General features: G+C 40.9%; 102 protein-coding genes, 2 tRNA genes and 1 other RNA gene (2 of these 105 running past the window's edge). 59 read left to right on the top strand and 46 right to left on the bottom strand.

What is annotated here, in order from left to right; genetic code table 11:
- Nucleotides 1–156: the 5' end (the start) of a porin family protein gene (locus ACXAFK_RS11675; RefSeq protein WP_474957881.1), read on the bottom strand. 468 nt of this gene lie to the left of the window's left edge; only the first 156 of its 624 coding nucleotides appear in the window; its start codon is at nucleotides 154–156; its stop codon lies beyond the left edge, outside the window.
- A 290-nt stretch (nucleotides 157–446) separates the two neighbouring features.
- Complete coding sequence (locus ACXAFK_RS11670) at nucleotides 447–827, bottom strand: LysM peptidoglycan-binding domain-containing protein (protein ID WP_224834878.1); 381 nt, start codon at nucleotides 825–827, stop codon at nucleotides 447–449.
- A 421-nt stretch (nucleotides 828–1,248) separates the two neighbouring features.
- Here ACXAFK_RS11670 and rpsA point away from each other — a divergent pair, with 421 nt between their 5' ends.
- The 9 genes from rpsA to ACXAFK_RS11625 all read left to right on the top strand — a co-directional run bounded on the left by rpsA (nucleotide 1,249) and on the right by ACXAFK_RS11625 (nucleotide 10,104).
- Nucleotides 1,249–3,087 carry a 30S ribosomal protein S1 gene (gene rpsA / locus ACXAFK_RS11665; protein WP_474957880.1) on the top strand — a complete coding sequence of 613 codons (1,839 nt, stop codon included), beginning with the start codon at nucleotides 1,249–1,251 and terminating at the stop codon, nucleotides 3,085–3,087.
- 115 nt (nucleotides 3,088–3,202) lie between these two features.
- A complete protein-coding gene (gene pyrR, locus ACXAFK_RS11660; RefSeq protein WP_224834876.1) occupies nucleotides 3,203–3,739 on the top strand; it encodes a bifunctional pyr operon transcriptional regulator/uracil phosphoribosyltransferase PyrR in 537 nt (178 codons plus the stop codon).
- Between the two features lie 6 nt (nucleotides 3,740–3,745).
- A complete protein-coding gene (locus ACXAFK_RS11655; RefSeq protein ID WP_224834875.1) occupies nucleotides 3,746–4,672 on the top strand; it encodes an aspartate carbamoyltransferase catalytic subunit in 927 nt (308 codons plus the stop codon).
- 3 nt (nucleotides 4,673–4,675) lie between these two features.
- The gene (locus ACXAFK_RS11650) at nucleotides 4,676–5,008 is read left to right on the top strand and encodes a ribonuclease Z (RefSeq protein WP_474957879.1); all 333 of its coding nucleotides are present in this window, start codon (nucleotides 4,676–4,678) and stop codon (nucleotides 5,006–5,008) included.
- Nucleotides 5,005–5,916 (top strand): ribonuclease Z, encoded by a 912-nt coding sequence (locus ACXAFK_RS11645; RefSeq protein WP_474957878.1) that lies wholly within the window; start codon nucleotides 5,005–5,007, stop codon nucleotides 5,914–5,916. Before ACXAFK_RS11650 ends, ACXAFK_RS11645 begins: the two co-directional genes overlap by 4 nt.
- A gap of 65 nt (nucleotides 5,917–5,981) precedes the next feature.
- The gene (pdxH, locus tag ACXAFK_RS11640) at nucleotides 5,982–6,629 is read left to right on the top strand and encodes a pyridoxamine 5'-phosphate oxidase (RefSeq protein ID WP_338194191.1); all 648 of its coding nucleotides are present in this window, start codon (nucleotides 5,982–5,984) and stop codon (nucleotides 6,627–6,629) included.
- 11 nt (nucleotides 6,630–6,640) lie between these two features.
- On the top strand, nucleotides 6,641–7,129 hold the full coding sequence (locus ACXAFK_RS11635) for a SixA phosphatase family protein (protein WP_474957877.1): 489 nt from the start codon (nucleotides 6,641–6,643) through the stop codon (nucleotides 7,127–7,129).
- Nucleotides 7,130–9,205 (top strand): polyphosphate kinase 1, encoded by a 2,076-nt coding sequence (gene ppk1 / locus ACXAFK_RS11630; RefSeq protein WP_293295923.1) that lies wholly within the window; start codon nucleotides 7,130–7,132, stop codon nucleotides 9,203–9,205.
- Nucleotides 9,206–9,216: 11 nt separating this feature from the next.
- The gene (locus ACXAFK_RS11625) at nucleotides 9,217–10,104 is read left to right on the top strand and encodes a Ppx/GppA phosphatase family protein (protein WP_474957876.1); all 888 of its coding nucleotides are present in this window, start codon (nucleotides 9,217–9,219) and stop codon (nucleotides 10,102–10,104) included.
- Here the strand turns inward: ACXAFK_RS11625 and ACXAFK_RS11620 are convergent.
- On the bottom strand, nucleotides 10,101–10,682 hold the full coding sequence (locus ACXAFK_RS11620; RefSeq protein ID WP_474957875.1) for a MiaE family protein: 582 nt from the start codon (nucleotides 10,680–10,682) through the stop codon (nucleotides 10,101–10,103). The genes ACXAFK_RS11625 and ACXAFK_RS11620 overlap by 4 nt on opposite strands.
- A gap of 51 nt (nucleotides 10,683–10,733) precedes the next feature.
- Nucleotides 10,734–12,509 carry a DNA polymerase III subunit gamma/tau gene (locus ACXAFK_RS11615; protein WP_293295919.1) on the bottom strand — a complete coding sequence of 592 codons (1,776 nt, stop codon included), beginning with the start codon at nucleotides 12,507–12,509 and terminating at the stop codon, nucleotides 10,734–10,736.
- Nucleotides 12,510–12,615: 106 nt separating this feature from the next.
- Here ACXAFK_RS11615 and rnpB point away from each other — a divergent pair.
- Nucleotides 12,616–12,938, top strand: an RNA gene (gene rnpB / locus ACXAFK_RS11610) — RNase P RNA component class A.
- On the opposite strand, the gene rsmD is transcribed toward rnpB, so the two are convergent.
- From rsmD to ACXAFK_RS11595, 3 genes are read right to left on the bottom strand one after another with little or no spacing between them, the layout of a single operon-like run.
- Complete coding sequence (gene rsmD / locus ACXAFK_RS11605) at nucleotides 12,935–13,474, bottom strand: 16S rRNA (guanine(966)-N(2))-methyltransferase RsmD (protein WP_474957874.1); 540 nt, start codon at nucleotides 13,472–13,474, stop codon at nucleotides 12,935–12,937. The genes rnpB and rsmD overlap by 4 nt on opposite strands.
- Nucleotides 13,475–14,287 carry a DUF3822 family protein gene (locus ACXAFK_RS11600; RefSeq protein WP_474958167.1) on the bottom strand — a complete coding sequence of 271 codons (813 nt, stop codon included), beginning with the start codon at nucleotides 14,285–14,287 and terminating at the stop codon, nucleotides 13,475–13,477.
- Between the two features lie 2 nt (nucleotides 14,288–14,289).
- Complete coding sequence (locus tag ACXAFK_RS11595; protein ID WP_224835645.1) at nucleotides 14,290–14,940, bottom strand: hypothetical protein; 651 nt, start codon at nucleotides 14,938–14,940, stop codon at nucleotides 14,290–14,292.
- A gap of 196 nt (nucleotides 14,941–15,136) precedes the next feature.
- On the opposite strand from ACXAFK_RS11595, the gene ACXAFK_RS11590 reads away from it, so the two are divergent.
- The 7 genes from ACXAFK_RS11590 to ACXAFK_RS11560 all read left to right on the top strand — a co-directional run bounded on the left by ACXAFK_RS11590 (nucleotide 15,137) and on the right by ACXAFK_RS11560 (nucleotide 22,607).
- On the top strand, nucleotides 15,137–16,570 hold the full coding sequence (locus tag ACXAFK_RS11590) for an ATP-dependent DNA helicase (protein WP_224834865.1): 1,434 nt from the start codon (nucleotides 15,137–15,139) through the stop codon (nucleotides 16,568–16,570).
- A 24-nt stretch (nucleotides 16,571–16,594) separates the two neighbouring features.
- On the top strand, nucleotides 16,595–17,164 hold the full coding sequence (locus tag ACXAFK_RS11585; protein WP_262902797.1) for a DUF4126 domain-containing protein: 570 nt from the start codon (nucleotides 16,595–16,597) through the stop codon (nucleotides 17,162–17,164).
- A 38-nt stretch (nucleotides 17,165–17,202) separates the two neighbouring features.
- Nucleotides 17,203–17,916 carry a 3-deoxy-manno-octulosonate cytidylyltransferase gene (gene kdsB, locus ACXAFK_RS11580; RefSeq protein WP_474958166.1) on the top strand — a complete coding sequence of 238 codons (714 nt, stop codon included), beginning with the start codon at nucleotides 17,203–17,205 and terminating at the stop codon, nucleotides 17,914–17,916.
- Complete coding sequence (locus ACXAFK_RS11575; protein ID WP_224834863.1) at nucleotides 17,907–18,611, top strand: HAD family hydrolase; 705 nt, start codon at nucleotides 17,907–17,909, stop codon at nucleotides 18,609–18,611. Before kdsB ends, ACXAFK_RS11575 begins: the two co-directional genes overlap by 10 nt.
- Nucleotides 18,611–19,738, top strand: a complete 1,128-nt coding sequence (locus ACXAFK_RS11570; protein WP_474957873.1) for an iron-containing alcohol dehydrogenase family protein — start codon at nucleotides 18,611–18,613, stop codon at nucleotides 19,736–19,738. Before ACXAFK_RS11575 ends, ACXAFK_RS11570 begins: the two co-directional genes overlap by 1 nt.
- Before the next feature lie 42 nt (nucleotides 19,739–19,780).
- A complete protein-coding gene (locus ACXAFK_RS11565) occupies nucleotides 19,781–20,320 on the top strand; it encodes a 1-acyl-sn-glycerol-3-phosphate acyltransferase (RefSeq protein WP_224834861.1) in 540 nt (179 codons plus the stop codon).
- Between the two features lie 166 nt (nucleotides 20,321–20,486).
- Nucleotides 20,487–22,607: a M28 family peptidase gene (locus ACXAFK_RS11560; protein ID WP_474957872.1), complete on the top strand. Its 2,121-nt coding sequence runs from the start codon at nucleotides 20,487–20,489 to the stop codon at nucleotides 22,605–22,607.
- Between the two features lie 72 nt (nucleotides 22,608–22,679).
- Here the strand turns inward: ACXAFK_RS11560 and ACXAFK_RS11555 are convergent, their stop codons facing one another.
- From ACXAFK_RS11555 to thrA, 7 genes are all read right to left on the bottom strand, one after another.
- Nucleotides 22,680–23,390: a YebC/PmpR family DNA-binding transcriptional regulator gene (locus tag ACXAFK_RS11555; protein ID WP_224834859.1), complete on the bottom strand. Its 711-nt coding sequence runs from the start codon at nucleotides 23,388–23,390 to the stop codon at nucleotides 22,680–22,682.
- A 71-nt stretch (nucleotides 23,391–23,461) separates the two neighbouring features.
- Nucleotides 23,462–23,743 carry a 4a-hydroxytetrahydrobiopterin dehydratase gene (locus ACXAFK_RS11550; protein ID WP_474957871.1) on the bottom strand — a complete coding sequence of 94 codons (282 nt, stop codon included), beginning with the start codon at nucleotides 23,741–23,743 and terminating at the stop codon, nucleotides 23,462–23,464.
- A gap of 45 nt (nucleotides 23,744–23,788) precedes the next feature.
- A complete protein-coding gene (locus ACXAFK_RS11545; protein WP_474957870.1) occupies nucleotides 23,789–24,607 on the bottom strand; it encodes a sugar nucleotide-binding protein in 819 nt (272 codons plus the stop codon).
- 7 nt (nucleotides 24,608–24,614) lie between these two features.
- A complete protein-coding gene (gcvT, locus tag ACXAFK_RS11540; RefSeq protein ID WP_224834856.1) occupies nucleotides 24,615–25,703 on the bottom strand; it encodes a glycine cleavage system aminomethyltransferase GcvT in 1,089 nt (362 codons plus the stop codon).
- A 100-nt stretch (nucleotides 25,704–25,803) separates the two neighbouring features.
- Nucleotides 25,804–27,099, bottom strand: coding sequence for a threonine synthase (gene thrC, locus ACXAFK_RS11535; RefSeq protein WP_474957869.1), 1,296 nt, complete (start codon nucleotides 27,097–27,099; stop codon nucleotides 25,804–25,806).
- Nucleotides 27,100–27,103: 4 nt separating this feature from the next.
- Nucleotides 27,104–28,027: a homoserine kinase gene (locus ACXAFK_RS11530; RefSeq protein WP_474957868.1), complete on the bottom strand. Its 924-nt coding sequence runs from the start codon at nucleotides 28,025–28,027 to the stop codon at nucleotides 27,104–27,106.
- 3 nt (nucleotides 28,028–28,030) lie between these two features.
- The gene (thrA, locus tag ACXAFK_RS11525) at nucleotides 28,031–30,475 is read right to left on the bottom strand and encodes a bifunctional aspartate kinase/homoserine dehydrogenase I (protein ID WP_474957867.1); all 2,445 of its coding nucleotides are present in this window, start codon (nucleotides 30,473–30,475) and stop codon (nucleotides 28,031–28,033) included.
- Between the two features lie 257 nt (nucleotides 30,476–30,732).
- Between thrA and ACXAFK_RS11520 the strand changes: the two genes are divergently transcribed.
- Nucleotides 30,733–32,271: an NAD(P)H-hydrate dehydratase gene (locus ACXAFK_RS11520; RefSeq protein ID WP_474957866.1), complete on the top strand. Its 1,539-nt coding sequence runs from the start codon at nucleotides 30,733–30,735 to the stop codon at nucleotides 32,269–32,271.
- Nucleotides 32,272–32,280: 9 nt separating this feature from the next.
- Here ACXAFK_RS11520 and ACXAFK_RS11515 read toward each other — a convergent pair whose 3' ends face one another.
- Nucleotides 32,281–32,700, bottom strand: coding sequence for an STAS/SEC14 domain-containing protein (locus ACXAFK_RS11515; RefSeq protein ID WP_293295901.1), 420 nt, complete (start codon nucleotides 32,698–32,700; stop codon nucleotides 32,281–32,283).
- 154 nt (nucleotides 32,701–32,854) lie between these two features.
- On the bottom strand, nucleotides 32,855–35,410 hold the full coding sequence (locus ACXAFK_RS11510) for an ATP-dependent Clp protease ATP-binding subunit (protein WP_293295899.1): 2,556 nt from the start codon (nucleotides 35,408–35,410) through the stop codon (nucleotides 32,855–32,857).
- Nucleotides 35,411–35,671: 261 nt separating this feature from the next.
- On the opposite strand from ACXAFK_RS11510, the gene gyrA reads away from it, so the two are divergent.
- Both gyrA and ACXAFK_RS11500 read left to right on the top strand, forming a co-directional pair.
- On the top strand, nucleotides 35,672–38,200 hold the full coding sequence (gene gyrA, locus ACXAFK_RS11505) for a DNA gyrase subunit A (RefSeq protein ID WP_224834849.1): 2,529 nt from the start codon (nucleotides 35,672–35,674) through the stop codon (nucleotides 38,198–38,200).
- A gap of 49 nt (nucleotides 38,201–38,249) precedes the next feature.
- Nucleotides 38,250–39,512: a tetratricopeptide repeat protein gene (locus ACXAFK_RS11500; RefSeq protein ID WP_474957865.1), complete on the top strand. Its 1,263-nt coding sequence runs from the start codon at nucleotides 38,250–38,252 to the stop codon at nucleotides 39,510–39,512.
- Between the two features lie 47 nt (nucleotides 39,513–39,559).
- On the opposite strand, the gene ACXAFK_RS11495 is transcribed toward ACXAFK_RS11500, so the two are convergent.
- Nucleotides 39,560–40,312 carry a C40 family peptidase gene (locus tag ACXAFK_RS11495; RefSeq protein WP_474957864.1) on the bottom strand — a complete coding sequence of 251 codons (753 nt, stop codon included), beginning with the start codon at nucleotides 40,310–40,312 and terminating at the stop codon, nucleotides 39,560–39,562.
- 20 nt (nucleotides 40,313–40,332) lie between these two features.
- Nucleotides 40,333–41,508, bottom strand: coding sequence for an acetyl-CoA C-acyltransferase (locus ACXAFK_RS11490; RefSeq protein WP_474957863.1), 1,176 nt, complete (start codon nucleotides 41,506–41,508; stop codon nucleotides 40,333–40,335).
- Between the two features lie 115 nt (nucleotides 41,509–41,623).
- On the opposite strand from ACXAFK_RS11490, the gene ACXAFK_RS11485 reads away from it, so the two are divergent.
- The 3 genes from ACXAFK_RS11485 (at nucleotide 41,624) to ACXAFK_RS11475 (ending at nucleotide 43,948) form a co-directional block, all read left to right on the top strand.
- Nucleotides 41,624–43,660: an HD family phosphohydrolase gene (locus ACXAFK_RS11485; RefSeq protein ID WP_474957862.1), complete on the top strand. Its 2,037-nt coding sequence runs from the start codon at nucleotides 41,624–41,626 to the stop codon at nucleotides 43,658–43,660.
- A 109-nt stretch (nucleotides 43,661–43,769) separates the two neighbouring features.
- A tRNA-Ser gene (locus ACXAFK_RS11480) sits at nucleotides 43,770–43,853 on the top strand.
- A gap of 20 nt (nucleotides 43,854–43,873) precedes the next feature.
- Nucleotides 43,874–43,948, top strand: a tRNA-Pro gene (locus ACXAFK_RS11475).
- 599 nt (nucleotides 43,949–44,547) lie between these two features.
- Here the strand turns inward: ACXAFK_RS11475 and ACXAFK_RS11470 are convergent.
- The 13 genes from ACXAFK_RS11470 to ACXAFK_RS11410 form a co-directional block, all read right to left on the bottom strand.
- Nucleotides 44,548–44,949: a hypothetical protein gene (locus ACXAFK_RS11470; protein ID WP_474957861.1), complete on the bottom strand. Its 402-nt coding sequence runs from the start codon at nucleotides 44,947–44,949 to the stop codon at nucleotides 44,548–44,550.
- Nucleotides 44,949–46,334: a hypothetical protein gene (locus ACXAFK_RS11465; protein WP_474957860.1), complete on the bottom strand. Its 1,386-nt coding sequence runs from the start codon at nucleotides 46,332–46,334 to the stop codon at nucleotides 44,949–44,951. Before ACXAFK_RS11465 ends, ACXAFK_RS11470 begins: the two co-directional genes overlap by 1 nt.
- A gap of 6 nt (nucleotides 46,335–46,340) precedes the next feature.
- Nucleotides 46,341–46,949: a hypothetical protein gene (locus ACXAFK_RS11460; protein WP_474957859.1), complete on the bottom strand. Its 609-nt coding sequence runs from the start codon at nucleotides 46,947–46,949 to the stop codon at nucleotides 46,341–46,343.
- Nucleotides 46,950–47,018: 69 nt separating this feature from the next.
- Entirely contained in the window at nucleotides 47,019–47,714 is a 696-nt protein-coding gene (locus ACXAFK_RS11455) for a hypothetical protein (protein ID WP_474957858.1), read from the bottom strand.
- Nucleotides 47,715–47,769: 55 nt separating this feature from the next.
- Nucleotides 47,770–47,919 carry a hypothetical protein gene (locus ACXAFK_RS11450; protein ID WP_474957857.1) on the bottom strand — a complete coding sequence of 50 codons (150 nt, stop codon included), beginning with the start codon at nucleotides 47,917–47,919 and terminating at the stop codon, nucleotides 47,770–47,772.
- A 172-nt stretch (nucleotides 47,920–48,091) separates the two neighbouring features.
- Nucleotides 48,092–50,917, bottom strand: a complete 2,826-nt coding sequence (locus tag ACXAFK_RS11445) for a tetratricopeptide repeat protein (protein WP_474957856.1) — start codon at nucleotides 50,915–50,917, stop codon at nucleotides 48,092–48,094.
- Nucleotides 50,918–51,729: 812 nt separating this feature from the next.
- Nucleotides 51,730–52,650, bottom strand: a complete 921-nt coding sequence (locus tag ACXAFK_RS11440) for a YeiH family protein (protein WP_474957855.1) — start codon at nucleotides 52,648–52,650, stop codon at nucleotides 51,730–51,732.
- A 75-nt stretch (nucleotides 52,651–52,725) separates the two neighbouring features.
- The gene (locus tag ACXAFK_RS11435) at nucleotides 52,726–53,610 is read right to left on the bottom strand and encodes a LysR substrate-binding domain-containing protein (RefSeq protein WP_474957854.1); all 885 of its coding nucleotides are present in this window, start codon (nucleotides 53,608–53,610) and stop codon (nucleotides 52,726–52,728) included.
- A gap of 297 nt (nucleotides 53,611–53,907) precedes the next feature.
- Nucleotides 53,908–54,936 (bottom strand): acyl-CoA dehydrogenase family protein, encoded by a 1,029-nt coding sequence (locus tag ACXAFK_RS11430; RefSeq protein WP_474957853.1) that lies wholly within the window; start codon nucleotides 54,934–54,936, stop codon nucleotides 53,908–53,910.
- A complete protein-coding gene (gene pnuC / locus ACXAFK_RS11425; protein ID WP_252079279.1) occupies nucleotides 54,908–55,507 on the bottom strand; it encodes a nicotinamide riboside transporter PnuC in 600 nt (199 codons plus the stop codon). Before pnuC ends, ACXAFK_RS11430 begins: the two co-directional genes overlap by 29 nt.
- Nucleotides 55,508–55,898: 391 nt before the next feature.
- On the bottom strand, nucleotides 55,899–56,207 hold the full coding sequence (locus ACXAFK_RS11420) for an EthD family reductase (RefSeq protein WP_474957852.1): 309 nt from the start codon (nucleotides 56,205–56,207) through the stop codon (nucleotides 55,899–55,901).
- A gap of 82 nt (nucleotides 56,208–56,289) precedes the next feature.
- Nucleotides 56,290–56,853: a carboxymuconolactone decarboxylase family protein gene (locus ACXAFK_RS11415; protein ID WP_474957851.1), complete on the bottom strand. Its 564-nt coding sequence runs from the start codon at nucleotides 56,851–56,853 to the stop codon at nucleotides 56,290–56,292.
- A gap of 246 nt (nucleotides 56,854–57,099) precedes the next feature.
- Nucleotides 57,100–57,663: a TetR/AcrR family transcriptional regulator gene (locus tag ACXAFK_RS11410; RefSeq protein WP_474957850.1), complete on the bottom strand. Its 564-nt coding sequence runs from the start codon at nucleotides 57,661–57,663 to the stop codon at nucleotides 57,100–57,102.
- A gap of 171 nt (nucleotides 57,664–57,834) precedes the next feature.
- Between ACXAFK_RS11410 and ACXAFK_RS11405 the strand changes: the two genes are divergently transcribed.
- The 11 genes from ACXAFK_RS11405 to ACXAFK_RS11355 all read left to right on the top strand — a co-directional run bounded on the left by ACXAFK_RS11405 (nucleotide 57,835) and on the right by ACXAFK_RS11355 (nucleotide 66,928).
- Nucleotides 57,835–58,419: a Crp/Fnr family transcriptional regulator gene (locus tag ACXAFK_RS11405; RefSeq protein WP_474957849.1), complete on the top strand. Its 585-nt coding sequence runs from the start codon at nucleotides 57,835–57,837 to the stop codon at nucleotides 58,417–58,419.
- A 60-nt stretch (nucleotides 58,420–58,479) separates the two neighbouring features.
- A complete protein-coding gene (locus ACXAFK_RS11400) occupies nucleotides 58,480–58,950 on the top strand; it encodes a carboxymuconolactone decarboxylase family protein (RefSeq protein ID WP_474957848.1) in 471 nt (156 codons plus the stop codon).
- A 324-nt stretch (nucleotides 58,951–59,274) separates the two neighbouring features.
- A complete protein-coding gene (locus ACXAFK_RS11395; protein ID WP_252079447.1) occupies nucleotides 59,275–59,847 on the top strand; it encodes a Crp/Fnr family transcriptional regulator in 573 nt (190 codons plus the stop codon).
- Between the two features lie 120 nt (nucleotides 59,848–59,967).
- Nucleotides 59,968–60,720, top strand: a complete 753-nt coding sequence (locus ACXAFK_RS11390; protein WP_474957847.1) for a type 1 glutamine amidotransferase domain-containing protein — start codon at nucleotides 59,968–59,970, stop codon at nucleotides 60,718–60,720.
- A gap of 1 nt (nucleotide 60,721) precedes the next feature.
- Nucleotides 60,722–61,927: an MFS transporter gene (locus tag ACXAFK_RS11385; protein ID WP_474957846.1), complete on the top strand. Its 1,206-nt coding sequence runs from the start codon at nucleotides 60,722–60,724 to the stop codon at nucleotides 61,925–61,927.
- Nucleotides 61,928–61,931: 4 nt separating this feature from the next.
- Complete coding sequence (locus ACXAFK_RS11380; protein WP_474957845.1) at nucleotides 61,932–62,870, top strand: aldo/keto reductase; 939 nt, start codon at nucleotides 61,932–61,934, stop codon at nucleotides 62,868–62,870.
- 50 nt (nucleotides 62,871–62,920) lie between these two features.
- Nucleotides 62,921–63,895, top strand: a complete 975-nt coding sequence (locus ACXAFK_RS11375) for a TIGR03571 family LLM class oxidoreductase (protein WP_474957844.1) — start codon at nucleotides 62,921–62,923, stop codon at nucleotides 63,893–63,895.
- 157 nt (nucleotides 63,896–64,052) lie between these two features.
- Complete coding sequence (locus ACXAFK_RS11370) at nucleotides 64,053–64,367, top strand: putative quinol monooxygenase (RefSeq protein WP_474957843.1); 315 nt, start codon at nucleotides 64,053–64,055, stop codon at nucleotides 64,365–64,367.
- A 27-nt stretch (nucleotides 64,368–64,394) separates the two neighbouring features.
- Nucleotides 64,395–65,207 carry an SDR family oxidoreductase gene (locus ACXAFK_RS11365; protein WP_474957842.1) on the top strand — a complete coding sequence of 271 codons (813 nt, stop codon included), beginning with the start codon at nucleotides 64,395–64,397 and terminating at the stop codon, nucleotides 65,205–65,207.
- Nucleotides 65,208–65,235: 28 nt separating this feature from the next.
- On the top strand, nucleotides 65,236–65,991 hold the full coding sequence (locus ACXAFK_RS11360) for an SDR family oxidoreductase (RefSeq protein ID WP_474957841.1): 756 nt from the start codon (nucleotides 65,236–65,238) through the stop codon (nucleotides 65,989–65,991).
- Between the two features lie 85 nt (nucleotides 65,992–66,076).
- On the top strand, nucleotides 66,077–66,928 hold the full coding sequence (locus ACXAFK_RS11355; protein WP_474957840.1) for an AraC family transcriptional regulator: 852 nt from the start codon (nucleotides 66,077–66,079) through the stop codon (nucleotides 66,926–66,928).
- Between the two features lie 7 nt (nucleotides 66,929–66,935).
- Here the strand turns inward: ACXAFK_RS11355 and ACXAFK_RS11350 are convergent, their stop codons facing one another.
- A complete protein-coding gene (locus ACXAFK_RS11350) occupies nucleotides 66,936–69,053 on the bottom strand; it encodes a sigma 54-interacting transcriptional regulator (protein ID WP_474957839.1) in 2,118 nt (705 codons plus the stop codon).
- Between the two features lie 322 nt (nucleotides 69,054–69,375).
- Between ACXAFK_RS11350 and ACXAFK_RS11345 the strand changes: the two genes are divergently transcribed.
- Nucleotides 69,376–70,092, top strand: a complete 717-nt coding sequence (locus tag ACXAFK_RS11345; RefSeq protein WP_293295672.1) for a pirin family protein — start codon at nucleotides 69,376–69,378, stop codon at nucleotides 70,090–70,092.
- Nucleotides 70,093–70,132: 40 nt separating this feature from the next.
- Complete coding sequence (locus ACXAFK_RS11340) at nucleotides 70,133–70,657, top strand: YceI family protein (RefSeq protein WP_474957838.1); 525 nt, start codon at nucleotides 70,133–70,135, stop codon at nucleotides 70,655–70,657.
- 272 nt (nucleotides 70,658–70,929) lie between these two features.
- On the opposite strand, the gene ACXAFK_RS11335 is transcribed toward ACXAFK_RS11340, so the two are convergent.
- A complete protein-coding gene (locus tag ACXAFK_RS11335; protein ID WP_474957837.1) occupies nucleotides 70,930–71,280 on the bottom strand; it encodes a DUF983 domain-containing protein in 351 nt (116 codons plus the stop codon).
- 92 nt (nucleotides 71,281–71,372) lie between these two features.
- Between ACXAFK_RS11335 and ACXAFK_RS11330 the strand changes: the two genes are divergently transcribed.
- The 6 genes from ACXAFK_RS11330 (at nucleotide 71,373) to ACXAFK_RS11305 (ending at nucleotide 80,095) form a co-directional block, all read left to right on the top strand.
- Nucleotides 71,373–72,245 (top strand): helix-turn-helix domain-containing protein, encoded by an 873-nt coding sequence (locus ACXAFK_RS11330; RefSeq protein WP_252079457.1) that lies wholly within the window; start codon nucleotides 71,373–71,375, stop codon nucleotides 72,243–72,245.
- Nucleotides 72,246–72,523: 278 nt separating this feature from the next.
- Complete coding sequence (locus ACXAFK_RS11325) at nucleotides 72,524–73,240, top strand: TIGR04282 family arsenosugar biosynthesis glycosyltransferase (protein ID WP_474957836.1); 717 nt, start codon at nucleotides 72,524–72,526, stop codon at nucleotides 73,238–73,240.
- A gap of 65 nt (nucleotides 73,241–73,305) precedes the next feature.
- The gene (locus ACXAFK_RS11320; protein WP_474957835.1) at nucleotides 73,306–76,557 is read left to right on the top strand and encodes a SusC/RagA family TonB-linked outer membrane protein; all 3,252 of its coding nucleotides are present in this window, start codon (nucleotides 73,306–73,308) and stop codon (nucleotides 76,555–76,557) included.
- Between the two features lie 9 nt (nucleotides 76,558–76,566).
- Complete coding sequence (locus ACXAFK_RS11315; protein WP_474957834.1) at nucleotides 76,567–78,009, top strand: SusD/RagB family nutrient-binding outer membrane lipoprotein; 1,443 nt, start codon at nucleotides 76,567–76,569, stop codon at nucleotides 78,007–78,009.
- Nucleotides 78,010–78,029: 20 nt separating this feature from the next.
- Nucleotides 78,030–79,091 carry a nucleoside hydrolase gene (locus ACXAFK_RS11310; RefSeq protein WP_474957833.1) on the top strand — a complete coding sequence of 354 codons (1,062 nt, stop codon included), beginning with the start codon at nucleotides 78,030–78,032 and terminating at the stop codon, nucleotides 79,089–79,091.
- A 20-nt stretch (nucleotides 79,092–79,111) separates the two neighbouring features.
- Nucleotides 79,112–80,095 carry a phosphotransferase gene (locus tag ACXAFK_RS11305; protein ID WP_474957832.1) on the top strand — a complete coding sequence of 328 codons (984 nt, stop codon included), beginning with the start codon at nucleotides 79,112–79,114 and terminating at the stop codon, nucleotides 80,093–80,095.
- Between the two features lie 95 nt (nucleotides 80,096–80,190).
- On the opposite strand, the gene ACXAFK_RS11300 is transcribed toward ACXAFK_RS11305, so the two are convergent.
- The 4 genes from ACXAFK_RS11300 to ACXAFK_RS11285 all read right to left on the bottom strand — a co-directional run bounded on the left by ACXAFK_RS11300 (nucleotide 80,191) and on the right by ACXAFK_RS11285 (nucleotide 82,919).
- Nucleotides 80,191–80,565, bottom strand: a complete 375-nt coding sequence (locus ACXAFK_RS11300) for a GTPase (RefSeq protein ID WP_252079462.1) — start codon at nucleotides 80,563–80,565, stop codon at nucleotides 80,191–80,193.
- Nucleotides 80,566–80,574: 9 nt separating this feature from the next.
- Nucleotides 80,575–81,342, bottom strand: a complete 768-nt coding sequence (locus ACXAFK_RS11295) for an alpha/beta hydrolase family protein (protein ID WP_474957831.1) — start codon at nucleotides 81,340–81,342, stop codon at nucleotides 80,575–80,577.
- Between the two features lie 96 nt (nucleotides 81,343–81,438).
- The gene (locus tag ACXAFK_RS11290) at nucleotides 81,439–82,152 is read right to left on the bottom strand and encodes a TIGR04283 family arsenosugar biosynthesis glycosyltransferase (RefSeq protein ID WP_474957830.1); all 714 of its coding nucleotides are present in this window, start codon (nucleotides 82,150–82,152) and stop codon (nucleotides 81,439–81,441) included.
- Between the two features lie 11 nt (nucleotides 82,153–82,163).
- The gene (locus ACXAFK_RS11285; RefSeq protein WP_474957829.1) at nucleotides 82,164–82,919 is read right to left on the bottom strand and encodes a DUF547 domain-containing protein; all 756 of its coding nucleotides are present in this window, start codon (nucleotides 82,917–82,919) and stop codon (nucleotides 82,164–82,166) included.
- Between the two features lie 265 nt (nucleotides 82,920–83,184).
- Between ACXAFK_RS11285 and ACXAFK_RS11280 the strand changes: the two genes are divergently transcribed.
- From ACXAFK_RS11280 to ACXAFK_RS11265, 4 genes are all read left to right on the top strand, one after another.
- Nucleotides 83,185–84,438: a spondin domain-containing protein gene (locus ACXAFK_RS11280; RefSeq protein ID WP_474957828.1), complete on the top strand. Its 1,254-nt coding sequence runs from the start codon at nucleotides 83,185–83,187 to the stop codon at nucleotides 84,436–84,438.
- Nucleotides 84,439–85,078: 640 nt separating this feature from the next.
- Entirely contained in the window at nucleotides 85,079–86,467 is a 1,389-nt protein-coding gene (locus tag ACXAFK_RS11275) for an FAD-containing oxidoreductase (RefSeq protein ID WP_474957827.1), read from the top strand.
- Nucleotides 86,468–86,527: 60 nt separating this feature from the next.
- Nucleotides 86,528–87,682 carry an ergothioneine biosynthesis protein EgtB gene (gene egtB, locus ACXAFK_RS11270; protein ID WP_474957826.1) on the top strand — a complete coding sequence of 385 codons (1,155 nt, stop codon included), beginning with the start codon at nucleotides 86,528–86,530 and terminating at the stop codon, nucleotides 87,680–87,682.
- 1 nt (nucleotide 87,683) lies between these two features.
- Nucleotides 87,684–88,625 carry an L-histidine N(alpha)-methyltransferase gene (locus ACXAFK_RS11265; protein WP_474957825.1) on the top strand — a complete coding sequence of 314 codons (942 nt, stop codon included), beginning with the start codon at nucleotides 87,684–87,686 and terminating at the stop codon, nucleotides 88,623–88,625.
- Between the two features lie 75 nt (nucleotides 88,626–88,700).
- Here ACXAFK_RS11265 and ACXAFK_RS11260 read toward each other — a convergent pair whose 3' ends face one another.
- Complete coding sequence (locus tag ACXAFK_RS11260; RefSeq protein ID WP_474957824.1) at nucleotides 88,701–89,069, bottom strand: DUF2200 domain-containing protein; 369 nt, start codon at nucleotides 89,067–89,069, stop codon at nucleotides 88,701–88,703.
- Nucleotides 89,070–89,302: 233 nt separating this feature from the next.
- Between ACXAFK_RS11260 and ACXAFK_RS11255 the strand changes: the two genes are divergently transcribed.
- The 5 genes from ACXAFK_RS11255 to ACXAFK_RS11235 all read left to right on the top strand — a co-directional run bounded on the left by ACXAFK_RS11255 (nucleotide 89,303) and on the right by ACXAFK_RS11235 (nucleotide 97,933).
- Complete coding sequence (locus ACXAFK_RS11255) at nucleotides 89,303–90,754, top strand: calcineurin-like phosphoesterase C-terminal domain-containing protein (RefSeq protein WP_474957823.1); 1,452 nt, start codon at nucleotides 89,303–89,305, stop codon at nucleotides 90,752–90,754.
- Between the two features lie 144 nt (nucleotides 90,755–90,898).
- Complete coding sequence (locus ACXAFK_RS11250) at nucleotides 90,899–91,837, top strand: FecR family protein (RefSeq protein WP_474957822.1); 939 nt, start codon at nucleotides 90,899–90,901, stop codon at nucleotides 91,835–91,837.
- A gap of 145 nt (nucleotides 91,838–91,982) precedes the next feature.
- Nucleotides 91,983–95,465 carry a TonB-dependent receptor gene (locus tag ACXAFK_RS11245; protein WP_474957821.1) on the top strand — a complete coding sequence of 1,161 codons (3,483 nt, stop codon included), beginning with the start codon at nucleotides 91,983–91,985 and terminating at the stop codon, nucleotides 95,463–95,465.
- 14 nt (nucleotides 95,466–95,479) lie between these two features.
- Nucleotides 95,480–97,225, top strand: coding sequence for a RagB/SusD family nutrient uptake outer membrane protein (locus ACXAFK_RS11240; protein WP_474957820.1), 1,746 nt, complete (start codon nucleotides 95,480–95,482; stop codon nucleotides 97,223–97,225).
- A gap of 147 nt (nucleotides 97,226–97,372) precedes the next feature.
- Nucleotides 97,373–97,933 (top strand): RNA polymerase sigma-70 factor, encoded by a 561-nt coding sequence (locus tag ACXAFK_RS11235; protein ID WP_474957819.1) that lies wholly within the window; start codon nucleotides 97,373–97,375, stop codon nucleotides 97,931–97,933.
- A 310-nt stretch (nucleotides 97,934–98,243) separates the two neighbouring features.
- Here the strand turns inward: ACXAFK_RS11235 and ACXAFK_RS11230 are convergent, their stop codons facing one another.
- From ACXAFK_RS11230 to ACXAFK_RS11220, 3 genes are read right to left on the bottom strand one after another with little or no spacing between them, the layout of a single operon-like run.
- On the bottom strand, nucleotides 98,244–98,975 hold the full coding sequence (locus tag ACXAFK_RS11230; protein ID WP_224837075.1) for an isochorismatase family protein: 732 nt from the start codon (nucleotides 98,973–98,975) through the stop codon (nucleotides 98,244–98,246).
- Nucleotides 98,976–99,034: 59 nt separating this feature from the next.
- A complete protein-coding gene (locus ACXAFK_RS11225; RefSeq protein ID WP_252079470.1) occupies nucleotides 99,035–99,205 on the bottom strand; it encodes a hypothetical protein in 171 nt (56 codons plus the stop codon).
- A gap of 4 nt (nucleotides 99,206–99,209) precedes the next feature.
- Nucleotides 99,210–99,995, bottom strand: a complete 786-nt coding sequence (locus tag ACXAFK_RS11220; protein ID WP_474957818.1) for a helix-turn-helix domain-containing protein — start codon at nucleotides 99,993–99,995, stop codon at nucleotides 99,210–99,212.
- Between the two features lie 321 nt (nucleotides 99,996–100,316).
- Here ACXAFK_RS11220 and ACXAFK_RS11215 point away from each other — a divergent pair, with 321 nt between their 5' ends.
- The gene (locus ACXAFK_RS11215) at nucleotides 100,317–106,076 is read left to right on the top strand and encodes an ATP-binding protein (RefSeq protein ID WP_474957817.1); all 5,760 of its coding nucleotides are present in this window, start codon (nucleotides 100,317–100,319) and stop codon (nucleotides 106,074–106,076) included.
- Complete coding sequence (locus ACXAFK_RS11210) at nucleotides 106,069–107,115, top strand: response regulator (protein ID WP_474957816.1); 1,047 nt, start codon at nucleotides 106,069–106,071, stop codon at nucleotides 107,113–107,115. The genes ACXAFK_RS11215 and ACXAFK_RS11210 overlap by 8 nt, the downstream gene beginning before the upstream one ends.
- Here the strand turns inward: ACXAFK_RS11210 and ACXAFK_RS11205 are convergent.
- Nucleotides 107,107–107,865: a LytR/AlgR family response regulator transcription factor gene (locus tag ACXAFK_RS11205; protein WP_474957815.1), complete on the bottom strand. Its 759-nt coding sequence runs from the start codon at nucleotides 107,863–107,865 to the stop codon at nucleotides 107,107–107,109. The genes ACXAFK_RS11210 and ACXAFK_RS11205 overlap by 9 nt on opposite strands.
- Nucleotides 107,866–107,951: 86 nt before the next feature.
- Between ACXAFK_RS11205 and ACXAFK_RS11200 the strand changes: the two genes are divergently transcribed.
- The 6 genes from ACXAFK_RS11200 (at nucleotide 107,952) to ACXAFK_RS11175 (ending at nucleotide 111,903) form a co-directional block, all read left to right on the top strand.
- The gene (locus ACXAFK_RS11200; protein ID WP_474957814.1) at nucleotides 107,952–108,593 is read left to right on the top strand and encodes a peroxiredoxin; all 642 of its coding nucleotides are present in this window, start codon (nucleotides 107,952–107,954) and stop codon (nucleotides 108,591–108,593) included.
- 332 nt (nucleotides 108,594–108,925) lie between these two features.
- On the top strand, nucleotides 108,926–109,663 hold the full coding sequence (locus ACXAFK_RS11195; RefSeq protein WP_224837082.1) for a cysteine hydrolase family protein: 738 nt from the start codon (nucleotides 108,926–108,928) through the stop codon (nucleotides 109,661–109,663).
- 142 nt (nucleotides 109,664–109,805) lie between these two features.
- Complete coding sequence (locus ACXAFK_RS11190; protein WP_474957813.1) at nucleotides 109,806–110,171, top strand: GNAT family N-acetyltransferase; 366 nt, start codon at nucleotides 109,806–109,808, stop codon at nucleotides 110,169–110,171.
- Between the two features lie 14 nt (nucleotides 110,172–110,185).
- On the top strand, nucleotides 110,186–110,743 hold the full coding sequence (locus ACXAFK_RS11185) for a sigma-70 family RNA polymerase sigma factor (RefSeq protein ID WP_474957812.1): 558 nt from the start codon (nucleotides 110,186–110,188) through the stop codon (nucleotides 110,741–110,743).
- A 133-nt stretch (nucleotides 110,744–110,876) separates the two neighbouring features.
- On the top strand, nucleotides 110,877–111,290 hold the full coding sequence (locus tag ACXAFK_RS11180; protein WP_224837085.1) for a nuclear transport factor 2 family protein: 414 nt from the start codon (nucleotides 110,877–110,879) through the stop codon (nucleotides 111,288–111,290).
- Nucleotides 111,291–111,414: 124 nt separating this feature from the next.
- A complete protein-coding gene (locus tag ACXAFK_RS11175) occupies nucleotides 111,415–111,903 on the top strand; it encodes a YHS domain-containing (seleno)protein (RefSeq protein ID WP_474957811.1) in 489 nt (162 codons plus the stop codon).
- 275 nt (nucleotides 111,904–112,178) lie between these two features.
- On the opposite strand, the gene ACXAFK_RS11170 is transcribed toward ACXAFK_RS11175, so the two are convergent.
- The 4 genes from ACXAFK_RS11170 to ACXAFK_RS11155 form a co-directional block, all read right to left on the bottom strand.
- A complete protein-coding gene (locus ACXAFK_RS11170) occupies nucleotides 112,179–112,730 on the bottom strand; it encodes a thioredoxin family protein (protein ID WP_474957810.1) in 552 nt (183 codons plus the stop codon).
- A 153-nt stretch (nucleotides 112,731–112,883) separates the two neighbouring features.
- A complete protein-coding gene (locus ACXAFK_RS11165) occupies nucleotides 112,884–113,960 on the bottom strand; it encodes an alkene reductase (RefSeq protein ID WP_369884339.1) in 1,077 nt (358 codons plus the stop codon).
- Nucleotides 113,961–114,133: 173 nt separating this feature from the next.
- Nucleotides 114,134–115,123: a type I glyceraldehyde-3-phosphate dehydrogenase gene (gap, locus tag ACXAFK_RS11160; protein WP_474957809.1), complete on the bottom strand. Its 990-nt coding sequence runs from the start codon at nucleotides 115,121–115,123 to the stop codon at nucleotides 114,134–114,136.
- Nucleotides 115,120–115,343, bottom strand: the 3' end of a protein-coding gene (locus tag ACXAFK_RS11155) for a pyridoxamine 5'-phosphate oxidase family protein (RefSeq protein WP_474957808.1). Its footprint extends 388 nt past the window's final position; the window shows 224 of its 612 coding nt (coding positions 389–612); its start codon lies off the right edge, out of view; its stop codon occupies nucleotides 115,120–115,122. The genes gap and ACXAFK_RS11155 overlap by 4 nt, the downstream gene beginning before the upstream one ends.

Raw genomic sequence — 115,343 nt, 5'->3', positions numbered from 1 at the left:
GATTCTAGTATTGGCGTTGTCTTGACCATCTATGGTAGAAACATTGGCCAAATTCAATCCGGATTGTATTCCAAATTCAAATTCTCCGTTGTCTTGTGCATTTACTTTTAAAAATGCAATTAAACTGAATACTACTAGGGATACTTGTTTTTTCATTTTTAATGTTTGTTGATTACAGTTGTTTGGATGATTGTCGGCAAATCAAGAAAATTTGTGGTCTGAAACGCCAAAGCAATCGTGTGCAAAACTTGTATTTTCTAAACAATAAAAAAGAAACAATTGACGAATGTACCCAATCAATTGATAGAACCACCTTTTCAATTGATACTGTCATCATCACAAGTAAAAAGACGTCCAAAGGGCGCCTTTTTAGTTTATAATATCACATCGGACGGAGTCGAGATATGAATAAATATGTTCTCGACTGCGCTCGAACTGACTATGTTTTACAAATTCGGAATCACCAAAACCTGATCGGGATGGATTACATTGGGGTCTTTTAAAATATTGGTGTTAGCATCAAAAATTTTGGTGTACTTCATCGGGTCGCCATAATAATGTTTGGCAATCTTGCTCAACGACTCACCGCTCTTTACGGTATGTCTGTGGTAAACGGATTCGTCTTCAACGGTGATGTTGGCCTTGATGTCGGAAGGTTTTTCTCCGCCGATTTCCTTGATTTTGTCCCACAGTAGATTTTTCTCATATTGGGTATGGGTCGTACCTTTAATTTTAATAATGTCTCCCTCAACATTTACATCACCATTTTTAACGCCCAATTGTTCACCTAGATCCAATACTGGCTGATATTTTGCTTTTACACTCATAATTAAGATTTTTTACAGTTAATAATTAGAGGTTTCAAGATAGGCAATCCGCTTATATTTTACCATGAATTATTTGTAATACTTTTAATGGTCTTTAATGGATCAACCGTATATAATGCTTCTAGGGCAAGGTTTCATACCGGTATGGGAATTCCATCGCACAGTGATCCAAGGTTTTGATCCAAACCGTGGGTATAGCCAATTAAATACAAGCCTTAGTTTTGAAAGGCATTAACAAGTCATCATTTTTTCATTGAAAACCATATGTGTAGGCTTTGTGAATCAATAATTTAATTGTATTTTTGCACACCTTTTTAACAAGGAGGCAAGAGAAAAGGGAATCTAGAAAATTATTTAAAACCACTTCCGCGGTAATTGTTTGACTCTTGTAAAACGTGGAATACAAATTTAAATCAGCAGCATGGCTGAAGAAAAACAAAACGTTGAGGTAGAAGAAACTGCCGCAGCATCAGTAGTAAAAGAAGAAACACAGCCCAAACAAGATCCACAAGAATTTCTTGAAAATTTTGACTGGGACAAGTACGAAGAAGGAATTGAGCGCGTAGACGATACAAAGCTTAAAGAGTTCGAAACGCTTGTGGAGGAAAACTTTGTGGACACTGCGGACGAGGAAGTAGTGGAAGGAAAAGTTGTTCACATGACTGATCGTGAGGCCATTATCGACATCAATGCAAAATCCGAAGGTGTAATTTCCTTAAATGAGTTCCGATATAATCCAGACCTAAAAGTTGGGGATAAAGTCGAGGTACTTATTGATATTCGCGAAGACAAGACCGGTCAATTGGTATTGTCTCACCGTAAGGCTAGAACCATTAAGGCTTGGGAGCGTGTCAACAACGCACACGACAAAGAAGAAATCGTTACCGGTTTCGTTAAATGCCGTACCAAAGGTGGTATGATCGTTGACGTATTCGGAATCGAAGCTTTCTTGCCAGGTTCCCAGATCGATGTGAAGCCTATCCGTGATTACGATCAGTACGTAGGTAAGACCATGGAGTTCAAAGTAGTAAAGATCAACCACGAGTTCAAAAACGTAGTGGTGTCGCACAAAGCTTTGATCGAAGCGGATATCGAAGAACAGAAAAAAGAGATCATCGGCCAATTGGAAAAAGGTCAAGTATTGGAAGGTGTGGTCAAGAACATTACATCTTATGGGGTATTTATCGATCTTGGAGGTGTGGATGGTTTGGTTCACATTACCGATCTTTCCTGGAGCCGTATCAACCATCCGAACGAGGTTGTGGAGCTAGACCAGAAATTGAACGTGGTAATCTTGGACTTCGATGATAACAAGTCTAGAATCCAGTTGGGTCTTAAACAATTGGAGAAACACCCATGGGATGCCCTTGGCGATGAGATCAAAGTAGGTGACAAAGTTAAAGGTAAGGTAGTGGTAATCGCAGATTACGGTGCATTTATCGAAGTTGCCGAAGGCGTAGAAGGATTGATCCACGTTTCTGAAATGTCGTGGAGCACCCACCTAAGATCAGCACAAGACTTCGTAAACGTAGGTGATGAAGTTGAAGCTGTTGTATTGACCTTGGACAGGGAAGATCGCAAAATGTCGTTGGGCATCAAGCAATTGACCCCAGACCCATGGACCGATATTACTACTAAATATCCTGTAGGGTCAAGACATAAAGGAATCGTTAGAAACTTTACCAACTTTGGTGTATTCGTAGAGTTGGAAGAAGGAATTGATGGTTTGATCTATATCTCCGACCTTTCATGGACCAAGAAAATCAAGCACCCATCCGAGTTTGTTACCGTAGGTGACACTTTGGAGGTGGAAGTATTGGAATTGGACGTGGATGGACGCAAGTTGAGCCTTGGTCACAAGCAGACCACAGAAAACCCTTGGGATAAATACTCCGAGGAGTTTGCTGAAGGAACAATTCACAAAGCTGCAATTGCAGAGGTTGTTGACAAAGGAGCGACTATCAACTTCAACGAGGACATCGTTGGGTTTGTTCCACAACGTCACATGGAAAAAGAAGACGGCAAGAAATTGGTAAAAGGAGAAGAGGCCGAATTCAAGATCATCGAGTTCAATAAAGATTTCAAGAGAGTTGTGGCCAGCCACACGGCAATCTTTAGAGAGCAAGAAGACAGAAATGTGAAAGCCGCTGCCAAGAAAAGAGCCACGTCTAGCGACGAAGCTGCTCCGACCCTTGGAGATGCCAACTCACAGTTGCAAGCATTGAAAGACAAGATGGAAGCCGATTCCAAGAAAAAGTAATCGGACTTTTCAATGATACTAAGCCCCGCTGGAAACAGTCGGGGCTTTTTTATGTTCCGAACATTTTAAAGAATTGCTTACTTTTGTGGTCAACCGAGTTGGTCGCACACAGCATATGAGTCAAAAAGTACTGCTTACTTCAAAGGAAATCAACATCATACTGCACCGGTTGGCCTGTCAGCTAATGGAAAACCATTTGGATTTTGCCAATACCGCACTCATAGGTATTCAGCCCAGAGGCGTTTTTTTGGCAGAAAGATTGGTGAAAATCCTCAAAAAAGAATACAAAGTCAAACATATTGACCTTGGTTTCTTGGACATCACATTTTTTAGGGACGATTTTGGACGAGGGGAAATCCTTAAGGCCAATTCCACACAAATGAATTTTTTGGTAGAGGACAAAAAAGTAGTGTTTATAGATGATGTTCTTTACACAGGAAGAAGTATCCGGGCGGCCCTTACCGCCATCCAATCCTTTGGAAGACCGAGCAATATTGAACTTTTAACCTTGATCGATCGTAGATTTAGCAGGCATTTGCCCATTCAGCCGACCTACCGCGGCCGACAAGTGGATGCCATAAACGAAGAAAAAGTAAAAGTGATGTGGCAAGAAAACGACGGCGAAGATAAAGTATATTTAGTAAGCAAATAATAGATAATGAGCGAGTTAAGTGTAAATCACTTGTTGGGAATAAAATATCTGAACAAAAAGGATATATCGCTCATTTTTGAAACGGCAGACCATTTTAAGGAGGTCATCAACCGTTCCATTAAAAAGGTGCCAACCCTTCGGGATATTACCATTGCCAACATCTTTTTTGAGAACAGTACCCGAACAAAACTATCTTTCGAGCTTGCGGAAAAACGGCTTTCCGCCGATGTGGTCAATTTCTCGGCAGGACAATCTTCCGTCAAAAAAGGGGAGACCCTTATTGATACCGTAAATAATATCCTGTCCATGAAAGTGGATATGGTAGTGATGCGCCACCCTAACCCTGGAGCAGGAATATTTTTATCCCAACATGTAAATGCCTCCATCGTAAATGCAGGGGACGGGGCCCATGAACACCCAACACAAGCATTGTTGGATTCTTTTTCTATAAGAGAGAAACTGGGCGACGTAGGTGGTAAGAATGTTGTGATAGTAGGTGATATTCTTCATTCCAGAGTAGCACTCTCCAATATATTTGCCTTAAAATTACAAGGCGCCAATGTTAAAGTTTGTGGCCCAAAAACACTGATTCCAAAATACATAGAGTCCTTGGGTGTAGGGGTGGAGACCAATTTGAGAAAAGCCTTGGAATGGTGCGATGTGGCCAACATGCTTCGGGTACAGAACGAACGGATGGATATCAGTTATTTTCCTTCCACCAGAGAATACACCCAACAGTTTGGGGTGAACAAGGAGCTGTTGAACAGTTTGGACAAAGAAATTGTGATTATGCATCCAGGTCCCATTAATAGAGGTGTGGAAATTACCAGCGATGTGGCCGATTCCGATCAGTCCATTATTTTGCATCAGGTTGAGAATGGTGTGGCCGTTCGAATGGCGGTACTTTACCTATTGGCATCAAAAATTAAGTAAGACATGATTTTCGATAAAGAAGGCACAACAACCATAGTTTTCCAAGAGAACACAACCCTTTCTGGTTTTCTGGAAAATTTGAACAAAGCCTACCCAAAATTAAAGCATGATAACATAGTTATCAACCTATTTTCCTTTGACCAGCTGACGGTGAGCAACATTCTTGAGTTTTTGGATATTTCCAACACTCACAAGGCATCAGGACAATCTTTTGTTTTGGTTACAGATAAACTGGGTTACGACGAAATACCGGAAGAGATCAGTGTGGTACCCACCTTGCAAGAAGCCAAAGACCTGATCGAAATGGAAGAAATTGAACGTGACCTTGGACTATGAAACTAACAGTGTTAGGTTGCTATGCCGCTACACCACGAACATTTACCAATCCTACCTCTCAGGTACTCGAAATAAAGAACCATCTTTTTTTGATCGATTGTGGTGAAGGGACCCAAGTCCAATTGAGAAAATATAAGATCAAGTTCTCCAGAATCAACCATATTTTTATTTCTCATCTCCATGGCGATCATTTTTTTGGTTTGCCTGGCCTTATATCCACTTTCCGATTACTGGGCAGAGATAAAGAAATGCACATTTACGGTCCAAAAGGCATCAAACAGGCCATTACTTTACTTTTAAAATTGGGCGATTCTTGGACCAATTACCCTTTGGTCTTCCATGAATTGGAATCGAAAGAATCCGAAATTGTCTACGAAGACGAAAAGGTGACCGTACGTACCATTCCATTGATTCACAGAGTGTATACCAATGGATTCCTATTTCAAGAAAAAGAAGCGCCCAGGACTCTGAATATTGATGCGGCCAGAAAACATGGAGTAGATAAAAGTCAGTTCATTAAAATAAAGGAAGGGGTCGATGGTGTGGATAAGTTTGGTAAGACGGTGCCCAATAAACAACTCACTTTAGATCCACCAGCACCAAAAAGTTATGCTTTTTGCAGCGATACGGTTTATAATGAAGGGATTTTACCCATTATAAAAGATGTCACCGTGCTCTATCACGAATCCACTTTTCTTGAGTCGGAATCGCATTTGTGCGAAAAAACAAAACATGCCACAGCCAAACAGGCAGCTCAAATTGCCCATAAGGCCAACGCCAGTCTTTTGGTGTTGGGACATTATTCCACTAGGTACAGATCAATTGAGCTTTTTAAAAAGGAGGCCAAAGAGGTTTTTCCGGTAGTGGAACTCGCCGACGATGGTAAAGAGTTTGACTTTGGAGCATAAAAAATTACCATTCTTTTACAGGTGCATGGCTTTGAGTTGAATCTATTTTTGACGAACTTCACAACATGCAAAAAGACCTGAGCAATTATAGAAAATCTTACGAAAAAAGTGAGTTGACCGAGGCAACCGTAAAGGAAAACCCCCTTGAGCAATTCCAAAAATGGTTCTACGAAGTTGAAGCCTCGGACGGCGTGGACGAACCTAATGCCATGACGGTATCTACCCTTGGCCTGGATGGATTTCCAAAAAGTAGAGTAGTGCTGATGAAGAAGTTTACTTTCGAGGGCTTTATATTTTACACCAACTACCAAAGTGAAAAAGGCAAGGCCATCGAGGCCAATCCATCCATATGCCTATCCTTTTTTTGGCCAAATATGGAACGTCAAGTGATCATAAAGGGCAAAGCAGAAAAAATTGCCGAGAATCTATCCGATGGCTATTTTGAATCGCGACCTACTGGGAGTCAACTTGGAGCGGTGGTTTCCGACCAAAGCGAAGTAGTACCTTCCCGGGACTATCTCGAAAAAAAACTAAAGGAGCTGGAACAAGAGTATGAAGGACAGGAAGTGCCACGACCCGAATATTGGGGAGGTTATTTGGTAAGGCCCATATCCATAGAATTTTGGCAGGGACGCCCCAACAGACTCCACGATAGAATACGATATACCCTTCAAGATGATTACGATTGGAAAATAGAACGGTTGGCCCCCTAATCCTATAAACGATGAAACAACTGATATTGATGCGCCATGGGAAATCCTCTTGGGATTACGATGCTTCCGATAAGGACAGGCCTTTAAAGGAGCGTGGTATCAACGATGCCCATTTGGTGTCCAAAACATTTAAAATCCACGCTCCGCAAATGGATTTTATATATTCCAGTCCGGCGATTCGTGCACTGCATACGAGTATGATTTTTGTTGGAAATCTTGAATTTGATCTTTCTAATTTTAGAATAAATAATGAGTTATACGATTTTTCGGGAGATAGTGTGGAGAGGTTCATACACCGATTGGACAACAATTTGAAAACAGTGGCCATATTTGGTCACAACTACGCCTTTACTTCACTTGCAAATACATGGGGAGATCAGTATATTGAAAACGTTCCCACGGCAGGACTTGTGCACATTACATTTGGTGTGGACGATTGGTCCAAAATATCCAAGGGCATTACAAAGCAAATGGTCTTTCCAAAACACTTGAAAAAATAGATGGTAAAAACAAAGAACGAATATATCAACAGGGAAATCAGTTGGCTGCAATTTAACGCCAGGGTGCTGCAAGAGAGCAAAGATCCTAGGGTTCCATTGATCGACCGATTACGGTTTCTAGGGATTTTCAGTAACAATTTAGATGAATTCTTCAAGGTTCGCTATGCTACGGTTAAACGAATCGTGGACGCCGGAAAAACGGGAAAGAGTGTTTTAGGGGGAGAAAAGGCCAAAGATTTGTTAGAGGAAATCACCAAAATTGTGATCGATCAACAGGCCCGTAGTCTGGTTATCTTCAAGGAAATTGACAGAGAGCTTAGGGAGAAGAACATTTTTATAATTCGAGAAACCGAGGTCAACCAAAATCAGGCCGAATTTATAAGGGACTATTTCTTTAAAAAGGTGAATCAAGAATTAATGACCATTATCTTGAACGACCTTACGGAATTTCCACTTTTGAAGGATACGGCAGCTTATTTGGCCGTAAAGATCGTAATGAAAAACGGTTCGCCCGGAGGAAAACACAATCGATATGCATTGATCGAAATTCCAAAAGGTATCGACCGTTTTGTGGTTTTGCCCAAAGAGGGAGATAAGGACTATGTGATCATGCTGGACGATCTTATTCGTTTTTGCTTGGACAGTGTTTTTACCATGTTCGATTTTGAATCCATTTCCGCGCACATGATCAAGATTACCAGAGATGCCGAATTGGATATCGATAATGATTTAAGTAAAAGTTTTATCGAGAAAATTTCTTCGAGTGTAGAACACAGAAAAATAAGCGACCCGGTTCGCTTTGTTTACGATAAAAGTATCGATAAGGACACTCTTCAGTTCCTAAAGGAAAAAATGGACATTATGGATACTGATAGTGTTATTCCCGGTGGACGTTACCATAACAGAAGGGATTATATGGGTTTTCCGAGCTTGGGGCGCCAAGACCTTATGTACGACAAAATAGAACCTTTGCCGGTAAAAGGGCTGAGCATGAAAGGGAGTTTGTTGGATATTATCGCGCATAAGGACTATATGATCTATGCTCCTTACCATACATTTAGTTATGTCACCAAATTTTTGCGCGAGGCGGCCCTGGACCCCCAAGTCCGTAGCATTAAAATCACCATTTATCGATTGGCCAGCGATAGCCAAATAGCCTCGGCATTGGTAAACGCGGTAAAAAATGGAAAACAGGTAACCGTACAAATAGAACTGCAGGCCAGGTTCGATGAGCAGAACAATATCGAATATGCCAATTATCTACAGGACGAAGGTGTACAGTTGATTTTTGGCGTGCCCGGCTTAAAGGTGCACAGTAAGATCTGTTTGGTGGAGCGCGAGGAAGAAGGCGGGCTAAAACGATATGGGTTTATAAGTACCGGTAATTTTAACGAGTCCACGGCAAAAATCTATACAGATTACACCTTGTTTACCGCCCATCAGGGCATATTAAAGGATATGAACAAAGTGTTCGGATTCTTTGAGACCAATTACAAGATCAACAAGTACAAACACTTGATCGTATCACCACACTATACAAAATCAACTTTTATGAAGTTGATCGATAGGGAAATAGCCTGCGCACGCGAAGGAAAAGAGGCCTACATTAAAATAAAGATGAACAGTCTTACCTCCTATAAAATGGTAGATAAGCTGTACGAGGCCAGTAGGGCCGGGGTAAAAATAAAAATGATTGTCCGCGGAATCTGCTGCTTAATTCCCGGTGTCGAGGGAATGAGCGAGAATATTGAGGCCATAAGTGTAGTGGATAAGTTTTTGGAACACCCCAGGCTATTTATTTTTGGAAACGGGGGAGACCCGAAAATTTATATATCCTCCGCAGATTGGATGACACGTAACCTGGATTTTAGGGTAGAGGTGGGTTGCCCTATTTATGATGAGGACATCCGACAAGAACTACTGGATACTTTTGAGATTTCCTGGAACGATAACTCAAAGGCCAGAATATTTTCGGCCAAACAAGACAACGCCTACAGAAAACGGTCCAAGGGAGCGGCCGAGTTTAGGTCGCAGTTTGAAGTGTACGATTATTACAAGCGAAAACTGGAATCTTAAGATCACTGGATTTGGTTATAAAGAAATTTGCAGCTATCGATATTGGTTCCAACGCGGTCAGATTGTTGATCAACAATGTAATCGAGTACCAAGACAGGCCCACTAAGTTCAAAAAAAGTGAATTGGTCAGGGTGCCGGTTCGTTTGGGGGAAGATGCCTTTTTGAACGGTGAAATCTCCGAACGGAACCTCAATCGATTGGTAAAGACCATGCAGTCCTTTAAACTTTTAATGGACGTTTATGGTGTGGAAAAATATATGGCCTGTGCCACTTCGGCACTTAGGGAAGCCAAAAACGGGAAGCAGGTAATAACTAGGGTAAGAAAGGGATCGGGGGTCGATATTCAGATCATCGATGGTAAAGAGGAAGCATCGATCATTGCCTCGACCGATCTTAAGGATATTATTAAAAATGATAGGCTCTACCTGTATGTGGATGTAGGGGGCGGTAGTACGGAATTTACTATAATCGACAAGGGGTTGCCTATTTTTTCCAAATCATTTAAAATAGGCACGCTCCGGATTTTAAACAATTTGGTGAATGATGCAGTTTGGGACGAGATAAAAACCTGGATCAAATCCAATCTCCCTTCGGATGCCACCGTCGAAATTATTGGTTCTGGCGGAAACATAAATAAATTGCACAAAATGTCCGGTAGAAAGGTCGGTCAGCCCCTTTCCTATATTTGGTTGAATGCCCAATACCATTTTTTGGACAGTATGGCCTACGAAGACAGGATTTCGGAGCTTGGCCTAAATCAAGACCGTGCAGATGTAATTATACCCGCGACCAAAATATTCTTAAACGCAGCAAAGTGGAGCAAGGCCAAAAAAATTCTTGTTCCAAAAATTGGTCTTGCCGATGGTATGATCAAAACTTTGTACTATAAAGAAGATTAACCGTGCATGGTTTCCTTTTTGCCGAGGGCTTTCATTAATTGAGCTTCATGTTCCAAAAGCGCTTCCCATTTTTGATCGACTTCCTCTCGATTTCCGTATTTGCGCGCAAATCTTAAAAACATAGTGTAGTGGTTGGCTTCACTTACCATTAAGTTGCGATAAAACTCGGACAGTTCTTCGTCGTTAATCTCTTCCGATAGCAATCTAAAACGCTCGCAACTACGAGCCTCTATCAATGCAGCATACAAGAGTTTGTGTACCAAATGTGTTTCCCTGCTTCCACCTTTTGGGAAAAACTTCATGAGTTCTATAACGTACTCATCCTTGCGTTCACGGCCCAATACCCATCCCCGCTGTATAATTTTATCATGGACCATGTTAAAATGCCCCATCTCCTCACGGGCGAGGGCCGTCATTTCCTTTACCAATTCCGACTTTTCGGGAAAACCAATGATCAGGGAAATAGCGGTACTTGCCGCTTTTTGTTCGCAATAGGCATGATCTGTCAAAATTTCTTCGATGTTCTTTTCAACAATGTTCACCCATCGTGGGTCCGTTGGTAGTTTTAGGCCTAACATGAATCAGTTTTAAATTTATGGATACAAAGATAAAAGTATTGTGCGGTATGTTTAAAAATCAAGGTCGAACTCTTTCCGAAGGAGTTCGATGTTTGGATTTTTCTCCTTCAATTTTTCATATTTCTCCTCTGGGGTAAAGGCGAATTTTTTCGCAACTTCCTCGTTCACCGTAATATGGAGTGAAATTGAATAATTGTTCAACTTTTGTTTAAGGTAATCCAGCATCAGACTTTGTTCCCGTTCAATTTCCTTTTTCATGGTGCTGTTGGGAAGCTCGATCCAAATCGTATTCTCGTTCTTCATTTTGGGAACATCTGTTTGGAGGTTGCTGGCCAATATTTTGCGGCCTTGTTTTTCCAACTGTTGCACAAAATCGTCCCAATGTTTTTGCATGTCCACCTCTAAAAACGTATCGTGTGGTAAATCCTCCTCGTTTACTGTTGGGGATTTAATGTTCTCGTGCTCTTTTTTTATTTTGATACTGGACAGCGAAAGTCCCGAAACACGTTTTTTAGGACTTTTAATGTTTATTTTTTGAGTCGGGTTATCCTCTTTTGGGGAGTCGATTTTTTTTGTTTCTGCCTGTTGGGGCATAGGAACTTTCTCTTCGACGGTTCTAACCTCTGTCGTTGATGGTTGGACTTTCTTTTCCACCGAGGAAGCTATAGTCTGAACTTTGGCTTGACCTGCCTGCGTGTCGCTTGTTTTGGGCGTGGATTGTGTGGTAAACCGTGATGCTGGAATTATGAAATTAGAGTTTTTTTTTTCTCCATCGTAAGTGATGGATGCTAATTTCATAAGGGTAAGTTCTACCAATAACCGTTGATTTTTACTGCTCTTATACTTTAGGTCGCAATCATTGGCAAGGTCTATGGCCTTTAAAAGAAAATCTTTGGTAACTTTTTTTGCCTGATCTTGGTATTGTTGCTTAACATCGTCTCCAACCTCCATAAGATGTAAAGTGTCCGGATGCTGACAAACCAATAGATCTCTAAAGTGGGATGCAAGGCCACTTATAAAATGATGGCCATCGAACCCAAGGGAAAGGGTTCTGTTGAACAGGATCAAAAGTTCTGGAATATTGTTTTCTAGAATTAAATCTGTTGCGGAAAAATAAATATCATAATCAAGGACATTCAGGTTTTCCGTGACCGCCTTACGGGTAAGTTCCTTTCCAGAGAAGCTGACCACCCTATCAAAAATGGAGAGGGCATCGCGCATGGCCCCATCTGCTTTTTGGGCAATAATATGTAAAGCACTTTCTTCTGCCTGTATACCTTGTTGTTCGGCAATGTGCTTAAGGTATTCCGCTGCATCTTTTACCGTGATCCGTTTAAAATCGAAGATTTGGCAACGCGATAATATGGTAGGGATAATTTTGTGTTTTTCGGTGGTCGCCAGAATAAAAATAGCGTGCTTAGGCGGTTCCTCCAAAGTCTTCAAAAAAGCATTGAATGCAGATTGTGAGAGCATATGCACCTCATCAATAATATACACTTTGTACTTGCCCGTTTGTGGAGGAATGCGTACCTGATCAATTAAACTACGGATGTCATCCACGGAGTTGTTGGAAGCTGCATCCAACTCAAAAATATTGAAGGCAAAATCTTCATCCTCCTTTTCTGTACCATCTTGGTTTATCTTTTTTGCCAAAATACGGGCACAGGTGGTTTTGCCAACGCCTCTTGGTCCACAAAATAATAATGCTTGCGCCAAATGATCGTTTTCAATGGCGTTCATTAAGGTATTTGTGATGGAGGACTGCCCCACCACATCCTTAAAGGTTTGCGGTCTATATTTTCTAGCTGATACTATAAATGGTTCCAATGCTGGGAAAATAGAATTATTACAAATATAAAAATAGGATCGGGCAAAGTGGACTGCTCGAGCACAGTTAAGCTGTTTTTTATTAACAATTGAACTACCTTTGTAAACAGCAGGCCACCTTATCGCTGCAAGTACGGGCAACCAAGCTTGGAGAGGAAAGTCCGGACACCAAAGTGCGGCATAGCGGGTAACGCCCGTCCGTTGTAAGACGAGGACCAGTGCAACAGAAAGCAAGTACAGTTCGGCTGTAGTGAAATCGGCAAACTCTATGCGGTGAAACGCCATGTAAACCAACACTTGAGGGCTGCACGCTCGAGTTGGAGGGTAGGCGGTTGGAACACTTGGGCAACCATTTGTCTAGATAAATGATAAGGAGCTCCCTACATTGATTTGGGGTCTACAGAATCCGGCTTATGGCCTGCTTTTTATTGAGCTTCAAAAAAACTGAAAATACTTCCGCCATATTTTCTCTGCTCCGTGAATTTGGGGTGCTCGGAAAGAGTTGTTTGTTCGGAATGCTCAATAATAAGGAGACCGTCTTCGAGCAAGAGTCCATTGTCAAAAACCAGGTCGGCGATTTTTAAAAACTGCCCCTTATCAAAATCATACGGTGGGTCGGCAAAAATAAGGTTGAACTTTTCTGGAGTGGCCTGTAAAAATTTATATACATCGGATTTTACGGTAGCGATGGGAAAATCCAGCTCTTGTGTTGTTCGGGCAATATAGCGGACGCACCCTTGATGTCCGTCCACGGCAGTTATCTTTTTGCATCCCCTGGAGGCAAACTCATAACTTATGTTGCCTGTACCGGAGAATAGATCGAGCACATTGAGCTCATCAAAATAAAACCTATTGTTCAAAATGTTGAACAGTGCTTCTTTGGCCATGTCGGTAGTTGGGCGAACAGGTAATTTTTTCGGCGCAGTGAGGCGCTTCCCTTTGTATTTTCCGGATATGATCCTCATTTAGAGAGAACTTAAAATGGAAAAATCTATACTCTCGTTCTCCAGTTGGTCTACAGGAAAAACCGTATTGCCGGGCACAAATACGGAAATGTTTTTAATGTACTGGTAACAAAGGTCGTAAATAGGGTCTCCTTCTTCTATGGTCCCGAAGAGTTTGAGCTGCACTTTTTCCAAATCCATTTGTAATTGCTCCAAACTGAATAAAAGGTAGTACAAAAAGTCCTCTTTGGTGCTGTACTCGAACTGATTGTAGAACAACAGTTTTTTGTTGGAGATTACCATTACCTCCATTTCTCGCTCAGCAATCTGAACATAACATATGGGTTCGGAAGAAGGTCTGTTTTGGTTGAGCAAGGTATTGATGAGAACCGTTCCGCTATGCTTGAACTCAAATTCTCCAAAAAGCTCAAAAATATAGTTGTTGATATTGGTATAGGGAATATACACATTAATGATATCCTGATTTGGGATTTCATCGTACGCGATAAGGTCGTTTGCCATTATTTTGGCATTGAACTTAAGGTAGTTTGGGAGTTCCCCTTCATTAAATATAGGCTTGGGCACCAAGCTGAACATACTGTTCTTGTGTATTACCATTACTTCGGAAAAATTTTGCCCAATTTCTTCCTGATTGCTAAGTTTTTCTTTCAACTCTTTTAGTACGAGGTAGGGGGTGAGCTGAGTTTTAAAACTTTGTCGCTCAAAGGCAAGAATTTTATTTGTAATGGTATCCATTACACAAAAAGAAAGTCCATTCAAGCCAGCTTGAATGGACAATTTTCTATAGGTCTTATTTGTTTCTTTCTGTACTATAACTAGTTATTCTTTTTCCTATCGTAAATAGGGGGCCAATTACCATTGGTACTTACATCCGTTAGGGAACCAACTTTAATTTCTGTACCATTTACTTCTTCCACACTTTGGTAAGAGTTCTCCTTTTCTACCAAATCTTGCGGTTGATCGTATAGAACAACGTTCTTTTTTACTTTCGCTTCAAAAACCGGAGCTTTGTATCCGCTCTTGTCGATAATATCAGCTTTCATTTCAAACTTTTCGTTGTTTTGGGCAAAAGGAACATCCATCATGTTTTTGTAGCGGGTGTCCGCACCAAATAGGGAATCTTTGACCTTAACAGTGCCCAATGTATCGATGATGATTGTATCTTGTTGCATATCAATTTGATAGGCTCGGTCATATCTCATAAAAGACGAGTCCCTTTGCGTGGTAATGGTATAGCTCCCAGTGTCAATAAACTTTATCAAGCTCTCAAAATCACCTGCATATTTACCGTTTACTGTTTTATACGCTTCTTGGGAATCTCTAATGTCCTTAAGCTTGTCGATCACTTTTGAGAACCTTTCGTTCCTTACCTTATTGAACTCAATGGGGGCGTTGATAGAATCGTAAATCTTGAAACCTAGGAAAATACTTAGAATACCGAAAAGAATTACTAGTACCGGCTTTATTTTTTGAGGTAAAAATCTATCGATCAAAAATACAAGCCCTATGGTCACAAGGCATATGATTACAACAATAAGAATTAAATTTAACATATCTGATACTGTCTTTCAAAGTTAATTTAGTGGTTACAGACAAATCTACAATATTTTTTTAATTGCGAAACTTTTTGCTTTAAAAAAGAGCGCCCTATATTTAGCGCTCATGAACGATTTTACCGCACCAGGATTTTTAAAGATTTTAAACGAAAAATTTCCGCACGAACCTACCATAAAACAAGGTCTGGCACTTAAAAAGCTGTCTAACTTTGTGTTAGATGGAAAAAAGGACGAGCTCTTCCTTTTAAAAGGGTTCGCTGGAACAGGAAAAACTACCTTGATCGCTACCTTGGTGAGTAGTTTATGGAAGGTAAAAATGAGTGCTGTTTTAATGGCGCCGACAGGGCGGGCAGCAAAAGTTATGTCGGTTTATTCGGGCAATACAGCTTACACCATCCACAAAAAAATATATTTCCCCAAAAAACAAACCGGTGGAGGAATCCAATTTGTGTTGGCTCCGAACAAGCACAGGAATACGATTTTTATTGTAGACGAGGCATCCATGATTCCGGACTCGCCCGCCGATTCCAAATTGTTCGAGAACGGCTCCTTGTTGGACGATCTTATGCATTATGTTCACTCTGGCCATAACTGCAAATTAATATTGATCGGGGATACCGCACAGTTGCCCCCTGTAAAATTGGAACTTAGCCCTGCCCTTGATGAAGATCGTTTGTCCTTAAACTATAATAAGGAAGTAGCGTGTTTGGAATTGAACGAGGTCATGCGCCAAGCTGATGACTCCGGAATCCTATACAATGCAACCAATCTGAGGGAGCAACTACAGTCCGATTTTTTTGACGGCTTCAAGTTTGAATTGGGCACATACACGGATATAGTGCGCCTGTTGGAAGGGAACGAGATACAGGAGGCCATTGATTCCTCTTACAGTGAGAACGGAAAAGAACAGACGGCGATCATAGTTCGCTCCAACAAAAGGGCCAACCTATACAACCAAAATATTAGGGAACGTATTCTTTTTCTTGACAACGAGATTTCGGTAGGCGATTATATGATGGTGGTCAAGAACAATTACTTTTGGCTAAAACCAAACTCCGAGGCTGGTTTTATAGCCAATGGGGATATAATCGAAGTACTGGAGCTGTTTGCGATCAAAGAACTTTATGGTTTCAAGTTTGCCGAGGTAAAAGTAAAAATGGTGGATTATCCCAATCAGAAACCCTTTGAAACTGTTCTTTTACTCGACACTATAACGGCCGAAACACCATCCTTATCTTACGAAGACGGCAATAGACTTTACCAAGAAGTAATGAAGGACTACGCCCACGAAAAATCCAAATACAAAAAATTTCTCGGGGTAAAGAACAATAAGTTCTTCAATGCGCTACAGGTAAAATTTTCTTATGCAATTACTTGCCATAAATCACAAGGAGGACAATGGGATACCGTTTTTGTTGAACAACCTTACTTGCCCAATGGGGTGGATAAAGATTATTTGAGATGGTTGTATACCGCAGTTACCAGGGCCGAAAGAAAACTATACCTTATAGGTTTTAAGGATGATTTTTTTCTTGACTAGGAATATCCTATTTTAGACATCGGCATGAATATAGAACCAGATACATTAATAAGTTTGTTCCTAGGGATAGGTTTGGCGGCTTCCGTGGGCTTCCGTGTTTTTTTACCACTTTTTGCTCTAAGTTTTGCAGCATATTTAGGGGTATGGGAACTCAACGAAAGCTGGCAATGGATAGGCAGTCTAACAGCATTGATAACCTTGGGGGTTGCCACAATTGTAGAGATATTTGCCTATTTTATTCCATGGGTGGACAATGCCTTGGATAGTCTAGCCATACCTTTGGCAGGGATTGCAGGTACCGCAGTTGTAGTTTCTACTGCTGCCAATTTAGACCCTGTGGTCACCTGGTCTTTGGCCATTATTGCAGGTGGTGGGACCGCAACTATGATCAAAGGGGCAAATGCGGCCGGCAGACTGGCATCTAGCGGAACAACGGGAGGCTTGGCCAACCCATTGGTGTCCACGGTGGAGACCGGGACCGCCGTTGCAGTAAGTACTGCGTCGATCTTAGTGCCGCCCATAGCCGCCATTCTTGTAATTATCATATTATTGATCATATTCAGGATCTACAGGAAGCTCAGACCCAAAAGATAACATCCAATCATATATAAATAGTAGTGAAAATAATATCAATGATACCCGCCCGCTATCAAGCATCAAGGTTTCCTGCCAAACTAATGCAGGACCTTGGGGGTAAGCCCGTAATTGTGCGCACATACGAAGCAGCTGTAAACACAGGTCTTTTTGATGAAGTATACGTTGTGACGGACAGCCCTATCATTTCTGAAGTGATAGAAAACATAGGCGGAAATGTGATCATGAGCAAAAAAACTCATGAGAGTGGTAGCGATAGAATAGCGGAAGCCGTGGAGAATATGGAGGTGGACATTGTGATCAATGTGCAGGGAGACGAACCATTTATTGATGCAGATAGCTTGGCGAAGATCATAAAGGTCTTCAAAAATGATGAAGAAAAAGAAATCGACCTTGGCTCCTTGATGACACCCATTACGGATTGGGAAGAAATATCCAATCCCAATACGGTTAAGGTAGTTGTGGACAATCAAGGTTTTGCGCTCTATTTTTCCCGTTCTCCCATTCCCTATCCAAGAGATAAGGAAGTGGATGCGACCTACTATAAACATAAAGGTGTGTACGTTTTTAGAAAAAGGGCCCTAATGGATTTTCAAAGGCTGGAAATGTTGCCCCTAGAGGCGAAAGAAAAAATTGAGGCCATACGTTTTTTGGAGTATGGAAAAAAAATAAAAATGGTAGAAACCCACGTGACAGGCATCGAAATAGATACACCCGAAGATTTGGAAAGAGCTAGAAAGGTATGGAAGTAGATTTCTCCAACATAAAAGTAATAGGATTTGATGCAGATGATACCCTTTGGGTTAACGAAACCTATTTTAGGGACACCGAAGAAAAATTTGCGGAACTATTGGACGGCTATGAGACCAAAAACAAGATAGACCAAGAACTGTTCAAGATGGAAATGGCCAACTTGGAAAGCTATGGCTACGGGATAAAGGGGTTTATGCTCTCCATGATAGAATCCGCACTGGACCTCTCCAACAATAAAGTACCGCAACAGACCATTTCCGAGATTTTGAACCTTGGAAAAAAGATGATTGCACACCCGGTGGAATTGCTGGACGGAGTAGAGGAAGTGCTGTCCAAATTGGCCGGAAAGTATAGGTTGATAGTACTCACCAAAGGGGATCTATTGGACCAGGAACGAAAATTGGACAAGTCCGGCCTTTCCAAGTATTTTCATCATGTAGAAGTGCTTAGCGACAAAAAAGAAAATAATTATAGTAATTTGTTGGAGCATTTGAATATAGATGTCAACGAATTTTTAATGATCGGAAATTCATTGAAATCAGATGTCCTTCCTATTCTCAATATAGGAGCAAAGGCCGTGCACGTGCCTTTTCACACCACTTGGGCCCACGAGATGGTAGCCGAAGATGAAATGGTGAACAACCATCTCAAATTAAACAACATCAAAGATATTTTGAAGTATTTGGATAATTAATGAAGACAGAGAACAACTTGAAAAATCAACAAACTTCATCGACCCGTAAAACTATGTACAAGAACTTTCCAATGGTGCCGAAGGTAATCTTTGGGGTGGGGAGTTTTTCGCAATTAGGAGATGTTTTGTTGCCCAAGCGAACAAGTTCGGAAGCACCGTTTATATTTTTGGTCGACGATTATTTCGAAAATAGTGAGTTCCTGTCAACTTTGCCCCTGTTGTTCAACGACGAGGTTATATTTATTTCTGCAGAAGAAGAACCCAAAACCGCTCAAGTTGATGCGTTGGTTTCCCAAATACGTCAAAAATATGAAGAGGCGCCCTCCGGTATAATCGGTATAGGCGGAGGTACCCTTTTGGATTTGGCAAAAGCCGTTTCCATACTACTGAACAACAAAGGATTGGCCAAAGATTACCAAGGATGGGATTTGGTGGGCCACCCCGCACTTTATCATGTTGGGATACCTACCATTAGCGGGACCGGAGCAGAAGTGTCCCGAACCACAGTATTGCTGGGACCGGAAAAAAAACTGGGGATAAATTCAGACTATACAACCTTCGACCAAGTTATTTTAGATCCGGATTTAACCAAAAGTGTTCCCAAGCAGCAATGGTTTTATACGGGAATGGATTGTTTTATTCACTGTGTGGAATCTTTGACCGGAACATATTTAAACGCCTTTAGCCAAAGTTATGGGGAAAAGGCCATGGAACTTTGTCTGGAAGTGTACCTTAACGACATTCCCTCCGAAGAATCAAGGGATAAATTAATGATGGCATCTTGGCATGGAGGAATGAGTATTGCCTACTCTCAAGTAGGTGTTGCGCATGCCATGAGCTACGGACTTTCTTATTTATTGGGGGTTAAGCACGGTATAGGAAACTGTTTGGTTTTCCAGCATCTGGAGGAATTTTATCCGGAAGGGGTGCAACTGTTCAATAAAATGATGGATAAACACAATATTACACTGCCACAAGGTGTTTGCGCCGACCTTACCCAAAACGATTTTGATGTGATGGTGAATGTTGCGATGGGATTGGAACCCCTTTGGGAAAATGCACTGGGCAAGAATTGGAAAAACATCATGACCCCGGAACGGTTACGGGCATTGTATCAAAAAATCTAAAATTTGTTCCGGATCTGATTATGGACAAATAACATGAAGCCCATGCAAAGGCTTGCCAAATTCATATATTTTAAAATTTTGGGATGGAAACTCAACGGTTCTTTTCCCCAAGTGGATAAATGCGTTGTAATTGTGGTTCCACATACCCATTGGTTGGATTTCTTTTTGGGCTTGTTGATCAGAAAGGTAATAAACCAAGAAATCAATTATATCGGAAAAAAGAGTTTGTTCAAACCGCCCTTCGGATGGTTTTTTAGGTGGACCGGAGGTGCGCCGGTAGATCGTTCCAAAAATTCCAATACCGTGGACAGCATTGTTCAGGTTTTTAATGAACGAAAGGTCTTCAGGTTTGCACTGGCGCCGGAGGGCACACGAAAAAAAGTCGCCCAGTTAAAAACCGGATTTTATCATATTGCAAAAAAGGCCAAGGTACCCATTGTAATGGTTGCCTTTGACTTTGGAAAAAAGGAAATCAAAATAGGTCGACCATTTTTTACGACTACTGATCAAGAAAAGGATTTCGATAAAATTCACGCCTTCTACCAAGGCGTAACAGGAAAAGTACGCGAATATAGCTTTTAAGTGCCCTGTATCCCAACTTTATATTCATCATCATTAAATATGCGGTTCCACTACTTAAATCGAAAAAAGATTTTTGATGGTAACACGAGCCGAAGATAGCTTGGGTCGAGGGTGGACTTAGACGCCGAAATATCTTATATTTAGGCAACTAATAACCAATCAAATTATGATTCAAAAAAACTCAACTAAAAATTGCTTTAAACTATTTGTAGCGGCCGGTTTAATGTCCACTTCAATTATTTCGGCACAAGACTGGCAAGGATATACACCAGCCTCATTACAGGAGCAAGAAAAATTGGAGGAGACCTTTAAAAGCCAAGTGGATTATCCAAAATTTAGGGAACATCTAAAAACATTAACGGAACGGCCCCACGTAGCAGGAACAGCTGCCAATGAGAAAGTTGCGGCATACATGGCGGGTGTGATGGAAAATGCGGGAATGGACGTAAAATTATATCCCTATGATATTTACATGACCACAACAGGTGGAAGTTCCGCGGTGGAATTGGTGACACCGTTGCGTATGCCACTAAATCAACAAGAGGATATCTTGGCAGAGGACAAGTTTTCCTCGGATCCTACCTTGGAAAAGGGATGGAACGCCTATTCCGGTAGTGGCGATGTTACTTCTACCGTAGTATATGCCAATTATGGAACCAAAGAGGATTTTGAAAAGTTGGAGGAGATGGGGGTCAATGTAAAGGGCAAAATTGTTATTGCCCGTTACGGTCGTAATTTCCGCGGTTACAAGGCCAAGTTTGCCGAACAGTACGGCGCTGCAGGACTTATTATGTACACCGACCCAGAAGATAGTGGTTACATGAAAGGCCTTGTATACCCCAACGGACATAATTATAACGAGAGCGGCATTCAGAGGGGCTCCGTACTGACATTGGATTATCAGGGCGATCCTTTGACCCCATTTGAACCTGCATTGCCATTGGATGGCAAAAAGAAGGTCGATCGGTTGGACCCCTCCGAAACGGATTTGCATACCATTCCGGTGTTGCCATTGCCCTATGGTTCGGCAAAAGAAATATTGGGCAGGATGCAGGGAAAACCTGTTCCCAATGCTTGGCAGGGAGGATTGCCCTTTACATATAGGTTAGAAGGGGGAGATGGGCTCACGGTACGTGTAAAAGTAGATCAGCCCAAAGAGTTTGTTCGAGTAAGCAATGTGGTAGGTACTTTTAAAGGAACGGAATACCCGGACGAGTGGATTATTCTTGGTTGCCATTACGATGCTTGGGCTTTTGGCGCTACAGATCCTAACAGTGGTACGGCCATGCTGTTGGGCTTGAGCGAATCCATTGGTAAACTTATTAAAAAGGGTATGGCCCCCAAAAGATCCATTCTTATTGCCCATTGGGATGCGGAAGAGCATGGAGTGATCGGATCATCGGAATGGGTAGAACAATTAAGGGACGAACTTGGTGCTAAAGCTGTAGCCTATCTCAATTTTGACGGTGGTGTTTCCGGTAAAAATTTCGGGGCCTCATCTTCTCCGACATTAAAGAATCTGGTTACCCAAATGTCCAAAAAAGTAAATTATCCCTACACTGATAAAACACTCTATGATCAATGGAGGGGCGATAAAGAAGAGCCTCGTATTGGAAACTTGGGAGGAGGTTCCGATCATATCGGATTTTATATGCACGTAGGTGTTCCATCCGTTAGTGGAGGAGCAGGAGGACCAACACTTTATCACACGAATTACGATAGTTTTCACTATTATAAAACCTTTGCAGATCCAGAATTTAAAATGGGAGGTACCATAGAGCAGTTCGCAGGTTTAATGGCTCTGCGGTTGGCCAATGCAGAAGTTATTCCGTATGACGTGAAAAGATATTCCACTGATTTAAAAGTACATTTTGCCAACGCTGTTAAAAAGATCGAGGCATTCGATACAGAATTTAAGGGCTTCGATAAAGTTGAAGCATCTATTAAGGTGTTGGATAATAACACTGAAATTTTGGACAAAGCCCTATCCGATGTTTTGGCATCCGGTACGTTGTCCAAAAAAGAAATTAAAAGTATCAACAAGCAATTGTTAGCTTTGGAAAAAAGCTTTATTGATGAAAAGGGCATGTACTATGGCTCTTGGTTTAAGTCGATATATGCATCCACGGACCCTTTTAGTGGCTACGCATCCTGGATGTTACCAGGTTTGGAATATGAGATTTCCTTGACTTCTTCCGAAAGGTTGGAAGAGTGGGACGAGCGCTATGCCGCTGCCATACAATCTTTGGCCGATAAGATTCTTAAATTGGCACAGAGCATCTCGTAGTTGAACACCTTTGTACATACTAAAAAGGGCGCGATTTTAATCGCGCCCTTTTGCTTTTAAGGTGTTTGGAATTTATTCCTTCATGCTGTGGAACACGTTCTGTACATCGTCGTCTTCCTCGATTTTTTCCAAAAGCTTTTCTACATCTGCCGCTTCTTCTTCGTTAAGTTCTTTGGTTACTTGCGGAATACGGTCGAATCCGGAGGAAATTATTTCTATCTCGCGCGATTCCAATTCTTTTTGAATGGCTCCAAAGTTTTCGAAAGGTGCATAAATGTGGATACCATCTTCGTCCACAAACACTTCCTCAGCACCAAAATCGATCATTTCGAGTTCCAATTCTTCCGGGTCAAGTCCTTCGGACTTTATGGTAAAGTTACAAGTATGGTCGAACATAAATTCAACAGAGCCAGATGTACCCAAACTTCCGTTACATTTATTAAAATAACTGCGGATATTGGCCACGGTTCTGGTATTGTTGTCGGTTGCGGTCTCGATCAAAATGGCAATGCCATGTGGGGCATACCCTTCAAAAAGCACCTCTTTGTAATCCCCTTGGTTTTTATCGGAAGCTCTTTTGATTGCTCTTTCAATGTTGTCCTTTGGCATGTTTACTGCCTTGGCATTCTGAATTACGGCACGGAGCTTTGCATTGGCATCGGGGTCGGGGCCACCTTCCTTAACGGCCATTACAATATCTTTACCAATTCTGGTAAACGCTTTGGACATGGCTGCCCAACGTTTCATTTTTCGTGCTTTTCTAAACTCGAACGCTCTTCCCATAAAATCTTAAATTCTGGATGAGGGCAAATTTAACAAAAAATGCCCCTTTGTCAAGTTGATTGCTTTCAACTTTATCTTACAATTTTTTCGATGGTTAGGGCCAGGTCAATATCCTTTCGGGTAATTCCGTTCGCATCGTGTGTGCTGAGCTTTATCGTAAGGGAGTTATACACATTTTCCCAGTTGGGATGATGGTTTTTTGCTTCGCATTCAAAAGCAATTCTTGTCATTACGGCAAAAGCCTCTTTAAAATCGGTAAAAGTGAATGCTTTTGTGATCGTTCCATTTTGCAAGATCCATCCCGGTAAATCATTCAAAGCCAGTTCAATTTCGTTTTGGTCCATTGTTTTCATATTCGGATTTTAGAAAAGATAGCGAATAAAACCACCAAAAGAAAACTAGACCGGTAAATGATGATCGATAATCTCTTGGCAACTAATACGAAGATTTTTGGGAAGGATATTCTCTTTGGGCAAGGCCGCCAGATAACGATCTTCGTTAGTGGTGTACACCCTTTTGTAAACAGGGTGGTAATTTCCCAAATGAGCTATAACCTCTTTAATGAATTCCTCGTGCTGGATGAGGTCGTTACTGCCCAAATGGAAGATGCCCGTTCTGTTCCTGTTGATGAGGTAATGGATTTGTTGGGTAAGCCTATCGTCGTTGGTTACATTAATGATCAGGTTTGGAAACACCTCTATGGGCTCCTTGTTGTCCAAATGCTCCTTGAGTTCCTTTATCCTGGGCGAAGTGTTTCCAAAAACCATAGGGACCCTTAGAATTGCCGCTTTTCCTTTGGGCAATCGCATGATCATATTCTCTATTTTGATTTTTAATCGCCCATATACACTTAGGGACAGGGTTTTATCATTTTCATAGGATGGGAATTTACTGTAGGCATCGAATACATTGGCGGAGGAGATAAAATATAGTTTGGCATCAGATTTCACCAAATATTCCATAAGATGCTGATGTGCCTGAATCTGGGCCGGAAAATTACCGCGTAGGGCAGATACTATAACATCGGGGCGTACACGCTCCAGTATCTGAAAAATATCATCTTCTTCGAGGTCATATCTCAAAAACTGTTTATTTGTGGCAAAGGCACTATTGGTGTAATAGGTGCCATAAGTATCAAAATAGGAGCAGAGTTCTTTGTAAATAGCATTGCCTACAAATCCACTCGCTCCTAATATCAATATCTTTTTTTTATCCAAAAGCTGCTTACGTATTTTTATAGAATGGTAGTTTTACAATGGTGGCAGGTACCTTGTTGATTCTAATCTGGATGAACACTTTACTGTCCAATGCAGCATTCTCTTTTACTACATAGCCCAGACCTATTCCTTTGGAAAGGGAAGGGGACATGGTTCCCGAGGTTACTTTTCCTATTTGTTTGCCATCCGCATCCAATATAGGGTATCCCGCTCTTGGTATGCCACGTTCTTCCATTTGAAAAGCTACCAGTTTTCGTTTTGATCCTGTTGTTTTTTCTATGGAAAGATTTTCGCTGTTCACAAATGCTTTGGTAAACTTGGTTATCCACCCCAATCCGGCTTCAAAAGGAGAAGTGGTATCGTCGATATCGTTTCCGTAAAGACAATAGCCCATTTCCAAGCGCAGGGTATCTCGTGCTGCCAAACCGATGGGTTTTATACCAAAATCGGCACCCGCCTCCAAAACTTTGTCCCAAACTTGTTTTACTTCGGAATTCTTGCAATAAATTTCAAATCCGCCAGAGCCCGTATATCCCGTGGCCGATATGATAACATGCTCAACACCGGCAAAATCACCTACAACAAAGTTGTAGAATTTAATGGCAGAAAGATCCACAGATGTCAACGATTGCATAGCTTCCACTGCTTTTGGTCCTTGGATGGCCAACAGGGAATAATCGTCGGATATATTTCGCATTTCGGCTCCTATGGCCTCATTGTATTTGGAGATATGATTCCAATCTTTCTCAATATTTGCTGCATTCACCACCAAAAGGTAGGTTTCTTCTTTGATCCTATAGATAATAAGGTCATCCACAATCCCACCGGTTTCGTTGGGCATACAACTATACTGTGCTTTGCCCACGGTCAATTTTGAAGCGTCGTTGGTGGATACTTTTTGGATCAGTTCCAATGCCTTTGGTCCTTCTATTAAAAACTCACCCATATGCGACACGTCGAACACCCCGACAGCTTTGCGTACAGTTTCGTGTTCAATGTTCACACCCTCGTAAGAAACGGGCATATTGTAACCCGCAAAAGGTACCATTTTGGCTCCAAGGGCCTCGTGCGTTTTGGTAAGAGCAGTCTGTTTCATTCCTTCTGGTTTTGTAGCAAATTTATCGATTTCGTTGCAGATGGAACTTTTTCCAAAAGAATGTTTTGAACAGCCTTTTGTTAAAATGTGATATAAAATGCTAACTATCCATTAAATAGGATTTTAACTCTTCGTAACCAGAGATTTTATGTGATTTTTTCTCTTTGTCCATTACCTGTAGTATTTGGGTTGGAATTTTTGGTTGTATTCCCAGGGTTTCCTCCACCACATCCAAAAACTTAACAGGATGTGCCGTTTCCAGGAAAATGCCAAATGTGTTCGGATGTCCTTTTTGGTATTCCTTTAAACCTAAGTAGCCAACGGCTCCATGTGGATCTAAAACATAGCCCGCCTCCGAGTGCACTTTTTCCATGGTAGTTTTAGTGGTTTTGTCGGAAAAGGAATAGGACGAAAGGTTATTGCGCAAGGTGTCCAAATTATTTTGATATAATTCCCGGATTCGGACAAAATTGCTCGGATCTCCTACATCCATGGCATTGGAAATGGTCGCCACGGACGGCACTGGCTCGTAAACTCCATTTGCCATAAATTTTGGCACCACATTATTTGCGTTGGTAGAGGCCACAAAATGTTTTACGGGCATTCCCAATTTTTGAGCTACCATCCCGGCACAAATGTTTCCGAAATTCCCCGAGGGTACGGAGAAAACAATTTCTTTCCCTTTAGCTTTGGCCTGTTTGTATGCAAACAAAAAGTAAAATAGCTGAGGAAGCCATCGTGCCACATTGATGCTGTTTGCGGAGGTTAGCTGTTTACAATCGGTAATTTCTTTATCTAAAAAAGCTGTTTTTACCATGCGTTGACAATCATCAAAAACGCCATCCACTTCCATGGCCTCAATGTTCTCACCTAAGGTGGTCAATTGTTTCTCTTGGATTTCGCTTACTTTTCCACTCGGGTAGAGGATTACCACTTTTACACCATCAACCCCCAAAAAACCATTGGCAACGGCTCCGCCCGTATCTCCAGAAGTGGCTACCAAAACGGTAACATCCTGCTTTTCTCCTTTAGAAAAATAGCCAAGACAGTTGGCCATAAAACGTGCACCAACATCTTTAAATGCCATAGTGGGGCCATGAAAAAGCTCCAAGACAGCAACATTATCCTCAATTTCTATTACGGGGAAATCAAAGTCCAATGTGTTTTTAATGATTGTTTTTAAGTCTACATCCGGTATGTCTTCTTTTACAAATTGATGGATGGCCCTAAATGCAATTTCATGATCGGACAACTCGTCCAATTTTTCAAAAAAATCGGCAGATAGGGGAGTTATGCTTTCTGGAAAATATAATCCTTTATCGGGAGCGATTCCGGCAATTACGGCTTCTTTGAACGAAGCATGGATAGTTGGGTTGTTTAAGCTGTAAAACCTCATGGGACTAGTTAATTTTTTTAACGCCTTGGTTGTTGATTTTGGAAATGTGGATATCGAAATCCACTCCGATCTTTTGATAGGTCTCGGTCATGGAATCAGCCACGTGCCTTGCAATTTTTTCTCCTCTGCTCAATGCAAAAATGGAAGGTCCAGAGCCCGAAATTCCACTTCCTAGGGCCCCTGATTTTAGGGCGTTGGTTTTAATTTCATCAAATGCTGGAATCAAAATTGAACGAATGGGCTCCACAATATGGTCGTGCAATGAACGGCCAATAAGATCGTAGTCATTTTTGAACAGTCCGGCGATCAATCCTCCTAAATTGCCCCATTGCTGTATGCCCTGTTGCATGGAGATCGTGGTTTTTAAAATTTTTCGGGAATCCGAGGTCTTAATCTCAATTTGCGGATGAATGACCGTTGCGTAGAGTTCCGAAGGTGTAGGTATGGAAACAATATCCAGGGGTTCGTAGCTTCGAACCAATGTGAATCCACCGAAAATGGCAGGTGCTACGTTGTCCGCATGGGCCACATCGCTGGCCATTTTTTCTCCTTGCATGGCAAATTCAACTAGCTCAAGATCGGTAAATGGCCTGTTCAATAATTCGTTCATGGCCCAAACGGCACCTGCGGAACTGGCGGCACTGCTTCCAATACCGCTACCAGGTTTTATACGTTTGTCAATCTCGATCTCAAACCCCCCTTGGTAGTCGCTTTTTTCCAATAAGGCCGTTCCCGCTACACCAGCTACATTTTTTTCGGTTGCCAATGGTAGGTCCTGTCCCGTAATCTTGGTGATTCGGATTCCGTATTCCGATGTTTTGCGAACTGTCATCCGGTCACCTACCGAGTCCAGGGCCAATCCGAGTACATCGAACCCACAGGAGACATTTGCTATGGTTGCCGGGCAAAATACTTTGATTTCTTCCATGGTTTAAAAATTTCCGATTCGCACCACATCCGCAAAGATACCCGATGCGGTAACATCGGCACCGGCACCGGCGCCCTTAATGATCAAAGGTTGCTCTACGTATCGGTCTGTATAAAACAGCACAATATTGTCGCTGCCCTCCAAGTTATAAAAATCATGGCCCTTAGGAATTTGCTGAAGACCCACTTTGGCCTTGCCATCTTCAAATTGGGCAACATATTTAAGTTTGCAATCGGCGTCTTTGGCTTGTTTGTACATTTTTTGAAAATCGGATTCATACTTTTGCAAACTTTCAAAAAAGGCTTCGTTGGAATTGGTCTCCAAGCTTTCTTCGGGCAGAAAAGCATCGTTCTCAATATCATCGATTTCCAATTGATGGCCACTTTCCCGTGCTAGGATTAGAATTTTGCGCATTACATCTACACCGCTTAGGTCTATGGTTGGGTCGGGTTCGGTATAGCCTTGATCCTGAGCTTGTTTTACTACATTGTGGAATGTGATAGAATCGTTGAACGTATTGAACACAAAGTTTAAACTACCCGATAACACAGCCTGTATTTTTCGAACCTTATCACCGGATGCGATCAAGTGCTTTAGGGTATCGATAATGGGAAGGCCTGCACCAACATTGGTCTCGAACAAATAGGGTGCATTGTATTCCTTGGCCAATTGTTTCAATGCTTTGTAGTTTGCAAAGTCCGACGAGGAAGCAATCTTATTACAGGTAACTACCGAAATACTATTTTTTAGATAATTGGCATAGCTTTTTGATACATCAGCACTTGCCGTATTGTCCACAAAAATGCTGTTTCGGAAATTAAGTGACCTAACTTTTTCGAAAAATCCCTCCATATCTGTCCGTACACCTTGGTCCAATGCGTTTTTCCAGTCTTTTAGGGAAATTCCATTCTCGTCAAATACCATTTTCTTGGAGTTGCTGATTCCGATAACCCGGACATTTAGTTTTAACTCTTCTTTTAAATACTTTTTTTGTTGACGGATTTGCTCCAAGAATTTGGCTCCTACATTGCCCACTCCCATAACAAAAAGGTTGAGCTGTTTGATGTTTTCTTCGAAAAAGGTCTCGTGCAATGAATTAAGTGCCTTTTTTACATCCTCTTTTTTGATGACTGCGGAGATGTTCCGCTCCGATGCCCCTTGCGCAATAGCTCTAATGTTTACATTGTTCTTGCCCAAGGTGCTGAACATTTTTCCGCTCAAACCTTGGTGGCTTTTCATATTATCACCGACCAGGGCTACAATTGTAAGGTCTTTTTCGACCATTACGGGCTTTATTCTTTTTGAGGCAATTTCATATTCAAAAGTCTCGTTTACCGCCTCTGCGGCCAAATCTGCATCATCATCTGCAATTCCAACACAGATGGAGTGTTCGGAAGATGCTTGGGTAATCAATACAATACTGATGTTCTTTACCGAGAGGGTTTCAAAAAAGCGCTTTGAAATGCCGGGGATACCAATCATTCCGGGGCCTTCCAGAGAAAGAAGGCTAATATTGCCTACATGACTGATGCCTCTTACTGTTTTTCCGTTGCCGTTGTTGTTTTGGGAAATGAGCGTACCCGGGTTTTCCGGGTCGAATGTGTTTTTTATGGCGATCGGTATGGCTTTTCCCAACACGGGTTGTATGGTTGGCGGGTAGAGTACTTTTGCACCGAAATGGGACAGCTCCATGGCTTCTTGATAACTTATGGACGCTACACATTTGGCCTGCTTCACCAGTTTGGGGTTTGCGGTGTACATACCACTGACGTCGGTCCAAATTTCTAAAATATCGGCATTTGTTGCGGCAGCGATTATAGCCGCGGTATAATCGGAACCGCCTCTCCCCAAAGTGGTAAGGTCCCCGTTTTTACTGGATGCCACAAATCCTGGTAACAAGGTAATGCCATGTTTGTTTTTAGAAAAGAAATTCTCGCAGTTGGCATTGGTCAGTTTAAAATCTACCGTAGCTTTGCCAAAGTTATTATCGGTTATGATCAGTTGTCGGCTGTCCTTAAATACAGCGTCCAATCCTTCAGATTTTAGGAACTCACTAATAATAAACGACGAAAAAAGTTCCCCATAGCTCACAATTTTATCCGATAGTTTTGGAGTAAGTTCACCGATCAAAAAAGCACCTTCCAATAAAGTTTCCAGCACGTTTAGATCGCTCTTAATCTTGCTAAGGGCCGCACTTTGCGATTTTACCGGAATAAGTTCCCGAATGGCGGCTATATGTCGGTCCTCAATTTCTTTTACGAAGTTTTTGTAGGATACATCTTGTTCCGATGCACGTTTTGATGCATTGAGAAGAAGATCGGTTACGCCCCCAAAGGCCGATACCACAACGGCCATGGAGTGGTTTTTTTGTGATTTTAGGATAGATTTTACCTTATTTATATTCTCTGGATTGGCTACCGAAGTGCCTCCAAACTTTAAGACTTTCATGATGAAATGATATTGTGAAAATTGAAAAAATAGATTAAAACGGACGGAATTATATATAGCAGACTTACCCCAAAGGGGTGGTGGTAGTAATCGTAGAAATAGATGAAGGAGTATTCATCAATTTTAGATTGTTATCCGTTTCTTTTAAGTTCATTGCTTTATAAATGAGATGATAAAAGTAGTACTTTTGAATACTTCATCAAATCATTGGTGATGTTTTTGCGATATTGTTACGAATACACATTTTTTATTGCTGAATGAAAATTTTTTCCTCACATCAAATATATCAAGCTGATAAATCCACAATTCAAAAAGAACAGATAACCAGCGATGCACTCATGGAACGGGCAGCTACACAACTGTTCGAATGGATGCATGCTCGCTTACGGGGCACCCAGGTGAACATAAAACTGTTCTGCGGTATTGGTAACAATGGGGGAGACGGCTTGGTGTTGGCCAGAAAATTGCATGAGCATGGTTATTCCATTCACGTATTTGTGGTAAACTATAGTGATAAGCGCTCGGAAGATTTCCTGTTGAACCTGGAACGCTTGAAGGATGGAAAGGTATGGCCGGATTTTATCAATAACGATAGTGGTTTACCCAATATTTCCGAATCGGATATTGTTGTCGATGCCATTTTTGGAATTGGTCTGAACAGGGTTCCCGATGATTGGGTCGGTAATTTAATAGCCCATATTAATGCTTCCAATGCCTTTACACTATCTGTGGATGTACCGTCTGGATTACCTGTGGATAGATCTCCTTGGGAACCATCTTATGTGATCAGGTCTAGTTATGTGTTGAGCTTTCAGTTACCCAAATTAATTTTCTTTTTGCCAAAGACGGGTGCTTATGCCAATCAATGGGAACTATTGGATATTGGATTGGACGCCGAGTTTATCGCAAAAACGGAAACGGATTTTGAGCTGATAGGGCGACCGGAGATTTTGCAAATGTACCGACCCAGGTCGAAGTTCTCCCACAAAGGAACCTATGGACATGCGGTTATTATTGGAGGCAGTTATGGAAAAATAGGGGCTGTTCAGTTGGCGTGCAATGCCTGTTTGAGTGTTGGTTGTGGACTGGTTACGGCTGTTGTGCCCAAATGTGGTTACCATTCCCTACAAACTGCCGTGCCCGAAGCTATGGTACTTACCGGTTCCAGGGATAAAATTATTTCACGGATAGAAATTCCTTTTAGTCCAACTGCTGCTGGCATAGGGGTGGGAATGGGCAAGGATGAGGATACGGTCCAGGCTTTGGCTGTTTATTTGAAGGGTTCAGGTTCTCCTATGGTTATTGATGCCGATGCATTGAATATTCTTTCCGAGAACCGGGATTTGCTTAAAGATGTACCGGAAATGTCCATTTTGACCCCTCATCCCAAGGAGTTGGAGCGACTGATAGGCCCGTGGACATCAGATTTTGAAATGTTGGACAAGGCCAAGTCGTTTGCTGATCGATATAACTTGGTGGTGGTAATCAAAGGAGCCCATACTATTACTTTGTACAATGGCAAGGGATATGTTAATACCACAGGTAACCCTGGTATGGCAACTGCAGGAAGTGGTGATGTTTTAACCGGAATGATTACAGGGCTTTTGGCTCAAGGATATCCACCGGCCGAGGCTGCAATATTTGGGGTATACCTTCACGGGCTGGCCGGAGACATTGGCGCTTCCAAAAATGGATATGAAGCTCTAAAGGCTTCGATTATTGTGGGCAATATTGGTAGTGCTTATTCGGAACTGTTCCGTAAACCTGAAGCGGAGCAAAAAGAAAATCCCAGGTAAGGATGGGAATCAAGCGCTGTTTCTGCTTTTTCTTGCTTTTAATCTTTTCTGGATCCAACTCAGAGCGTTGTCGAATTCAATAAAAAACTCCATAGGCTTTTTGTAGAACATTTTTTCAATATTGAAATTGTGCATGTCTATTTCCTTTTTGGAAACAATGGCGAAAGCGATAAGGTTGTCCATGCCCCTTAAATAATTGTATACCGTTGGGTCAATGGCGTACGAGTTCTTTCTTAAACTGATGTATGCAAAATCCTTTTCTCTAAAATGGATCTCTGAAATGCCTATTATTTGGTAGGCCCTTTCCAGGGTAATGGTGGTTCCTTCATCAAAAGAAGCAACCATATAATTGTTGAAAACCTGAACGGTTCCAATGTCCAGTTGATACTCGCGTACCACAACCGTCTTCTTATTAGAAGTAATTTTCATCCCCAAGTAATTATAGTGTCTCGCCAACGAAATTATGAGGGTTGCGCACCGTGAGGAAAAATAATAGATTAAACGCTAAAATATCGTGTGTATGGTAATTACAGGGCATAAAAAAAGCTGACGATCGTCAGCTTTTTTTAAGTGTTGTTTCAAATTATTTTTCGGCTTCGGGCGATTTCTCGGCCTTTTTTATTTTAATGGTGAGTTCATCATTTTTCTCGTCCAGATCCATAAAAATACTGTCGCCTTCTTCCAACTTAGAATTCACTATTTCCTCTGCAAGGGCATCTTCAATATATTTTTGGATGGCTCTTTTAAGAGGTCGTGCACCATATTGTTTATCGAACCCTTTGTTGGCGATGTAGTCTTTTGCTTTTTCGGATAGATTCAGGTCATAGCCGATTTCCTTGATTCGCTTGTACAGCTTGTTCAATTCAATATCGATAATTTTATGGATATCTTCTCTCTCCAAAGCATTGAATACTACTACATCATCGATCCTGTTAAGGAATTCCGGGGCAAATGCTTTTTTTAAGGCGTTTTCAATTACACTTTTTTGATGGCTATCGGCCTGTGCCTTTTTTGCAGCGGTTCCGAAACCTACACCTTGTCCAAAATCTTTTAACTGTCTGGCACCTATATTGGAGGTCATAATAATTATGGTGTTCCTGAAGTCGATCTTACGTCCAAGACTATCGGTCAAGAATCCATCATCCAATACCTGTAAAAGCATATTGAAAACATCGGGATGTGCTTTTTCCACCTCGTCCAACAATACTACGGAATAGGGTTTGCGGCGTACTTTTTCCGTTAACTGACCGCCTTCTTCGTAACCTACGTATCCGGGAGGGGCCCCTACCAATCTCGAAATGGCGAATTTTTCCATGTACTCGCTCATATCTATGCGAATAAGGGCATCTTCGGAATCGAACAGTTCCTTGGCCAGAATTTTGGCCAATTGGGTTTTACCGACCCCTGTTTGTCCCAAGAAAATGAACGAACCTATTGGTTTGTTAGGGTCTTTGAGTCCGGCACGGTTTCTTTGAATGGCCCGTGCAACTTTGGTTACGGCTTCGTCCTGGCCTATTACAAAGCCTTTGATCAAATTGGGCAGTTCTGCCAATTTGTTGCTTTCGGTCTGGGCAATTCTGTTCACGGGTATTCCACTCATCATGGAAACCACGTCGGCAACGTTGTCCTCGGAGACCGTTTCCCGATGTAACTTGCTTTCCTCTTCCCAGCGTTCTTGGGCGGATGCCAATTCTTTTTCGAGACGTTTTTCGTCGTCTCTAAGTTTGGCGGCTTCTTCGTATTTCTGTTTTTTGACAACGCTGTTCTTAAGTTCGCGAACGTCTTCCAACTGGCCTTCCAGTTCCAGAATTTGTTTGGGAACATCCATGTTCACGATATGCACTCTTGATCCAGCCTCGTCCAAGGCATCGATGGCCTTGTCCGGTAAAAAGCGGTCCGTCATGTAGCGGTTGGTCAATTTTACACAGGCCATAATGGCGTCGTCCGTATAGTTTACGTTGTGGTGTTCTTCGTACTTCCCTTTGATGTTCATCAAAATCTCGATGGTCTCTTCCACGGAAGTAGGTTCTACCATAACCTTTTGGAATCGACGCTCCAAGGCTCCATCTTTTTCTATATATTGTCTATACTCATCAAGCGTAGTTGCTCCGATACATTGTATCTCACCCCTTGCCAATGCGGGTTTAAACATATTGGAAGCATCCAAGCTGCCTGTTGCACCCCCGGCACCAACAATGGTATGTATCTCATCAATGAACAAGATGATATCGTCGTTCTTCTCCAACTCGTTCATTACGGCTTTCATTCGCTCTTCAAACTGTCCACGGTATTTTGTGCCTGCCACCAACGAAGCCAAATCCAAGGTCACCACTCTTTTGTTGTAAAGGATACGTGAAACCTTTTTGTTGATAATGCGCAGTGCCAAACCTTCGGCAATGGCACTTTTACCAACTCCTGGCTCACCAATAAGTAATGGGTTGTTCTTTTTTCTACGACTCAATATTTGGGAAACACGCTCAATTTCCTTCTCTCTGCCCACAACGGGATCGAGTTTGTTATCTTCGGCCAAACGAGTGAGGTCCCTGCCAAAATTGTCCAAGACCGGTGTCTTGGATTTTTTGTTTCCCTTTGGAGCGGATCCGGAACCAAAGGAACTTTCTTTGCTATCGCCCATATCGTCAGCGTCGCCAGGGAAAGATTCTGCTTGAGGGGAATCAATATAATCATCGTCACTGGTGATCATGGATTTGAACTGTTCCTTTACATTGTCGTAATCCACTTTTAGCTTGTGCAACAATTTTGTTGTAGGGTCATTCTCGTTCCTAAGAATACAGAGCAAAAGGTGCGCTGTATTTATGGAGGAACTTTGGAAAAGCTTTGCCTCCAGGAAGGTGGTCTTCAATGCTCTTTCCGCTTGGCGCGTAAGGTGAAGATTTTTTTTATCCTTCTGTATTGTTCCTGTATTGGGATTTGCAGGACTCAGTATTTCCACCTTTCTGCGAAGGTGGTCCAAGTCCACGTCCAGTGCGTCCAATATGTTTATGGCCTTGCCATTCCCGTCTCTTAAAAGACCCAGCATAAGGTGTTCCGTTCCAATGAAATCATGGCCCAATCTCAGGGCTTCTTCCTTGCTGTATGCTATAACGTCTTTTACGCGGGGGGAGAAATTATCGTCCATACGTTTCTTTTTCAGCAATTAAAATTAATAAAAGTATTGTTACGATGGGCAAATACCGTACCCTTATTCGATAAAGTAGTGCTAAATGTCGGAATAAATAACTTTTTTAACCGGATTTAACAAAGCTTTATTGGCAGCTCGGTTATCAATCCGAACTGTTGATAATTTTTTTAATAAAGTCTTAGTAAAGGGCTATAAAGGCTCGTATTTTCTGTATATTGCCATGATAATTTAACCACAAAAAAACAATAATAAATAAGCATGGCGGAAGGAGAAAAGTTAATTCCCATTAATATTGAGGATGAGATGAAATCTGCCTACATTGATTATTCAATGTCGGTCATTGTGTCACGTGCCCTGCCAGATGTTCGTGATGGTTTAAAACCTGTACATAGGAGAGTGCTCTACGGAATGCACGATTTGGGTGTAAGGGCCAATAGTTCACACAAAAAATCGGCCCGTATTGTAGGGGAGGTTTTAGGTAAGTATCACCCGCATGGGGATTCTTCTGTGTATGATACCATGGTGAGAATGGCACAGGAGTGGAGTCTCAGGTATATGTTGGTAGATGGTCAAGGTAACTTTGGCTCTGTAGATGGCGATAGCCCTGCGGCCATGCGTTATACCGAGGCCAAAATGCGCAAGATCGCCGAAGAAATGTTGGCCGATATTGACAAGGATACGGTAGATCATCAGCTTAATTTTGATGATACCATCCAAGAACCCACCGTATTGCCCACCCGTATTCCCAACTTGTTGGTGAACGGGGCATCCGGTATCGCTGTGGGTATGGCAACCAATATGCCTCCCCACAATTTATCGGAAGTGGTGGATGGTACTGTTGCCTATATAGATAACCATGATATTGAAATAGATGAACTGATCACACACATTAAAGCCCCGGATTTTCCAACGGGTGGAATTATTTATGGCTACGATGGTGTAAAGGAAGCTTTCCACACTGGTCGTGGACGTGTGGTAATGCGTGCCAAGGCCACTATTGAGGAAGTACAAGGGAAAGAAAGTATCGTGGTTACCGAAATCCCATATCAGGTGAACAAGGCGGATATGATCAAAAAGACCGCCGACCTCGTTAATGAAAAGAAAATCGAGGGCATTTCTACCATTCGGGATGAATCCGATAGAAATGGTATGCGCATCGTTTACATTTTAAAGCGCGACGCCATTCCGAACATCGTACTTAACATGTTGTACAAGTACACGGCGCTTCAATCCTCTTTTAGTGTCAACAATATTGCATTGGTCAATGGTAGGCCGGAGCTGTTGAACCTAAAGGACATCATTCACCATTTTGTGGAGCATAGGCACGATGTCGTGGTCCGTAGAACCAAGTTCGAGCTTAAAAAGGCCGAAGATCGTGCGCATATCCTGGAAGGACTCATTATAGCTTCCGACAATATAGATGAGGTAATTGCGATTATCCGAGGGTCCTCCAATGTAGAGGAGGCCCGTAACAATTTGATCGAACGCTTTAAATTGACAGAGGTTCAGGCGAAGGCAATCGTAGAAATGCGCTTGCGTCAACTTACCGGTCTGGAGCAGGACAAATTAAGAGAAGAGCATGCCGAACTTTTGAAGACCATCGAGGATCTAAAGGATATTCTTGCCAAGAAGGAACGAAGAATGCAGATCATCAAAGATGAACTTCTTGAGATAAAAGAAAAGTATGGGGATGATAGAAGATCGGAAATCAACTATGCAGGAGGTGACTTGAGCATAGAGGACATGATCCCGGATGAGCAAGTGGTCATAACCATTTCGCATGCAGGATACATTAAACGAACTTCGCTAACCGAATATAAGACCCAGAACAGGGGCGGGGTGGGCCAAAAGGCATCGTCCACAAGGAACGAGGATTTCTTGGAGCATTTATTTGTAGGGACCAACCATCAGTACATGTTGTTCTTTACTCAGAAAGGAAAATGTTTCTGGATGCGTGTATATGAAATTCCCGAAGGAAGTAGAACTTCAAAAGGGAGGGCTATCCAAAATCTTATCAATATAGAACAGGATGATAAGGTCAAAGCCTTTATCTGTACCCAAGATCTTAAGGACGAAGACTATGTGAACAGTCACTATGTGATCATGGCCACAAAGAAGGGAACCGTTAAAAAGACTTCCTTGGAGCAATACTCAAGACCTCGTCAAAATGGAATCAACGCCATAACCATCAAAGATGGTGATGAGCTATTGGAAGCAAAACTTACCACAGGGACAAGCCAGATTTTCTTGGGGCTTAAATCCGGTAAGGCCATCCGTTTTGAGGAGTCCAAGACCAGACCAATGGGTAGAAACGCGTCCGGTGTAAGAGGTGTATCCTTGGCAGATGAAAACGATGAGGTGGTAGGAATGGTATCCGTACATAATTTCGAGGATGACATTTTGGTGGTTTCCGAAAGAGGTTACGGAAAACGATCCAATATTGATGACTACCGAATCACCAATAGAGGAGGTAAAGGTGTAAAAACCATTTCCATTACCGAGAAAACCGGAGGACTTGTCGCCATAAAGAATGTTACCGATACCGATGATTTGATGATTATCAATAAATCAGGAATCGCCATTAGAATGGGTGTAGAAGATCTTAGGGTAATGGGCAGGGCCACACAAGGAGTCCGCTTGATCAACTTAAAGGACAACGATTCCATTGCCGCGGTAGCCAAAGTAATGAAAGAAGATGATCCTGTGGACGAAGTGGACATTAGGGATATCGAGGTGAACGGTGAAGATGGCACAGCTATTGATAATAACACCGAGGATAAAGAATAATTTCAACTAAGTAATAATAGATAAACACTAAATAATTAGAATTTTTAACATGAGAACAAAAATAATTGTACTTCTGGCCATGGGAATTTCCACAATGGGATTTGCACAGAAGGATGAGATGAAGGCGGCGGAGAAAGCACTTAAAAATGGTGATGCCGCTGCGGCAAAAGCAGCCTTGACCAGTGCCGCCTCAACAATCGATTCGGCCAAAGAAAGGGAACAGGCCGAGTATTACGCGCTTTTAGGAAACGCCAATTACGATTTGGCCAAGAAAGGTGACGTTTCTGCTTTTCAATCAGCCGTAGATGCCTACAATAAGGTAATCGCTGTAGAAGAAGCTAGTGGCAAAGCCAAATTTACTGCTGTTGCCAAAGAAAAAATGTCACAAATGACAGCTGATTTGGTAAACTCTGCAGTAGAGGACAACAACAACAAAAAGTTCGGTGAGGCTGCCGAAAAGCTTTATATGGGGTATAAACTAAGCCCTAAGGATACGGTTTATTTGTACTATGCAGCAAGTAGTGCAGTAAATGGTCAAAACTACGAAGAGGCCTTAAAGTACTATAATGAATTAAAGGAATTGGGCTATAATGGTGAATCTGTAAGCTATACTGCGGTTAATGTCGAGTCCGGTGAAACAGAAACTATGGACAAAGCCACCCGCGATCTATATGTAAAAGCCGGAACGCACAAAGACCCTAAGGAAGAGGTGAGCCCGTCCAAAAAGCCGGAAATCGTAAAGAATATTGCCTTGATCTATCAACAAATGGGCAATAATGAGAAGGCGGTGGAAGCATATGCAGATGCCAGGGCGGAAAACCCAGATGATGTGAACCTAGTGCTTGGAGAAGCCAACCTATACTATGCCATGGGGCAAAAAGATAAATTCAAGGAGTTGATGGGGCAAGCTTCCGAAATGGCCCCGGACAATCCTGACTTGCTTTACAACATTGGAGTAATAAATATGGAACAAGGCAACTTAGAGGACGCTAGAGATGCCTACAAAAAGACTTTGGCCATTGATCCAGGTTACATCAATGCGTTATTAAACCTTTCCACTACATATGTAAACGAAGGAAACGGTCTTATCGATGAAATGAATGCTTTGGGAACTTCTAAGGCAGACATAGCCAAGTACGACGAACTTAAAGATGAAAAGGACCGCCTTTTTAGAGAGGGAGCCAAAGTTTTGGAAGATGCATTACAATCCAATCCCGACAATGAAAGTATTCTTACACAGTTGAAGAATATTTACGGAGCATTGGGTGATAACGATAACTACATGAGAATTAAAAAGCTTTTGGGCGAATAATCGTAATTCTTCTATAAAAAAATAGCCCCGCTAAAACGGGGCTTTTTTTATATCACTTTTTTAATGACCCTTAATTGATGGGTATAGAGTTTCTCTTCGGAATTAAAGATTCCCGTGTGGTCGATCCGATCAATGCGAACATGACCATGGACATGGATAATGTAGTTGTCCTTTAAGATTATGCCAACATGATCGATCACCCCTTCGTGGTTATCAAAAAAAGCAAGGTCGCCTGGTTCACTTTCTTCGATAAAGCTCAAAGCTTCACCTTGTTTGGATTGATTTTCGGCGGTTCTTGCCAGCGAATGCCCATTTATCTTGTAAACCATTTGAGTAAACCCGGCGCAATCAATACCAAAAGGAGTTTTTCCACCCGATAAAAAAGGAGCCTTCAAGTATAAAATGGCCGTATCCACCAAGCTTTCCTTTGGAGTTTTTCCAGTATGTATGCTTCCTTCAAAAGTGTGGTTCAGCAATTCCGGGGCATTGATCATGGAGCCCATAAGAATGGGCAGTAACATTCCGTTTTCCGTGCAAATATGGGAGATTACGTCGGCACATATTTTTTGAGGATCCATTGCATGTATCCTTTCAAAAGTTTGCTCTTCGATAAAGGTTAGCTGATTATTGGGTATCCAACCTTCAAAATTGTCATAAGCTGACCGAATCCTGCTCCATTTCTTCCTTTTCTCCAATACCTTAAAGTGCTCCCCGTATAACAACTGGGAAGTCATTTCGGCACCATCGTCGGGATTTGTTCGTATAGGAACAACACTTAGAGGACAAATTCCATATTGCATTTACTGTACGGCTTGAATCACTAATTTCTTTCCAAAACAATTGAGGAGGCGCCACCACCACCATTACAGATGGCCGCAGCCCCAAGTTTGGCATTATTTTGTTCCAAAATGTTCAACAGGGTAATCGTGATTCGAGCACCGGAACATCCTAGCGGGTGCCCTAGGGATACTGCGCCGCCATTTACGTTTACATTGGAATCATTTAGTCCAAGAATCTTCATGTTGGCCAATCCGACCACTGAAAATGCTTCATTGAACTCAAAATAATCAATGTCTTCTATGGAAACGCCTGCGCGGTCCAGTGCTTTTGGTAAAGCTTTGGCAGGTGCCGTGGTGAACCATTCAGGTTCGTGGGCGGCGTCGGCATATCCCTTAATGGTTGCAAGAGGTTTTAATCCCAGTTCATTCGCCTTGTCCTCACTCATCAAAACAACGGCGGCTGCACCATCGTTAATGGTGGATGCATTTGCTGCGGTTACCGTGCCATCCTTAGAGAAGGCCGGTCGCAAAGCGGGTACTTTCTCAAGCTTTATATTTTTGAATTCTTCGTCTTCACTAACCACAATTGGCTCGCCTCTTCGCTGTGGAACTTCCACGGGAACCACTTCGTTGTTGAATTTCCCTGCTTTCCATGCGTCGGCTGAGCGTTTGTACGATTGAACCGCGTAAGTGTCTTGATCTTCTCTACTAAACTTATATTCGGTTGCGCAGGCATCGGCACAAACCCCCATGGCATTTTGATCATAAGCATCGACCAAACCGTCCTTTTGCATACCGTCCACCATAGTGGCAGGACCAAATTTGGTGCCCTGTCTCATATTTACATAGTGTGGGATCATACTCATATTTTCCATACCACCGGCAACAACTATGGAGTTTTCGCCCAGGGCAATGGATTGTGCGCCCTGCATAATGGTTTTCATTCCGGAAGAACAAACTTTATTAACGGTGGTACAAGGAACAGTATTGGGAATTCCGGCAAAAATGGCAGCTTGTCTTGCAGGTGCCTGTCCAGTACCTGCTTGTACCACATTGCCCATCAAAACCTCTTCGACAAGTTCGGGCTTAAGGCCGATTTTCTCCAATGCGCCCTTAATGGCAACTGCACCTAATTTAGGGGCTGGAACACTGGATAGGGCTCCCATAAAACTACCTATTGGCGTTCTGGCAGCGGAAACGATTACAACTTTTTTCATATGTGCATTTTTACTCCTGCGAAAATACTAAATTTAAACGCAAACCAATGGGGAGTTCGGTCAACGGACTTCTTAGTTATATATTTTCTATTTTTGAAGCTAATAGAATAAGGGAATGGGAAAAACTTTGGACAATGTATACAAACATCAATCGCTGGTCTACAAGTATTTCCTGTATGTGGTCTCGGTGGCCTTGATCGTGTTTTTTTTTCCAAAAGGAGGAAAGTTTAAATACGAATTCCAGAAAGGTAAGCCGTGGCAATATGAGAATTTATACGCTCCCATTGACTTTTCCATACATAAGACCCAACAAGAGGTAGAGGAGGAGCAATCTACCATTCGAACCAATAAAACGGATTACTACACGTATAGTTCAACTGTTGTTTCGGAGGTGAGGGCAGAAGTCTCGAATGGGATAAATACCTTGTTCCAGACCGATATTTTTACATCAAGCCAACGGGAATCATTGAGAAATTTATCCGAAGAAGTTCTCACACATGTATATGACCATGGGATTTTTCAAAATATGCCCCAGTCCCGAGCAACAGTGGTAGTAAAAAATAATGAGGCACAACCCATTGCTCCCAATGATTACCAGAATGTAGAGCTCGCCAAAAAAGCAGTGACCGAATATTTGTCCGATGCCAACAGTTATGGCACGGATAGGTTGTCAGGGATTATCAGGAACAACCTTAAAGCCAATTTGTTCTATGATAATGTTCTAACCGAGAGTGCCCTGAACGACGAACTTTCTAAAATTTCCTATACCCGTGGAGAGGTGGACCAAGGAAAACTGATCATATCAAAAGGTGAAATAGTAGAGAATGAAGATTTTAAAGTGCTGAGCTCCCTTAGGGATGAGTATGAGTCCGAATTATGGATGGGAAGCAATTATTATTTTATACTACTTGGGTACACGATATTGGTGGCCTTGGTGCTCATTATGTTGTTTCTGTTTTTGAAACGCTACAGAAGCGATATTTTTCTGAACAACAATAAGGTTACTTTTATTTTCTTCAACATTTTGTTGATGGTCGTCGCTACAACATTAATGGTGAAACATTACGAAAATTTTGTTTACATGGTGCCTTTGTGCATACTTCCCTTGGTGCTAAAGAATTTTTTTGATGCGAGATTGGGTCTTTTTGTCCATGTGCTAACAGTTCTGATTCTTGGTTTTGTTGTACCCAACAGCTTTGAATACATCTTTTTACAGATAATCGCAGGTATTGTTACTATTTTAACGGCTTCCGAACTTTACAAGAGAGCAAATCTATTTATATCGGTAGGTCAGATTACCTTGATCTACATTGTGGGATATTTTGCCTTTCATGCCATACACGAGGGGAATCTGGACAATATAGAGTGGGTTTTGTTCGGGGTTTTTGTTTTGAATGGACTTTTGACTCTTTTTGCGCAACCGTTAATTTATATGTTCGAAAAAGTTTTTGGTCTTGTATCCGACGTGTCGTTATTGGAACTGTCCGACACCAACTCCAAATTGCTCAAAGAGCTATCGGATAAAGCACCGGGCACGTTCCACCATTCCCTGCAAGTGGCCAATTTGGCCGAAGCAGCAGCAAACGAGATCGGGGCAAATGCAATGTTGGTAAGAGTGGGTGCGCTATACCACGATATTGGAAAAATGGAGAATCCGACCTACTTCACGGAAAATCAGATTACCAATGTAAATCCGCACGACGATCTACCGCCAAAGGAAAGTGCAAAGATTATAATAGACCACGTAATTAAAGGTATTGAGATTGCAAGAAAAAACAATGTTCCCGATCGGGTCATAGATTTTATTCGAACGCACCATGGAACCACACTGGTGTATTATTTCTTTAAAAAACAACAAGAGTTGGATAAAGATGCCGATCCGGCAAACTTTAAATACCCAGGACCTGTGCCATTCTCCAAGGAAACAGCTATTTTAATGATGTCGGATGCAGTTGAAGCGGCTTCCAAAAGCTTAAAGAACCCAACTTACGGTATAATAGATGCGTTTGTGGAGAAAATTGTAAAAGGACAAATGCAGGCCGATCAGTTTTTAAATGCCAATATTACGCTCAAAGAAATCGAAATGGTAAAGAAAGTGCTTAAACAGAAGCTCACCAATATCTATCATTTAAGGGTGGAATATCCTGAATAGCAGGATGATGATAAAAGTTGCAATAAAAAAATGAAAAAATAGTTGCGATCTTGTTTCTGAAAAGGTACATTTGCATCCGCATTTTTAGAATGCACGTTCATAAAAAATAGGAGAGGTGCCGGAGTGGTAACGGAGCAGATTGCTAATCTGTCAGCGCGTAAGTGCTGCCCGGGTTCGAGTCCCGGTCTCTCCGCTATTTCCAAAATAATACCTCGGGGTGTAGCGTAGCCCGGTTATCGCGCCTGCTTTGGGAGCAGGAGGTCGCAGGTTCGAATCCTGCCACCCCGACAAATATGGTTTTTTTGTTAAAATTGAAAATCATAATTTATTGAAAGCTAGAGAATTAATTTTCTTTGGCTTTTTTTATTGCCATATTAAAGCAATATATGAGGGTGTCCTATAGGGTGTCCTATTATTTTTCAGGAGGATTTCTTAACTTAAATGCCATGATTACATCATTTATGTGATTTGGCGGTCATAAATGGAATATTCCATATAAGGTGAAAACACCTGACAACTCCAATCCAATCGGTACCGGTTTATGGCCAAATAAGACCACTAGGAAAAATGACGCCCTAGTTTCCATATATGGCGGGTCTCGCAACCAATTGTGAAATCTATGATTTAAAAAAACTTTCTACCGATAAAAGAAATCGGATAGATAGAAAAGGTCGAATGTGGCCAACCCTAGTAAATCCCAAAGCCTGCTTGTAAATCTAATGAAGGTTTTGTAATAATGTTAAAATAGAGGGCTAAAATGACTTGTGTTTACATTTGGTGGCGAACAGAGTTGGAATGGGACTTTTTTAACGTCAAATAATTGATAATGTCGAACTCCTTTTAAAATCTTCGTATTGTGTTGTGAACCAAATTTTAATGCTATTTAATTATTCAACTTTGACCAATTCTGTACTACAATCATCTGAACTTGTAGTTTTTAAAATACGGTTTTCCACTGTAATGGTTTCATCCTTCCATGTTGCTTCACCCATGGTGTTTCGCCATTTCACTTGGCCAACATAAATGTCCGGACTTTTTTTGGATAGGCGGAAACCTACCTCATTCAATGAAAACTTAAACCTCCCAAGTCCTCCAAGTTTTGAATAACGTCCTTCAATTTCTCCATTTTCATTGGTATAAAAGGTAACCACCCTTCCATCACATCCTTCCCAAGATCCAATAATGTTCGTATTGGTGGAAGTTGCTATTGGACTTATAGATTTACAGCTGATCCCTATGCCCAAGATTAGAGACAGTAATACGATGAACTTTATTTTCTTTACTTTCATTAGTCCTTTCTTTGATATTTATCTTTCATAAACTCAAAATACATGTAACCAAAACGGTCGTACCAGTCTTCAACCCCAAATTTGGCTTCACATATATTGAGTTCCATCATGGCATCGGCCAGAATTTGTAGAAATTCACCATATTTAGCATCATAAGCTTGTTCTAGTTCGGCCACGGATTTTTCTATATTCCTCCGTTGGGTTTGCCAGGCCATACCACCAACACCGCTAGGGGTAAAGCCAGATACGTCGTCTCCAAAGGAAATTGCGGCATTGGAAAAGTCCTTGGTGCATTTATAGATTGTGGCAAGCTTTTCAAACTGGTATCGCATGTTGTTAAACTTCTTTCGGGCTTCAAAAAAACATTCTGAACATCCTTGGTTTTCCTCCTCAGAGATTTCCCCATTATCATCATAATACAAATCGGTACAAACGGAAGGGATAGAAGTGGCTTGGGCTGGTGGAGCTGAATTGATACATTTGCCCAATCCGTTGTTGTAGGTATCATAGAGCAATTTAACGTTGTCCCATTGTTTCCGTATCGTGGAGATGGTCTTATCCAAATCAGCCACTGCTTTATCTACATCTTTTCGTTCACTTTCCAGAATATTAAGCCTAGTATTGAGGTCTTCCATTGCTGTTTTCTTGAAGGCTTCGAATTGTTCCACGGAAAGGAAGTCACCGGCCTCCTGTGCAGAACCGTCAATAGGCAATAAGGTTAAAAACATTAAAATCACGGCGCTACCCTTTCCTTTTCCACCCATGAGTTTTCCTGCTAGAATACCAATGACCAGTAAAGCAACTCCAATAACTATGTATAACAGATAATTTGTCTTTCCGCTATCTCCACCACCTTTATCAGCTGCGATTGGTGGCGTTGCGCCGTTAGCTGTCATTTCGTCTTTATGGATTGGTCTAAAGGCACTGCCCAAAAAGGTTTTTTTTTCAGGGCTGGCCAAAACAGTTATATTGTAGAGAGAGTTTTTTGGTTCGTCCGTTTCTATCTTAATACCAAAACTACCCCAAGTCCGTATTTTAAAATCTACCATCCCGTTGTTTGCATTGATCGTATTTTGTTCGGCCTGCACAGTCTCCCAGTTTTCTTTTACCAAACTAACTTTTAATGGAGTACCGTCTACACTGGTCACCAAAACGTCAACAAAATTGTAGAGGTCATGCCCGGTAACATAGTGGTAATTAACAGAGTCGGACAGACGGTTAAAATAAACTATGCCCAATTCTCCCTCGTGTCCCTCCCTCATATCGGTCAGTAATTTAAGTTCAACGGGTTGTATGGCTTTGTTCAGAGTAAAAGGTTGTGCAAGTCCTTGAAAAACTCCAATGAACATAAAACCTATAACCAGAATATGTTGTAGTGGTTTCATCTTAATTTATTTTTGGTAGTGATCAATAAGGTAGTCGGCAATTTTATAAGTGTTCTGTTTCTGCTCTTCCTTTTGGGAATCAGTAAGTTTGGGACCACTGGGGTTCAAATAACTGTAACTGACTTTTATAGGGTTTTCATAGTTCGTGTTTAACAGGAGCAGGAAGCCTTGAACAGGATGTCTTTTTATATAGGTATCGCCAGATTTGCTTATGCTGACATCGACCATCTCGTTCTTCAGTCCACTTTTTATTTGGTCTTCAACAATGTTTTTGTCTCCCCATTTTTCTAGGCTTATTCCGTAATTGACCGTAAAATTGTCTGGATGGGTTACTTTATACCAGCAATCTCCCTGATAGTTGCTTTGTTCTTCTACTAGATGATTCCTGTATCCCAAAGCCTCGGCCAACTGGGAGGTGGTAAGTTTGCAATCTCCACTTGGAGTGTATAGTTGGGTATAATCCCCTTTTTGCTCCAAATCCATTGTGCTGGTAGTTTCCAATTTTACTTCTGCTCCGGAACTCCCTGTGGTTGATTTTTTTTTTTTTCCTGTATCGCCACAGGCAGCTATTAGCAACACGCCCAATGAGGCAATGGTAATGTTTGATACTTTCATAATTTTGTTATAATGTTGATTAGAAACCTCTTATATTAGAATTTGGCATACAGTTAAGCCCTACATGGATTATTCATCAATCCTATCAACTTTAATATTCGTTATCTCCAATGGTTCATATTTGATATAATAGTTCTCTGCCCCGGCGATGATCGGACTTATCTTTATTTCTCTGCTATCGCCAATAAAATCGAACATAATTTCGTCGTATTGGTTATTGATGAACCATGTCTCATTATATTTTCCAGTAACATTGGTCATCACTTTTTTGTTTCCGTATTCGCCAGGTTTAAGTTTGATGATCACGCGGTATCTTTGTCCGGCCTCTGGATTGAATTGCAAAACCAGATACCTCATTTCAGGCAGAAATCCAGGTCCTCCATTGTTTGCTCGCGGGTAATATTTATTTTCTGGATAAACACTGATGTATCTGGGAGATTGCTCAAATTTTCCAAAATATGATACCACCTTCATATCCTTGTCCGTCATTCGTCCAGGTTCAATTTCCCATGATTTATTGTACCTGAGTTTTAATAGAGCAGAACGGTCGTATTTGGATGCTGGAAGTTTTGCTATTTGTTGCGCATTAAGGTTTTCAAATTTTTTCACCTCTATCCTTTGTGGCTTGGTAATGATTTTGTTGCTCAACTCTATTTTAGAGGGCTGAGAAATATTGAAGTTTGTGTTCTTGGGCAACTTTTGGGCATGCAACGTGAACATTCCCGTTAGCAAGGTCATTAATGCCATTGGTACTGTTGCTTTCATAATGATGATGGTTTAAATTATTTTTTACTTATTGATGTTTATGTCCCCTCTTGGATTATTGCTTGGAGAAATGTGTACTCTTGATGATTTTGTTTCTGTTGATGACTTTTAACCTGTATTTGCCCTTTTTCAATTTGTTGATGTTCAAATAAATTTCAAATTGGGGAACTTCATCCAGTACGCCTTCATAACTTTTTTTATTCATAATGATATGAAGTGTTTTGTGTTAGTCAATTGCTAAGGAGGAGTGAATTCGAGTATATCGATCTTTCAACTCCAGGGCAAACCTAATGCTATGTGATATGAGGGGCTATGAATTATGTATCAAAGCTTATAAAATATGTAACAGGGCTTAAGTACCTTGGCCTGAAAGGGGGTTAGGAAGGTTCTTTTTTACTGAATTCAGAGGGAGATGACCCATAGGTTTCCCTAAAACATTTTGTAAAATAGGAATGATCGTTAAAGCCGACCTCATAGCCAATTTCGGAGATATTGACATCACTTTTTTGTAGTAGCGAAGCTGCCAATTTTAACCTTTGGTTACGAATAAATTCTGTAGTGGTCTGTCCTGTGAGCGCTTTCAACTTTCGGTGCAATTGCATTCTGCTCATGCCCAACGCTTTTGCAAAATTTTTTGAATTAAAGTCTGATGCGACCAACTGATCGTCCAAAACATTTTGAAGGGACTCTAAGAAGCGTTCATCATAAGAGTTGATGGAAATGTCCTTGGGGGTCAAAATAACCTCTTGACTAAAACGCTCCTGTAGTTTTCTGCGGCTTTCCAGTAGGTTTTCCACAGTCTGTTTTAAAATTTTGTTGTTGAACGGCTTGGTCAGGTAGGCATCGGCACCAGTTTCCAATCCCTTCAATCGATTTTCGTCACCAGCCTTTGCCGTGAGCATAACAATGGGAATGTGGGAGGTAGTGTCGTTGGTCTTACAATTTTCGGTCAATTTCAGTCCGTCCTCTTCGGGCATCATCAGGTCTGTTATGATAAGATCGGGGACCTTTTTCAGTGCTTTTTGAAAACCAACGCTGCCATTTTCGGCGGTTAAGATGTTGAATTGGGCATTAAAAAGGGAAGAAACGTAGGTACGTATATCCTCATTGTCGTCCACGATCAGAATAATGTCCCGGTTTACCTCACTTTCGGAAATGGATACTTTACTCTCATCCTCAATGGCATCTGTATTTTCTTGATAGGCTTTTTTTAAAGTCGTTGATTTTGTGTTAGTTACTTTTTTTTCGTTTGTGTAATCGGTTTCAAGTATGGGCAATTCTATGTGAAATGTGACACTTTCCGGACTGCTCTTGGCCTCAATCTTTCCTTTGTGCAATCCGACCAGTTCTTTGGTGAGTGCTAGTCCGATCCCCGTGCCTCTTTGATTGGTATGAATTTGGTGAAACCGGTTGAATATATCCTTTAATTCTTTTTTTGTTAGGGAGACACCTGTATTTCTTATTGATAATGAGAGGTTGCCCTGTCTAATTTCTGCTTCAAAATCTATCTTGGCATTTTGTGGACTATATTTTAGTGCATTGCCCAAAAGATTGCCAATAACTTTCTGAAGTATGTCAGCATCAAACCAATAATAATTTTCAGCTATGGAAATTTTTATTTGGAGCAATTGGGATTTTTTTTCGGCGCTGAACAAGAACGATTCCGCCTGCGATTTCAAAAAAGTGGACAGTACTGCTTTACTGACATTCAGTTTGTAAAACCCGGATTCCAGTTTTGATAGGTCCAATAACTGGTCTACCAAAATGGTGAGCTGTTGGGTATTCTTTTTGGCAATGGTCAGGTTCCGTCTATCCTCTTGGCTTAGTTCCGAACGCCCGAGTTGTTGTTCTACCGGACCCTGTATCAAAGACAAAGGCGTGCGCAGTTCATGGGAAATGTTGGCAAAAAAGTTTGATTTGGCGGCATCCAGTTCTCTTAATTTTTGATTCGTTCTTTGACGGTTGCGATAAAGCACAAAGAGAAACAATCCTGCCAAGGATGTTAAACCTATTCCTCCCAAAAAAAGATTGCGCTGATTCCTTTTTTGTTGTTCGGCAAGTTCATTTTGTGATTTCAACAGTGCTATTTCCTGTTCTCTTTTTTGTGTTTGGTATTTGGCTTCAAGGTCCAGAGCAAGGCTTTTTTGCTTTCTGGCCTCTACAGAATCTTGCAGAACGAATGATTTTCCATAGTATTCGACTGCTTGCTCAAATTCCCCGGTTTTTCCATAGGATTCTGCTAAATTTTTGGTGATTCCCAGCAAAACACTGTTTGAACCGGCATCGGATTGTTTGAAATAAGCATAGGCGGCTTCAAAATATGGTATGGCCTCTTTATAGCGCCCTATTCTTCGAAGAAACCCAGCGTATACCCAATTGGAATTAGCAATTTGTTGTGGGTCTCCTGTCTCGATGAGCAGGGCGAATCTTTTTTTATAATAGGTATCGGCTTGGTCATAATTGTTGAGATCCGTTTCTATGATGCCCAAAGACCAATAAATGTTGGCTACGTTTACAATAGAACCATTGTTTTTAAAATATGCCAGGCTTTTTTTAAAATAAGGTTTGGCCTTTTGATATTCCTTTCTTTGTCCAAAAATATTTCCCAGCATAATGTAACCATAGTGTTCCTGGTCGCTATCATTTATTTCCGAAGCCATTTGTATGGCATTTTTGAAATATCGTTCGGATTTTCCTATATACGAAGTATCTTGTACGCTGTAGGTCCTTAAAAGTACTTTGCCCAAATTGAACAGCGCTCTAACAACATATTGGTTCTTTTCTCCGGAAAATTCCGCGATGGAGTCTATTTTCTGGTAGGTGGCGATAGCTTCAACATCTTCAAACTTTGAGTAATGTATGTTTCCAATAGAAAGTAGAGCACTGGTGGTCACTTCGGGCAAATTGCTCTCCGTCCCCAAAGCGAGGGCCTTTTTGGCATAGTGCTGTGTGGAATCGTAATTATCTTTTTCAAAATACAGATCGGCTATCTGAGCTTTTGCTTTGCCCACGTGTAAATTGGAGGAGGTCTCCTTTGCGATTTCTAGATTTTGCAATGCCAGCCGTAGGGCATCATCATATGCTGAAACCTTAGATAAGGAGTCTATTTGAGATTGGTTGGTCAAAAACTCCTGGGGTATATTTTGACCAAATGATGAAATAGAAATTGAAATTAGAATTAAAATCAGGATACTTTTAATCATAAAATCAGTTTTTTCATCGGCAATAATAGGGTGAAGTTAAATAAAATATTACGTACTGAATTTAGTCGCAACTGGATTTTTACAATAACTACAAGGAACATATAGCCCATAACTAATGTAATTGGATATCCATTGGGTAAATTTATGTTTATGATGTTCAAATTCGAGTAAGAAATGTGAATATCTCAACTAGATTGAAGTCTTATTCTTGTCTCCACAGTTGGAGCTAGGGCTTTTGGTTGGACTGGGAGATAGAAAAATATCGGCACTTTAATCAATAATTTTCCATAAATAAGCTTGACGGATAGATGGTCTATAACTTTGGTTCGGCCTTTGCTGAAATCGAAACGGTATGTTTATTATGGTTTAACTTTTTAAAATTTAAGTTATAGGGAATAATTCAGTCGGGTAATGCAGATTGGTAAAAAAAGAAGATTCCTATCAGATTCATTTCCCATACTTAAAATGACAGTCTAGGTGGACCAGACCCCGAACCATATTAAAATGACATTCCTATTCTATCAAGGAGTCCAATCTTAAAGTTGTTGGATGATCGGGTAGTTCCTGACGTGTTTAGTAACCATTGGGGAAGCTGTTCTGGATTTGTAACTTTAAAAAATATTGGAACCATTTTCTTGTTTTCTGACTTTCACGGTTTTCAAATGCAAAAAAGTTGAAAGAGCCAGAACAACATTGGATGTAGGTCAGTTTAGTGAAAGCTAAATTGTTAGGTTCAATTTTGGGAACCTGCTTTTTTGAATAAAATTATCATTCTTAGAAATGAATTGTATTGGACGAGTTTTTTACATGTTTTAATACACAATATATAAAAGCGAGAAAAGTGAAATAAATACCCATAAAGCCATTGCCAGAACTATAGGCTTGGTTCCTGTGGCCTGTAACGCTCTCAAGGAAATTGTTGAACCTACTATAAAAAGTGTGGTAACCAACAAACGTTTCGATAAGAGTACTATAAAAGCGGTGGTGGATACGGGCAAAATCTGGAGCGAATTGATAATAATGGCCATAACGAACAAAAGGATAAAGTAAGGAACTTTAATTTTCTCCCCTTTTGTTTTAAAAAGAAACATTGAAAAAAATGATAACGGAATAATCCATAGAGTTCTGGATAGCTTTACCGTTGTCGCGGTCCTTAGGGCCTCATCTCCAAAATTCAACGCCGCCCCGACCACAGAACTTGTGTCGTGGATGGCAACGGCACACCAAAGTCCAAATTGTTCTTGTGTAAGATGCAACCATTGGCCTACAGCTGGGAACACAAAAAGTGCAATTGAATTTAATGAAAAAATAACGATCAATGCAACACTGATAGTGTTGCTCTTGGCCCTGATTACAGGGGAAATCGCTGCTATGGCACTTCCGCCACAAATAGCAGTGCCAGATGTAATAAGATGACCCAACTTTAATTCTAACTTTAAAATTTTTGCAAGGGATAGTCCTAGTACTAGAGTAAACAAAATAGAAAAGAAGGTGATTCCCAGTCCTGCTATACTGGTTTGAATGGTTTCTTGTATAAACATACCAAAGCCTAGGCCAACAATGGAGATTTTTAAAAAGTAATCAATTAATCTATGACTGTAACTTTTAAAAGGGTTGCCAAACAAAAACGAATAACACAGGCCCAGCAGTAGTGCTATAGGACTGCTTAACTGCCCCAATAATCCAAGTGAAACAATACATAGGTAGATTCCTTTTATAAAATATACTTTCATATCGGTACAATTTAGAGATACAAAAGTAGAGTGTAGTTATAACTAATTTGTATATTAAATAATTATTAGATATAACTAATAGTTATAATTCTGTAGAATGGATTTTTGAATATGATCCATGGTGGTTGAAAGGTACCCGGTTCTTTTTGCTAAATAAAACCACCTTTCTATGCTGGCATTTTTAATATCTATGACCTTAAGCCTGTTCTGGGATAAATCTTGAATAATTGAATGTATTGAAACCAGGGCAAAATCTTGGGAGTTGTAGAGGTAATTCTTTATAGCTTCAGTGCTGTTCAAGACAACAACTGTGTTTAGGCTTTCAATCTTTTCATTGGAAAGAAAGTTATCTATTATCTTTTTGGTCCCAGAGCCCTTCTCGCGTTCTATTATCGGGATATTTTTTAATTCTTCAAGACTGATACTACTTTTTTTAAACGAGTTGTTTGCTGCATTGGTGACCAGAACAATTTCATCTTTAATTAATTTTTTAAATTCTAGTTTGGGATTTGAAATGATACCTTCTGTGATTCCGAAATCGATTTGCTCATTCATGATCAGCTTTTCTATGTTTTCGGAATTATCGCTGGTAATGTTGAAAGTTGTTTCAGGGAATTGAACTCTGATCTTTGCGATTATTTTTGGAATTATATAATTGGAAAAGGTTGTACTCACCCCGAACGAGATCGACTTTGGAAAAGGCTCGTTTTTAGTAATGAATTGCTCTTCCATTTCCGAATAAATAGATAGTATTTTGTTCACATAAACCAGAAATGACCTTCCTTCCTTTGTTAATTCAATAGAACTTCTTTTACGGACAAAAAAGGTGGTTTTATATTCTTCTTCCAAGGATTTAATGGTTTTGGACACGGCCGGTTGCGAAATATGAAGATGTTCGGCAGCCTTGGTAAAGTTTAACTGATTGGCTACAGTTTTAAATATGTGCAATTTGGTTCTCATTCGGCTTTTTCAAAGGTATCCAGAATCTTGTTATGCCTCCGGTTTGTTAAAAAAATCCCTGTCGACCGTCGATCATTAATAGATGACAACCAGAAGAGAATGGGAAATTGGGGGAGAACTAACATTTTTGGGAAAATAAACATTAAAATCGAGAACAAGATAAAGACTTTACGAACCATAGGTGTATTGATCAATGTCCAAGGATTGAGATTTGTGTGGTGAAAAAATCAAAAGAAATGCTATGGTTTTGCCAATTACATTGGTTTAGGAGTTTCCAAACAACCATTCTAGTGGTGGTTAACGTTTGCCTAGCAGACTAAAGTTATGATGTTGTGTGGCGGTGAAGAAATCATTGAAAATATGATTCAATGGGTGTCCAATACTGCATGCACGTATGCCCAATGTGGTGTAGGCCTTTATAAATTTATCACTAAGACGCTGGACCAGATCGGTGGCTTCTTGGTGGAGGCCCAAGGCAAAAGGTTCTGTTATTTTGTCGGAGTTGGTTACCATCTTGTGGACTTTCATAGCATACCTGTGGCATATGTTGTTACATTTTAGGATTATCTGTTGGAACTCATCCAACAAATGATTGGGGCCATTACTTTTAAGGGATTCGCTCAAAAAATGTTCTGCCATACCTATATAGTTGACCCATAGGGTCAAATCTGCAAAAACCGTAAAGGGCGTCCTAAAAATGGAGTGAGGCAAGCGTAGTCGATTATATGTAAAGCTATATTTTTCATCAATCAATATGGAGTCAACGCTAAAGGAATGGGTAGCCGTGGCCCGAAGCCCGATGGTATTCCAATCTTTGATAATTGCAACATCCTGCCTGTTCAACAAAAAGGATCGAATTATTGGCGCCCCATCCTTACAAAGAACATCCTTGCCCTCTTTCTGAACTTTTGCGTTCAAAGTAAAATGAGTCAAATATGGTGCCCCCGTCGCATATTTCCATGTTCCGTTAAGTACGTAGTTATTGCCATTTATTTGAGCAGTTCCTGTAGCTCCGCCACTCCCACCAAAACAGATAGGCGTGGTCGATTTGTTGAAGATCGTTTCGGCCACATCGTGGTTCAGGTTTCCGATAAAAAAATTGGCTCCGCTGCAAAGGGTTACCGTCCAACCCAAACTACCATTGGCCCTAGCCAATGATTGGAGCATTTTTAACCCATTGGGCAAGGACATTTCCAGCCCGCCAAATGATTTGGGCACCCAAATGTTCCATAGGTTGTTCTTGCCTATCCACTCCAGAACGTGTGGGGAGAGTTCATCTCCGAAACAATGCATTTCTTCAAGCTCTTGCAAATCTGTTACTTTCATCTTTCTCTAAAATTCGTTTCCATTTAAGGTACCCCGATATGGCCACTGCGAACAAAAATGCAGTAAGTCCGGCATAGATATACAATTCCTTATAGATCAATAGGGGTATGGATATAATATTGCTAATGTTGAGATATATCCAATTTTCTATTTTTCGTTTGGCCATCAACCACATCCCCGACCAGGCAAAAGCGACAACAATGGCATCCCAAAAAGGTACATCCGAATCGGTATGCTGGCTCAACCAGTAGGCCATTATCGCAAAACACCCCATGGCAATGCCTATTGCAATGCTATGTTCTTTGCGATTGGAACTGGAAATAGGGGTTTCCATTGCCTTTTTGCCCAGTTTCCAATAAAACCACCCATAAATGCTCATGATCAAATAATAGAGGTTCAAAAGTATGTCTGCATATAATCTGGATTGGTACAGGACCCAGATACTGATAAGAATGGCAACAATGCCAAAAAGATAATTGTGAACATTGTTTTGTCGGGCCAAAAGCACTTGTACCACGCCAAAACCGGTGCCCAGCCATTGCAATAACACTATTTCGGAGAAAAGTTCCATTTTTTTGGGTTTACTTTTAAAATGAGGTACCCAAAAAACGGAATACAAGTCAAAACTGACCTTGCCGTACTCCCTACGCCAGCATTACCTGGATCAGGTGCGAAGCATTTGCTTCCGGGTATAATCTCAGCCCAAAGTGGGCACCCCATGATACTGCGAAGATATCATTATTTATGGTCCAATTAAAAATCAATTTCGGGCAAATGCAGGAAAAGCTATCGTTGCTGTTGGATTTGGACCTTTACCATCAGCCTATCTCTTAAAGCGAAAAGGAAAATTATAGTTCAATTTAATTTGTTCTTTTCTTTAATCTAGCAATCACTGGAATTGTATAGATGAATTGTTCCGCTCTGGATGTATTGTTTAGTGTAAGCTATATTTCACGTTGAATTCATACCACTTCACTTATTTGAACTACTGGCTGGGTATTGGTGAAGTTGGGAAGGTCTGCCAAGATTTTTTCGGCCATTGGCACAAAGGAATTTTGAAATGCTTCTTGGGAGGTAAAGACAAGATTGGCAATTACTACATAGGGAGCAGTTTGTTCCGGGCTTGCACCGGATAACCCAAGGTTTATATCGGATGCTATTATCGCTTCGCCCAATAGGTCCTTTAATAAGTTGCTATGTTGGTTTATATAATAGTCCTTATCAAATTGTGTATTTGGACTGTTGGGGTACATTACGGTCAACTTTATCATAATCGAATTGTTTTAATATGCGATAAACCTTCCGATGTGCCGGAAAGTTTATCGCAATACATAAAAATAGGGTACTATAGGGCTACGAAACTACATTTTCTTTGGACCAGGCAAACTTTTCAAAAGCAGCGTCTACAGGAGTATTGGCAATATGATTGGTATAATTGCTAATTACTTTTTGCGATAGTCCCAATATGATTTCCAAAACATGTTGCTCCCCATATCCCGCGGCATAAAATGTTTGTAGATCTTCGGGTGTTACATGACCACGATTTCTTACAATGGTCAGGGTCATGGTTCTCAAAGCTTCTAGTTTTTCATCCTTTAGCGGAGTCTCATTTCGTAAAGCCTCGGTGATGTTACCATCGACCTTCATCATTTTGGCGATTCCGGTATGGGCCGGTACGCAGTAATGGCAAGCATGTTCTACATTGATGGTCTGCCATACCACCGTTAATTCTTCCTCGTTGAACGAAGTTTGGGTAAAAAGCTCATGCAGGGTTTGGTAGGCTTCCAGTATTTTCGGGGCTCCTGCCAATACGCCATGCAAGCCTGGGATCATTCCATAGGCTTTCTTGGAATTTTCCAATAGGGGTTTGCTGTTTTCTGGAGCTGTTTCAATGTTGTGGACTTTTAAAGTTGTCATAATTCGAATTTTTATTGTTTTACTTAATTAATTTTCGCGCTCCTTTGCGCATTTAGTTATTATTAGATCCATTGTTACTTTAGAGGGCCTTTTGGTTCCAAATGGAGACCACATTTTTTTATTTCTGGATAACCTTTTGTAATTAAAAAGCTAAAGTCAATTTTTATGGATGAAGCTTTGTTTTAATGTCCGAATAGGGAGTTTATTTAAACTAAACGAAAGGTTAGATATGTTGCAAAAAAAATGTCAGTGATCTTTGAATATATTCTCTATGTAATGTTCCAATTGCTCGGCGTTGAACACTCTGGTGGCCGAGGATAGTCCAAACATGGCAATAAGCAAATAATCCGCTTCGCTGTTGAGTGATTCTTGGGATTTGGAGGTGTCCTGTTTTAGGACCGAGATGAATACTTGCCTAACGCGCTCCATAAAACTCGATAGTGAATCCTTGATTTGAATGTCCGCATTTTCACCTATTTCATTGGCCGTATTTGTTATCAAACAACCCTTTCCAAACTCTGTTTCTTTACTGAATTGAACAAAATCATAGAAATATTGTTTAATGCCCAAAATTCCTGAATCAGATTTCTCCAACTTAACCAATAAAGTGTTCAATTTGGTTTTATACCGTTTCAAACTTTCTAGGAACACTCCATTTTTGCTGCCAAAACTGGAATAGATTGAAAATTTGTTTATGCCCATTTCCTTTTCAAGCATTTGCATAGATGTTGTTTCGTAGCCATTCCGCCAGAATAAATTCATGGCCTTATCGATTACTTCTTGCTCGTTATATTGTTTTGTTCTTGGCATTTGATATTTAACTACACCACAAAACTAAATAAACGGTTAGAAATAAAAAATAGTTTAACGAAACTTTTGGAGTTTGCATCCCCGATGACTTTTTAATTTATATAGGTTAATTTTAAACCAGATTTACTGCAAGCCAAGAACTGAATCTTTTTTTAACATCATATCAATAGGATGTATTTGAATCAACTTAAAGATTATCTGTGTAAATACGAAAATTTTGATGAAGAGGAAATTCAAGTTATATATGCAAACTGTGATGTTGAAAACTACAAGGTCAAGCAGCATTTATTGGAACAGGAACAGGTATGTGAATATAACTTTTTTATCCTAAAAGGGTTAGTTCGAAAATATGCTATAGATGATTCTGGCCAAGAAAAGGTTCAGGGTTTTGGCATTGAAAATTGGTGGGTAACCTCTTTGGAGAGCTTTGTTGAACAAAAACCGTCCCGACAAGCGATTCAATGTTTGGAGCAGACTGTGGTACTACGGATCTCATTTAAAGATTTGGAAGAACTGTACCATAAAGTTCCAAAGCTTAACAGTGCGTTTAGGAAGATTTATCTCAATATGCTCATTGCTATTCAAAAACGAGACGAACTCTATATGAGAACAAAACGTGAGACCCGGTATCAATCATTATTGGATAATATACCCCAAATCTTTCAACGTGTACCACTCTATATGATAGCATCTTATCTGGATATAACCCCAGAATATTTAAGTGCCATCAGAAAAAATCAAAAGTTACGTTCTTAAGAAATCTTAAGGAGTTGGAGCTGTCTTCAGGGTTATTTTTGCTCCATAAATAATATACTTATGGAACGAATCAGTTATCAGGATATCCCTTCCGGGATGTTCGAAAGTTTAATGGCAGTCGAAGCTATGATCAATAAATCGACAATTGATTTTAAACTTTTGGAATTAATGCGCCTAAGAGTAGCACAGTTGAGCGGTTGTGCTTATTGTGTAGATATGCACTACAAAGAACTTAAAAATACCGGTGAGTCCGAATTGAGGCTCTCCTCCTTGTGCGTGTGGCAGGAGACCCCTTATTTTTTAGAAAGGGAACGGGTGGTACTCGAATTTACGGAGGAGGTAACCAACGTACAGGGAAGTTCAATTTCGGACAAACTGTTTCAGGCTTTGTTGGGACACTTTGATAAATCGGAAATTAGTTTGCTCACATTGGCAGTAGCTCAAATAAACACTTGGACACGATTAATGAAAACGTTTGGATTTACACCAGGTAATTACCAATTGAACACCGATAAAGCCAATAAGAAGTAGGGTTTAAGAATGGAAGGAAGGAGGAAAAGGCGTCTATTCCTTAAAAAGGAACAATGGCTGCTCATATAGAAGGTCAATCGATTTTTTAAAGACAACGGTCGATTGACTTCCTCCCTAAAATTAGAGGTCGATCATAACCAAATAGTCCGCGCTATTAAATTAATAATATGGTCCATGAGCTTGTCCTATCATATTTTGTGAGAAAAGCAATTTTACTGATTTTAGTTGGAATAATTCAGCAAAAGAGATTCTGTTTGTTAATTTAAGTTGATAGCAATTTAACATTTACTATTTTACCTTTGTACTTCTTAAAACAAATTTGGCGTGCAAGAAAATTATGGCCTCTTAAGACAACATTTTGAGGAAATCGTTGACCTAACGGATGCGGAATGGGAGCAAATAGCGCCTCATTTTGAGTACCGGAAATTAAAAAAGCACCAATTTCTAATCCAAACAGGTCAGCCAGTAGAATGTGAATTTTGGATTATCAATGGTTTGGTAAAATCGTATGCTATAGACCAAAAGGGAAACGAACACATTTTACAGTTTGGTATGGAGCAATACTGGGTTAGCGACTATTTCGCTTTTCAACACCAATTACCGGCCACCATCTTTGTAGATTGTATAGAAGATTCCGAATTCTTTTGCCTGTCCTTAGAAAGTAGGGAATCCATTTGCCAGCAAATCCCCGCCATAGCCAATTTTTATCGGATTAAATCCAACAATGGGTTCATTAACCTGCAACAACGCATTCTGTCCCTTTTAACCTTATCCGCAGAAGAACGGTACGATGAGCTGTTAAACAAACTCCCCAAATTATTACAACGGGTACCTAAAAAATTGATTGCCGCCTACCTAGGTGTTTCCAGGGAAACTTTGAGCCGTTTTAAAAATTAGATTTTGTGATGTATATCACTTTTATGGGTTGTGCTACCTCACATTAAAATGGTGATATACCTCCTCGCACAGCCTTTTGTTTTCACCAACCTTTGTCCCATAAAATTTAAGATAAAGAAAATGAAAACAAGAATTAACACAACAGTGGCAATGCTACTATTTGCCCTAATGGGAACGGCACAACATAACAATAAGACTACAAAAGTCTTGATGGTACTGTCCAGTCATCAAGAATTGGGAGATACGGGCAAGGAAACGGGCTATTACCTAAGTGAGGTAACCCACGCCTACGAAGTTTTTGAGGAGAATAATTTCGACATTACCTTGGTAAGCCCAGAAGGAGGGAACCCTCCGGTAGATGGTTTTGATTTGGAAGATCCGGTGAATAAAAAATACTGGAACGACACCACTTTTCAACAAAAACTAAAAAACACCCTAAAACCTTCAAAAATCAAGGCAAGGGATTATGATGTAATCTATTATGCCGGTGGCCATGGCACTATGTGGGATTTTCCCAATCACAAGAAATTAGCCAAAATAGCAGCCAGTATTTATGAGAATGATGGAATAGTGGCGGCCGTATGTCACGGACCTTCCGCATTGGTGAACATTCAATTGTCCAACGGAGCCTATTTGGTAAACGGTAAAACACTAAGCGTTTTTACCAATGAAGAAGAAGCCAATGTAGGCTTGGAAAATGTGGTTCCTTTCCTTTTGGAAACAAAATTGGAAGCACGTGGAGCAACCATAGATAAAGCCGATATGTGGCAAGAAAAGGTTAGCGTGGACCAGCGTTTGGTTACCGGTCAGAATCCTGCTTCTGCCAAATTAGCGGCCCAAAAGATTGTGGAACTGGTTAAAGCAACGTACTAAGATGGCTACGGATTCAGCAGTTTTAAACGCAAAGACCGAAAAGAAAAGTCTACCAGCGGCCTTATGGGCATTGACCATTAGTGCCTTTGGTATTGGAACTACAGAGTTTGTTATCGTGGGCTTGTTGCCCACGGTAGCCAACGATTTAAACACCTCTATTTCCTCAGCGGGATTGTTAGTGAGTTTGTACGCTTTGGGAGTGGCCATTGGTGCACCAGTATTAACGGCATTGACCAGTAAAATAGCACGCAAACGGTTATTGATCGGTATTATGCTGTTATTTATTATCGGTAACGGATTGGCCACCATTGCGCCTAGTTTTACATTATTGATATTGGCACGAATCCTAACCGGGTTTGCACATGGGGTCTTTTTCTCCATTGGCTCTACTATAGCGGCCAGTTTGGTACCAGAAGATAAAAGGGCTTCTGCTATTTCTATAATGTTCGCCGGGCTTACGGTAGCTATTGTTACGGGCGTGCCTTTGGGTACGTACATTGGCCAAAACTTTGGGTGGCGTGCCACTTTTATAGGTGTTGCCATTTTAGGGGTTATCGGGGCCTTGGCCAGTTACTTTTTGGTTCCTTCAAATATTAAAAAATCACCGCCCTTATGTTTGGTAGATCAGCTAAAAGTGCTCAAAAACCCTTCTATTCTGTTGGTGTTGGCCATTACGGCACTTGGTTATGGCGGTACGTTTGTAACCTTTACCTACTTGGCGCCTTTGTTGGAAGAAGTTACCGGATTTTCCGCAAGTATGACCAGTGTTCTACTATTGGTCTACGGTATAGCCATTGCCTTGGGCAATATTATTGGGGGTAAGGTTTCCAACAAAACCCCGGGAAAAGCCTTAATGGTCATGTTTGCCTTGCAAGCCGTGGTATTAGTGGTACTATACTTTACGGCAAACAGTCCTATTTTGTCCATAGTAACTTTGTTTTTTATGGGAATATTGGCCTTCTCCAACGTACCCGCACTGCAATTGTATGTGGTTAAAATGGCAGAAAAATACCTGCCGGGCACAGAAGATGTAGCCTCGGCATTGAACATTGCGGCTTTTAACGTGGGGATAGCTATTGGTGCCTATGTTGGCGGATTAATAGTAGAATCCACATTGGGCGTAGCAGCAACGCCATGGGTAGGGAGTATACTTGTGGTGGTAGGCTTTATACTTACACTGGCTTTATATAAAAAAGAAAAATTATAAACAGATGCATACATTATTATTTAAACATAACGATCAAATGCCCATTTTAGGGCTTGGCACCTTTCGTTCTGAACCTAAAGCGGTTTATACCGCTGTTTTGGAAGCCTTGAAAATGGGGTACAGACACATAGACTGTGCGGCAGCCTACGGAAACGAAAAAGAAGTTGGCGAGGCGATTGCCGAAGCCGTTGATTCTGGTGTAGTAACCAGGGAAGAACTGTGGATTACCTCCAAGCTTTGGAGTGATTCTCACGGAAAGAACAACGTAGAACCAGCCTTGATAAAAACGCTGAAAGACCTACAGTTGGATTATTTGGACCTCTATTTGGTCCATTGGCCTGTAGCCTTTAAAAAAGGAGTTGAAATGCCAGAGAAGGCAGATCAATTCATTCCTTTGGAAGAAGTGCCATTGACCGATACTTGGGCCGGTATGGAAGCAGCTTTGGAAAAAGGACTGGCCAAGCATATCGGTGTCAGTAATTTCAATACCCAATATTTGAAGGCTCTTTTGGAAACGGCAAAACAGAAACCAGAGGTAAACCAAATCGAGATACACCCGTTTTTACAGCAAGATACCTTGGTAGATTTCTGTAAACAAGTGGGTATTCACCTAACGGCTTACGCACCAATTGGTTCTGGCGGGGCAAAAGATGATGCCCTTAACCTTTTTAAAAATGGGGTGCTTCTGGAAATTGCCCAGGCCCATGGGATGACAGTGGCGCAAGTAGCCTTAAAATGGGGCATACAACGCGGTATTTCGGTAATACCAAAATCTACCAATGTGTCCCGATTACAAGAAAATTTGGATACCCTAAAATTTGAATTGAGCGCTTCGGATATGGAGAAGATCGCAGCCCTTAACAAAGACCATCGTTTTGTGGATGCAAAATTCTGGGAAGTTGAAGGCGGCCCGTATACTGCAGAGGAAATCTGGAACGCTTAATTAAAAAGTCAGGGGTCGTTCTGCGGCCCTTGGCTTAAAAAAGAATTGCTATGAAAAATTTTGACAAACTATACCGACCCGGTAAAATGACCTTGGGAATAGAATTCCCGCTCGATAACGATTGGTCCTTGGAAGGGGATAAAAAACGAAGAGAAGCGGGAAGGCCTTTCGGTATTCCGGATATGACAAATCATTTGGAGTTGGTACAACAGGCAGATGCAGCTGGTTTTGCATCGGTTTGGGTACGGGAAGTACCGGTTTACGATCCCAATTTTGGGGATGGCGCCCAGTTGTTCGATACTATTGGTTATTTGGGTTATTTATCCGCGGCTACCCAGAATATATTGGTGGGAACGGCCGCTATCGTTTCACCCTTACATCAACCCATACATTTAGCAAAAGCCGCCGCAACTATTGAAAATTTAAGCAAGGGTAGATTGCTGTTGGGTTTAGGGCTAGGGGACAGGCCCGTGGAATTTCCTATGTATAAAATAGCCTATGAGGAACGCCCCAAATTGTTTCGGGAGCATTTAAAAATTATGCAAGAGGCTTGGAAATTGGAAAGCGATTTAACCGAGTTTTATCCTTTTTTAAATCCGGGTGTGGACGTTTATCCCAAACCCCAGGACCCAATTCCTTTGGTGGTTGCCGGCCACTCGGGACAGTCCATAGATTGGATTGCAAAAGAAGCGAACGGGTGGTTCAATTATCCCAGAACACCAGAGGAAACCTATTTGCAGCAAAAGAAGTGGTGCGAGGCCTTATACGATAACGACCAAGCCTGCAAACCCTATATTTCTGCCTTTCATTTAAACCTACTTACGGACGACAATGCCGACTTTAGACCACATCGGTTTGGAGGTGCCATAGGGGTAAACAAGCTTACGGAATTACTGAAACGCTACGAAGAAGCAGGGGTAAACCACATGGCGTTGCACTTGCGAAAATCAGACACACCAGTTAAGGAAGCATTGGATAAAATAGCGGAAGTAGTGTTGCCGTCATTTAACGATGTTTTGGTGTAAGGGTTCAAGGAGTAAAGGGTTGTCGAAAAAAATGCTAAATAATTCTTAATCCGTGATTTGTTTCATTATTTCCCTTTTTTGTGCTAGTGCCTCCCTAAGTTCCTGATTTACATTTGCATCAACAATTTGACAAAGAAAAATTTAGACCGATAAAAGGATGGAAAAAGAAGTTTTTATTGTTGGTGAAATGACATGCTCTTCAGAAGGAATCAATGAGGTGGAAAACATATTAAAGGAACTGAGAGAACACACGCGAAAGGAAAAAGGTTGTATTTACTATCAGTTTTTTAGAGGAGAAACGGAGGAAGGCATTTTTGCAACAATAGAACATTGGGAAAGTGAAGAAGCGGAAGCTGCACATTGGGAAACCAATCATCTTAAGGAGGCAGGTCAAAAACTACAGCCATTCTTGTTGAGTCAAATGCAAATATCTAGATACAACAGAACTACTGGCGAAACTGGTTGCCAATAAAACCAATACATCAAAAATAAATTAAAGATGAGCAAATCAATTTTAATTACTGGAGCAGGCTCAGGTTTAGGTATGTTAACGGCACTTGGTCTTGCAAAAAATGGGCATAAGGTCATTGCCACAGTTCAAGATTGGCCACAAGTAACTTTTTTAAAGGAAGAAGCAAATAAAGCCAATGTAGAATTAATCGTTGAAAAACTAGAGTACACCAAAGGAGCAGACCATGATACCATACTTCGTAAATATGGCCAAGAAGTAGATACTGTAGTTTTAAATGCTGCAACAGGAGAAACAGGCCCAGCGGCAGAAATTCCTATTGAACGATACCGGTGGGTTTTTGAAATCAACGTTTTTAGAACGGTAGAACTTGCGCAGCGATTCGCAGCTGTATTTGCCAAAAGAGGGTACGGAAAAATCATGGTGACTTCCTCCACAGCAGGTTTACAAACGTATCCGTTTCTAGCACCCTATAGCGCTTCCAAACATGCCATTGAAGCAATTTTTCAATTGATGCATCAAGAACTAGCACCTTTGGGCGTACAAGTGGCACTGATTAATCCAGGACCTTTTAATACGGGTTTCAATGACCGAATGTTCGAAACGGTTGACCAGTGGTTTGTAACCAATAAAAACTTTACGCCAGAAAAAGGCATTAGGGATATGCAAGGAATGTTTGCCGATCCTAATTTTCAATTAGACCCACAAATTATGGCAGACGCGATGATTGACATCATACCAAAAGATGTTCATAAATTCAGAAATGTCTGTCCTGAGAATTTTGAAAAAGACGTGAAAGATTACCAAAGCAATTTATGGGACTTAACAACAAACAAGAATTAATAATTGTAGATAATAGATTTTAAAAAAGATGAGCTTAGAAAATAACATTAAAGGAAAAGTAGTAGTGATTACAGGTGCCAGTAGTGGACTGGGTGAAGCTACAGCACGTCATTTAGCAGCAAAAGGGGCACACGTTGTATTGGGTGCCAGAAGAGAAGATCGTTTACAGACCATTTCGGAGGAAATCAATTCCAAAAACGAAGGTAAGGCGGCATACATTGCAACAGATGTGACCAAAAAAGAAGACGTTCAAGCTTTGGTGGACAAGGCGGTAAGCGAATTTGGTAAAATTGACGTAATGGTCAATAACGCTGGTTTAATGGCTATAGCACCCATGAGCGAGGTGAAGGTAGATGAGTGGGACCGTATGATCGATATTAATATAAAAGGGGTGTTGTACGGTGTGGCCGCTGCATTGCCCATCTTTCAAGAGCAAGAATCCGGGCATTTTATCAACCTATCTTCCGTAGCAGGAATAAAAGTATTTGCACCGGGGGGTACGGTATATAGTGGAACCAAATTTGCCGTTCGAGCCATTTCAGAAGGACTGCGTGCAGAAGTAGGAGGTAATATCAGAACCACTTCCATTGAGCCAGGTGCTGTTGATTCCGAGTTGAAACACGGAAGTACCCATAAAGAGAGTTCTGAAATGGTAGACAATATGTACGAGACCATTTCTATTCCTGCCGATTCTGTGGCCAGAACCATTGCTTTTGCCATTGAACAACCAGCAGATGTAGACGTGAACGAAATTGTGTTGAGACCAACTGTACAAGACTTTTAGTCTCAAGTCTTATTCGTAAGGTAATTTAGAAATACTGGACTGTAGTGCTATCTTTGGTACTACAGTCTATTTTAGTTTTTAAGAGATGACGCATTTTAAAAGTTTAAAGGAATTCAATCATTATGTTGGGTACACCGCTCCAAAAAAGGAGTTGATCGATGTGGTAAAGTATGACGAGTTTGAAAATTTACGTTTAAAAAGTGAACCCATCACCACAGATTGGTATATGATGGCCTTTAAACGCAATGTGACCGGTCTGCACTGTTTTGGAAGTACGGAGTTCGATCGGGATGCCGCCTTCTTATATTTTGTAAAACCGAACCAAGTTTTTGAATGGGATGCCACTGAATCTTGGAAGGGCTACCATATGCTCATTTCCCCTGCGCTGTTGCAGGAATACAATATTGATTTTAGCTTTTTTCAGTATGAGATAGGGGAGGCCTTGTTCCTAACCGAAGATGAGCAGCAACAGTTGGAAACCCTTTATGAACAAATTCTAACGGAATACAAAAAGGACACCTACGAGCTGGATTTGCTCATTGCCTACAGCAACCTCATTTTTACCTACATTGGTAAATGCTATAAAAGACAGTTTGAAACCAGACAACCCTTGTACAATAAAGTGGTGATGACCTTTAAAAAGGAGCTGAACAAATATTATTCGGACGGAAATACCCAATTGCCATCCGTAAATTATTTTGCTGAAAAATTGAACCTTTCCGTAAACTATTTTGGTGATTTGATCAAGCACCATACTGGCAAAACGGCATCCGAGCTTATACAGGAAAAAATCATAATCGAAGCGAAACATCAATTACAGAGCTATGACAAATCCATTGCGGAGATTGGATACAACCTAGGATTCGATTATCCCACTTACTTTTCGCGATTGTTTAAAAAGCATACCGGGGTAACACCATCTCAGTATAGGGGGTAGAATGTGTTTAACGCTTTAACCGCACCTCTTTCTCTATACCCAAACGCTTCATTTTGGCAAACAAGGTTTTGGCATTCATGTTTAAAATGTTTGCCGCACCTTTGTTTCCACTCACACGCCAATTGGTATAATTTAGCACATCGATAATGTAATCGCGTTGCATGGTTTCGAACGGTTTAAAATCTTCTGTTGGAATAAAATTATCAGTTTTCGGTATCCATTGTCCAGGATTCAACGTAGTACCATTTTCAATAATTACGGCACGTTCAATCAAATTTTCCAACTCACGAATGTTGCCCGGAAAGTTATAAGCCATTAAGGCTTCAACCGTTTTTTTCGATAAGCGTTTAAATGCTTTGCCTGCTTTTGCCGAATATTTTTCTAAAAAGTATTGTGCCAACATAGGGATGTCCTCTTTTCTGGCGCGCAAAGGAATATTATGAATAGGAAATACATTTAGACGGTAATATAAATCTTCGCGAAACGTTCCTTCTTTTATCATGTCTTCCAAATGCCTATTGGTGGCTGCTACTACACGAACATTTACTTTTATAGTTTTATTGCCACCTAATTCATCAAACTCACCTTCCTGTAATACACGTAGCAATTTTGGTTGAAGGTCGATAGGCATTTCACCTATTTCATCTAAAAAAATGGTACCACCATCGGCTAACGAGAATTTACCGACCTTATCGGCAACAGCACCTGTAAACGCCCCTTTTTTATGCCCAAACAATTCACTTTCAATCAGCTCTTTAGGTAGGGTGGCACAATTAATTTTAATCAGTGGCCTGTCTTTACGCATACTGTTATTATGGATAGCACTAGCCAATAACTCTTTTCCGGTTCCAGATTCACCGGTGATTAAAACAGTAGTATCGGTAGGAGCAACTTGGTCTACTAATTGCAAGACTTTCTCATAAGCCTCACTGGTACAGATAATGTTATTGAAATTGATTTTACTGTTAATCTCTTCTTGTAAATATTCATTTTCATTTGCTAATCGATCTTTCAGGGATTTGATTTCTTCCAGCGCCTGGAACAGTTCCAAGTCTCTTACCTTCCGCTCGGAAATATCCCGGATTATGGCGCAATTATAGTCTTCATTGTTGTAGCGTAAATGGTTGGCTGTGATGTCCACAGGAAATTTGGTGCCATTTTTTCGTACGGCAAGCCATTCAAACCGGATGGACCCCTTTTCTACCACATCATTAAAATGATTTTCCCACCATTCTTTGGTAATCCCAGGGTCTAGATCAAAAATGGAAGCATTGTTTAATTGGCTCTCGTTAAATCCCAATTGTGCTTTTGCGGCCTTGTTGTGATGAAATAGGGTGCCATCCTTTTTTATAACATAAACAATATCTTCGGCATTACCAATAACTTCTTTATAGAGCTGTAGGTTGTTTTCCTTGAGTTGCTGTTCTGTGACATCTTGGTAAACTCCAATGAGCTTATAAATTTTATCTCCTTTTAAGACGGGTTTGGCCACGCACCTCATAAATCGAGGAGGATTATGTGCAGTTTCCAACACTTCATCGTATGCTTCGCCTTTTCGTATGGCATTGCTCAACAAGGATTTAATATGCTCGGGGTCTTTAAATTGATGAATGATTTTTGGAGGCGTAAGGTCATCTACATTCTGTGCCTCGAACATTTGTAAAGCTTCGGATGTGGCTACAATGGAACCATCTTGAAGGTTGAGCTCCCAACCACCGACATGGGCAATGGTCTGGGTGTTGTCCATTAACTTTTGATAGAAACTTGATTCCGAAATATCGTTGACAATGGCACAAATTAATTTTTTTCTGTTATTTGAGAAAAATTGAGCAAAAACCTCTACTTCGTAATATTTGCCGCTTTTGTTTTTATGGGTTTCCTTAAATCGATGAATTCCTTTTTTTTGGACCAATTCCCAGTGTTTTTTCCAACTTTCCGGTGAAGATGTGGGGTTAATGTCAAAAATGGAAAGCCCTGTTATTACTGACTTGTTGTACCCTAACCGATTACAAAACTTAGTATTGGCATATACTATTTTACCGTTCTCGTCCATCCACATCACTTCATAGGGCAAGGTCTCTACCAACCACTCTTTTATCTCTAAACTCTCTTGATTCTTAGCCATAAGCTCCATTTTAAGCACTAAAAAAGTACAATATATTTCTCATATATAAGAATATTCTCAAAAATGAGCATAATTAAAATTGAATATTTTTTTGTAAAATACTGTTATTCAGAATTTTAAAATTATGGCACGCTGTTGGCCCATACCATGTCAAACAAAAACAATGAATCGCAAAAGTTTTCTTTTAAAGTCAATTGCAGGTACAGGTCTTTCCTTCTTGGGGTTATGAGTGTTGAGCAACACAAAAGAAGATAAGGAACCACCAAACTGGACAAGAGAGAACATCGGTTTTAACCATTTACCAAATAAAGAATACAAAACTATGAACACAGTAGTACACAAGGCGGACAGTAGGGGAGATGCCAACCACGGATGGTTGCACTCCAAACACACCTTTAGTTTTGCCAATTACCACAATCCGGAGCGTATGAACTTTGGGGTACTTCGCGTATTGAATGATGATACCGTTGCGGCAGGAATGGGCTTTGGCACACATCCACATCAAAACATGGAAATTATTTCCATCCCCTTGGAAGGTGATTTGGAACACAAGGATAGTATGGACAATGTCGCGGTGATCAAGTCGGGTGATATTCAGGTGTTGAGTGCCGGTACCGGTATCACACATTCAGAGTACAACAAAAACAAAGACCAACAGGTGAAGTTTTTGCAAATCTGGGTATTTCCCAATAAGGAAAATGTTGCTCCAAGGTATGATCAGATTACGCTGAACACTGCCGATAGAAAAAATCAATTCCAACAAGTATTGTCACCAAATCCTGACGATGCCGGTGTTTGGATCCATCAAGATGCGTGGTTTAATATGACCGATTTGGATCAAGGAAAATCTTTGACCTACAATTTAAAAAAACCAGGAGAAAACGGCGTGTACGTTTTTGTACTCAAAGGCGATGCTACCGTAAACAATCAAGCTTTAAATCCCAGGGATGGATTTGGGGTTTGGGATGTAAATGAACTCAACATCACGGCAGATTCCAACACCGAATTGTTGTTGATGGAAGTTCCTATGTCACTGTAAATAGAAAATATAATTCATTTTAAATAATAAAAATCAGTTTATGGAAACAGCAGTAAAAACAAATTGGAACATTGATAATGCACACTCTGAAATTGCTTTTAAGGTAAAGCATATGATGATTTCTACCGTAACAGGCTATTTTGAAGACTATAGTGCCTCGGTGGAAACGGAAAATGAGGATTTTAAAGGCGCAAGCTTTTCTTTTACAGCTCAAACGGATTCTATCAACACTAAAAATTCCGATAGAGATGCACACTTAAAATCAGATGATTTTTTCAATGCAGAAGACTATCCGGAGTTAAAGTTTGAATCAAAATCATTTGATGGCAACACTTTAGTTGGAGACTTGACCATAAAAAACATCACTAAAGAAGTAAGTTTGGATGTGGATTTTAATGGAGTGGCAATAGATCCATACGGACAAACCAAAGCAGGCTTCGATATTTCGGGGGCCATAAATAGAAAAGACTTTGATCTTACGTGGAGCGCCGTTACCGAAGCTGGTAAAATAGTGGTAAGTGATACCGTAAAACTACAATTGAACGTGCAGTTTGTTAAAGCATAGATAGTTGAGTCGTTGGGCCAATAGGATGAAGTTCCTTTTGGTCCAATTTTTAATTTAGAAACACTACTATGTACCTATATTACATTTACTAGGGGTAAGTTTTTTAATAATACTGCAAAGGCCAAGCATATATCTTAACCCAAGGGCTTGTGACTGCCCAATCGCAAAATTGGATTACTTCTTCTTAAAAGAAATTGACTTTTCTTTAATGTTTGGTCGTAACAGAAGTCAAAAGACGAACCGCAGCAAGGTCTACTTTGTTCTGAGACAATCTAGTCCCGATAAAACAAGTAAATCCAAATAGACCTGGAAAGTTTAAAGTTGAGCGAGCTTAAAACTGCGGCTACAATAGCGATAATAAAGAATACGCTGAGAGGGGAAAAACCGGCCAAATACCAGAAAATAACCAGACAAGCGATCATTTCGGCAGCTGCAAGGGCATAACTTACGAACATGGCCCCAAAGAAGAATCCTGTTTCCCTTTCAAATTTATAATTGCAATGAGGGCATCTTTCGTGCATTTTTGGAATCCTAAAAGGAAATCTTGATTTAGGATGCTGAAAAATATCTCCAGTATTACATTTGGGACATTTGCATTGGAATATATTTTCTACTTTTTTCATCGCAACTTTAATTGATTCAACAAAATTGCGACTTTAGGATACGTTCCTGTGTGTGGCATATTCCCATATATTTGTACTATTCGGACATAGTTATGAAAATACCGGTTTTAAATATTCAAAATTTCCGAGAATCAAAACGGATGAACGAGGTGTATGTTAATTCCTTTTCTCGTCATTTGGAGTTTAACCGATGCCTTATCGATAAACCACATAGCCATGATTTTTACTTGTGCGTTCTTTTTTTGGAGGGTACCGGTACCCATGAGGTCGATTTTAAGACCTACCGGATTGGTCCCGGAAGGGTATTCTTTTTAAAACCGGGGCAGACCCATTATTGGAAATTCGATACCAAACCGGAGGGAATCATTTTTTTTCATTCACAAGCCTTTTATAATCTAAGGTTCCTAGGACACTCCCTTTCCATTTTTCCATTTTACGGTTCGCAACAGAATCCCCCAATGCTTAAAGTTCCAACAAGTGAAATACCGGTGTTGCAAATGAAATTTCAGGAGGCAATTGCCGAATATCGTGATAATAGAATGATGCGGGAGATTAAAATCCTAGGCTTGATAAATGATATCTATATCCAACTTTCTCGGATATATGCCTCCCAAATAGATTTGGATCATATTAACTATACACAAAGCACGGCATTATTGGATCGTTTGGAAATTTTGATCGATAAAAATTTTAAAGAGGAAAAGCTACCTAAATTTTATGCTGAGCAATTGAACATTACCACAAAGCACCTCAACAGAGTGGTAAAGCAAACCGTGAACAAAACAACTACAGAACTTATTTCCGAAAGGGTAGTACTGGAAGCCAAACGGTTAATTGTACACTCCAAACATAATTTGGCAGATGTAGCCTATGCGCTGGAATTTTCCGATTATGCCTATTTTTCAAAATATTTTAAAGCCAGAACAGGAATTACGCCTAAGGCTTTCCAGGAGTCCTACAAATAATTTATTTGAATTAACCACAATCTTTTGATGGTCGCCCCCCTTGCTTAAACGGGCTACAAAGGACAAAACCCTAGCGTAAATTGTATTTAACACCTATTTTTTTGGTTTGATGTAACTAATATAAGGTGCTGATGCAGAGGTGATTTCTGGATTTTGAGGCACTAACGGAATACTGTATTTAGGTCTTTTTTAAGATTTTGGGTAAGTATTGCAAATTGTTGTCGACCTATACCATGTTCCACGAACAATACTGAATGGACGGCATATAACTCCAAGAAATGATCAACAAGAAAATGGACCCGAACAATACAGCGCTGCTTGTATTTTCCTTATCCGCTAAAAAGGAAGTAGGGAGGAAGCCCATTGGTGATGGTCATAGGCCGGAAGAACAGGAAGCCTTATTCAATTTATTGATCGCCAACACGAGAAATTTGGCTACGCAATGTGGTGTCGATTTTTATTGGGTAGATGAGCACGAACAAATAGGCGATAATTTTTCAAGCCGTTTTACAAATGCTTTTCAAAAACTGTTTGATGCCGGTTACGATAATGTAATCTCCATTGGGAACGATAGTCCGGATTTGACCACCCAACTTTTACAAGATGCCGTGCATAAGTTGGAATCAAACAAAATGGTACTGGGTCCATCCAAAGATGGAGGTGTTTATTTGATTGGTCTGAACAAGGAAATATTTCACCACGGAACATTTCTGAACTTCCGTTGGCAAACTTCCTTTTTGTTGGACAGTCTAAAGGATTATATCGACACTCATAAAATAGATGTTGAAATTTTAAGGGAGCTTTCCGATATTGATTCCCGGAAAGATTTGGAGGACTATGCAAAATCTAATCCTACCTCTTTACTGAGCAAGTTATTCAAATTACTGATAGCATCGCTCAATCGCAAATGGAAACGAACTCTTGAAGCAGTTCCATTGGCAATACATCTTTCAAATATAGGGTTAAGGGCACCGCCCGTTTTCAATTCTTTTTAGCAGAATATAACGGACAGTAGGTAGAGCTACTGCATAACATCATCAATTAATTTAACCATAAACATATGAGACCAATACTGATTGCAGTATTGCAATGCTATGTGTTTGCCTTGTTTGCACAAGAAAGCACGTACAGCTCCAGAGTGCTGGATGACAATCAATTGCCCATTCCCTATGCCGCGGTTTATGAAGAAGGGACTCAAAACTATACATCTACCGACGAAGATGGCTACTTTGAGTTGACAACCTCATCCAAAAAATTTACGCTACAAATTTCTTCCATAGGATACAGGCCATTGACAGTTCTAGTGGAGGACGGGACCCTGCCACTTACGCTCATTATGGAACCCTCCCAAGAACAACTGGACGAAGTCGTAGTGACCGCGTTGGGAATCGAGAAGGACAAACGTGCCTTGGTATCTGCCGTATCCACAGTAAGTTCGGATAAGTTGGTTACGGTTCCGCAGACCAATCTGGTCAATAGTTTGGCAGGGCAAGTTGCTGGGGTACAGATTACCAATGGTTCCAGTGGTGTGGGCTCATCCTCTAGGATCATAATACGAGGGGAAAACTCGTTGAGTGGAAGCAATCAGCCCCTTTTCGTGGTGGATGGTGTACCGATAAGCAACGAACAAATCACAAGCGACCTTGTAAATAATGGTGCCTTGCAAGAGGTCGATTTTGGTAACGGAAGTTCCGAATTTAGTCCGGACGACATTGAATCCATTTCTGTTTTAAAAGGAGCTGGCTCCGCTGCGCTCTATGGGGCAAGAGCTGCAAATGGGGTGGTCTTGATCACTACAAAACGGGGCAATAGGGCCAAAGGCTTTGGAGTAAGCATAAATAGCAATTTTACCATAGAAACTTTGCTTACCTTACCGGATTATCAAAATGTATATGGATTGGGATCTAATGGGGCCTATGCTTTTCAAAATGGTACGGGTGCCGGAGTTGGTGACGGCGGAATCAGCAGTTATGGCCCAAGATTGGATGCAGGGCTACTGATACCACAGTTCGATAGCCCTTCGGTGGACATCAACGGGAATCCCGTTCGCGCAGGCGACGTGATTTCTCGAACATTGCCAGACGGTTCCTTTACACCCATTACCCCAACACCATGGGTGGACAGACCGGATAATGTCCGCAACTTTTTTGAAACCGGAATAACCTATCAAAATAATATTGCCATTAGCAACACCACCGATAAGGGAAGTACGCGCGTATCCTACAGTAATTTGCGAAATGAAGGCATTTTGCCGAATACGGATCTAAAAAGAGACGGTATTGCATTGAGTGTTAATCAATTTTTGAGCGATAGGCTTAAACTGAGCACTTTTGTAAACTACATTAATACACGAAGTGGCAATAGACCCAATTTAGGGTACGGATATGAGAATGTACTTTATGGGTTTAATTGGACAGGTCGACAGACCAATATTGAATCTCTTAGGGATTATTGGCAAGCGGGACAGACGGGTAGGCAACATTTTGATATTAATTATTTATGGCTGACCAACCCCTATCTTACCCTCTTCGAGAACACCAATAGTTTCACTAAGAATCGGGTTCTGGGCAATGTGTCCGCAACCTACGATTTTTCGGAGCACCTATCGTTAAAGGTACGGGGTGGTTTGGATACCTATAATGATGACAGGGAGTTCCGTCGTGCGGTAAGCACCAATGCTAACCCATTTGGATCTTTTCGAAAGGACAATGTCCGTTTTACAGAATTGAACACCGATTTTTTGTTTACCTATACCAATAGTTTTAACGAAAATTGGAATTATGTTCTAACCGCTGGAGCCAATCGCCTAGATCAAAAAATCAACTATTCCTTCGCCGAAGCATCACAATTGGCAATTCCGGAAATATATACCTTGGCCAATTCCAGGGCCCCTTTATTGGGAAATAGCGAAAAGCTCGACAAAAGAATTAACAGTATTTATGGTACGGCCAATTTTGCCTATCGGAACCAGTTATATGCCGATTTCACTTTTAGGAACGATTGGAGCAGTACCCTGCCCACAGGTAATAATTCCTTTGGTTACTATTCCGCCGGATTGAGCTTTATTGCCTCCAATGCATTTGAGCTGCCCAAAGACATTACGTATCTAAAATTTAGGTTTAGTGCGGCATCGGTAGGTAACGATACCGATCCATTTCAAAATACGCAGACCTTTCGGCTAAATGGGAATTATGGCCCCAATTTTAGGGTAACGAACAGAACCGTGCTAAAAAACACCAATTTAAAACCGGAACGTTTGGATGCCTATGAACTAGGCCTCGAAACATGGTTCTTAAATGGAAGAATACAATTTGAGGGTTCTGCCTATCAAAATATCAGTAAGGATCAGATCATCTCAAGGCCCATTTCCAATGCGACAGGTTTTAATAGTTTTAATGAGAACGGTGGGGAGATACGCACGCGCGGGCTCGAGTTGATGCTGAGCGCTTCTCCGGTAAAAACAAACAGTTTTACCTGGAACACATCGGTAAACTTTAGCACTTTTAGGAGTGTGGTTACGGAACTGCCAGATGGGGTAGATCAATTTGTAACGGCTACAGCAAGTGTTTTTAGCGGTAGCGGAGGTTCCAATACCGTATTCTACATAGCCAGAGAAGGCGGACGCGTAGGCGATATGTACGGTACGGGGTTTGTACAGATAGATGGGCAAGATCTTTACGATAGCAATGGATTGCCCGTTCAGGATGCCAATTTGCGCAAACTGGGCAATTATAATCCAGATTTTACCTTGGGCTTCAATAACAACTTTTCTTATAAAAATTTTGACTTTACCATTTTGTTCGATTGGCGGCAAGGAGGCACCATCGTGTCCCGAACCAAGGCATTGGGGAGTACCTCCGGGGTATTGCAGGAAACCCTGTTGGGCCGCGAAGGGGGATCGGAAAGCACGCAGTTTGTAGATGGTAATGGCGTAGTGGGAAATGGTGTGGTCAATATTGGGACGGTGGACAGCCCCCAATATGTCCCCAATACTACAGCAGTAGCGGCAAGTAGGTTCAACAATGCATTTTACGATAGAGGGAATGAGGCCAGTGCCCTGTACGATGCCTCTTATGTTAAATTAAGGCAGCTCAGTATCTACTATACCTTTCCCCGGAAAATGACAAAATCCTTGGGAGTGGAAAACTTAAAGCTTGGCCTTATTGGCAGCAATTTATTATTGTTTACCGAAAATCCGCATTTCGACCCAGAGCTCAATGCGCTCCAAGAGCGCAATATTGTGTACGGCGTTGAGGATTTTTCTTATCCATCCACCAGAAGTTTTGGTGTAAGCCTAAAGACCAATTTTTAAGAAGAAACTATGAAAAATATATCTCAGATTTTAATCTGTATCTGCTTGTCCATTATCAGTTGTACAACGGATTTTGATTCCATAAACGAGAACCCGAACGAGCCGCAAGAGGTAAGCCCGGAGTTTTTGCTGACCAATGTAATTGCCGATTTCAGCAATGAGCATACCTACAATCAAGGTCTAAGACTCAATAACTATTTGGCACAGTTTAATGCAGATATTGAGTTTGAACGCATAGATAGATATGAACTGGGCAGCAATAGCGGATATTGGAATTTGATCTATGGCCTTTTGGCCGATTTGGAATCAATGAAAACCTTGCCAGGGTATAATGATGCCTATGATGGGGTGTGCGAAATTCTTCGCAGTTACCTATTTTCACAACTCACCGATATTTGGGGAGATGTCCCGTACACCGATGCCATACGTTTTTCGGAGGCAAACTTTACACCTGAATATGATACACAAGAGCATATTTATATAGACCCGGAGAACGGAATTCTTGCCCGACTGGAAAAAGCTGCGGTCAAACTTGAAAATACCACCGAAAGTATCCGTGGGGATATCATGTTCAATAATGATCTGAATAAATGGGTGCGGTTCGCTAATTCACTCCAAGTGCGGTACTATCTCCGAGTAAGCAAGAGAACCTCGGATTTTGACAGACTGCAACAATTGGCCAATGGCAATAAACTTATGGAATCGAATGCCGATAATGCAATACTGCCCTATCTGAGCTCCGCCCCAAACCAGTTTCCCTTGTTCAGTGCATCTACAGGTATTTATCAAGGTCTAAAAATGAGTGAGACGGTGGAACGGATATTAAAAGAATGGGACGATCCCAGAATAGGTGTATTCTTTAACCCTACTCAAGAGAGTCTTCACAACGGTACACCGGAGTACAAGGGAATGCCCAACGGACTAAGTACCCAGACAATTAGTGAAATGGGAATTGTACTGAACGATGTGTCCAATATGTCCGATAGGTTTCGGGTGGTTCCCGATGGAGTGGATGCACAGTTCATGTTGTATTCAGAAGTGCAGTTTGCCCTGGCCGAAGCTACGGAAAGGGGATTTATCACCGGAAATGCCCAAACCTTCTACGAAAACGGTATTAGGGCACATTTTGAATATTACAATGCAGAAATGCCGGGAGATTATTTCACTAGGGAGGTTATTGCGCTCAATGGGAGTATGGACGAGAATCTGGAAAAAATCCTTACCCAAAAGTGGTTGAGTCTATTTATGGTAGGGCACGAGGCATGGTTCAATATCCGTCGTACCGGAATACCGGAGCTCAGACCGGGAATGGACAACTTTAACGACGATAGATACCCATCACGTTATCTGTATCCCGAATCGGAACAAGCAGCCAACAGGGAGAACTATGAACAGGCCGTATCTAGGTTGGGAGGGGATAACATCAATATAAAGAGTTGGTGGGAATTGTAAACTGAACAAAACAATTAAAAATGAAGAGAGTTAATAAATTACCAATACTAATATTTATAATCACAATTAGTGCAACCTTGTCAGTAGCGGCCAATGTTACCCGGGGCAAGGCCAATATCACCGAGCCTTATACAAGGGGTGGGGAGTCCATCACAAAAAAAAGGGTTTGGGTCGATACCGATCTAGCAGTGGGAATGAAAAGGCATCATAGAGATGGGTATAGCGATGTGGACGATGGTTATGCCGTACTACAATTATTCAAAGCAGACCATATTCATGTCGTGGGTATCAGTGCTGTGTTTGGCAATACCAAGATCGATGATGCATTTAGACTTAGCAAGGAAATGGTAAGTGAATTTTCACCATATCCCATTCCCGTGTACAAGGGTGCGGGCGAAAAATTGGATTTGCAGGATATAAGAACGAACAACGCGGTAGAATCCCTGGCAGAAGCCTTGCGTAGGGAGCCATTGACCATATTGGCCATTGGGCCAGCAACCAATGTGGGCTTGTTGTTGCTAAAGTACCCAGAACTGGCACCAAGGATTCAAGAAGTTGTCCTGGTCGCTGGACGTAGGACCCCTACTTCTTATTTTGAAATTGGAAATCCGGTTCGCCACGCTCCCGATCTTAATTTCGACCTAGATAATGATGCTTTCCGTATCCTTTTTCAGAGTGGGGTAAAAGTGGTTCTATGCCCATTTGAAATTTCTAATAAAGTTTGGTTAACGGCCAAGGATTTAGATAATTTGAAAAACGGGACCCCCGGAAATAATTGGCTCTCCGAAAAATCAAGACCATGGTTGCAACAGTGGGTAGATGCTGGAGATGTGGGTTTTAATCCGTTCGATGTGCTGGCCAGTCATTATCTTATTGCGCCGGAAGATTTGGTTATGGAACCCCTTGTGGCACGATTGGAAATCCATAAAAATGATATGAGGGAACAAAAGGGCAACCAGCACTTTAAACAATATCTTTTATGTGATAAAGAAGAGGGATATCCGATTCTTTACTGCTACGATGTTGTTCCCGGATACCATCAAAAATTGATGGAAAGCCTCCTGAAAACCTATGAAAATTAAGTGTAAAAGCAGCATTTTAAATGATTAAGATCACCAAGAATATAAAAGAGCTGGAAGAGTACCTCCATGGACAAAAATGGTTGGGGACAAATGAACATATTACCGCAGTGGAAGTCCCCGGAGAAGGGAATATGAACTTTACACTTAGGGTAAGGACGGATCAAGGCAGCTTTATCCTAAAACAAAGCCGCGATTATGTAGAAAAGTATCCACAGGTTTCGGCACCTGTGGATAGAGCAATGAGGGAGTCCGAGTTCTACAACTTAGTGGCCGACCATAATTTACTTAAACGGCAGATGCCGGCACTCCTTGGGGTCGATGTGAACAATTATGTTCTGAAATTACAGGATTTGGGCGAGGGTGTGGATTATTCATTTCTGTACGAGGAAGCAAGTAGTTTGGATGAGGTTGAATTGCAAGAAATAATTGGATTTGTGGCCGAACTTCATACCAGTGTCCATTTAGGCAAAACTGGCAGATCACTTCCCAATCGTAAAATGCGCAAACTTAACCATGAACACATTTTTATTTACCCATTTCTTAAAAATAATGGGTTGAATTTGGATGATATACTTCCCGGGTTAAATGAAATTGGCAACAGCTTTAAAGAGGATGTGCCCTTATTAAAGAAGGTGGAGCAATTGGGAGAGCGCTATTTAAAGGATGGCAGTGTATTGCTGCACGGGGATTATTTTCCCGGTAGCTGGTTAAAAACAAGTGCAGGTGTTCGGATCATTGATCCGGAATTCTGTTTTTTTGGTGAACCCGAGTTTGAGATCGGGGTAACCTTGGCACACTTAAAATTGGCCGCACAGCCACAAATAATTTTTAACAAAGCTCTTGAAAGTTACATGGACAGGGCGCCACTGCAAAAGGAGCTCTGTTTTCAATTTATGGCTACAGAGATACTTAGGCGTATATTGGGATTGGCGCAACTGCCTTTGTCGATAGGTCTCACGGAGCGCATCGAACTCTTACAAGAGGCTAAGGATCTTTTGGTTTGATATATTGAGGAGCCTAACCGCCACCAATGATTTAGGATTGTACATTGAAAGAAGAGTATCTCTTAATGTACCAAAACATTTTTGGAGTACTTCGACTACTTGTTTAGAAGATGTTTTATCCTTTCGATAAGATCATCTACCGAAGTTAACTGTCCCAATTCCGATGCATTTAAAAGTGTATATAGTTCTCCAGTGTTCTTCTTTACCAAAATAATGGGCAACGGTTTGTTCAGGAGGTCAATATTGACCTCTAGAGCTTCGTCCTTATGTAAAAACCTCTTATTATATGGAATTGTTTCCAAAAATGAGGCCCACTTTTTATTGACTCCCACATGACCATGGGTCAATTGGCACAACGAACATGGATAGGTGGATGGAGAAAATATCTTGTGGGCAAAATCACTTACCACACTAAAAACATCCGATTTGGCATTGTAAATAAAAATGATTTCTTGATCAAAGTTTTTCATGATGCTCGATTAATTTTGGGATAGATACCTATGGGACCATGCTGCGATAATTTTGCCAGCATAAAGCGAGTCTTCCTTGTTGGAGAGTAAATGGTCTGCACCATCCAAAGAGACAAAACTTTTGGGATGCTTTGCGGATTGATAGATTTTAGCGGCATTTTCGATGGACACGGTAATGTCCTGCGGTGAGTGCATTACCAATAAAGGCTTTTTCATACTTTGGAGGATCGGGACCATATTTTTATTTTTAATGTCCTCCAAAAATTGCTTTTTAACCTTAAAATCTCGACCTCCAATAGATACCAACGCTTCACCATCCATAAGAATTTGATCTATGTTATCCCTTAACAAATGGGATACATGTTCCGGCTGCGAAGGAGCTCCAATGGTGATCACCGCTTTTAGTTGAGGTAAACGGGCGGCCGCAAAAATAGCGGCAGCACCCCCTAAAGAATGCCCAATAAGCATGGAAGGGTACTCGTAATGTTCACGTATATGGGCGGCCATATCCTCAAGATCCTCTACGTTAGAAGAGAAATTGGTGTTTTCAAATTCACCTTCGCTATCACCCAGACCGGTAAAATCGAACCGAACAACAGCAATACCACTTTTGGTCAAAGCCTTACTGATATTCCTGACGGCAGTAAGGTTTTTGTTACAGGTAAAGCAATGGGCAAACAAGGCATAACCCAATATGGGCGAAGTTAACGGTAACTCCAATTTTGCCGATAATGTATGGCCTTGCCTATTTTTAAATGATATCTTTTCCAGTTTCATGTATGTAATGGTCGGATGAATTCGAAATTCCTTCCATAATGGGTCGGAACAGCTAATTAAACCACTTTAAAGAAGTATACTAGTTGGGCTGCGGTCTTATTCACGGCTTCCGCTTTTAAGATATTTAAGGCTCTTGTTGTAAAAAAAGTTTAACTCTTTGGCATCTGCACCGAACCATCTTTTTGCATAAATCCGCAAATGTAGCCATTGAAGCTTCCAAACCCCTATGTTGTTGTAGTGTCTCGCTGAAGTAACAATGGGTTCGTTGACCACTTTGAACCGGGTATTTTTGTAGATTCTTTTTATGAGCTCAATATCCTCATAAACTTCATAATCCTCATTAAAGCCGTTCAGGGTATAAAATAGGTCATGGTCCATAAAAAGGGACTGATCACCTCCTCTACAAGATATATGATTGACCGCAGTTGCCCACCCCATGAGTTTTAGCCACCAGTGATCGCTATCAAATTGAAGCCTAAAACAACCGGCCCTGATGTTTTTGTTTACAAGGAGTACCTCATAAATTGCCCGGTCATAATATTTTGGGGGGAAACTATCAGCATGTAAAAAGTAGAGAATGTCTCTCTTGGCAATATTTGCACCGGCATTCATCTGCCTGGCCCTCCCTTTTTTGGATTGTACATATCGGATATTCGAGTATCCGGTCAGTTGCACTCCAATGTCATCACTGCTTCCACCATCGACAACAATAATCTCCCCTACATAGCCAAACGCATTGGCATTAAGATGGTCGATCAATTTGCGGATTCCCTTGGATTCGTTGAGAACCGGAATAATAATACTGATCATAACAAGTTTTGTTACCTACCGTTCAGGTTCCAGTCGTATTCCAAATAGCTTACTTTGGCATCCTCGGCAATTTTTACATTGGTGTAGGTATTTATGTAAGCTCGTATGTCACCGTCCAAGAAATCGTTCTTGTACCACTTAAATATTTTAGAGAGTTCTAAATGGTCTTTTTCAATTTGATTTCTATCAGATTCAATGAATTCGTAAGTGGCGCGTTCCAACTGTTCGTCCAGGGTTTCGGGCAGGTAGACCTCGTTCAATAGTTTTGGGCACGAAGCCGACGCACAATTTATCGCAAAATGAATCCTAGGTTCATCCATTTTTCGAAGGATCTTGTGCTCAAGGTCTCCCAAAGAGATCATATTACCCCCTAGTGGGATTAATTTTTGGTCCCATGGTTGGTTGATTCTTTTGATACTGCTGGTGGGATAATTATCCAAAATCAATAAAACCGTATAGGAATTGTACAGGTTAATGTAATAGGACAGTTTTGCATTTCTGCTCCAATTTCCGGAGGGTTGTTTTTCTTTCAGGATGTTTACATAGGATTCCAAAACGTGCTTTTCTTTTAAGAGCCCGCTATAGTCAACTTGCCCTGTATCGTCTACATACTGTTGCAATAAGAACTGCCAAAGCGTATGGTCTGGGTAGTCGGGGTTTTGGAGCTTGTTGGTCTCGTATGGTATAAGTTTACCGTGGTCTTTTGTCGGGGTCGCAACCAAGGTGATGGTTTGGATCAGAATGGTGAATAACAGCAAATACTTCATGGGTGGAATACATTTTATTGGGTGAGCATAGTCGGTTTAAAAGGACCGTCCTAACATACCGTATTGGATTAAAATTTAATAAATAATGGTTTTCCATTTTTAACAAGTGATAAAAACAGTTTATAGCGTCAGTTAAACCCATTGTTGGTATTTTCCTGTTTTGGGTTTTAACAAAAGTTTATCGTAAGGCACAAAAACAATGGACGACAAGTTTTCATATCAAAATAATGGTCCGATGACCAAATAATAAAAAATTAAAGAATAAATGAAAACAAGTTTTATTTTAAGAAGTTTGGTCTTGACCGCATTAATAGGCCTTTCAAGTTGCAGTAATGATGATAATGGTAATGCTTCCCCAGAGATACCTTCAGGAAATTTTGTGGTCACGATTGAAAACACATTTGAAACCAAGCAATATTTTGTGAACGGAACTACTGGATTTATAGCCCCAGGGAATACAGAATCCTACACCTTTAATGCAGGTAAAGGGCATTATTTAAATTTTGCTACCATGTTTGTTCAATCCAATGACCTATTTTATGGCTTTGATGAAGCAGGAGTTCCCCTTTATAACGAAAATGGTGAGGCTTTGACTGGAGATGTTACCTCCTATATAAGTCTATGGGACGCTGGTACTGAGGTCAATGAGGAGCCAGGAGTCGGGGTGAATCAGGCTCCAAGGCAAGCAGGGCCAAATACTGGAGACGATGAAAACGGTACAGTTAAGCTCATTTCCGAAGTGAATGATGGTTTTGTATATCCGGAAGTGGCTGAGGTAATAAAGGTAACCTTAACTCATGATGGGGGAACAGAGTTCACAATGACCATAGAAAATGTTTCTAACGTTGCAAGTTTTGCAACTCCATTGGCACCGGGAGTTTGGGTAGTTAGTGGCCCGGAACAAACCCCATTGTTTACAGCTGGGATTGAATCATCTGAAGGATTGGAGCGTATAGCGGAAGACGGTGATAATTCGATTTTGGATACTCAGTTTACTTCGGAAAGTGGATTTGTATCACCTTTTGCACCAGGTGCCTATAGCGTAAATGGAGCTGTTTATAGTATTGGAGGTAGTGCTTCGGAAGCTTTGGAGGCAATGGCTGAAGATGGGAATCCATCAGGTTTTGACAATATTTTTAATACACCTGTCGGAAAATCTGGGCCTGGACCAATTTTTCCGGGAGAATCCTATTCTTTCGAGTTTACAGCAAGTGAGGGGGATGTTTTATCATTTGCAACCATGTTGGTACAATCCAATGATTGGTTGATCGGCGCCAATGAAATTAACTTGTTTAATAACGGAATTCCCACTAGCGGAGATATTACCGATAGATTGGAACTAGTTGATGCCGGTACAGAGGTAGATGAATATGCCGGTGCTGGAAACAATCAACCTACCCGTCAAGTTGCTGCGAATACAGGTGAAGAAGAAAATGGAACCATTGCAATAGAACAAACGGTCGGTGCCCATGTCCCCACAATCGACCAGATGATCAGGGTTACAATTACAGCTAACTAAAAGTTCATAATAGTGATTGTTGTTACGAAGGGCCATTTTGTAAAAAGAAATGGCCTTTTTTTTAATACACAACCGAAAGAAAGATATACCAAACCTTGTTCCAATTTTAAACCAGTATCTTGTATTTTGAAAGCGAAGGCCCGTTCTAATGTACTTGCCTTTTTCAAATAGGGAAAGGTCAATTGTTTCCCCTTACTTGTCAAATCAATCAATACATCAATATCTATATACACCATGAAAAATATATTGCTCGTTTTATTGTTGCTCATATCCCTGGCCATGATTTTTATCTCATACAAAGCAGCTATACCAGCTCCAGGACTAACCGGGTTGGGCTTTATTGTTATTTCGATCTTGTTTTACAATCGCAAAGATTAGTAAGTGTGTAGTAGGGGCTTGTTCGAAGCAAAGATTTTAATTCGTGAGTTTTGGATAAATCGTAGCATACCCAAGGAAGAATTGATAGGGGCAATGTTGTTTTTGTAATGGCTGAAAATCAGAAAGATTCTTTATTGAATATGAGAAAGGTAGCCATTAAAAAAAGATAAAGGTTAATTATCGGGGAAAAGAACGACTTAAAATCATAGAAGAATGATCCATTGCCAAATGGTCAGAAAACAACACAACTTAAAAACGAAATATGCACACGAAAGAAATCAAGAATTTTGACGCTATCGTTATCGGATCCGGACAGGCGGGAACCCCGTTGGTTTTCAAGCTAGCTTCTCAAGGGCAAAAAATTGCTTTTATAGAACGGGAGCATTTTGGCGGGACCTGTTTAAATGTTGGCTGTACGCCCACCAAAACTTATGTGGCCAGTGCTCGGCGCATGTGGGAGGCGAAGCATGGCGACGAACTCGGTATTGAAATCCCGACTGGAGCAAAAGCCAATCTGGGCAAAATTAAAGCGCGAAAGGACGCTCTGATAAAAAAATCGGTAGATGGTATTGCCCAAGGAGTGAAGAACAATAAAAATATTAGTTTTTTTAAAGGCGAAGCTTATTTCGAGGACCATAAAGTGGTTGCCGTAAACAACGAACTTTTAACGGCCGAAGAGATTTACATTAATGTTGGTGGGAGTGCATTTATACCAGAAGGCTATGAGGATGTTCCTTACCTTACCAATCAAAGTATTTTGGAGCTCGAGGAAATCCCAGAACATTTAGTGGTAATTGGAGGTAGTTATATAGGCCTGGAATTTGGTCAAATGTTCGCCCGATTGGGTGCTAACGTCACAATAATTGAACGGGGCAGCGCCATAATAGGGAGGGAAGACCCGGAGACCAGTCAAACAATCCAACGTATTATGGAGAAAGAAGGCGTAGACTTTAGATTAGGGGCAGAATGTATTGCCGCCCAAAAAGATGAGAACGGTGGAATTGTTGCCAAAATTAATTGTTCTAAAGAAGGAGCCATCGAAATTAAAGGCAGCCATCTCTTACTGGCCGTTGGCAGAAGGCCCAATACCGCAAACTTACAACTCGATAAAACCGGTGTAAAAACCAACGAAAGAGGATTCATAGAGGTCAACGATCATTTGGAAACCAACATCCAAGGGATATATGCTTTGGGCGACTGCAATGGAAAAGGCGCTTTTACGCACACCGCATACAATGATTACGAAATTATCGTTGAGAACAAGTTCGAAGATAAAAATCGTAAAGTATCCGATAGAATTTTAACCTATGGCCTCTTTGTGGACCCACCCTTGGGTAGAGTCGGGATAACAAAGAAAGAAGCTGAAGAAAAAGGATTAGATGTTCTGATTGGGCATCGACCGTTCAGTAAGATAGCACGCGCCAAGGAAAAAGGTGAAACCGAAGGCTATATGAGTTTGGTGGTGGACGCCAACACAAAAAAAATATTGGGCGCCACTATATTGGGAGTGGGCGGAGATGAAATAATCAGCGGAATTATTAACATTATGTATGCCGATAAGAGTTATGAGGTAATACGGGATTCTGTACAACCTCACCCAACTGTTTCAGAATTGATACCAACAATGCTGGAATCTTTGACTAAATTGTAAAGCAAATTAACAAATAGGAAAACCGTCCAGTTTTAATCGATCAGAAAAATATAGCACAGAATGAACCTTACCGAACAGTTTTTAAAGACCCGAGAGAAAACTGAAACCATATGCAGTCCCTTACAAACAGAAGATTATGTAGTACAGCCCATAGTGGATGTATCACCTCCAAAATGGCATTTGGCCCATACCACATGGTTTTTTGAACAGTTTGTATTGGTAAATTTTGACCAAAGCTATAAGGTATTTCACCCTGACTTTGCCTTTTTGTTCAATAGTTACTATAATAATTTGGGTGAAAGGACCCTTAGGCACGAGCGGGGCTTTATGACCCGTCCGAGTGTTTCGGTCATCTATGAGTATAGAAAATATGTAACAAGTGCCATTCAGGAGCTGTTGGATAGCAAGCCCGATATTGAGGTGTTACAGTTGATCGAAATTGGAATCAATCACGAACAGCAGCATCAAGAATTATTGGCATACGATATCAAGTATATTTTAGGCACTCAGCCCACATTTCCAGCGATAGGAGATTATTTTGGTCTTAAAGAAGAGTCCCATGAACAGAAATGGCTTTCCTTTTCGGAAGGATTATATGAAATCGGGCATCAGGGCAACACGTTTTGTTTTGATAACGAACGGCCGTCCCATAAAGTTTTTATCCAAGATTTTCAGATGAGCAACAAGTTGGTGACCAAGGGGGAGTTTTTGGAATTTATGGAAGATGGAGGTTACAAAAACTTCAATCTTTGGCACGATGAAGGTTGGCATTACATCCAAAATAATGGTATCGATAGCCCTCTGCACTGGCATCATAAAAACGGTGATTGGTACGAATATCAATTCAACGGACTGGACAAAATAAATGTAGAATTGCCCGTCTCCCACATATCCATGTACGAAGCATATGCATATGCCAATTGGAAAGGGATGCGCTTACCAACCGAATTTGAGTGGGAGGTTGCTTCACAACAGATTGAATGGGGCCAACTTTGGGAATGGACCAATTCGGCACATTTGCCATACCCGGGCTTTACCCAGGCCAAGGGTGCAATAGGCGAATACAATGGAAAATTTATGCTAAACCAAATGATATTACGGGGAGCATCCGTTGCCACAACACATGACCACCTAAGAAATACATACCGTAATTTTTTCCCTGCATCCAGCAGATGGGCCTTTTCTGGGATCCGACTTGTAAAAAACCAAAATTAGAATGTCCGATTTTTTCGACCATGTAAAAGAAGGTCTGCGCAAGTCGCCCAAAGCACTTTCTTCACGGTATTTTTATGATGCAAAGGGAGATGCCCTTTATCAAAAAATAATGAATTTGGAGGAGTATTACCTTCCTCGTAGCGAAATGCAGATCATTGAAAACCAAAGTGCCCAAATGGCCCGCGATATTGCATTGGTCCACTCCCGTTTGCAAATTGTGGAGCTGGGAGCGGGAGATGGCACCAAGACCAAGCACTTGATCAAACATTTTAAGCCGCATTTTAACTCGCTCGAGTATGTGGCCATGGATATTTCCGACAATGTCCTGGCCATAAACGAAAAAGAAATAAAAAGTGAAACAGAGCCAATAAAATACAAAGGTGTGGCCGGTGATTATTTTGATACCTACAAAACCATACCAGCTACGCAAGATGGAAGACTTGTCATGTTTTTAGGGGCCAATATTGGCAACTACACCGGCAGTGACATCTCCGAGCTTTTTACCTTTGTTAAATCCAAACTAAAGGATACCGATTATTTTTTGGTGGCATTCGACCTGGTAAAACATCCTCGAAAAATTATGGCCGCTTATGATGATAGTAAGGGCATAACCAAACAATTCAACCTTAACTTACTGGAAAGGATGAACAGGGAGTTGGGAGCAAACTTCAACCTTGGACAATTTGATCATTACCCATATTATGACCCACTTACGGGCGTGGCATCCAGTCAAATAGTAAGCTTAAAAAAGCAAATTGTTGAGTTTTCACAAGGATTCACAGTTTCTTTTGACCTCTTTGAAGCGATTCATACCGAAATTTCCAAAAAGTTCTTTTTGAGCGATATTGAAGAGGTAGCCGAAGAGTCCGAAATGAATATTGAACAAACGTATTTCGATACGGATAAAGGATACACTTTTGTTTTGTTTCGGCCATGTATTTGAGCTCTTGGTATCTTTTTTTGATAGTATTCTGTACTATCTGATAGAGATATATGGTGGGTTCAATGATTTTTTAGGCTAATCTACTTTACGTAAGATTTTTTCCATTTTACGACCCTTTGCCAATTCATCTACCAATTTATCCAAAATTCGTACCTGCCTGGTTAAGGTAAACTCTATTTCTTCTATTCGATATCCACATATAACTCCTTTGATCAATCCGGCATTTGGATGCAATTTTGCCTCTTTAAAAAAAATTTCGAAGGTGGTTTTATCATCTATTAATTTCTGTAATTTTTCTTCATTGAATCCTGTTAACCATTCAATTACCGTAATTAGCTCATCCTTGGTCCTGCCTATTTTTTCTACCTTGGATAGGTAATGCGGGTAGACCGAGGCAAATGTCATATTTGCAATACGCTCATTTTGTTTTTCTGTGACTTTCATTTTTCATTGATTTTAGGTTTACCTTCTCTAAAAGAGTTGAATGTGAAATCCGGTATATTTTGGATTTTATCTGTAAAGTAGTCAAGAATTTGCGAGCATGCAAAGGGTCTTGTTCCGATCCCAAGGTTAAATAAAAATTAACAATTACTATTATTGGCACTTTTATGGAGTTGGAATTACGTGTTCTTCCTTAAAATTTTGACTCATTACTAGTAACCTAAAAACAACAAATCATGGAAAACCGTAGATCATTTGTAAAAAAGCTTGGATGGACAGCAGGAGCCGTTTCGTTATTGGGATTGTACCCTGCTTTTGGATGGAGTCCGATTATTGAACGTAAAAATCCGATCCGCATAAAAGGCAGGGTGGCAACTAACGGGAAAGGCATTGGAAATGTGGTAGTGTCGGACGGAAATACTACAGGTTTGACCAATAAGAACGGGTATTTTGAGTTTTTGAGCACAACCCATCAACCATTTGTGTTTTTAAGTATGCCCGCGGGTTACGAAATAGATCAGTTGAGCAATGGATCGGCTTCCTATTTTTTTCCAATTGATCCTGCAAACCATAAAATGGAGGTCTTGTTCCAGCTTAAACCTCTTGGGCAGAGTGATGATAAACATAGTCTGCTACTTTTGGCGGATCCCCAGATCCAGAACGAGTATGAGGCCGCACAACTTTTGGAAATATCCACTCCAGATATAGTGGATACCATTAAAAGCCTAAATGATCCCAATACAATTGGTGTAGGGTGCGGGGATTTGGTGTTCGATAGGTTAGATCTTTTTAAGGATTACAATAATGCCGTTATGCAGATGGGGGTTCCATTTTTTCAAGTCGTTGGAAATCATGACATGGATTTAGGTGTCCGGAGCGATGAACTATCAACAAGTACCTTTAACAGGCTTTTTGGGCCAACCTACTATTCGTTTAACCGCGGGGAGATCCACTACGTGGTTTTGGATGATGTTTTCTTTACAGGTAATAATAAGGAGTACATAGGGTATATAACGGAAAACCAGTTGATTTGGTTGGAACAGGACCTTGGCCATATAGAAAAGGGCAGTACGGTAGTCGTGTGTACACATATACCCGTTGCCTCTGGAGTAAAGAACAAAGAACACTTGTACGAACTTTTGGCACCTTTTAAGGTACATATACTTTCTGGGCATACCCATCGAAATACCAATTATCCCGATTCAAATCGATTTGAACATGTGCATGGGGCCGTGTGCGGTGCTTGGTGGAGCGGACCTATTTGCAGTGATGGAACACCCAATGGATATGGAGTATATCAAATGCGCGGAAGCGAGGTAACTTGGAAATACAAATCGGTAGGCGAATCGATGGATCATCAATTCAGGTTTTATAAAAGAGGGAGTCATCCCGAGTTCCCAAACTCCTGTGCCCTAAATATATGGAACTGGAACCCTGACTGGAAGACTTGCTGGTACGAAAACGGAGATCGTAAATCCCATATCCATAAAGTTGATGCTACCGACCCAATGAGCATAGAATTGCACCTTGGTAAGCTCTTGCCAGAAAGAAGACCATGGGTAGAACCAGCAAAAAGTGATCATATGTTCTTTTTTGAACCTGGCGAAAATCTGGATAAGATCACAATTGAGGTAACGGACAACTTCGGTAATACTTATATCCAAACCATAAAAAGCGAGGATATGTAAAGGACCGACAACTTAAAATGTTAGTTCATTGTTAAGCAAATAAACCCGGTATGAAATAATCGTTAACAACCACACAGAACGACCTTTCACCATACGTGTAAAGGTCTTTTTTTTTGACTTTCCCCAAAAGACCGAAAAACAAATATGATGGATCATCAGAAGCGGTTTCACGAGCTAGTCGATAAGCATTTGAACGGTGACCTTAGTACAGGCGAAAAAAATGAGCTTGAATCACATTACCGCCATTACGAAAAAAAGGTGCTAACCCCTAGAAAGAAACAAGAGGTGAGAAGGACCATTTTTCAGCAGCTATTGGTTCATCTTGGAAAAGTTGAAAAAACTAGCGGACAAAAAAGAACGAACCTAAATTTTGTTCGAATTGCCGCATCATTGGCGTTGATTATTGCGTTGGGAGCCACTTTGTTGAACGAGTTTAAATTTGATCGCGCTGAGGTCATCACTATAGCTACCGGATTTGGTGAAAGAAAAGAGGTGGTTTTGCCAGATAGTTCCACAGTTACCTTAAATGCCGGGAGCAGTATTTCTTTTCCAAGCTTTTTTGATACCGACATAAGACAGGTTACCCTAAAAGGAGAGGCATTTTTTCAAATAGAACACAATCCGGATCAACCTTTCCTAGTTTCTGCAGCTGGTCTAACAACAAAAGTACTGGGAACTACATTCAATATAAATGCCTATAACACAAGCGAAAAAATTAAGGTAAGCCTTAAAACAGGGTCTGTACAAGTTGATGGTAAGGACGGAACATTGGCAATTTTAAAACCCGATGAACAATTGTTGTACCATAACAAGACCGGAATATATAGTGTCTTGACCCAAAAGACGGATAATGATACTTCTTGGATGAAGAATATTTTGAAATTGAAAGATCATTCTTTGCAAGAAGCGCAGAAGATAGTGGAGCGCTGGTTCAATGTGGAACTTCAGATCGAGTCAAATGGAGAAGTAACACAACAGACGATAACAGGTAAGTTTATAGACCCAAAACTAGATGAGACACTCCATAGTTTGGAATTGCTCACTGGAACAAAAATCACCTATAAAAAGCAAAACCATAAATAAACCATTGTGCCAATGAACTAAAGCCAAAATTAAAAAAAGCCTCTCCTGCGCCAACAGAAAAGGCTCGATAAAAACTACATATTCACTAAATACATAGTATGAAATAATGAAACCAAAATTACTATATTTTTTCAACAGAAACATTATGAAAGTGTTCATGATTTTATGGACATTCCATTTTTTTGCCATGCCCGTACAAGCCGGACCGGCAAGTTTTAACACCATTAGTTTAAAACAAGATCGGATAGGTCTAATGGATATTTTTGATCGTATCGAAGAGCAGGCTACGGTAAGTTTTATTTACAATAGCGAAGTAAAGAACATCGATCAGCAAATCAATGTCGATTTTAAGAACAGGCCCCTTACCGATGTAATGGACCATTTGGCCAAGGTTTACGGACTAGGTTATCAGATTCAGAAAAGCAACATTACTGTATTTGTACTCCCAAAAAAAGAGGCCAGATCATTACAAAGAACAATTCGTGGAACCGTAAAGGATGACAATGGACAACCATTGATGGGAGCCAATGTAAAAGTGCTTGGAACGGACAAGGGCATAATCACGGACTTCGATGGAAATTTTGAGATAAGTGCAGCTAGCGGTGAAGTTCTCGAGTTTTCTTACATAGGAATGGAAACCCAGACCTACACCATATTGGCTGGGGTGGATAATGTGTCCATAACGATGGCTGCCAACAATCAGGAACTCGATGAGGTAGTGGTCATCGGATATGGAGAGAAGACCTTGGAATCGCTCAGTGCGGCCGTAAGCAAGGTAGATGTGTCGGCATTGGCCGAACGTCCTTTGAGCAATGCTGCAGTTGCCTTGCAGGGAGTAACCCCGGGACTCACCATTACGCGATCGAACGGACGCCCAACAGATACCCCAAATATTAATATTAGAGGCTTTACGTCCATAAACGGGGGAGAGCCTTTAATCATAATAGATGGTGTAGAAGGGGATATAAACGATATCAATCCAAACGATATAGAGAACATCAGTGTTTTGAAGGACGCGGGTGCCGCAGCTATTTACGGGGCCCGTGCTTCTTTTGGTGTTGTTCTTATCACAACAAAACAAGCAAAACAGGGCGATCTTACCGTAAGTCTGGAAACGACTACTGCCTTTAGCCAAGTAACCACCAATACAGACTTTGTAACGGACCCATATGAGGCCATTCAAATTGCCGATGGGTTTTTCCAGGCCAATAGTGGTGCATCCTATTCCGGATATACCGAAAGTGATCTTGCCGCACTTCAGGAAGTATCGGCCAATCCTTCATTGGCACGTGTGATCACGGATACAAGAAACGGAAGGGAGCAATATGTGCACTATGCCAAAACAAATTGGTGGAATACTTTTTTTAGAAAAAGCAGGCCTTCGCAAATTTATAATGCATCCATAAGTGGAGGTACAGAGAAGTTGAAAGGATATTTCTCTTATCGAAACTATCGAGAGACCGGTATCCTGAAAGTCCAAAAAGATGAATTCAAAAAGGAAAATTATAGGGCAAAAGTCGATTTTAAACTGAATGATTGGATCACTTTAAAGGATAACATGCAATATAACCGGTTCAATGATCTGCAGCATGGCGGATACAGAGGTGGATGGCATGGCAATTACTGGAACTACCTAGTGTACAACCATGCAATGCCCTGGTACGCCCCGACGAATCCGGACGGCACCTATTTTTATAGAAGCGAATTGAACAATTATGCCGCCGGAGATGGGTTGTACGCCTCTTTGTTATATGGTCGGGCCAAGCAAGAGACAGAGGATTCGGAATTCTCCAATATCATCACCGCTACGTTGACACCTTTCAATGGCTTTACCCTTAAGGCAAGTTATGCCTATAGGAAAATGAACCAGAACATATATCAGCGTTCCACTATGGTTCCATGGAGTATTTATGTCGGTGAGGTTGAGAATATGGGAGTAGATCAATTAACGGAGTACAATACTACATCCGATTATGATGCCTTTAATATCTATGCCAATTATAAGAATCGATTTGGAAAGCACCAAGTAGATATTATGGCAGGATTTGGTCAGGAATCCATGTACAGCAAAACAATACAGGCAAGTACTCAGGGTTTAATATCCGACGAACTAAATTCTCTTGGATTGGGAACCACTGCGGACAATGCCACGGGCAGTGCCTTTGAATGGGCGTTGCAGGGAGTATATACAAGGTTATCCTATGATTATGATAGTAAGTACTTTTTAGAACTGAACGGAAGGTACGATGGTACTTCCAGATTCCCCTCTGATTTTAGATGGGGCTTTTTTCCATCGGTATCCGCAGCTTGGGCCATACATAACGAAAGTTTTATGCAAGGTCTTAACCCTACCGTTAGTCAATTAAAATTAAGAGCTTCCTATGGTTCCTTGGGAAATCAAGAAGTTGACCCTTATGCCTACCAACCTGTATTGAGCCGATCTGCTAACCAAGCATTCTCCTTAAATGGAAGTCCTTTGGAGTATATTTCGTCTCCATCTCTAAATCCGGTAGAGATAACTTGGGAAGAAGTCAGAACCTTGGATTTTGGACTTGATTTGGGATTGTTCAAAAATAAGGTAACCGCCAATTTCGACTGGTTTAAAAGGGAAACCTTGGGAATGCTGACAGCGGGGCAAGTACTCCCTGCAACATTGGGAGCAGCTGCTCCACAGGAAAATGCAGCGGATTTGGAGACAAAAGGGTTCGAACTTTCTGTTGCATACTCCGATAGCTTTGTAGTCGGAGGATCACCATTGCAATTTAGTTTTAGCGCAGGTCTTTCCAATTCGGAAACTACGATCACCAGATTTGATAATCCGGAAAACCTTTTAAATTCATTTTATGAAGGCATGAAGATTGGAGACTTGTGGGGATATGAAATTGAGGGACTTTTCCAGTCCGAGGAAGAAATTGCCGCCCATGTGGACCAATCCTATGTTAGCCCAAGGATAACCCCAAGGGGAGGGCTACAGCCCGGAGACGTAAAATATACCGATCTAAATGGTGATGGTGTGGTCAATGCAGGGACCAATACCCTTGATGATCCAGGGGATCAAAAAATTGTGGGCAATGTGGCTCCGCAATATCTGTACAACTTTAAGATAGCCTCCAGTTGGAAAGGTTTTGACATTTCCGCATTTTTTCAAGGGGTTGGCAAACAAGATTGGTACCCTGGTTATAATTCGCAATTATTCTGGGGTCCCTATAGTCGCCCATATGCATCTTTTGTGCGTAAAGACCTGGCCAATAATATATGGTCGGCAGATAACCCTGACGCCTACTATCCAAGAGGATTTGGTTATATAGCACTAAGTACACGGAACTCACTCCGAAATACCAACGATCGCTATCTACAGGATATATCGTACCTAAGGTTAAAGAACCTTACCGTTGGATATAATCTACCACAATCCGTATTGAACAGATTACCGGTTAAAAAGGTAAGGCTATATCTAAGTGGGGAGAACATTTTGACTTTTACCAAATTGACCGACTATATAGATCCGGAGATTGCCAGTAATCAAGTTAACTTGAATGCTCCTTCTGGCTCTTATGCCTACGATTCAAGAGGTCAGGAAGCACCTATGTCCAAAACCTATTCATTGGGCCTATCCATTCAATTTTAAATCAAAAAATGACGATGAAACGATTATATATTACATTGTTAAGTTTAAGCAGTCTGTTTTTTATCAACTGTAGTGATGATTATTTGGACAAAAATCCAATTTCAGATGTAAGCGAAGAAAGCTTCTTTCTTACGGCTTCCGACCTAGAGTTGTACACCAATGGTTTCTATTTAATGTTACCTAACAGCACCGCTAGAAACGAGATTTTTACTTACGACAGCCAGTGTGGTGACATTGTTCACAACACCTTGAGCGATCTAATGATCGGGGCGCGAATCGTACCTGCTACCGGTGGAGGCTGGAACTGGGGCAATTTACGCAACATCAACTATTTCTTGGAAAACTATGAGCGGTGTGAGGATGAAGCGGCCAAGAACAGATTTGGGGGAGTTGCCAGGTTTTTTAGGGCCTATTATTATTTTGGAATGGTCGTAAACTTTGGCGACGTGCCATGGTACGATACCACTATGGAGGCCGACGACGAAGGACTTTACAAGGCCAGGGATAGCAGACAATTTGTAGTTGACAAGATTCTTGAAGATTTGGATTGGGCCATAAACAACATGGGTGATGAACAATATGCTTACGAAGTGAGTAAATTTACGGCCCTCGCCTTAAAATCCAGAGTAGCCTTATTTGAAGGAACTTTCGAAAAATACCACGGTATATCCGGATATGAGAAATATCTGGAAGCGGCCGCTGATGCATCGGAAGAGTTGATGGATACAGGTGTTTATTCACTCTATAGTACAGGAAACCCAAATTTAGATTATGCGGATTTGTTCAGAGCTGAAACAGCGCAAACAACAGAGGTGATCTTGGCACGGGAATATACGGAACCCCTTACCAACGGGCACCGTGCCAATTATTATACCTTGACAGGGTCACAAGGAAGACCGGGAATGCCAAAAAGTGCGGTAAATTCATATTTAAATTCGGACGGTTCCCGTTTTACCGATCAAGCCGATTTTAATGCCGTTTCCTTTGCCGATGAAACAGTAGATCGCGACCCAAGGTTGGCACAGACCATTCGTACCCCCGGATATAGTAGGGTGGGTGAGGGTACGGCCTTGCCCCCGGACCTGTCATTTTCAATAACAGGGTATCATATTACCAAGTTTGTGACCAGTTCCAATTCCGATGGTATCAATCAAAATACCAATGATCTGCCCGTATTTCGTTTTGCAGAGGTACTACTAAACTTTGCCGAAGCAAAAGCGGAATTAGGGACCATTACACAAGATGATCTGGATCGTTCGATCGGATTACTAAGAAATCGTGTAGGTATGCCCGGTCTGTCCATGGATGATTCCAATGCTGATCCTGATGATTACCAAGCAATGATCTATCCCAATGTTAGCGGTGCCAATCAAGGATTGTTATTGGAAATTAGACGGGAGCGCCGAATAGAACTTTATATGGAAGGACATCGTTGGAACGATATTAGACGGTGGAAGGTAGGCCAATCCATAACATTGCCACTGCGCGGAATTTATTTGCCGGGGGCAGGGGAGTACGATTTGGACGGCAATGGTTCCATCGATACTGTAATCTACGAAGGTGATGCACCTGCCGATCAAATTGCAGGCGCAAAATATTTTAAGTTGGGCGCGGATATTCATTTAAGTGCGGATAACTTAATAGATCCACTACCAGAATTCAACACCAGAAGTTTTAATGAAGACAGGGATTATCTTTTACCTATTCCGATACAGGAACTGCAATTGAACCCGAATCTAACGCAAAACCCAAATTGGTAGTTTAGTAATGATAAAGCTCCAGGACGGCTATGTCTTGTCCTGGAGTTTTTTTGATAACAATAGCATAATCTACAACTACAAATTTATTCACGATCAGACGATAAATTTGATTGCGAAGCTCAATACATAACCAAGCTGCCCCAGCTGATGGAAAACCAAAAACTGCTCATAAATGCACTCCAGAATCGCCAAGAAAAAGCACTGGAAAAGATTTTTAACAGCTATTGGAAACGACTATATCTTTATGCACATAGTTTTGTGGATGACCATCAAGTGGCCCAAGATCTTGTACAGGAAATATTTATAAGTCTTTGGGAAAAAACCGAAACGGTCAAAATCGAACAAATCGAGGCCTATCTTTTCAGAGGTGTCAAATATAGAGCCATTAACTACGTGAAATTGGAAAAGAGGAAAGTTTTTTCCGAACAAGTTTTGGAAGCTCGGCCTGCTGTAGATGGGGTAAAAGAACATATGGATTTTTTGGAATCCGAAGAACTCTTTCTAACAACGATGGGGAAACTCCCCAACAAGTGCCGTAGAGTTTTTTATTTAAGTCGTGTTCAAGGGTACAATAACAAGGAAATTGCCTTGGAAATGGATATTTCTATCAGAACCGTTGAGACCCACATAAGTAATGCATTAAGGCTCTTTAAACTTCACTTTAAAAACTGTTTGTCATTGGCTGTCCTAGTACTTAGTTCCTTTTGAACCTATATGGGGGCTTTATCCAAATGAAAACTTGTATCAAATTTGAAATTTAGAATGTTTTAGCAACAAAAGGAATACTTTGCTTCCTTCAAATCGCTTTACATCTTGAAATTGAAAAACTTTAGTAAGACCAAATTGAGTATACCGACCTCTTACTCTTAAAAGAGTATTCGGTTGTAATTCAATGTGTTTTTGAATATTTGGTAAGAACGAACACACTTGATGCAATTCTTCGTGATTAACAAAACACAAATGGCAGGGCAATATTGCCCTGCCAATTTTTAGTGACTGTTCTTGTTTTCTGATGCTTTTATTTTAGCGACTGCTTAAATTCTTCCGTGGTGTACACATGGCTGGCCACAAAACGATAATTAATTTCTGCGGCTACGTTTCCATCATACCCGGGAGCAACGGCTGAAGCTGTTGCATCTACCACTACGGCAACTTCGAAGCCGTCTTCCAGCAGTTCCCTTAGATGCGATTCTACACATAGGTTTCCGGACATTCCTGCCAAAACAACCTTATCGATTTTCTGCTTTCTCAACTGCAAGCTAAGATCGTTCTGCTCGGGCCCGTACACTTTATGGGGACCTACGACCGTTACAAAATCCTTGTTGATGTATTTTTTGTATCGGGGAAGCCAATCAGCACCGGATCCTTCGAAGCCTTCTTTGTTGAGCTGGTCGCCTCGGTCAAACATTCCTATGTCGTGCATTAGTTTTTCCAATGCCCCTTCAAATTTCCATTTGTGATCGTGCTCGTAATAATAATGTGGAGAAATAAATACTTGAATTCCATGTGCTTCAGCCAATTGGAACAGTGTTTCCAAATTTTCAACGGTATTGTTTTTAATCACACTCTCTCCAATGACTCCCCAAGTTACGCCATCGGGGCTCAAAAAATCATTTTGAGGGTCGGTTATAACAATGGCCGTGGTGTTGTCCACTGTAAATCCGGGGTCTGGAATTTGAGCATGGGCGCAGGGGACACAAGCAAGAAGGAAAATGTACAAAGCAATAGGATTGAATAAAATTGATTTCATGATTTTAAAGATTAAGTGATTTTACAATAATTTGATTGTTTTTTATGATTTGGTCTTTCCTAAATAAATAGACCGGTTTCATCATTGTTAAATTCCAGTTCTTCTTGAACCTTGTTCAGTGTTTCCTGGTTTTCCGCATTCTGCGCACTGTATTTATACCTTGAAACAGACAGTCTTCTAAGGAATTTGGCCAATAACATTTCTACAAAGAATAAGGGTTGATGAATCACTGGTTTAATTCAACATGGCTAAGTTGTTCTGAAATGTTTTTCTATACTTTAAGGGTGGTATGCCAAAGTTGGATTTAAACAGTTTGGAAAAATGGCTAGGGTTTTCACAACCCACCCCGAGACCGACCTGAATAACACTTTCATCTGTGGAAATGAGAAGCTTTTTAGCTTCTTCCAGCTTTATTCGAGTTATAAACTGATGTGGTGTTTCACCTGTGGTTCTTTTAAATACACGAGTAAAATAATGCATGCTCAGCTCAACCAATTTGGCCAATTCAGAGGTTAGAACAGGACGATCTATATGTTTTTTTACATATCGATGTATCTTATGTATTTGAAAAGGAGTCAACCCCATTTTTAATTTACAGTTCAACTGCGATTCTATGTTCTCTCTTTTTACCAAGTAATCGCCCAGGGTAACTATCATATTCTCCAAATGGGATTGTCTGTCCATGGGACTCATCAATAGTTCCTGGATCAGGTAAAGTGCAAGCTGGTTGCTAAGCGGGGTTTCCAATATTGGTACAGGAACAAATTTATCGGTATCCATGCCAAGGTTCATTAAACCAAATGTTCCATTGTACATACCGATCACCAAAGGTGCGGTAGGGTTAAAATCGGGAGCTGTGTTGAGTGAATAGATAAATTCAAAAGTATCCGCCCCGTCGGCGCTATCTTTTTGGTTTTTAGTGTCCTGGATAAGAAAAAGGACAACGGTCGAGTTTCCGATTGTCTGTTTTATTTCCTTTCTATTGGTATGGGAGTTTTTGATGTGGTTGATATATCTCATGGCTTTTCTTTTTATATGGGTTAGCTGCGACGGACAGGGTTGCCCATCAATTATCTTATATGCTTCTTGTTTTAAGGGCCCTGCAGAATCGCCCCTTGAACACATTTCAAAATTACTGATGCATAGGGGAGGTAACTAGTTGGAGTTTCTTAATGCGGACAGTTTTCTTACCAATGTGTTGGATTTTATCATTTTTCAGCATTCTTTCCGTTGTTCTGGACTCCTTTTAAAAAGTGCGATCTTCTAAACGTTACGGTTTACCTTCTTAACGTATCCTATAATCACGTATAAATGAGTAAATTGTAGTCCAATACGTACCCAATGAATCGGATAAGAATAAAAGATGTAGATATTGAGTGGAGTTTGCATCCAGATATCTGGAAAATTGAGGAAAAAGGGACCTCCCAACTTGCAACCGTCCTTTTGCAACAATTATCCAAGACCACTTTGTTCGAGCAATTTGCAATAAATAAAATACAAATATTGCCTGGCAATAGGGTGACCTATCAAATACCGGTTCCTGAAAAAAAATTTCCAATAGCCCCTAAAACAGACAAGGATTTTGAGTCTTTCCTAAATCGAACAATTGTATTGGCCACTGCCATTTCGGAAGTACATAAAGCGGAATATTGTTTTGGCGTTTTACAGAACAGTAGATTTATGGTGGATTCGGATGGAAAATTGCTCATTACGGGTCTCGGTTTGTTTCAAAAAGAGTACGCCAAAAGTGACTTGGCCGCTTATCAGGATGATGATTTCTTTTTTATGGCCCCCGAATTTAGTACTCGTAGTAAGCAAAGACCAGATTTTAAAGCTGATCTGTATGGATTTGGAGCGCTGATGCATTATTGGCTAACCGGAGAACATTTTTTTAAAGCTGTAGACAAGCAAGAAGTATTGCACAAACATTTAACGGAACCATATGATGCTTCTATAAACACCCTTTGGAAACACACAGGGATCCATCAGATCATCAATGCTTTGTTGGAAAAGAAGCCGGAAAATAGGTACCAGTCGGCACAAGGGGTATTAAGGGATCTGGAAAACTTAAAACATCAATTCGGCAAAGGGGAATTTGATGTTTCCCCAGAATTGAGCATCAATTTTAATCCTGGGGTAATTCGCATTTCTGATACCATTCTGGAACAAGAAGCTGCCCTCCAGCAATTAATGAAGGTTTATCGGGATGTGCGAAATGGACCTGCTTCCGTAGCGTTTGTGGAAGGAGCGGCCGGTATAGGTAAAACATCTTTGGCCAAGGCTTTCGAAGCTGAAATTACCGATTCGGATACACTCTTTACCGTAGGCAGTTTTGATAAATCCCAATCCACCCCATATAGTGCATTCCAAAAAGCGTTTAAAAACATAGCACAGCGAATACTGCTTAAATCAGGAAAGAGCCATTCCGAGATCCGGGACATTTTTATAAATGGACTAGGTTCCGATTTATCTGCATTATTTGAGGTTATACCCGATTTAAAGGAACTTACCGGGAAACTACCGGAACCAGAATCCTTGAATCCATTGGAAACAGGAGATCGTTTTGTAAATCTATTTGCACGGTATTGCCGAACATTGGATGGAATCGGTTTAAAACGGGTGATTTTTATAGATGATGTACAATGGAGCGATCTATCCTCCCTTAAACTTATAGAATATATGGCGTGGGCACCGCTCCACAGGGTGTTGTTTGTGCTATCCTACAATCCGGAGGGACTAACAGAGGATCATCCTTTGCTCAAATTTCAACGCTCCTTGGTGGCGGGCAAAAAGAACGTGCCTGTAATACGTTTAAGGCCATTGAGCCAAAACGCCACTGAGCAAGTAGTGGCCGATGCGCTTTCCGAAGAGCAAAGCAAAATCCATGACCTTGCAGTACTGGTCCACAAAAAAACCAACGGAAACCCTTATTATATAAAACACTTCCTGTATTCGCTCCACGAAAATAAAGCTTTGACCTACGATACCGTGGCCCAACGATGGCAGTACAATCTGAGTAGTGTAAAACAGCAAGATGTAGCTGAAAACCTCTTGGCCATCTACGAAAAACAATTGTCCCTGCAATCGTACCAGGCCCAAGTTATACTTAAAATTGCCGCTTTTGACAATGGAAACTTTAATATTCCATTATTGATTTCTATGAGTGGTTTTCCCCAAGAAATCGTTGTTCTGCTTTTGGAACTGCTGACCGAAGCTGGCCAAATTTCAAAGTTGGACGCTACACCAAATCAGTTTGTATTTAATCACAACAAGATTCAACAGGCTGCATTGCACCTTGCCATTCCTGGGTTCGATGTTTCTTTTGAAGAGCTGCACTATGGTATTGCGCTATTTCATATGGAGAACAATGGAATTGTCGATGCCATATCACTAAATCAATTTGTAGAGCATTTAATAAGTTCAGGAGCTCATATACAGGATAATATCGTTCCCGTTGCTCTTGGATATATTTTGGAAGCGGCACAATTGGCAAATAACTCAAACTCGGCATTAACGGCAAAACAAAATTTGAGTTTTGCACTAGATCTTCAGACTAAATTTAGGACAGATAGGTATGCCTACGAAGTGTTGTTCGAAATGGCAAAGGCGTCCTACCTTTTAAAACAGGTGGAAGAGGGCAGGGTATATGCTGATAAGGCAATTAATAATGCCCCTGATGATTATAAAAAGTGTGAAGTTCATTTGCTGAACCTTACATTTTTTGAAGCTTACTCTTTATATAAGTCGAATACCCAGGAAGGAATTAAGGCGTTGAAGGTATTGGGATCCAAAATGAATCTTTTCTCTAAACCTAGTGAAACCAAGAGTGCATACCTCAAATTTATGGAGGTGCTGCCTACGGATTTTAATAATGATTTATTGGGTAGTGCAGTATATACAAAGGAAGACCGGTATGCTTTGGAAATTATGGTGAATATGTGTACTTCCGCCAAGCAGATAGATCATACTCTATATACCCATCTTTTATTTGCCATGGGCGAACTTATGTTTAAAAATGGTTTCACCGATTCGTCTCCTTTCATACTGGTACATTTAGGATCGCTTTTGTGCCACCGATATCATGAATTTGAACTGGGCGAGAAACTTAGCTCTCTTGGTTTAAAAAGGTTGCAATCGGAAAAGCCGGGTAAATATTTCTCCAAAACCATGTCCGTTTATCATATGGCAATGGGTCCGCTTATGGCCGATTACCAGACTTTGGAAACACAACTGGATGAAGCCATCGCTTATAATGTGGATCGAGGGGACTTTTATGGGGCAAGTAGCCTGCAATATGCCCAAATTAGAAACCAATTGCTCTCGGGCACTAATCTGATGGAATTGCTCAGGGTCTGTAACGAGACGATAGATTCCTTCAGCATACATGGCAATACAGTCCATTTGGCCCAAATACAAGGCATCAAATTTATTTTGCAAAGATTGATCGGGAACGATACCGGCAACTTAAACACAGCAACAAAGGTCATGCAGTTATTGGAAGATAGTAATTGCAGGACCGCCATTGCAAGTTTTCACATATTTTCAGGTTGGGTCGATTGTATTAAGGGAGATTATCAAAAAGCCTTAGCCCACTTTAAGGACCATCAAAAAGAATTGGAACATCTGATTTCCGAACCACAATTTTTTAAATATCAGGTCTTACGGTCCGTATGTGAATTAATGGTCAATAGCAACCCAACATCAAAAGTTTTGGGAGGAGTTAAGGAAAGGCAGAAACAACTAAGTGGTTGGGCGAAGGCCGCATCGCACAATTTTTGGGCAGAGTACCAAATAGTAGAGTTGTTACTGGCTTGTAAATCGGGAGATTATACCAATGTGCCCGAGCAGATAGAACATGTACTGCTTTGGACACAGAAAAATGGACAATTCCATATTAGGGCCATGTTTTGCGATATAATTTCAAGTGCTCTACCAAAAAAAGGATTTGTTTTTATAAAGCAAGCCTTAAAAAATGAATCCGAAAAAGCCAAAGCAGGATGGGGCATTCCTTTGCAGAGTAAAGAGTTCGACGGGAATTTTGAAGAGAAGGCAAACACCCATTCCCAGCACATTAAAAATTTCGATTTTCAAAGTTTGATCAAGGCCACGCAAACCATATCGGCAGAAGTGAATCGGGACCGTCTTGTGGAGAGTTTATTGCAGATTGTGATGGAAAATGCCGGAGCGGACAAAGGAGCACTGGTTTTAAGAAACGGGACCTCTTTACATGTTACGGCCTTTATAGATCTTACTGTTCCAACAGAAGCACAATTTTCGGAGAGTCCTCTCGAAGATTGCAGAACATTGCCCATTAGCCTAATAGAACATGTAGCAACGACTAAAAAGGAGCTGTGCATTGATGATTTAACCGAATATTGTGCCAATTCAGAAGATTTGACAGCAGATTTTAAGGGGTCGCTGCTGTTACTTCCCTTAATAAAACAAAGAGATCTGGTAGGAGTACTGTACATTGCCAATAGCCATATTACAGGAATGTTTACAGAAGGAGGACTGGAAGTATTGCGAATAGTTGCGGCACAAGCAGCAATTTCCATTACAAATTCCACCCTTTATGAACAAGCCGTTACCTTAAACAATGAGTTGGCGACCTCCCAAAAGGAACTGGCCAAACTTAACCAGGCATTGGAAGAGAAAATTAAAAATAGGACCCAGCATTTACGCCACGAAATAGAAATGAGAAAAGAGGCGGAAAGGGACTTGATTTTTGCCAAGAACGATGCCGACAATGCCAACCGTGCCAAATCACAATTTTTGGCCAATATGAGCCATGAGATCCGTACACCTCTAAATGCAATTGTTGGATTCTCTCAGATACTTACCAATCAAAGCAAGTCACTTGATCTAACCAATTCGTTTCGTAGGTATTTGAACAATATTCATCAAAGTGCAGAATCACTTTCCGAGATAATCCAGGACATATTGGATTTATCCAAGATAGAAGCAGGAAAAACCGTCCTTTTGCAAGAAGATATGGATCTTAGGCAGCTGTTCTTTTCGGTATATAGGATTCAGAATAGTATGGCAAAGTCCAAGGATGTAAAGGTAATCTATGGTCTGTCTCCGGGAACACCAAGATATGTGCGTTCCGATCGTGGTAAAATAAAACAGATCCTTATGAATATTGTGGGCAATGCGGTAAAATTTACCCCGGCATCCAAGAACGTGCACCTGGATTTGCGTGTAGATAACGACTTTTTGATATTCCGAGTAGCTGACGAAGGCATAGGGATTCCACAGAAAGACCTCGAACGAATTTTTGAACCCTTTACACAATCCGATGCGGGCAAGGACAGAAAATACGGCGGAACAGGGCTTGGGTTGGCAATTACCAAAAGCCTAGTGGATATTTTAAAAGGAGAGCTTAGTGTGGAGAGTACGGAAGGGGAAGGAACCATCTTTACGATCAAGATACCCTATTTAAAGGCCACGCCAATGCCATTCGATAATCCCGAGACCATTATGGCCAACTATAGGATACCTTCCAAAAGTAAAATTTTGGTGGTGGAAGATCAATTAATGAACCAAGAAATGATCAGGGCCCTATTTGCCGAGTTGGGATCGGAAATTTTACTGGCTTCAAACGGTAGGGAAGGTGTCGCCATGGCAAAGCAATATGACCCCGATATTATTTTTATGGATATTCACATGCCGGAAATTGATGGTTTTGAGACCTTAAAGTTGATTCGAGGCTTTAACCTGGATATACCCATAATAGGCTTGTCCGCAGATGCATTCAAAGAACACCAAGATGCTGCCGTAGAAGCAGGTTTTACCGCTTACCTTACCAAACCCGTAAATGTACCCAAGCTCGTGGGACTTCTAAAAAGTTTCCTTCCAGAAGTGTCCTGTACAAAATCAACTGGCAAAACGGTTCTGAATGATGATCAACAACATCAAAAAGAGCAAGCGCTGGAAACCTTGCGAAAACTGCCCATTTTTGAAACGGAAAAATTGGCTGCAGTCGCTGAATCCTTAAGTGAAATACTGCCTGCCGGAATATTGAATAAATTGGAGGATGCCATTTATACAGGTGATGAAGTAGCTTTACAGAATTTTTTAACGAATACATTAAATGTATAAGGATACTTCTATTTTGGTTGTGGATGACAACCGACAGGTATTGGAACTGGTAAACCATGTCTTGGCCGAAGTAGGCTATAACATCTCTTTTATCCCAAAAGGACAGTTTTTGTTCAAACGATTGGCAAGCCAAAAATTTGATTTGGTACTGTTGGATATCAACCTTCCAGGTGTTAGTGGTCTGGAACTCTTGCAACAGGTCAAATCGGATTTTGTTTATAAATCAATTCCGGTAATCATTATTAGCGCAGAGGAAGAAGATGAAACTTTGGCAAAATGTTTTGCTCTTGGAGCAAGCGATTATATCAAAAAACCGATTCATCACGAAATTCTAAAAGCTAGGGTTCAGTCCGTTATTTCGGCATCTCGATTCCATCAAAATGCGATCCATCAACAAAAACAGGAAGCCTTGCGAGCCCGGATGAAGATGTTGTCCTCCCAAATGAACCCACATTTTATTTTTAATTCTTTGTCTTCTATCCAAGAATTTGTTCTGGCAAACAAAACCGAAAGGGTATTGGATTATCTATCGGAGTTTGCTGGATTAATGCGACAAAACCTGGAGAATTCCATGCTTGCCCATATAACTCTATCCAAGGAGCTACAGTTTTTGGATACCTACTTAAAACTGGAAAGAACCCGCTTCAACAATATATTCGAATATAGGATTGATATAGATGTTGAGGCTCCGGAAAATATTATGATTCCACCTATGCTACTGCAGCCCTATCTGGAGAATGCGATTATTCATGGTCTTCGTAAATCCACTGGACCGGGAAGGTTGCTTTTAAAGGTTAGGGAAAAAGGGAATACCATACATTGTACAATAGAGGACAATGGTATTGGAAGGGCATTGGCTTCGGCTATCTCGGAGAGCCGGCATAGATCTATCGCCATGTCCAATATTGAGGCGCGCCTAGAACTCTTGAACATGGAATTTGGACAGGATTTGTTCAGTGTCGAGGTCGTGGACCTGGAAAAGAAAGGTAAGCCTTCTGGTACAAAAGTAGAGCTCTGCTTTCCAAACGATTTACACTAATTTTTTTAGAAGGGCTTCCTTTTTCCTGACCGATACATCCACATGGGATCCATCTTTTAAAACAAGATACCCCCCTTTGCCCTTAACATATTTTTCTACATGGTTAAGGTTGACCATATGGGATTTATGTACCCTGAAAAAATTAAAGGACTCCAATAAAGGTTCAAATTCTCCCAAAGGTTTGGAAACCATGATCATTTTTCCGTTATCCAGGTAAAAGTTGGAATACACATGGTTGGCTTCTACGCGCAGCAATCGATTGGCTTCCACAAAATCAATGCCTTCCGACGAGCGTAGGGCTATTTTGGTATAATTATGGTCCTGCAATTTGGTATTTTCCCTAAGTACCTGATATTCTTCTTCCCTAGAGGGTGCCTGCTTGGCCAAAATTTTACCTGCTCGAGATACAGCGTTTTTCAGTTCTTGAATGTTTATGGGCTTTAAAAGATAATCCAGTGCAGCATACTTAATGGCATTTATGGCATAAAGATCATGTGCTGTTGTAAAAATCACTTCAAAATTAGGTTCCGGAAAATGGTCGAACAAGGTAAATCCATTGCCCTCGGGCATTTCAATATCCAAAAACACCAAGGCAGGCTGTTCCGTGTTGATCAGGACCACAGCATCTTCCACAGAAAAAGCATCGCCAACCAGCTCAATATTAGGGCAAAATGTAGTCAACATCTTTCCAAGAATATCATGGTGACGTTGTTCATCATCCACAATAATGGAACGGATTTGAAGGGTCATGAGCGGTTTGGTTATAATTATAGCTCTAAATATAGAGTAATTTGAAGAATTATTTCTAATTTGTACTCATAATCAACCGTTTGTAAATGACTTTAGGCATTGGCAGTTTGGCGCCCGATTTTAAGGCAGTCACCACAGAGGGAGAAATCCAATTTTACGATTGGTTGGGTGAGTCTTGGGGGTTGTTTTTTTCTCATCCAGAGGATTATACGCCCATTTGTACCACCGAACTGGGCATGGTAGCACAATTGGAAGAGGAATTCGTGAAAAGGAACATGAAAGCTATTGCGTTGAGTGTTGATGACCTGGATTCTCATTTGGGTTGGAAATCGGATATTGAAAATTCCATGAACGTTACCGTGAGATTCCCAATTATTGCAGATGCAAAGGCCGAGATTGCCCATAAATTTGGAATGATCCAACAAGGTGCTTCCGATAAAAAAACAGTGCGGTCCGTTTTTATAATAGACCCTGATAAACGGATACAGCTTCATCTTACCTATCCCATGTTCATCGGTAGAAATTTTGATGAAATATTAAGGGCAATAGACGCACTGCAACTACATGCGGAACACCAGGTACTTACACCGGCCAATTGGAAGCCAGCTGAAGATGTTATTATAGACCCATCCATGCCCGAAGAGGAAAAGAAAGCTAAATTTCCGGACAGAAAGGTGCAGGGAGCATCGTATCTTCAATTTTCCAGTGATCCATCCAAGAAGAAATAATGCGATTACCTGTAGTATTATTTTAGGCCATTTCCATGTTTTGTTTTGTTTTTAAAATTTGTTGGAGTATCCTTCACTGGTTTGGTATGGCTCTTATATTGAATGGTATCCAATCATAAAAAAAATCTTCCACCGTTGCCATGTCGGTAATTTCCATTGCTCAGATAACTGTGCAGTGTCAGAAAAACCAATTTTGAACGGTTTTTAACTTTAAATCAGGACAAAACCGCAAAATCAGAACATAATGGCAAATTTCAAATAAAATGGGTCTTTCCATTTTGTGAGTTTTACAGTGTTATAAATCAAGAAATAAACCTGTAAACAAAAACATTATGGAATCCACCAACTCTACGGAAAGAGCAATTTTAGGTAAAAAGGAAGCACAGCTTCCGGTTACCGGTTTTGAAATAGACCGGCATACGGCGATCGTAATTGTTGATCCACAAAACGATTTTTTAAGCCCTGAAGGGGTTGCGTGGGGGGCTGTGGGCCAAAGTGTTATGGAAAATAACACCATTGAAAATATTGAAACCCTGTTTAGATTAGGTGCGGAAAACGGTATCCATGTATTTGTGTCACCGCACTATTATTACCAACATGATCATGGATGGCGTTTTGAGGGAGCCTTGGAGAAATTGATGCACAATATCAATATGTTCGATAGGGGAGATCAATTGAATGTAGAGGGTTTTGAAGGTTCCGGGGCAGATTGGCTTCCCATTTACAAGCCATATATCAACAACAAAGAGAAAGTTACCGTTTGTGGACCACATAAAGTGTTTGGTCCGGAGAACAACGACTTGGTACTTCAGCTTAGAAAGCAAAAAATCGATAAAGTGATACTTGCCGGAATGTCCGGAAACCTATGCGTGGAATCCCATATGCGAGAACTTTTGGAATGTGGATTTGAACTTGCTGTGGTAGGCGATGCCACAGCCTCTGCCAAACTCCCTGGCTTGGACGGGGATCAAGCGGCACAAACCAATTATGCCATGATGGCAAGCGAGATATACACGACCAATCAACTCGAAGAAATTTTGGAATCACAAAAGAGCCTTGCCGAAGATTGATTTAAAGAGATAGAAAACAGAGAAGTTTAATAAAAGTTCTGGTTAGTGTTTGTTTAGTTGAAATGGATGGGAGGTACGGCTCCGTATCTCCCTTTCATAAACCGATGGATAAATTAAAACAACAGATTAAAAAGTATGGGTCATGTTTAATAACACCAATATCAATAGACTGCCTTTGGTATTTAAAAGTGACGATGGCAAGAACTATTTCCAATTTCATATTCGTGGTCAACTTGCTTCTTTGGAGTACGATATGATCGGAGAGCAAGAGATCAATTTAAAAAAGCTCGAAATCAGTAAACATCTAAATCGACCTGAGGTGGGAAATGCTTTGATAGAAAGGGTTTTGGAATACTCCTTAAGGGCGGATTATACTGTTGTGCCGACAAATCCAGAGGTTGTGAAGTTTATACAAAAACGCCCAGAATATAAAAAACTCCTATCGGCCAATAATAGCAGTATAGATTTCCATCAAAAGAAATTTCGAGAACACAAAACACTATTTTAAAAATAACCGAAGCCATGAGAACAACAACAAAAACAAAGGTTCAGCTAAAACCTGAACTATGGTCCGTACAACATAAAACCTATCTTTTTGCAATGGCCAGGCGAAAGCTGCCGGAAGCTGCCATAGAGGATGTTGTACAAGATACATTTTTGGCAGCTTTGCGCTCTGCTCCTCGATTTAAGGGACAATCTACAGAACGTGTTTGGCTCACTTCCATATTACATCATAAGATCATGGATTATTATCGAAAAGCCTACTCCCGCCAAGGAAAAGTTATGCACGATGCCTTGCGATTGTCCGATCATCCCAATTGGTACGAATTGGAAAATCAGACAAACAAACCCAATGATGCCGAGATAATCGAATTGCTCAATGCAGATGAACTGATCAGTGTTTTTAATTCGGGACTAAGTGTTTTGGGCAATAGGGAAAAAGAGGTACTTCGATTAAAAATGAAGGGATACAGCACAGAAGCAATCTGCAACACATTGGATATTGAAAGGGTAAATACCTGGGTGGCGCTCAGTCGGGCCCGAAAGAAAATGAAATCCTATTTGAACGAGAACTGGTAAAACAACTCGTGTCCGATTATGCAAAACATTTGGTTACATATTCAATTGGCACTTTGCCGTATCGGGATAGCTTGTATGGGAGCGTACCAAAGGATTAGGTACAATAAACAAAAAAGACACAAATCATAATAAAATGACAGAAATAAAAACGCCGGTGCCACCTTTTACCGAGGAATCCGCAAAACAAAAAATACAACTTGCCGAGAATGCGTGGAACAGTAAGGACCCTATACAAATATCACTGGCCTATACCGTGGATAGTGAATGGCGTAATCGTTCCAGTTTTGTAAACGGACGAGAGGAAATACAACAGTTTTTATCGAGCAAATGGGAAAACGAACTCGATTATAAGCTAAGAAAAGAATACTGGGCCCATACCGATAATAGAATTGCCGTACGGTTCGAATACGAATACCGCAATAAGTCGGGACAATGGTATAGGGCATACGGCAACGAGAACTGGGAGTTTAACGAGCATGGTTTAATGCAAAAACGTTTTGCCAGTATCAACGATATGCCAATTGATGAGCACGAAAGGTATTTATAATCATCAGCAGTATCAAATGCCGAAAAAATAGTCTTTTCTAAAGTTCTGAATCAAAAATAATTCAGCTCTATTAAGGCTGCTAGTTAGAAGTAACAATTAATCTTAAATAGTACACATGAAAACAATGAATTCAATCAAAATTCGGAAAACCATCCTGGGAATTAGTTTCTTTTTGCTTTTTGGACTGGTTTTGATGCATGCCCAATCTCATAGTTACAGTACGGACGATAGTATGATCGCCCTGGACGGTTATAGTGCTGTATCCTATATGGATAATGGGAAAGCAGAGATGGGAAAAAAAGCCTACAAGGCCAGTTTCGATGGACTTACCTATTATTTTACCGATCATAAACAATTGAAGAAGTTCCAGAACAACCCCAAAAAATACAAGCCTCAATATGGTGGTTGGTGCGCCTTTGCCGTTTCACTGGGGGGCAAGTACCGTCCTAATCCCAAAAGTTTCCGTGTGGTTAATGGAAAACTATACATGTTTACGGTAAACTTGGAAGGCGATTTTGTACAAGTCTGGGAAAAAGAAGGTAAAGCCAAGCACATTGCACAAGCCAATAAGAATTGGCAAACCATGAAAAAATTTACAACGTTTGCTCCATAAATCTCTTCATTTTAGTTTGGTTTACTTTGAAGACCGTCTTGCCGACTACCCATACTTCTTATTTATAGGTCGGCAGGCGGTTTTTACTATTCCTCAGATTTCATAACAGGCCAAAAAAATCCAATAGTTTATTTAGAACCCGTAATGGTTTAAGAGGATATTCAGTAGAATGGACAAAGTGAAAATATAATAGGGAAATACAATGTCTATTCGGGATAAACACATTAAAGCATTAACCCGTCAACTCTGAATGTATCTATTTCTAATGATTCCGTCTACTTCCATTTAATACTGCAGCCTATGCTTGGATATTGTACCTTGGCAATGTCTTTGTTGTTCAGCATAGCATCCAATGCATTGGTTAGATCTCTTCCGGATGCAGTTCCCATATTTGGCCTCGATTCATCAAACCGACCTCTGTAGGCCAGTTTCAGGTTATCATCAAATACAAAGAAATCTGGAGTGCATTCCGCCTGATAGGCCTTGGCAACTGTTTGGGTTTCGTCATACAGATAGGGGAACGAATAATTCAAGCTCTGGGCAACATGGGTCATCATCTCTGGTCCATCTTCAGGAAAGTACTCCACATCATTGCTACTAATGGCAATAAATTGGATATCCTTGGCCTGATACTCATTGGCTACTTCCACAAATTTATGGTTGATATGGTGAATAAAAGGACAATGGTTGCATATAAAAACAACTACTGTAGCTGTATTTGACTTTAGTTGGGATAGTGATAGTTGCTTTTTTGATACGGTGTCAAAGAGAGTGAAATCGGGAGCCTTGGTCCCTAATTCCATCATGTTGGATTGTGCTAATGCCATGATATTTGGTGTTTTTAGTGATGGACGACCTGTGGAAACCAAACTTGGTTTCCACAGGTCGTCCTTAAATCAATTAATAATTAATGGTCTATTGGAGTTCGATATTTATATCCCTCGATGCTTTCGTGGGTTCTAGAAATCCCCTATTTCCAGTTAAAATTCCCAATCAATATAACCTTCAGGACCGGGGGAATACAGTAAATCTGGATTTAAAGGTGTCAACTCTTCGTTGTGCTTTAATTTATCTATCAAGTTGGGATTGGCAATAAAAGGACGTCCGATATAAACAAGGTCGTAACCATCTTCCAGAAGGTTTTCCGCTTTAGTTGCAGAATCTACGTCGCCGCCACCGATCATGGTACCATTAAAATTGTCGCCTATGGTCTTCCATATTTGGGTCGCAAATTCTGGAGCTGCCATGGCTGAACGTTGATCGGCAATATGTATGTAAGCAATGTTCTGTTTCGATAATTCTTGAGCCAAGTACGTGTACAGACTTACGAGATCGTCATATTCACCCGACATACCATTTACGACACCATAGGGTGAAAAACGAATTCCAACTTTGTCCGGGCCGATGGCTTGCACAACTTTTTGAACGGTTTCCAAAACAAATCGGCCCCTGTTTTTGTAGTTGCCGCCATATTCATCGTTTCTTTGGTTGGTTTTTGGATCAAGGAACTGTTCCAAAAGGTAACCGTTGGCACTATGGATTTCAATGCCGTCAATTCCTGCCTCGATAAGTTTCTTAGAGGCAGTAACGTATTCGTTTTGTACCTGTACGATATCCTCAAAAGTCATTTCCCGGGGTATATCATGTGGCTGCATTCCTTCCTGATCGGTGTACATTTCCATTTCGGTGAGCGGTACAACCGATGGGGCAATGGTCTCACCACCGTTAGGAAGGTTTAAGGATGCAGAAACGCGTCCGGTATGGAAAAGCTGGACAAACATTCTTCCTTCGTTTTCATGTATACCGCGGGCGATATTTTTCCAACCGTTTATTTGTTCTTCGGTATAAGCTCCAGGTATTCTGGGATATCCAGTTCCATTTGGGGATACGGAGGTAGCTTCGGATAATATAAGTCCGGCACCGGCCCTTTTGGAATAGTATTCCTTCATTAAATCGTTTGGAATGTTATCGATGGCCCTGCTCCTCGTCATTGGGGCCATTACGATCCGGTTTTTCAATTTTGTTCCGGACAATTCAAATGTTTCAAAAACTTTCATTTTTTGTATTTTGATTAATATGATTTTTACGTAGTTGCTATTCTATTTTTGGAATCGGTAGCATACCCACTCTATGCCATTTTTCAGGATTAAGAACAAGTCAGTGAGTTATAATTGGATTGCCTCCGTTTTCGTTAAGTTGAATACTTGAGGAATTTCCAATTGATTTTACCTTAAAGTTCTTTGATCAGACGAATCATTTGATGCGTAAACCCCCATTCGTTATCGTACCAAGCCATTACCTTGAGTAAATCACCATCTACCACCCTGGTCATGTTCAAGTCTGCGATTGAGGCGTATGGGCTGCCAATAATATCCGAAGAAACCAAGGGCTCTCTCGTTGTGGACAGCACTTCTTGGTATCGCTCAGTGGACGCTTCGCTTTCCAAAATTTCATTGATCTCCTCTGGTGTTACGGGGCGTTTGGTAACAAAGGTCATATCCGAAATGGAGCCTACTTTTGCCGGAACACGTATGGCAACGCCATCAAACTTATCCGTAAATTCCGGTAAAGCTTTGGTTGTGGCGATGGCAGCACCAGTGCTGGTCGGAACCAAGTTATCGGCCGCCGCCCGTCCCATACGATAATTTTTAGGGGAAGCACCGTCCATTAAACTTTGGCTTGCGGTGTAGGCATGCACTGTGGTCATGATCGCTTTGTGTATTCCCACCCTACGACTCAGGATTTCAACAATGGGGCTAATGTTGTTCGTGGTACAACTGGCACAAGAAAAAATGGAAGTGTCTCCCAAAGCGGAGCTTACCCCATGGACCACCGTGGGTACATCTTGACTTTTGGTGGGGGCAGATATCACAACTGTTTTTGCGCCGGCCGTAATATGCTTTGATGCATCTTCACTTTGGGTGAAAATACCCGTACTTTCGATAACCACATCAATGTTAAGATCTTTCCACGGAAGGTCTTCAGGATTTTTTTGGTTAAAGTAGGTAATCTTATTGTCATCCACCTCCAAGGTATTTCCTGAAACCGATACATTGTGTTTGTAGGGCCCGTAGGTACTGTCATACTTTAGGAGATAGGCCAAGTTTTCAATAGGTAAAATATCGTTTATGGCCACTAGGGTCAGTTCTTTCGATTCGAGAATTACTTTGAGCGAGGCGCGACCTATTCGCCCCATTCCGTTTATCGCTATTCTTTTCATTTTAATGTATTTAATTTATTTTCCAATTCTTTTATTCGTTGTTTTAGTGGCTGTACAATTTTATCCACTTCATCGGAGGTGTATCGCTGTACGATGTGTTGCGGGCAGTTAACATCCACTGCTTTGATTTTAAATATAATGGCACGTTCTACCTTGGCCGGGTAATCTTCCATGGTCAAGGATTCCATTAGGGTGGCATCCTCCATTTCCACATGGGCCT

This window comes from Flagellimonas sp. ABD4_174 (genome assembly GCF_056160185.1).
The sequence above is the reverse complement of the archived record's forward strand: the minus strand, read 5'-3'. Positions and strand labels throughout refer to the sequence as shown.

Excerpts from the sequence above, each read along its gene's own strand:
- gcvT (WP_224834856.1), bottom strand. The coding sequence starts at position 25,703 with ATGAAACAGACTGCTCTTACCAAAACGCACGAGGCCCTTGGAGCCAAA.
- ACXAFK_RS11390 (WP_474957847.1), top strand. The coding sequence starts at position 59,968 with ATGAAAACAAGAATTAACACAACAGTGGCAATGCTACTATTTGCCCTA.
- ACXAFK_RS11315 (WP_474957834.1), top strand. The coding sequence starts at position 76,567 with ATGAAAAATATATCTCAGATTTTAATCTGTATCTGCTTGTCCATTATC.
- ACXAFK_RS11565 (WP_224834861.1), top strand. The coding sequence starts at position 19,781 with ATGCAAAGGCTTGCCAAATTCATATATTTTAAAATTTTGGGATGGAAA.
- ACXAFK_RS11495 (WP_474957864.1), bottom strand. The coding sequence starts at position 40,312 with ATGCAATATGGAATTTGTCCTCTAAGTGTTGTTCCTATACGAACAAAT.
- ACXAFK_RS11420 (WP_474957852.1), bottom strand. The coding sequence starts at position 56,207 with ATGATAAAGTTGACCGTAATGTACCCCAACAGTCCAAATACACAATTT.
- ACXAFK_RS11245 (WP_474957821.1), top strand. The coding sequence starts at position 91,983 with ATGAAAGTGTTCATGATTTTATGGACATTCCATTTTTTTGCCATGCCC.
- egtB (WP_474957826.1), top strand. The coding sequence starts at position 86,528 with ATGAACCTTACCGAACAGTTTTTAAAGACCCGAGAGAAAACTGAAACC.
- ACXAFK_RS11470 (WP_474957861.1), bottom strand. The coding sequence starts at position 44,949 with ATGAAAGTAAAGAAAATAAAGTTCATCGTATTACTGTCTCTAATCTTG.
- ppk1 (WP_293295923.1), top strand. The coding sequence starts at position 7,130 with ATGGTAAAAACAAAGAACGAATATATCAACAGGGAAATCAGTTGGCTG.
- ACXAFK_RS11235 (WP_474957819.1), top strand. The coding sequence starts at position 97,373 with ATGGAAAACCAAAAACTGCTCATAAATGCACTCCAGAATCGCCAAGAA.
- ACXAFK_RS11585 (WP_262902797.1), top strand. The coding sequence starts at position 16,595 with ATGAATATAGAACCAGATACATTAATAAGTTTGTTCCTAGGGATAGGT.
- ACXAFK_RS11250 (WP_474957822.1), top strand. The coding sequence starts at position 90,899 with ATGATGGATCATCAGAAGCGGTTTCACGAGCTAGTCGATAAGCATTTG.
- ACXAFK_RS11255 (WP_474957823.1), top strand. The coding sequence starts at position 89,303 with ATGGAAAACCGTAGATCATTTGTAAAAAAGCTTGGATGGACAGCAGGA.
- ACXAFK_RS11285 (WP_474957829.1), bottom strand. The coding sequence starts at position 82,919 with ATGAAGTATTTGCTGTTATTCACCATTCTGATCCAAACCATCACCTTG.
- ACXAFK_RS11560 (WP_474957872.1), top strand. The coding sequence starts at position 20,487 with ATGATTCAAAAAAACTCAACTAAAAATTGCTTTAAACTATTTGTAGCG.
- ACXAFK_RS11375 (WP_474957844.1), top strand. The coding sequence starts at position 62,921 with ATGAAAAATTTTGACAAACTATACCGACCCGGTAAAATGACCTTGGGA.
- ACXAFK_RS11555 (WP_224834859.1), bottom strand. The coding sequence starts at position 23,390 with ATGGGAAGAGCGTTCGAGTTTAGAAAAGCACGAAAAATGAAACGTTGG.
- ACXAFK_RS11650 (WP_474957879.1), top strand. The coding sequence starts at position 4,676 with ATGATTTTCGATAAAGAAGGCACAACAACCATAGTTTTCCAAGAGAAC.
- pnuC (WP_252079279.1), bottom strand. The coding sequence starts at position 55,507 with ATGGAACTTTTCTCCGAAATAGTGTTATTGCAATGGCTGGGCACCGGT.
- ACXAFK_RS11175 (WP_474957811.1), top strand. The coding sequence starts at position 111,415 with ATGAATTCAATCAAAATTCGGAAAACCATCCTGGGAATTAGTTTCTTT.
- ACXAFK_RS11300 (WP_252079462.1), bottom strand. The coding sequence starts at position 80,565 with ATGAAAAACTTTGATCAAGAAATCATTTTTATTTACAATGCCAAATCG.
- ACXAFK_RS11570 (WP_474957873.1), top strand. The coding sequence starts at position 18,611 with ATGAAGACAGAGAACAACTTGAAAAATCAACAAACTTCATCGACCCGT.
- ACXAFK_RS11215 (WP_474957817.1), top strand. The coding sequence starts at position 100,317 with ATGAATCGGATAAGAATAAAAGATGTAGATATTGAGTGGAGTTTGCAT.
- ACXAFK_RS11310 (WP_474957833.1), top strand. The coding sequence starts at position 78,030 with ATGAAGAGAGTTAATAAATTACCAATACTAATATTTATAATCACAATT.
- ACXAFK_RS11345 (WP_293295672.1), top strand. The coding sequence starts at position 69,376 with ATGAACACAGTAGTACACAAGGCGGACAGTAGGGGAGATGCCAACCAC.
- pdxH (WP_338194191.1), top strand. The coding sequence starts at position 5,982 with ATGCAAAAAGACCTGAGCAATTATAGAAAATCTTACGAAAAAAGTGAG.
- ACXAFK_RS11450 (WP_474957857.1), bottom strand. The coding sequence starts at position 47,919 with ATGAATAAAAAAAGTTATGAAGGCGTACTGGATGAAGTTCCCCAATTT.
- ACXAFK_RS11275 (WP_474957827.1), top strand. The coding sequence starts at position 85,079 with ATGCACACGAAAGAAATCAAGAATTTTGACGCTATCGTTATCGGATCC.
- ACXAFK_RS11500 (WP_474957865.1), top strand. The coding sequence starts at position 38,250 with ATGAGAACAAAAATAATTGTACTTCTGGCCATGGGAATTTCCACAATG.
- ACXAFK_RS11370 (WP_474957843.1), top strand. The coding sequence starts at position 64,053 with ATGGAAAAAGAAGTTTTTATTGTTGGTGAAATGACATGCTCTTCAGAA.
- kdsB (WP_474958166.1), top strand. The coding sequence starts at position 17,203 with ATGATACCCGCCCGCTATCAAGCATCAAGGTTTCCTGCCAAACTAATG.
- ACXAFK_RS11515 (WP_293295901.1), bottom strand. The coding sequence starts at position 32,700 with ATGAAAATTACTTCTAATAAGAAGACGGTTGTGGTACGCGAGTATCAA.
- ACXAFK_RS11205 (WP_474957815.1), bottom strand. The coding sequence starts at position 107,865 with ATGACCCTTCAAATCCGTTCCATTATTGTGGATGATGAACAACGTCAC.
- ACXAFK_RS11400 (WP_474957848.1), top strand. The coding sequence starts at position 58,480 with ATGGAACGAATCAGTTATCAGGATATCCCTTCCGGGATGTTCGAAAGT.
- ACXAFK_RS11405 (WP_474957849.1), top strand. The coding sequence starts at position 57,835 with ATGTATTTGAATCAACTTAAAGATTATCTGTGTAAATACGAAAATTTT.
- ACXAFK_RS11620 (WP_474957875.1), bottom strand. The coding sequence starts at position 10,682 with ATGTTAGGCCTAAAACTACCAACGGACCCACGATGGGTGAACATTGTT.
- ACXAFK_RS11200 (WP_474957814.1), top strand. The coding sequence starts at position 107,952 with ATGACTTTAGGCATTGGCAGTTTGGCGCCCGATTTTAAGGCAGTCACC.
- ACXAFK_RS11265 (WP_474957825.1), top strand. The coding sequence starts at position 87,684 with ATGTCCGATTTTTTCGACCATGTAAAAGAAGGTCTGCGCAAGTCGCCC.
- thrC (WP_474957869.1), bottom strand. The coding sequence starts at position 27,099 with ATGAGGTTTTACAGCTTAAACAACCCAACTATCCATGCTTCGTTCAAA.
- ACXAFK_RS11510 (WP_293295899.1), bottom strand. The coding sequence starts at position 35,410 with ATGGACGATAATTTCTCCCCCCGCGTAAAAGACGTTATAGCATACAGC.
- ACXAFK_RS11635 (WP_474957877.1), top strand. The coding sequence starts at position 6,641 with ATGAAACAACTGATATTGATGCGCCATGGGAAATCCTCTTGGGATTAC.
- rsmD (WP_474957874.1), bottom strand. The coding sequence starts at position 13,474 with ATGAGGATCATATCCGGAAAATACAAAGGGAAGCGCCTCACTGCGCCG.
- ACXAFK_RS11190 (WP_474957813.1), top strand. The coding sequence starts at position 109,806 with ATGTTTAATAACACCAATATCAATAGACTGCCTTTGGTATTTAAAAGT.
- ACXAFK_RS11380 (WP_474957845.1), top strand. The coding sequence starts at position 61,932 with ATGCATACATTATTATTTAAACATAACGATCAAATGCCCATTTTAGGG.
- ACXAFK_RS11180 (WP_224837085.1), top strand. The coding sequence starts at position 110,877 with ATGACAGAAATAAAAACGCCGGTGCCACCTTTTACCGAGGAATCCGCA.
- ACXAFK_RS11445 (WP_474957856.1), bottom strand. The coding sequence starts at position 50,917 with ATGATTAAAAGTATCCTGATTTTAATTCTAATTTCAATTTCTATTTCA.
- ACXAFK_RS11530 (WP_474957868.1), bottom strand. The coding sequence starts at position 28,027 with ATGGAAGAAATCAAAGTATTTTGCCCGGCAACCATAGCAAATGTCTCC.
- ACXAFK_RS11330 (WP_252079457.1), top strand. The coding sequence starts at position 71,373 with ATGAAAATACCGGTTTTAAATATTCAAAATTTCCGAGAATCAAAACGG.
- pyrR (WP_224834876.1), top strand. The coding sequence starts at position 3,203 with ATGAGTCAAAAAGTACTGCTTACTTCAAAGGAAATCAACATCATACTG.
- ACXAFK_RS11490 (WP_474957863.1), bottom strand. The coding sequence starts at position 41,508 with ATGAAAAAAGTTGTAATCGTTTCCGCTGCCAGAACGCCAATAGGTAGT.
- gap (WP_474957809.1), bottom strand. The coding sequence starts at position 115,123 with ATGAAAAGAATAGCGATAAACGGAATGGGGCGAATAGGTCGCGCCTCG.
- ACXAFK_RS11210 (WP_474957816.1), top strand. The coding sequence starts at position 106,069 with ATGTATAAGGATACTTCTATTTTGGTTGTGGATGACAACCGACAGGTA.
- ACXAFK_RS11465 (WP_474957860.1), bottom strand. The coding sequence starts at position 46,334 with ATGAAACCACTACAACATATTCTGGTTATAGGTTTTATGTTCATTGGA.
- ACXAFK_RS11355 (WP_474957840.1), top strand. The coding sequence starts at position 66,077 with ATGACGCATTTTAAAAGTTTAAAGGAATTCAATCATTATGTTGGGTAC.
- ACXAFK_RS11455 (WP_474957858.1), bottom strand. The coding sequence starts at position 47,714 with ATGAAAGCAACAGTACCAATGGCATTAATGACCTTGCTAACGGGAATG.
- ACXAFK_RS11670 (WP_224834878.1), bottom strand. The coding sequence starts at position 827 with ATGAGTGTAAAAGCAAAATATCAGCCAGTATTGGATCTAGGTGAACAA.
- ACXAFK_RS11170 (WP_474957810.1), bottom strand. The coding sequence starts at position 112,730 with ATGGCATTAGCACAATCCAACATGATGGAATTAGGGACCAAGGCTCCC.
- ACXAFK_RS11230 (WP_224837075.1), bottom strand. The coding sequence starts at position 98,975 with ATGAAATCAATTTTATTCAATCCTATTGCTTTGTACATTTTCCTTCTT.
- ACXAFK_RS11550 (WP_474957871.1), bottom strand. The coding sequence starts at position 23,743 with ATGAAAACAATGGACCAAAACGAAATTGAACTGGCTTTGAATGATTTA.
- ACXAFK_RS11430 (WP_474957853.1), bottom strand. The coding sequence starts at position 54,936 with ATGAAAGTAACAGATTTGCAAGAGCTTGAAGAAATGCATTGTTTCGGA.
- ACXAFK_RS11365 (WP_474957842.1), top strand. The coding sequence starts at position 64,395 with ATGAGCAAATCAATTTTAATTACTGGAGCAGGCTCAGGTTTAGGTATG.
- ACXAFK_RS11320 (WP_474957835.1), top strand. The coding sequence starts at position 73,306 with ATGAGACCAATACTGATTGCAGTATTGCAATGCTATGTGTTTGCCTTG.
- ACXAFK_RS11295 (WP_474957831.1), bottom strand. The coding sequence starts at position 81,342 with ATGAAACTGGAAAAGATATCATTTAAAAATAGGCAAGGCCATACATTA.
- ACXAFK_RS11290 (WP_474957830.1), bottom strand. The coding sequence starts at position 82,152 with ATGATCAGTATTATTATTCCGGTTCTCAACGAATCCAAGGGAATCCGC.
- ACXAFK_RS11335 (WP_474957837.1), bottom strand. The coding sequence starts at position 71,280 with ATGAAAAAAGTAGAAAATATATTCCAATGCAAATGTCCCAAATGTAAT.
- ACXAFK_RS11385 (WP_474957846.1), top strand. The coding sequence starts at position 60,722 with ATGGCTACGGATTCAGCAGTTTTAAACGCAAAGACCGAAAAGAAAAGT.
- ACXAFK_RS11435 (WP_474957854.1), bottom strand. The coding sequence starts at position 53,610 with ATGAGAACCAAATTGCACATATTTAAAACTGTAGCCAATCAGTTAAAC.
- ACXAFK_RS11590 (WP_224834865.1), top strand. The coding sequence starts at position 15,137 with ATGAACGATTTTACCGCACCAGGATTTTTAAAGATTTTAAACGAAAAA.
- ACXAFK_RS11165 (WP_369884339.1), bottom strand. The coding sequence starts at position 113,960 with ATGAAAGTTTTTGAAACATTTGAATTGTCCGGAACAAAATTGAAAAAC.
- ACXAFK_RS11575 (WP_224834863.1), top strand. The coding sequence starts at position 17,907 with ATGGAAGTAGATTTCTCCAACATAAAAGTAATAGGATTTGATGCAGAT.
- ACXAFK_RS11280 (WP_474957828.1), top strand. The coding sequence starts at position 83,185 with ATGAAAACAAGTTTTATTTTAAGAAGTTTGGTCTTGACCGCATTAATA.
- gyrA (WP_224834849.1), top strand. The coding sequence starts at position 35,672 with ATGGCGGAAGGAGAAAAGTTAATTCCCATTAATATTGAGGATGAGATG.
- ACXAFK_RS11440 (WP_474957855.1), bottom strand. The coding sequence starts at position 52,650 with ATGAAAGTATATTTTATAAAAGGAATCTACCTATGTATTGTTTCACTT.
- ACXAFK_RS11415 (WP_474957851.1), bottom strand. The coding sequence starts at position 56,853 with ATGACAACTTTAAAAGTCCACAACATTGAAACAGCTCCAGAAAACAGC.
- ACXAFK_RS11360 (WP_474957841.1), top strand. The coding sequence starts at position 65,236 with ATGAGCTTAGAAAATAACATTAAAGGAAAAGTAGTAGTGATTACAGGT.
- ACXAFK_RS11305 (WP_474957832.1), top strand. The coding sequence starts at position 79,112 with ATGATTAAGATCACCAAGAATATAAAAGAGCTGGAAGAGTACCTCCAT.
- ACXAFK_RS11645 (WP_474957878.1), top strand. The coding sequence starts at position 5,005 with ATGAAACTAACAGTGTTAGGTTGCTATGCCGCTACACCACGAACATTT.
- ACXAFK_RS11240 (WP_474957820.1), top strand. The coding sequence starts at position 95,480 with ATGAAACGATTATATATTACATTGTTAAGTTTAAGCAGTCTGTTTTTT.
- ACXAFK_RS11185 (WP_474957812.1), top strand. The coding sequence starts at position 110,186 with ATGAGAACAACAACAAAAACAAAGGTTCAGCTAAAACCTGAACTATGG.
- ACXAFK_RS11485 (WP_474957862.1), top strand. The coding sequence starts at position 41,624 with ATGGGAAAAACTTTGGACAATGTATACAAACATCAATCGCTGGTCTAC.
- ACXAFK_RS11220 (WP_474957818.1), bottom strand. The coding sequence starts at position 99,995 with ATGAGATATATCAACCACATCAAAAACTCCCATACCAATAGAAAGGAA.
- rpsA (WP_474957880.1), top strand. The coding sequence starts at position 1,249 with ATGGCTGAAGAAAAACAAAACGTTGAGGTAGAAGAAACTGCCGCAGCA.
- ACXAFK_RS11520 (WP_474957866.1), top strand. The coding sequence starts at position 30,733 with ATGAAAATTTTTTCCTCACATCAAATATATCAAGCTGATAAATCCACA.
- ACXAFK_RS11460 (WP_474957859.1), bottom strand. The coding sequence starts at position 46,949 with ATGAAAGTATCAAACATTACCATTGCCTCATTGGGCGTGTTGCTAATA.
- ACXAFK_RS11260 (WP_474957824.1), bottom strand. The coding sequence starts at position 89,069 with ATGAAAGTCACAGAAAAACAAAATGAGCGTATTGCAAATATGACATTT.
- thrA (WP_474957867.1), bottom strand. The coding sequence starts at position 30,475 with ATGAAAGTCTTAAAGTTTGGAGGCACTTCGGTAGCCAATCCAGAGAAT.
- ACXAFK_RS11325 (WP_474957836.1), top strand. The coding sequence starts at position 72,524 with ATGATCAACAAGAAAATGGACCCGAACAATACAGCGCTGCTTGTATTT.
- ACXAFK_RS11410 (WP_474957850.1), bottom strand. The coding sequence starts at position 57,663 with ATGCCAAGAACAAAACAATATAACGAGCAAGAAGTAATCGATAAGGCC.
- ACXAFK_RS11350 (WP_474957839.1), bottom strand. The coding sequence starts at position 69,053 with ATGGCTAAGAATCAAGAGAGTTTAGAGATAAAAGAGTGGTTGGTAGAG.
- ACXAFK_RS11655 (WP_224834875.1), top strand. The coding sequence starts at position 3,746 with ATGAGCGAGTTAAGTGTAAATCACTTGTTGGGAATAAAATATCTGAAC.
- ACXAFK_RS11340 (WP_474957838.1), top strand. The coding sequence starts at position 70,133 with ATGGAAACAGCAGTAAAAACAAATTGGAACATTGATAATGCACACTCT.
- ACXAFK_RS11195 (WP_224837082.1), top strand. The coding sequence starts at position 108,926 with ATGGAATCCACCAACTCTACGGAAAGAGCAATTTTAGGTAAAAAGGAA.